Source organism: Streptomyces sp. NPDC014894, from assembly GCF_043080985.1.
In the GTDB taxonomy this organism is placed as follows: Bacteria; Actinomycetota; Actinomycetes; order Streptomycetales; family Streptomycetaceae; genus Streptomyces.
In genome coordinates this window covers 90,820-206,162 of record NZ_JBIBWD010000011.1, presented here as the reverse complement: position 1 = coordinate 206,162, position 115,343 = coordinate 90,820, and the positions used below count along the sequence as shown (strand labels likewise).

At 71.3% G+C, this 115,343-nt stretch carries 91 protein-coding genes, 2 tRNA genes and 6 pseudogenes (1 of these 99 running past the window's edge); 35 read left to right on the top strand and 64 right to left on the bottom strand.

Translation table 11 applies throughout. From position 1 onward, the window contains the following. Positions 1-90 carry the final stretch of a bleomycin resistance protein gene (locus ACF089_RS26075; protein WP_392031087.1) on the top strand. The gene continues 618 nt to the left of window position 1, outside the view, so 90 of the gene's 708 nt are visible here — the last part of the coding sequence; its start codon lies beyond the left edge, outside the window; its stop codon occupies positions 88-90. A 118-nt stretch (positions 91-208) separates the two neighbouring features. Here the strand turns inward: ACF089_RS26075 and ACF089_RS26070 are convergent, their stop codons facing one another. From ACF089_RS26070 to ACF089_RS26060, 3 genes are all read right to left on the bottom strand, one after another. Next, positions 209-754, bottom strand: a complete 546-nt coding sequence (locus ACF089_RS26070) for a DinB family protein (protein WP_392031084.1) — start codon at positions 752-754, stop codon at positions 209-211. A gap of 229 nt (positions 755-983) precedes the next feature. Further along, on the bottom strand, positions 984-2,441 hold the full coding sequence (locus tag ACF089_RS26065) for an aldehyde dehydrogenase family protein (RefSeq protein WP_392031081.1): 1,458 nt from the start codon (positions 2,439-2,441) through the stop codon (positions 984-986). A gap of 94 nt (positions 2,442-2,535) precedes the next feature. Next, positions 2,536-3,444, bottom strand: a complete 909-nt coding sequence (locus ACF089_RS26060; RefSeq protein ID WP_392031078.1) for a helix-turn-helix domain-containing protein — start codon at positions 3,442-3,444, stop codon at positions 2,536-2,538. 313 nt (positions 3,445-3,757) lie between these two features. On the opposite strand from ACF089_RS26060, the gene ACF089_RS26055 reads away from it, so the two are divergent. Beyond that, positions 3,758-4,264: an ATP-binding protein gene (locus ACF089_RS26055; protein ID WP_392031075.1), complete on the top strand. Its 507-nt coding sequence runs from the start codon at positions 3,758-3,760 to the stop codon at positions 4,262-4,264. A 224-nt stretch (positions 4,265-4,488) separates the two neighbouring features. On the opposite strand, the gene ACF089_RS26050 is transcribed toward ACF089_RS26055, so the two are convergent. Then, complete coding sequence (locus tag ACF089_RS26050; protein ID WP_392031298.1) at positions 4,489-4,731, bottom strand: DUF397 domain-containing protein; 243 nt, start codon at positions 4,729-4,731, stop codon at positions 4,489-4,491. 525 nt (positions 4,732-5,256) lie between these two features. Between ACF089_RS26050 and ACF089_RS26045 the strand changes: the two genes are divergently transcribed. Next, positions 5,257-5,760: a hypothetical protein gene (locus ACF089_RS26045; protein ID WP_392031072.1), complete on the top strand. Its 504-nt coding sequence runs from the start codon at positions 5,257-5,259 to the stop codon at positions 5,758-5,760. A gap of 61 nt (positions 5,761-5,821) precedes the next feature. On the opposite strand, the gene ACF089_RS26040 is transcribed toward ACF089_RS26045, so the two are convergent. Beyond that, complete coding sequence (locus ACF089_RS26040; RefSeq protein ID WP_392031069.1) at positions 5,822-7,864, bottom strand: FUSC family protein; 2,043 nt, start codon at positions 7,862-7,864, stop codon at positions 5,822-5,824. Between the two features lie 398 nt (positions 7,865-8,262). Then, the gene (locus ACF089_RS26035; protein WP_392031066.1) at positions 8,263-9,231 is read right to left on the bottom strand and encodes a LuxR C-terminal-related transcriptional regulator; all 969 of its coding nucleotides are present in this window, start codon (positions 9,229-9,231) and stop codon (positions 8,263-8,265) included. Positions 9,232-9,604: 373 nt separating this feature from the next. On the opposite strand from ACF089_RS26035, the gene ACF089_RS26030 reads away from it, so the two are divergent. Continuing rightward, positions 9,605-10,777, top strand: a complete 1,173-nt coding sequence (locus ACF089_RS26030; RefSeq protein WP_392031063.1) for a S8 family peptidase — start codon at positions 9,605-9,607, stop codon at positions 10,775-10,777. Positions 10,778-10,787: 10 nt separating this feature from the next. Here the strand turns inward: ACF089_RS26030 and ACF089_RS26025 are convergent, their stop codons facing one another. The 3 genes from ACF089_RS26025 to ACF089_RS26015 form a co-directional block, all read right to left on the bottom strand. Further along, positions 10,788-11,705 carry a DUF3152 domain-containing protein gene (locus ACF089_RS26025; RefSeq protein WP_392031060.1) on the bottom strand — a complete coding sequence of 306 codons (918 nt, stop codon included), beginning with the start codon at positions 11,703-11,705 and terminating at the stop codon, positions 10,788-10,790. 200 nt (positions 11,706-11,905) lie between these two features. Next, on the bottom strand, positions 11,906-13,030 hold the full coding sequence (locus ACF089_RS26020; protein ID WP_392031056.1) for a DUF2786 domain-containing protein: 1,125 nt from the start codon (positions 13,028-13,030) through the stop codon (positions 11,906-11,908). A 678-nt stretch (positions 13,031-13,708) separates the two neighbouring features. After that, positions 13,709-14,377 carry a lipoprotein gene (locus ACF089_RS26015; protein ID WP_392031053.1) on the bottom strand — a complete coding sequence of 223 codons (669 nt, stop codon included), beginning with the start codon at positions 14,375-14,377 and terminating at the stop codon, positions 13,709-13,711. Between the two features lie 113 nt (positions 14,378-14,490). Between ACF089_RS26015 and ACF089_RS26010 the strand changes: the two are divergent. Both ACF089_RS26010 and ACF089_RS26005 read left to right on the top strand, forming a co-directional pair. Beyond that, positions 14,491-15,021: pseudogene (locus ACF089_RS26010) on the top strand (sugar O-acetyltransferase); the annotation flags it as partial. A gap of 184 nt (positions 15,022-15,205) precedes the next feature. Next, positions 15,206-16,906, top strand: coding sequence for a bifunctional 3'-5' exonuclease/DNA polymerase (locus ACF089_RS26005; protein ID WP_392031050.1), 1,701 nt, complete (start codon positions 15,206-15,208; stop codon positions 16,904-16,906). A gap of 353 nt (positions 16,907-17,259) precedes the next feature. On the opposite strand, the gene ACF089_RS26000 is transcribed toward ACF089_RS26005, so the two are convergent. Next, positions 17,260-17,745 carry a DUF1269 domain-containing protein gene (locus ACF089_RS26000; RefSeq protein ID WP_392031047.1) on the bottom strand — a complete coding sequence of 162 codons (486 nt, stop codon included), beginning with the start codon at positions 17,743-17,745 and terminating at the stop codon, positions 17,260-17,262. A gap of 317 nt (positions 17,746-18,062) precedes the next feature. Then, complete coding sequence (locus ACF089_RS25995; RefSeq protein WP_392031044.1) at positions 18,063-18,974, bottom strand: NAD(P)-dependent oxidoreductase; 912 nt, start codon at positions 18,972-18,974, stop codon at positions 18,063-18,065. Between the two features lie 198 nt (positions 18,975-19,172). Here ACF089_RS25995 and galU point away from each other — a divergent pair, with 198 nt between their 5' ends. After that, on the top strand, positions 19,173-20,093 hold the full coding sequence (galU, locus tag ACF089_RS25990; protein WP_392031042.1) for a UTP--glucose-1-phosphate uridylyltransferase GalU: 921 nt from the start codon (positions 19,173-19,175) through the stop codon (positions 20,091-20,093). 139 nt (positions 20,094-20,232) lie between these two features. On the opposite strand, the gene ACF089_RS25985 is transcribed toward galU, so the two are convergent. Continuing rightward, positions 20,233-20,889, bottom strand: coding sequence for a TetR/AcrR family transcriptional regulator (locus ACF089_RS25985; protein WP_392031039.1), 657 nt, complete (start codon positions 20,887-20,889; stop codon positions 20,233-20,235). Between the two features lie 105 nt (positions 20,890-20,994). Between ACF089_RS25985 and ACF089_RS25980 the strand changes: the two genes are divergently transcribed. Further along, the gene (locus ACF089_RS25980; protein ID WP_392031036.1) at positions 20,995-22,047 is read left to right on the top strand and encodes a serine/threonine dehydratase; all 1,053 of its coding nucleotides are present in this window, start codon (positions 20,995-20,997) and stop codon (positions 22,045-22,047) included. Between the two features lie 114 nt (positions 22,048-22,161). Here the strand turns inward: ACF089_RS25980 and ACF089_RS25975 are convergent, their stop codons facing one another. The 3 genes from ACF089_RS25975 to wrbA form a co-directional block, all read right to left on the bottom strand. Next, complete coding sequence (locus ACF089_RS25975) at positions 22,162-22,746, bottom strand: hypothetical protein (RefSeq protein WP_392031033.1); 585 nt, start codon at positions 22,744-22,746, stop codon at positions 22,162-22,164. 151 nt (positions 22,747-22,897) lie between these two features. Beyond that, complete coding sequence (locus tag ACF089_RS25970; RefSeq protein WP_392031031.1) at positions 22,898-23,656, bottom strand: hypothetical protein; 759 nt, start codon at positions 23,654-23,656, stop codon at positions 22,898-22,900. A gap of 115 nt (positions 23,657-23,771) precedes the next feature. Then, on the bottom strand, positions 23,772-24,395 hold the full coding sequence (gene wrbA / locus ACF089_RS25965) for an NAD(P)H:quinone oxidoreductase (protein WP_392031028.1): 624 nt from the start codon (positions 24,393-24,395) through the stop codon (positions 23,772-23,774). A gap of 203 nt (positions 24,396-24,598) precedes the next feature. On the opposite strand from wrbA, the gene ACF089_RS25960 reads away from it, so the two are divergent. After that, positions 24,599-25,288 (top strand): TetR/AcrR family transcriptional regulator, encoded by a 690-nt coding sequence (locus ACF089_RS25960; protein WP_392031026.1) that lies wholly within the window; start codon positions 24,599-24,601, stop codon positions 25,286-25,288. Between the two features lie 220 nt (positions 25,289-25,508). Here ACF089_RS25960 and ACF089_RS25955 read toward each other — a convergent pair whose 3' ends face one another. From ACF089_RS25955 to ACF089_RS25910, 10 genes are all read right to left on the bottom strand, one after another. Then, on the bottom strand, positions 25,509-25,949 hold the full coding sequence (locus tag ACF089_RS25955) for an RNHCP domain-containing protein (RefSeq protein ID WP_392031023.1): 441 nt from the start codon (positions 25,947-25,949) through the stop codon (positions 25,509-25,511). 29 nt (positions 25,950-25,978) lie between these two features. After that, positions 25,979-26,317 carry an RNHCP domain-containing protein gene (locus ACF089_RS25950; RefSeq protein WP_392031296.1) on the bottom strand — a complete coding sequence of 113 codons (339 nt, stop codon included), beginning with the start codon at positions 26,315-26,317 and terminating at the stop codon, positions 25,979-25,981. Between the two features lie 765 nt (positions 26,318-27,082). Then, positions 27,083-27,481, bottom strand: coding sequence for a monovalent cation/H(+) antiporter subunit G (gene mnhG / locus ACF089_RS25945; protein ID WP_392031021.1), 399 nt, complete (start codon positions 27,479-27,481; stop codon positions 27,083-27,085). Continuing rightward, entirely contained in the window at positions 27,478-27,855 is a 378-nt protein-coding gene (locus ACF089_RS25940; protein ID WP_392031018.1) for a monovalent cation/H+ antiporter complex subunit F, read from the bottom strand. Before ACF089_RS25940 ends, mnhG begins: the two co-directional genes overlap by 4 nt. Then, the gene (locus tag ACF089_RS25935; protein ID WP_392031015.1) at positions 27,852-28,457 is read right to left on the bottom strand and encodes a Na+/H+ antiporter subunit E; all 606 of its coding nucleotides are present in this window, start codon (positions 28,455-28,457) and stop codon (positions 27,852-27,854) included. The genes ACF089_RS25940 and ACF089_RS25935 overlap by 4 nt, the downstream gene beginning before the upstream one ends. A 7-nt stretch (positions 28,458-28,464) precedes the next feature. Beyond that, positions 28,465-30,120 carry a Na+/H+ antiporter subunit D gene (locus ACF089_RS25930; RefSeq protein WP_392031011.1) on the bottom strand — a complete coding sequence of 552 codons (1,656 nt, stop codon included), beginning with the start codon at positions 30,118-30,120 and terminating at the stop codon, positions 28,465-28,467. Further along, entirely contained in the window at positions 30,117-30,887 is a 771-nt protein-coding gene (locus ACF089_RS25925) for a Na(+)/H(+) antiporter subunit C (RefSeq protein WP_392031008.1), read from the bottom strand. Before ACF089_RS25925 ends, ACF089_RS25930 begins: the two co-directional genes overlap by 4 nt. After that, positions 30,884-33,886: a Na+/H+ antiporter subunit A gene (locus ACF089_RS25920; protein WP_392031005.1), complete on the bottom strand. Its 3,003-nt coding sequence runs from the start codon at positions 33,884-33,886 to the stop codon at positions 30,884-30,886. Before ACF089_RS25920 ends, ACF089_RS25925 begins: the two co-directional genes overlap by 4 nt. A gap of 175 nt (positions 33,887-34,061) precedes the next feature. Continuing rightward, positions 34,062-34,562, bottom strand: coding sequence for a DUF3515 domain-containing protein (locus tag ACF089_RS25915; RefSeq protein ID WP_392031002.1), 501 nt, complete (start codon positions 34,560-34,562; stop codon positions 34,062-34,064). Positions 34,563-34,815: 253 nt separating this feature from the next. Further along, positions 34,816-35,322, bottom strand: a complete 507-nt coding sequence (locus tag ACF089_RS25910) for a MarR family winged helix-turn-helix transcriptional regulator (RefSeq protein WP_392030999.1) — start codon at positions 35,320-35,322, stop codon at positions 34,816-34,818. A gap of 111 nt (positions 35,323-35,433) precedes the next feature. On the opposite strand from ACF089_RS25910, the gene ACF089_RS25905 reads away from it, so the two are divergent. The 3 genes from ACF089_RS25905 (at position 35,434) to ACF089_RS25895 (ending at position 39,397) form a co-directional block, all read left to right on the top strand. After that, positions 35,434-37,098: a DHA2 family efflux MFS transporter permease subunit gene (locus tag ACF089_RS25905; RefSeq protein WP_392030996.1), complete on the top strand. Its 1,665-nt coding sequence runs from the start codon at positions 35,434-35,436 to the stop codon at positions 37,096-37,098. A gap of 41 nt (positions 37,099-37,139) precedes the next feature. Beyond that, on the top strand, positions 37,140-37,538 hold the full coding sequence (locus ACF089_RS25900; RefSeq protein WP_392030992.1) for a DUF1992 domain-containing protein: 399 nt from the start codon (positions 37,140-37,142) through the stop codon (positions 37,536-37,538). 329 nt (positions 37,539-37,867) lie between these two features. Next, positions 37,868-39,397 carry an alpha/beta hydrolase gene (locus ACF089_RS25895; RefSeq protein ID WP_392030989.1) on the top strand — a complete coding sequence of 510 codons (1,530 nt, stop codon included), beginning with the start codon at positions 37,868-37,870 and terminating at the stop codon, positions 39,395-39,397. A gap of 620 nt (positions 39,398-40,017) precedes the next feature. Here ACF089_RS25895 and ACF089_RS25890 read toward each other — a convergent pair. After that, positions 40,018-40,239 (bottom strand): annotated as a pseudogene (locus ACF089_RS25890) (hypothetical protein); the annotation flags it as partial. A 682-nt stretch (positions 40,240-40,921) separates the two neighbouring features. Between ACF089_RS25890 and ACF089_RS25885 the strand changes: the two are divergent. Continuing rightward, positions 40,922-42,202 carry a hypothetical protein gene (locus ACF089_RS25885; RefSeq protein ID WP_392030986.1) on the top strand — a complete coding sequence of 427 codons (1,281 nt, stop codon included), beginning with the start codon at positions 40,922-40,924 and terminating at the stop codon, positions 42,200-42,202. Positions 42,203-42,295: 93 nt separating this feature from the next. Here ACF089_RS25885 and ACF089_RS25880 read toward each other — a convergent pair whose 3' ends face one another. After that, a complete protein-coding gene (locus ACF089_RS25880; protein WP_392030983.1) occupies positions 42,296-44,077 on the bottom strand; it encodes a DUF6119 family protein in 1,782 nt (593 codons plus the stop codon). Positions 44,078-44,790: 713 nt separating this feature from the next. Here ACF089_RS25880 and ACF089_RS25875 point away from each other — a divergent pair. The 6 genes and pseudogenes from ACF089_RS25875 to ACF089_RS25850 all read left to right on the top strand — a co-directional run. Then, positions 44,791-46,551, top strand: a complete 1,761-nt coding sequence (locus tag ACF089_RS25875) for an N-6 DNA methylase (protein ID WP_392030980.1) — start codon at positions 44,791-44,793, stop codon at positions 46,549-46,551. Positions 46,552-46,574: 23 nt separating this feature from the next. Beyond that, positions 46,575-48,530: an N-6 DNA methylase gene (locus ACF089_RS25870; RefSeq protein WP_392030977.1), complete on the top strand. Its 1,956-nt coding sequence runs from the start codon at positions 46,575-46,577 to the stop codon at positions 48,528-48,530. A gap of 53 nt (positions 48,531-48,583) precedes the next feature. Next, the gene (locus ACF089_RS25865) at positions 48,584-49,780 is read left to right on the top strand and encodes a restriction endonuclease subunit S (protein ID WP_392030975.1); all 1,197 of its coding nucleotides are present in this window, start codon (positions 48,584-48,586) and stop codon (positions 49,778-49,780) included. Next, positions 49,777-52,920: a type I restriction endonuclease subunit R gene (locus ACF089_RS25860; RefSeq protein WP_392030972.1), complete on the top strand. Its 3,144-nt coding sequence runs from the start codon at positions 49,777-49,779 to the stop codon at positions 52,918-52,920. Before ACF089_RS25865 ends, ACF089_RS25860 begins: the two co-directional genes overlap by 4 nt. A gap of 63 nt (positions 52,921-52,983) precedes the next feature. Further along, entirely contained in the window at positions 52,984-54,585 is a 1,602-nt protein-coding gene (locus ACF089_RS25855; RefSeq protein WP_392030969.1) for a protein kinase, read from the top strand. 122 nt (positions 54,586-54,707) lie between these two features. Next, positions 54,708-54,837, top strand: a pseudogene (locus tag ACF089_RS25850) (IS5/IS1182 family transposase); the annotation flags it as partial. 382 nt (positions 54,838-55,219) lie between these two features. On the opposite strand, the gene ACF089_RS25845 reads toward ACF089_RS25850, so the two are convergent. Then, a tRNA-Thr gene (locus tag ACF089_RS25845) sits at positions 55,220-55,293 on the bottom strand. A gap of 216 nt (positions 55,294-55,509) precedes the next feature. On the opposite strand from ACF089_RS25845, the gene ACF089_RS25840 reads away from it, so the two are divergent. Further along, positions 55,510-57,024, top strand: a complete 1,515-nt coding sequence (locus tag ACF089_RS25840) for an MFS transporter (protein WP_392030966.1) — start codon at positions 55,510-55,512, stop codon at positions 57,022-57,024. Between the two features lie 13 nt (positions 57,025-57,037). On the opposite strand, the gene ACF089_RS25835 is transcribed toward ACF089_RS25840, so the two are convergent. The 10 genes from ACF089_RS25835 to bldG form a co-directional block, all read right to left on the bottom strand. Further along, positions 57,038-58,594 (bottom strand): alpha/beta hydrolase, encoded by a 1,557-nt coding sequence (locus tag ACF089_RS25835; protein WP_392030963.1) that lies wholly within the window; start codon positions 58,592-58,594, stop codon positions 57,038-57,040. 95 nt (positions 58,595-58,689) lie between these two features. Then, positions 58,690-59,895 carry a DNA polymerase III subunit delta' gene (locus tag ACF089_RS25830; RefSeq protein WP_392031293.1) on the bottom strand — a complete coding sequence of 402 codons (1,206 nt, stop codon included), beginning with the start codon at positions 59,893-59,895 and terminating at the stop codon, positions 58,690-58,692. A gap of 332 nt (positions 59,896-60,227) precedes the next feature. Next, complete coding sequence (gene tmk / locus ACF089_RS25825) at positions 60,228-63,632, bottom strand: dTMP kinase (RefSeq protein ID WP_392030960.1); 3,405 nt, start codon at positions 63,630-63,632, stop codon at positions 60,228-60,230. A 252-nt stretch (positions 63,633-63,884) separates the two neighbouring features. Continuing rightward, the gene (topA, locus tag ACF089_RS25820; protein ID WP_392030957.1) at positions 63,885-66,728 is read right to left on the bottom strand and encodes a type I DNA topoisomerase; all 2,844 of its coding nucleotides are present in this window, start codon (positions 66,726-66,728) and stop codon (positions 63,885-63,887) included. Positions 66,729-66,959: 231 nt separating this feature from the next. Beyond that, positions 66,960-67,157: a hypothetical protein gene (locus ACF089_RS25815; RefSeq protein WP_392030955.1), complete on the bottom strand. Its 198-nt coding sequence runs from the start codon at positions 67,155-67,157 to the stop codon at positions 66,960-66,962. Between the two features lie 644 nt (positions 67,158-67,801). After that, the gene (locus tag ACF089_RS25810) at positions 67,802-69,325 is read right to left on the bottom strand and encodes a methyltransferase (RefSeq protein ID WP_392030952.1); all 1,524 of its coding nucleotides are present in this window, start codon (positions 69,323-69,325) and stop codon (positions 67,802-67,804) included. Positions 69,326-69,431: 106 nt separating this feature from the next. Then, positions 69,432-70,001: a small secreted protein gene (locus tag ACF089_RS25805; RefSeq protein ID WP_392030949.1), complete on the bottom strand. Its 570-nt coding sequence runs from the start codon at positions 69,999-70,001 to the stop codon at positions 69,432-69,434. Between the two features lie 228 nt (positions 70,002-70,229). Next, positions 70,230-72,638 carry a sodium-translocating pyrophosphatase gene (locus ACF089_RS25800; protein ID WP_392030946.1) on the bottom strand — a complete coding sequence of 803 codons (2,409 nt, stop codon included), beginning with the start codon at positions 72,636-72,638 and terminating at the stop codon, positions 70,230-70,232. 280 nt (positions 72,639-72,918) lie between these two features. Continuing rightward, a complete protein-coding gene (locus ACF089_RS25795) occupies positions 72,919-73,356 on the bottom strand; it encodes an ATP-binding protein (protein WP_392030943.1) in 438 nt (145 codons plus the stop codon). A 91-nt stretch (positions 73,357-73,447) separates the two neighbouring features. Next, positions 73,448-73,801 carry an anti-sigma factor antagonist BldG gene (gene bldG / locus ACF089_RS25790; protein WP_351559740.1) on the bottom strand — a complete coding sequence of 118 codons (354 nt, stop codon included), beginning with the start codon at positions 73,799-73,801 and terminating at the stop codon, positions 73,448-73,450. A gap of 79 nt (positions 73,802-73,880) precedes the next feature. Between bldG and ACF089_RS25785 the strand changes: the two genes are divergently transcribed. Next, complete coding sequence (locus tag ACF089_RS25785; protein ID WP_392030940.1) at positions 73,881-76,349, top strand: DEAD/DEAH box helicase; 2,469 nt, start codon at positions 73,881-73,883, stop codon at positions 76,347-76,349. Between the two features lie 333 nt (positions 76,350-76,682). On the opposite strand, the pseudogene ACF089_RS25780 reads toward ACF089_RS25785, so the two are convergent. The 7 genes and pseudogenes from ACF089_RS25780 to ssd form a co-directional block, all read right to left on the bottom strand. Further along, positions 76,683-77,060, bottom strand: a pseudogene (locus ACF089_RS25780) (Rv3654c family TadE-like protein); the annotation flags it as partial. Next, the gene (locus ACF089_RS25775) at positions 77,057-77,473 is read right to left on the bottom strand and encodes a TadE family type IV pilus minor pilin (protein WP_392030937.1); all 417 of its coding nucleotides are present in this window, start codon (positions 77,471-77,473) and stop codon (positions 77,057-77,059) included. The pseudogene ACF089_RS25780 and the gene ACF089_RS25775, both read right to left, overlap by 4 nt. Continuing rightward, positions 77,460-77,672 carry a DUF4244 domain-containing protein gene (locus tag ACF089_RS25770; RefSeq protein ID WP_392030934.1) on the bottom strand — a complete coding sequence of 71 codons (213 nt, stop codon included), beginning with the start codon at positions 77,670-77,672 and terminating at the stop codon, positions 77,460-77,462. Before ACF089_RS25770 ends, ACF089_RS25775 begins: the two co-directional genes overlap by 14 nt. Before the next feature lie 21 nt (positions 77,673-77,693). After that, positions 77,694-78,449, bottom strand: coding sequence for a type II secretion system F family protein (locus ACF089_RS25765; protein WP_392031290.1), 756 nt, complete (start codon positions 78,447-78,449; stop codon positions 77,694-77,696). After that, positions 78,446-79,297, bottom strand: coding sequence for a type II secretion system F family protein (locus ACF089_RS25760; protein ID WP_392030932.1), 852 nt, complete (start codon positions 79,295-79,297; stop codon positions 78,446-78,448). Before ACF089_RS25760 ends, ACF089_RS25765 begins: the two co-directional genes overlap by 4 nt. Further along, the gene (locus tag ACF089_RS25755; RefSeq protein ID WP_392030929.1) at positions 79,294-80,442 is read right to left on the bottom strand and encodes a TadA family conjugal transfer-associated ATPase; all 1,149 of its coding nucleotides are present in this window, start codon (positions 80,440-80,442) and stop codon (positions 79,294-79,296) included. Before ACF089_RS25755 ends, ACF089_RS25760 begins: the two co-directional genes overlap by 4 nt. Further along, positions 80,439-81,548, bottom strand: a complete 1,110-nt coding sequence (ssd, locus tag ACF089_RS25750) for a septum site-determining protein Ssd (protein ID WP_392030926.1) — start codon at positions 81,546-81,548, stop codon at positions 80,439-80,441. Before ssd ends, ACF089_RS25755 begins: the two co-directional genes overlap by 4 nt. A 457-nt stretch (positions 81,549-82,005) precedes the next feature. On the opposite strand from ssd, the gene ACF089_RS25745 reads away from it, so the two are divergent. Continuing rightward, positions 82,006-82,902, top strand: coding sequence for an HAD family hydrolase (locus tag ACF089_RS25745; RefSeq protein ID WP_392030923.1), 897 nt, complete (start codon positions 82,006-82,008; stop codon positions 82,900-82,902). 309 nt (positions 82,903-83,211) lie between these two features. Here the strand turns inward: ACF089_RS25745 and ACF089_RS25740 are convergent, their stop codons facing one another. Further along, complete coding sequence (locus tag ACF089_RS25740) at positions 83,212-84,060, bottom strand: oxidoreductase (protein WP_392030920.1); 849 nt, start codon at positions 84,058-84,060, stop codon at positions 83,212-83,214. Positions 84,061-84,162: 102 nt separating this feature from the next. Between ACF089_RS25740 and ACF089_RS25735 the strand changes: the two genes are divergently transcribed. Continuing rightward, positions 84,163-85,158, top strand: a complete 996-nt coding sequence (locus ACF089_RS25735; RefSeq protein WP_392030917.1) for an ATP-binding protein — start codon at positions 84,163-84,165, stop codon at positions 85,156-85,158. Here the strand turns inward: ACF089_RS25735 and ACF089_RS25730 are convergent. Beyond that, the gene (locus ACF089_RS25730; protein WP_392030914.1) at positions 85,136-86,428 is read right to left on the bottom strand and encodes a hypothetical protein; all 1,293 of its coding nucleotides are present in this window, start codon (positions 86,426-86,428) and stop codon (positions 85,136-85,138) included. The genes ACF089_RS25735 and ACF089_RS25730 overlap by 23 nt on opposite strands. Positions 86,429-86,709: 281 nt before the next feature. Here ACF089_RS25730 and ACF089_RS25725 point away from each other — a divergent pair, with 281 nt between their 5' ends. From ACF089_RS25725 to ACF089_RS25700, 6 genes are all read left to right on the top strand, one after another. Beyond that, the gene (locus ACF089_RS25725; RefSeq protein ID WP_392030911.1) at positions 86,710-89,049 is read left to right on the top strand and encodes a bifunctional SulP family inorganic anion transporter/carbonic anhydrase; all 2,340 of its coding nucleotides are present in this window, start codon (positions 86,710-86,712) and stop codon (positions 89,047-89,049) included. 313 nt (positions 89,050-89,362) lie between these two features. Then, positions 89,363-91,318, top strand: coding sequence for an acetate--CoA ligase (gene acs, locus ACF089_RS25720; RefSeq protein WP_392030908.1), 1,956 nt, complete (start codon positions 89,363-89,365; stop codon positions 91,316-91,318). Between the two features lie 341 nt (positions 91,319-91,659). Continuing rightward, a complete protein-coding gene (gene nhaA / locus ACF089_RS25715; protein ID WP_392030905.1) occupies positions 91,660-93,054 on the top strand; it encodes a Na+/H+ antiporter NhaA in 1,395 nt (464 codons plus the stop codon). A gap of 82 nt (positions 93,055-93,136) precedes the next feature. Then, a complete protein-coding gene (locus ACF089_RS25710; protein ID WP_392030902.1) occupies positions 93,137-93,592 on the top strand; it encodes a phage holin family protein in 456 nt (151 codons plus the stop codon). A gap of 261 nt (positions 93,593-93,853) precedes the next feature. Beyond that, a complete protein-coding gene (locus ACF089_RS25705) occupies positions 93,854-94,786 on the top strand; it encodes an alpha/beta fold hydrolase (protein WP_392030900.1) in 933 nt (310 codons plus the stop codon). A gap of 232 nt (positions 94,787-95,018) precedes the next feature. Continuing rightward, entirely contained in the window at positions 95,019-95,207 is a 189-nt protein-coding gene (locus ACF089_RS25700) for a hypothetical protein (protein ID WP_392030897.1), read from the top strand. A 105-nt stretch (positions 95,208-95,312) separates the two neighbouring features. Here the strand turns inward: ACF089_RS25700 and ACF089_RS25695 are convergent, their stop codons facing one another. From ACF089_RS25695 to nth, 3 genes are all read right to left on the bottom strand, one after another. Then, positions 95,313-96,512, bottom strand: coding sequence for a MarP family serine protease (locus tag ACF089_RS25695; protein WP_392031287.1), 1,200 nt, complete (start codon positions 96,510-96,512; stop codon positions 95,313-95,315). 135 nt (positions 96,513-96,647) lie between these two features. Next, on the bottom strand, positions 96,648-97,418 hold the full coding sequence (locus ACF089_RS25690) for an NUDIX hydrolase (protein WP_392030895.1): 771 nt from the start codon (positions 97,416-97,418) through the stop codon (positions 96,648-96,650). 46 nt (positions 97,419-97,464) lie between these two features. Beyond that, positions 97,465-98,331 carry an endonuclease III gene (gene nth / locus ACF089_RS25685; RefSeq protein ID WP_392031284.1) on the bottom strand — a complete coding sequence of 289 codons (867 nt, stop codon included), beginning with the start codon at positions 98,329-98,331 and terminating at the stop codon, positions 97,465-97,467. Between the two features lie 314 nt (positions 98,332-98,645). Here nth and ACF089_RS25680 point away from each other — a divergent pair, with 314 nt between their 5' ends. Further along, complete coding sequence (locus ACF089_RS25680; RefSeq protein ID WP_351548110.1) at positions 98,646-99,320, top strand: Crp/Fnr family transcriptional regulator; 675 nt, start codon at positions 98,646-98,648, stop codon at positions 99,318-99,320. A gap of 177 nt (positions 99,321-99,497) precedes the next feature. Here the strand turns inward: ACF089_RS25680 and ACF089_RS25675 are convergent, their stop codons facing one another. The 5 genes from ACF089_RS25675 to ACF089_RS25655 all read right to left on the bottom strand — a co-directional run bounded on the left by ACF089_RS25675 (position 99,498) and on the right by ACF089_RS25655 (position 103,149). Continuing rightward, positions 99,498-100,382 carry an SPFH domain-containing protein gene (locus ACF089_RS25675; RefSeq protein WP_392030892.1) on the bottom strand — a complete coding sequence of 295 codons (885 nt, stop codon included), beginning with the start codon at positions 100,380-100,382 and terminating at the stop codon, positions 99,498-99,500. Between the two features lie 232 nt (positions 100,383-100,614). Further along, the gene (locus ACF089_RS25670) at positions 100,615-101,445 is read right to left on the bottom strand and encodes an MBL fold metallo-hydrolase (RefSeq protein ID WP_392030889.1); all 831 of its coding nucleotides are present in this window, start codon (positions 101,443-101,445) and stop codon (positions 100,615-100,617) included. A 66-nt stretch (positions 101,446-101,511) separates the two neighbouring features. After that, on the bottom strand, positions 101,512-102,375 hold the full coding sequence (locus ACF089_RS25665) for an NUDIX hydrolase (protein WP_392030886.1): 864 nt from the start codon (positions 102,373-102,375) through the stop codon (positions 101,512-101,514). 109 nt (positions 102,376-102,484) lie between these two features. Next, positions 102,485-102,991 carry a RidA family protein gene (locus tag ACF089_RS25660; RefSeq protein WP_392030884.1) on the bottom strand — a complete coding sequence of 169 codons (507 nt, stop codon included), beginning with the start codon at positions 102,989-102,991 and terminating at the stop codon, positions 102,485-102,487. Next, positions 102,988-103,149 carry a DUF4177 domain-containing protein gene (locus ACF089_RS25655; RefSeq protein ID WP_392030881.1) on the bottom strand — a complete coding sequence of 54 codons (162 nt, stop codon included), beginning with the start codon at positions 103,147-103,149 and terminating at the stop codon, positions 102,988-102,990. The genes ACF089_RS25660 and ACF089_RS25655 overlap by 4 nt, the downstream gene beginning before the upstream one ends. A gap of 232 nt (positions 103,150-103,381) precedes the next feature. Here ACF089_RS25655 and ACF089_RS25650 point away from each other — a divergent pair, with 232 nt between their 5' ends. Then, positions 103,382-104,344, top strand: a complete 963-nt coding sequence (locus ACF089_RS25650) for an ArsA family ATPase (protein WP_392030878.1) — start codon at positions 103,382-103,384, stop codon at positions 104,342-104,344. Then, positions 104,341-106,026: an ArsA-related P-loop ATPase gene (locus tag ACF089_RS25645; protein ID WP_392030875.1), complete on the top strand. Its 1,686-nt coding sequence runs from the start codon at positions 104,341-104,343 to the stop codon at positions 106,024-106,026. Before ACF089_RS25650 ends, ACF089_RS25645 begins: the two co-directional genes overlap by 4 nt. Before the next feature lie 201 nt (positions 106,027-106,227). Here the strand turns inward: ACF089_RS25645 and ACF089_RS25640 are convergent, their stop codons facing one another. Beyond that, positions 106,228-106,572 (bottom strand): WhiB family transcriptional regulator, encoded by a 345-nt coding sequence (locus ACF089_RS25640; RefSeq protein WP_392030872.1) that lies wholly within the window; start codon positions 106,570-106,572, stop codon positions 106,228-106,230. A 493-nt stretch (positions 106,573-107,065) separates the two neighbouring features. Here ACF089_RS25640 and ACF089_RS25635 point away from each other — a divergent pair, with 493 nt between their 5' ends. Then, positions 107,066-109,402, top strand: coding sequence for a transglycosylase domain-containing protein (locus tag ACF089_RS25635; protein WP_392030869.1), 2,337 nt, complete (start codon positions 107,066-107,068; stop codon positions 109,400-109,402). A gap of 237 nt (positions 109,403-109,639) precedes the next feature. Here the strand turns inward: ACF089_RS25635 and ACF089_RS25630 are convergent, their stop codons facing one another. Next, a complete protein-coding gene (locus tag ACF089_RS25630; RefSeq protein WP_392030865.1) occupies positions 109,640-110,104 on the bottom strand; it encodes a GatB/YqeY domain-containing protein in 465 nt (154 codons plus the stop codon). Between the two features lie 187 nt (positions 110,105-110,291). Here ACF089_RS25630 and ACF089_RS25625 point away from each other — a divergent pair, with 187 nt between their 5' ends. Beyond that, positions 110,292-111,218 carry a metallophosphoesterase gene (locus ACF089_RS25625; protein ID WP_392030862.1) on the top strand — a complete coding sequence of 309 codons (927 nt, stop codon included), beginning with the start codon at positions 110,292-110,294 and terminating at the stop codon, positions 111,216-111,218. Positions 111,219-111,339: 121 nt separating this feature from the next. Beyond that, a tRNA-Pro gene (locus tag ACF089_RS25620) sits at positions 111,340-111,413 on the top strand. Positions 111,414-111,491: 78 nt separating this feature from the next. Here the strand turns inward: ACF089_RS25620 and xerC are convergent. From xerC to ACF089_RS25585, 7 genes and pseudogenes are all read right to left on the bottom strand, one after another. Then, positions 111,492-112,673, bottom strand: a pseudogene (gene xerC, locus ACF089_RS25615) (tyrosine recombinase XerC). Then, a complete protein-coding gene (locus tag ACF089_RS25610) occupies positions 112,673-112,855 on the bottom strand; it encodes a helix-turn-helix domain-containing protein (RefSeq protein ID WP_010064779.1) in 183 nt (60 codons plus the stop codon). Before ACF089_RS25610 ends, xerC begins: the two are co-directional and overlap by 1 nt. Next, positions 112,848-114,201: pseudogene (locus ACF089_RS25605) on the bottom strand (replication initiator). The gene ACF089_RS25610 and the pseudogene ACF089_RS25605 overlap by 8 nt, the downstream one beginning before the upstream one ends. 91 nt (positions 114,202-114,292) lie before the next feature. After that, on the bottom strand, positions 114,293-114,535 hold the full coding sequence (locus tag ACF089_RS25600) for a SpdD protein (protein ID WP_392030859.1): 243 nt from the start codon (positions 114,533-114,535) through the stop codon (positions 114,293-114,295). Between the two features lie 19 nt (positions 114,536-114,554). Then, positions 114,555-114,710 carry a hypothetical protein gene (locus ACF089_RS25595; protein ID WP_392030856.1) on the bottom strand — a complete coding sequence of 52 codons (156 nt, stop codon included), beginning with the start codon at positions 114,708-114,710 and terminating at the stop codon, positions 114,555-114,557. Positions 114,711-114,725: 15 nt separating this feature from the next. Further along, positions 114,726-114,905, bottom strand: coding sequence for a mobile element transfer protein (locus ACF089_RS25590; RefSeq protein ID WP_392030853.1), 180 nt, complete (start codon positions 114,903-114,905; stop codon positions 114,726-114,728). Positions 114,906-114,921: 16 nt separating this feature from the next. Beyond that, positions 114,922-115,161: a hypothetical protein gene (locus ACF089_RS25585; RefSeq protein WP_392030850.1), complete on the bottom strand. Its 240-nt coding sequence runs from the start codon at positions 115,159-115,161 to the stop codon at positions 114,922-114,924. Between the last annotated feature and the right edge of the window lie 182 nt (positions 115,162-115,343).

The following is a 115,343-nucleotide window of genomic DNA, read 5'->3' as shown; positions in this document are numbered from 1 at the left end:
CTGGAGCGGGCCGCCTCGGTCGAGCTGACCGAGGAGGAGCGGGCCTCGGTGGGCGACGCCCTGGCCAGGCTCGGGGAGCTGCGGGACTGACGCCCCCGGACGCGGAAGCGCCCCGGACCCGTGCGTCGCGGGCTCCGGGGCGCGGCCGAAGGGGCGCGGCGCGTTCGGCTTGGGCACGGACCGGCGGGGCGGCCGCCGCCCCGCGCGTTCAGCTGCCGCCCTGCCCCTCCAGCGCCACCAGCTCGAAGGCCGTCCTGCCGTCCAGGGACTCCCGGACGATGTCCGCGTGCCCCGCGTGCCGGCCGATCTCCTCGACCAGATGCACCAGCAGCCATCGCATCGACACCGTGCCGTCCTTGGGGAACCAGGGGGCGTCGGGCAGCGGGAAGGTGTCGTTCAGGCTGGGCACGGCGCGGATGAACTCCTCGGTCTCCTCCGCGACCTCCTTCCAGAAGGCCAGCGTCCCGGGGATCGTCTCCCCCTCCACCAGCCGGAAGCTGTCTCCCCAGGTCTCCTGGGTGCGGGCCCTCTCGTTCGGCCGGCGCTGCGCCATCCGCAGCCAGTTCAGCTCCATCTCGGCGACATGCTTCAGCAGGCCGGAGAGGGAGAGCGCGCTGGCGCTGGGCCGGCTCGCGGCCTGCTCCTCGGTCAGCCCGAGGACCGAGCGGCGCAGCGCGCCCCGCTGGGCCTCGACGAAGGAGAGGAGTGCGCCGCGCTCATCGCCGTGAGCCTCCGCGGGAACATGCGTGACCATCGTCTTGTCCGCCTTTCAGGCGTCGCCAACCGCTCAAGGAGAGGCTGACGCCCTCCTTCCGACACCGCAAACGCTACGGACCCTTGCGGACGGTTTCTGTCCGCAAGGGTCCTCGCGACGGCGCGGGATGCCGTGGGTCCGACGGCCTGGGCTTCTTGGGGCCGACCTCTCGAAGGGGCTTCGGGCCCGGGAGGCCGGGCGCTCGGAAGAGGGCCCGGGGGCCGGGCGCTCAGAAGGGGAACTGCGAGCGGCCGTGCTGCACCGAGATCCACTTCTGGGTGGTGAACGCCTCGATCATCGACTCGCCGTTCAGCCGGCCGCTGCCGGAGTGCTTCTCGCCGCCGAAGGGCACGATCGGCTCGTCGTGGACGGTGCTGTCATTGATGTGGATCATTCCGGTGTTGATCCGCTTGGCGATCCCCACACCCCGCTCGATATCGGCGGTGTGCACGGCGCCGCTCAGCCCGTACGGGGTGTCGTTGGCGATCCGGATCGCCTCCTCGTCCCCGTCGAACGGCACGATCAGCGCCACCGGCCCGAAGATCTCCTGGCCCAGCACCGGGGAGTCGGTGGCGATGCCGGTGAGCACCGAGGGCTCCACCAGATTGCCGTCCGAGCCGCCGTGCAGCAGCGCGGTCGCGCCCGCCGCCACGGTCTGCTCGACCAGGGAGGTGACCGCGTCGGCCTGCCGGGAATTGATGAGCGGACCGATGTGGGTGGCCGGGTCGGCCGGGTCGCCCACCTTGAGCGTGCGCACCTTGGCGACGAACTTCTCGGTGAACTCCTTCTCGACCTTCCGGTCCACCAGCACCCGGTTGGCGGCCATGCAGACCTGGCCCTGGTGCACATAGCGGCTGAACACGGCCGCGTCGACCGCGTAGTCGATGTCGGCGTCCTCAAGGACGATCAGCGCGCTGTTTCCGCCCAGTTCCAGGATCGCGCGCTTGAAATTGGCCGCGCAGACCATGGCGACGTGCTGGCCGACCTTGTCGGACCCGGTGAAAGAGATCGCCTTGGGCACCGGGTGCTCGATCAGCGCGTCGCCGATCTCCGCTATATCGGTGATGACGACATTGAGCAGTCCGGGCGGCAGACCCGCGTCCTCGAAGATTTTGCCGACCAGCGCACCGCCGCAGATCGGGGTGTTCTGGTGCGGCTTGAGCACCACGCCGTTCCCGAGCGCCAGCGACGGCGCGACCGACTTGAGGGAGAGCAGGAACGGGAAGTTGAACGGGCTGATCACGCCGACGACCCCGACGGGCAGCCGGTAGACCCGGTTCTCCTTGCCGTCCACCGGCGAGGGGAGGATCCGTCCCTCGGGCCGCAGCGACAGCTGAATCGCCTCGCGCAGGAATTCCTTGGCGAGGTGCAGCTCGAAACCGGCCTTGATGTGGGTGCCGCCCAGTTCGGCGATGATCGCCTCGGTGATCTCCGCCTCGCGCTCGCCGATGATGCGCAGCGCGTTCTCGAAGACGGCTCGGCGCGCATAGGGATTGGTCTCGCCCCAGGCCACCTGGGCCCGCTCGGCGGCGCGATACGCCTGGTCGACCTCGGCCGCCGTCGCGACCGTGATGGAGGCCAGCTTCTCCCCGTCGTAGGGATTGAAATCGATGATGTCCCAGGAGCCGCTCCCGGGCCTCCACTCGCCATCGATGTACTGGTAGGCCAGCTCGGTGAACAAGGACATAGAAACCGATCCCTTACCCGTCAGAACGTAGGAACGCCAGAGTCTTGGAACCTCACAAACACCCGCCGTGACGCGACGTCACTATACTTTTGTTTCAGATGAGTTGGAGTAGACCACGTAGAAGATCTCGGGTCTCCGCCGGGTCCGGACTGTCCTCGCCGAGCCGGGTCATGACCCGGTCGTACTGAGCGACTTCCTCGCGCTTGTCCAGATACAGCGCACCGGTGAGCTGTTCCATATAGACGATGTCGGACAGATCCGACTCAGGGAATCGGAGCATCGCGAAAGCACCGCTCTCGCCGGCATGACCGCCGAAGCTGAAGGGCATCACTTGTAGCGTGACATTAGGCTGCTCGGACACCTCGATCAGATGTCTCAACTGCCCCTGCATCACTGCGCGGTCGCCGTAGGGTCTGCGCAGGGCCGCCTCGTCCAGGATGGCGTGCAGCCGCGGACCGCGCTCGGAGACCAGCACCTTCTGCCGTTCGAGCCGCAGCGCGACCCGGCGGTCCACCTCCGTCTGCGCCTGTTCGTGCACGCCCCGGGTGACGACCGCGTGGGCGTACGCCTCGGTCTGCAACAGGCCGTGGACGAACTGGACCTCGTAGAGCCGGATGTGCGAGGCCGCCGCCTCCAGTCCCACATATGTCTGGAACCAGCCGGGCAGCACATCGCCGTAACTGTGCCACCACCCGGCGACATTGGCCTCCTTGGCCAGGCCCAGCAGGGCGCCGCGCTCCGACTCCTCGGCGACCCCGTAGAGCGTCAGCAGGTCCTCCACGTCTCTCGCCTTGAAGCTCACCCGGCCCAACTCCATACGGCTGATCTTTGACTCCGATGCGCGGATCGAGTAACCGGCCGCCTCACGGGTGATGCCGCGCGATTCGCGCAGTCTCCGCAGCTGCGAGCCCAACAGGATGCGCCGCACCACGGAACCCCCACCCGGCCCTTCGGCCCACGACTCGCCTGCGGTCACGACTCCAACCCTCCCCAACCTCGTCATGCCTGCCGCCGGTCTCCGGCGCGGCCTACTCCTACAGAGTGAGGTACCCCCCGGACCCCAAGTGCGCGATTCTGCCACCAAAACACTTCAGTGCGTACTCATTCAGTTACGGATATGGGAAGCCCTTGGGGAGAGCATGAAAGACGTCAGAGAAAGATATGGCGAAGAAACGGCACGGACATGGACATGACGGTCAGCTGCACGTGCATCTGCCCTTGCATCTGCCGAACGCATTCGGAACCATGGTCCTCGCCGCACCTGCGTGCTCGTTCGTGTTGTAGCGTCACAGCCGCGATTCCCGGGAGTGCCTCGCATGGGGACGAATGGATCGACCATGCTCGAGCCGTTACGGCAGGGGCTTCCCCCCATCGATCCCGCGAGGGTCTCCAGCTCGGCCTCGTGCTCACTGCCCGGCCGCTTCGAGGCGGTCCGCGGAGCACGGCAGTTCACCAAGGTGACGCTGGGGGGATGGAGTCTGGGCGAGCGGTTCGACGACGTCTCGCTCGTGGTCTCCGAACTCGTCACCAACGCCCTGCGGCACGCGCTGCCCGACGACGCCGCGGGCGCGCTCCAGGATCCCCCGGTACGGCTGCATCTGATGCGCTGGCCCGGGCGGCTGGTGTGCGCGGTGCGCGATCCCAGCCCGGAGAGCCCCGGCCGTTTCGACGGCGAGGACACCCCGTTCCCGGATCCCCGGGGCACGGCGGAGTCCGGCAGAGGGCTGTTCCTGGTGGACTCCTTCAGCGACAGCTGGGGGTGGCACCCGCTCGCCGGGGCGCTGCACGGCAAGGTCGTGTGGGCGCTGTTCCGGCTGGGTTAGGCCCGGCGACCGGGCCGGGCCGTTCGAGCCGGGGAGCGGGCCCGGCTTCGGGGGGCGGGCCCGCTCCCCCTTTTCTTCTCCCGCCCCGGGGTCCGGGGCGGTCTCCCCCGCCGCGAGCCGGTCCGGTCCGCTCGGATGCGCTCCGGTCCGCCGGCTCCGGCGGCCGGGGCCGTACCGGTGTCCGCCGGGCCCGCCGCTCCCGGCCGTCCTGTCGGCCTAAGCGGTCAGCCGCCCGCCACCAGGTGGTCGAACTCCCCGTCCTTGACGCCCAGAAGCATCGCCTCGATCTCGGCGGGCGTATAGACGAGCGCGGGACCGTCGGGGTGCCGGGAGTTGCGCATCGCGACACTCCCCCCGGGCAGCTTGGCGAACTCCACGCACGAACCCTGGGAGTTGCTGTGCCTGCTCTTCTGCCAGACGACCCCGTGGAGCTCGGGGGACGGCATTCCGTTGTACGCGTGGTGCACGAGACGCTCCCGGGCTACAAGGTGCATGTGTCAACTGTCCCGGATCATAGCTCTGTTTCACGTGCCAATGCATAAGCGTTAGCACGGGCATATGCACGTGCACGCGGGGTATTCCCGCGGTTACAGTTCCAGCCCGTTACAGGGACGTTTCCCGCCGGTGCGGAGTTGTCTTCCCAAGGCCCGGGGGGCAGTTGAACACCCCAGGTCGGACGGGGACCGCGGCCCCTCACCCCCATGAGACGCGCCGCGGGCCGAATCGGATCCCCCATCACGTGACGGGCCCCATTCCGGGAGCGCTGAGCGAAACGGTGACGCAGTCGACGGACCCCGCCCTGCACCCGATGGCGTACGCCATGGACCCGGCGCGGCCCGGACCCGGCACGCTCTCTGCGGGATGACGCCAGGAGCGCGCCTTCGCGCGGCCCGGCCGCGGGCCGGATTCCCCTTCGTATTCCCCGCCGGAGAGCCGCCGGGACGCCCTGGTAGCTTGGCGCGGACCTTCAACCCAACCAGAGGGACGACTCCGTGCGTGTACGTACTTCCTTGACAGCGGCCGGACTTGCCGCCGCGGCCGCCCTCGCCCTGACCGGATGCGGCGACGGCGGAGAGAAGGACAAGGGCGACGACAAGGCCGGCCACGGCGACCACAAGGAGGAGCCCAAGGAGAAGCCCGAGGAGAAGGACGAGTCCGCGACCGCGCCTCCGAAGAAGGTGAGCCCCGCCGACGTCGAGGGCGAGTGGATGGGCCGGACGGACGGGAAGACCGTCACCATAGGCGTCAGAAACGGCGCCGTCGTCCTGCTCGCCGAGGGCGACTCCTGCACCGGCAAGGTCGCCGACCACGGATCTCAGATGCTCGACCTGAAGTGCGTGGGCGGCGGCGGGCAGCGGACGATGGGCACGATCGAGTCCGCCGACGGGAAGACGCTCGTCGTCTCCTGGGGCAAGGGGAAGAAGGACACCCTGACCAAGGCGGACCTGGGGCTGCCCACCAAGCTGCCCAGCATGGAGGCCGTGCCCTCGTCCTGAGCCGGCCGGAGCGGCCCGGGGACGCGTCGGGCCGCTCCGGGGCGGCCGGCTCCGTACCGGATCAGCGCCGGGCGCCGTCGTCCAGGGCGTCCGTCAGCTCCTCCAGCGCCTCCGCCAGCAGCGCGGTCCCGCCGCTCAGCACCGTCTCGTCGTCCTCCCACTCCGCGAGGGCCGCCCGCACCCGGTCCCACTTCAGGGGCCGGCGCTCGCGGACGGCCTTCGCGGCGCGTTCGGAGTCCTGCCGGAGCGCCTCGGCGAGGGCCGCCGCCTCGGGGACGGGCACCGCGCCGTGCTCCGGGAGATGAGCCTCCATCAGCATCGCGCTGCGGCCCATCTGGGCGAGCGCGTGCTCGGCCGCCTCCGCCCCGGCCCGCGTCAGCCCCCGGGCCCGTACCGGCTCGTGAATCGCCCGCGCCAGCGCCTCCTGCCAGGCGATACGGGCGTCCCGGGCGGCCAGCAGAGCCTGTCTGACCTCCTGATTGTCCACATCGGCCGGGTGGGCGTAGTGATCGACGACGGCCGCCGCGTACCGGCCGTCCGCCTTCAGCCAGTCCGCGAGCCGATTGCGCAGCCGGGGCGTCTCCCACGCCGGGTAGAGGGCGTACGAGACCATCGCGACCAGCCCGCCGAGCAGGGTGAGCACCACCCGCTCGGGCACGGTCTGGCCCGCGTCCTCGCCGCCCATGTTCAACAGCAGGACCACATAGGCCGAGATGCCCACATTGGCCGCGACATAGCCCGTGCGCAGCACCAGATAGACGCAGAAGGCGCAGAGCACGGCGAGCGCGCCGGAGAGATACGCCCCGGGGTGCGCGCCCTGGACCACGGCGGTGGCCACGCCGACGCCGACCAGAGTGCCGCCGAAGCGGGCGACCGAGCGGGCGTACGTCTGCGAGAAGTCCGGGCGCATCACCATCACCGAGGTCATCGGGGCCCAGTAGCCGTGCCCCAGCGGGAGGGCCGTCCCGAGGAGATAGCCCGCGCAGACGACCGCCGAGACCCGGATCGCGTGCCGCAGCACGGGCGAGGCCCAGCGCAGCTCGGCCCGGACGGCCCGGACCGCGCCGGGGAAGAGGCGGTGCAGGGGCGGCCGGTCCCGGTGCGCCTCCTCGCCCCCGCCCTCGCCCTGCGCGGTCTCCACCACATCGTCCATCAGCGCGGCCAGCCGGATCACCGCCCGCCGGGGCGGCCCGCTGAGCAGGGCGAGCGTGTCCGGGTTCTTCAGGGTGTCCAGCGCGCCCCGGGGCATCGACACGGACCTCCCCCGGCGGATCCCGTGCGCGGCCGCGTCGAGTACGGTCCCGGCCGCCGCCAGCACCTCCCGGACCCGGCCCCGCTCCGGGCCCTCGACCGGGACGCCGACCGCCGGATCGGCCAGCGAGGCGAGGACGGGTCTGATCCGTTCGGCGATCCCGCGCGTGCCGTGCAGCTCCGCCGGTCTGCGGCGGGCCTGGCGCGAGGTGACGGCGGCGGCGCTGCGGGCCAGCATCAGCGGGCCCGGGTCGAAGGAGGCGGTCGGGTCCTCGCGCAGCCGCCGCGCGTAGTCCGCCTCCGCCGCCAGCGCGTCCGCGAGCGCGTCCCGCTGGGCTGCCCAGCGGCGTACCGGGAACAGCACGATCAGCAGCGCCTGGACGCCCGCGCCGATCGCGATCACCGCGGCGTGCCCGGCGGCCTCCGCGAGCGAGGTCGGCAGCGTGATCGTGACCAGCATGATCGCCACATTCGATGCGGCGATCACGCCGACCGTGGTGCCCACCGCCCACGCCATCCCGGCGGCGAAGGTCCATACGGCGAGGAGGACGAGAAGGATCGGGAGATGGGCGGCGGTGAGATAGCCGAGGAAGGTGGAGACGGCGAGGCTGGCGCCGGAGGCCAGGGCGAGCAGGGGACGGGGGCGCCAGCTGCGCTGATACGTGGCGATCGCCGCCTGGTACGCGCCGAACGCGGAGCTGACCGCGAACACCGGGCCGAACATCGCCAGGGCCGCGCCGACGACGAGCGCGAGGCCGGCGGCTCCGCGGAGGGCGACGAGGGGTTCGAGGCGGTGGCGTTCGAGGGTGAGTCCGGAGCGGGCGGTGTCTTTGAGGGCCCGGAGCCACGTCATAGGGGGAGGGTAGCTCGATATGTCCTTTTTTCTGGTGATGGGGAGTTGGTGTGGGGGTCTTGTCGCGGCGCGTGGCCTTGTCGGGGGCGCTGCCCCCGAGGCCCCCGCGCCTCAAACGCCGGCGGGGCTGGGGAGTGCTCGGCAAGGCTGAGATTGCCCGGCGAGGCTGGGGATGAGCCAGGTCGCCGGCCGACTGCCGACCCGTGGGCGCCTCAAACGCCGGCGGGGCTGAGATGGGCCAGGTCGTCGGCCGGGTGCCGACCCGTGGGCGCCTCAAACGCCGGCGAGGCTGGGGGGTGCTCGGCAAGGCTGAGATTGCGCGGCAAGGCTGGAGGTTGCTCGGCAAGGTTGGGATTGCTCGGCGGGGCTGGGGATGTCGGTCGAGGTTTGGGGGTGGGTCAGGGGGCGTCGAGGAGGCCGAGGTGGGCGGCGCGGGCGCCGGCGGCGAAGCGGCTTTCGGCGCCGAGGCGGGCGACGAGGGCGGTGAGGAGGCGGCGGAGGGTCCGCTCGGAGCAGCCGAGGCGGCGGGCGATCGCCTCGTCCTTGGCCCCGGCGGCGAGGAGGGCGAGCACCTCGCGCTCGCGCGGGGTCCACTCCTCGGCGGGGCCCGCGCCGTAGGGGAGGCCGGTGCCCCAGTGGTGCTCGAAGACCCGGGCGAAGCAGGACGCGAGGCGGGCGCTGTGGAGGACGACGTCCTCGGCGGGCTCGGCGCGGCCCTCGGCGGGGTCGAGCGCGAGCACGGTCACGGCGCGGTCGACCACGTTCAGATGGAGGGGGACGGCCGTGGCCAGCCGTATCCGCGCGCCGTGCTCGTGCATCTGGGAGAGATAGCGGGCGGCCCCGGGGCGGCGCGCGGCGCGGGTGGCGACGAGCAGCTGGATCCCGACGCCCCGCGCGAGCAGCGCGAGATCCTCCTCCAGGCTGGCCTCCAGCGCCTCGGGCTCGGGGAAGGTGCTGCGCATGCCGAGGATCTCGTCCCGGCACAGGGCGTCCAGATCGTCCATCCGCTCCTTGAGCCGGGCCCGGTCGGCGAAGAACTCGGCCTCCACCACCTCGCGCCCGGCGGGCCGCAGACCGGGCATCAGCCGCAGCACGTCCTGGAGCGCGTCCAGCCCGCCGCGCAGCTCGCCCAGTCTGCGGCGCTGGTCGGCGACCAGCTCGTGGAGCGCGCGCTCCGGCGAGTTGACGTGCGGCCGGTCCCCGTCGACGAGTCGTCGCGCGGCGAGCCACTCCCGTACCTCCGGGGGCAGTTCGCCGCCGCAGGACGCGGCGTCCGGTGCGTCGGTCAGCTCGCGGTACGCGGCTCCCGCCGCGGTCTCGACCCGTTCGGGTCCGGCGTCGTCCCCGTACGGATCCTCGGCTGGCATGGTCCGACCCTAGGCGCGGCGACCCGGCTTGGCCATGGTGTTACCGACGCGTACGGCTCGTTGTCCGCAATCGGTCACGCCCATTTCGGCCGTGGTCAACCTTCCGCCGCCCCCGGTAGGTTGTCGCCACGCCCGGCGGACACGGAGTCCCCGGCGAGCGGCGATCCCGCCCGCCGGCCACCGTGCCGGGCGCAACGGCCGTCCTGTCGCGAGGGACGGGCGACCCGGTCTTCCCCCCGCGGTGCTGGTCACCGCGCGCGTCACCGTGCACCTCGCGCCGCTTCCCCCGCACCTCGCGTACGGCAGGAACGTGCTTCCCCCCTCACCGGCCGTCGGCACCGTGCGGCCGGATCACGAAAGGTGACAGCCCCTCATGCGCAAGACTCACCTCAGCACTCTCGCCATCGGCGCGCTCGGCCTCGCCGTCCCGCTGGCGCTGATTCCCTCCACCGGCTCCGCCGCCCCCTCGCCGGAGCCCGCCCCGCTGGTCAAGGTCGCCGAGGCCCCGGCCGCCGCCGAGATCAAGGGTCAGTACATCGTCACCCTGAAGAAGGGCGCCGACCCGGCCGGCCTCGCCGAGTCGAAGTCCGTGAGAACCGACTACGTGTACGACGCGGTCCTCAACGGCTTCGCCGCCGAGCTGACCCCGGCCCAGCTCAAGGCGCTCCGCGCCGACTCGCGGGTCGCCTCCATCGAGGAGGACCAGAAGGTCGTCTCCAGCGCGACGCAGTACAACCCGACGTACGGCCTGGACCGAATAGACCAGCGCAGCGGGCGCGACAACTCGTACACGTACAACCGCAACGGCTCGGGCGTCACCGCGTACATCATCGACTCGGGCATCTACACCTCGCACCCCGACTTCGGCGGCCGGGCGCGCAATGTGTTCGACGCCTTCGGCGGCAACGGCGCGGACTGCAACGGCCACGGCACGCATGTCGCGGGCACGGTCGGCGGCTCGACGTACGGCGTGGCCAAGGGCGTGCAGCTGCGCGGCGTCCGGGTGCTCAACTGTCAGGGTTCGGGGTCCTTCTCGGCGATCATCGCCGGTTTCGACTACGTCCGGCAGAACGCCGTGAAGCCCGCGGTCGCCAACGCCTCGCTGGGCGGCGGCTACTCGGCGGCCCTCAACAACGCGGCCACCTCGCTCGCCAACTCCGGTGTCCACACCACCGTCGCGGCCGGCAACAACAACCAGGACGCGTGCAACTACTCGCCCGCGAGCGCCCCCGGCGCCCTCTCGATCGCCGCCTCCGACTCCGGCGACTACAAGGCGAGCTTCAGCAACTACGGCCAGTGCGCCGACCTCTACGCCCCCGGGGTGAACGTCCTCTCGACCCGCTCGGGCGGCGGCACCACCACGATGAGCGGTACGTCGATGGCCGCGCCGCATGTCGCGGGCGTGGCGGCGCTCTACAAGGCGACGTACGGAGACGCCTCCAGCCCCACCGTCAACAACTGGATCATCAACAACAGCACCACCAACGCGATCCGGGGCAATGTGGGCGCCACCCCGAACCGTCTGCTGTTCAAGTCGACCCTCTGATCCTGTCCCGCTAGGGCACGGAGGGGCCCTGCACGTACCGCCCCTCCGTGTCGTAGGGCCAGGCGTTGGCCCGGCAGCCGAGCAGTCCCTTGATCTGCTGCATCATCGCCGGGGCCGGCCTGCCGGGGCCGGGGCAGGTCTCATGGCCCCGGCCCAGCTCATGGCCGACCTCGTGATTGATGATCAGGGCCCGGTACTCGGTCACGGGCCCGTCGAACTTCGGTGAGCCCCGGGTCCAGAGCTTGAGGTTGACGACCACGTCGTGGCCCACCCGGCAGTTCACATTCCCCTTGCTGGCCGGGGTGGTGACGAAGCAGAGCCGGTCGGTGGTGCCGGGGGTGGCGATCTTCACCGTGAAGTCGACCGGTCCGGACGCCACCAGCTGGAAGCCGTAGGAACCGTCCCGGGTCCAGCCCCGGGGGTGGCCCAGCACATCCGAGACGGCGCGGGCGGTCGCCGGTCCGGAGAGGCCGATCCCGTCCTCGATCTCGACCCGGAAGCGGCGGACCGGGCCCCGGCCGTGGCGTTCGCCGGAGAGCTGTACGGGAGTGAAGGTGCCAGGACCGTTCGCGAGCACCACCGGCTCACCGGACGACGAGGGCTTCTTCGATGTCTTCTGTTTCTCGGGCTTCGGCTCCGGCTCCGGCTTCGGCTTCGGCTTCGGCGTCTTCGGCCGGGGCGTGGGCTGCTTCGCCCCCGGCGCGGCGCCCTCGGGCGGCGCCGGACGCGCCGCGGTGCTGGTCGTCGGGCCCGGCCGGTCGCCCGCGCGGTTCGCGCCGGTCTCCCCGCTCCACCACAGCACGGCCCCGCCGCCCAGCCCCGCCGAGACGACGGCCACCGCGGCGGCGGACACGAGCGCCCGTCTGCGGCGGCGACGGCCCCTGCGCAGGGCGGTACGGCTCTGCCCGCCCGAGCCCCGTCGTCCCATCAGGCCCGCCGGTCACCGCGCGTGCCGCGCGGCACGACGCACCCGGAGGGAAACGGAAGCGGACTCCACGGCTCGGCCGAGGCGCCGGTGGTCGTGTTCGACGGCATGAGGCGGACGCTTCCTTCACTCGGGGCGGACGGGTTCACCCTTCAGGAGTGCTCCCGCGGCGATTCCGTTCCCGCTCCGGCGTCAGGCTTCGCTCACTGCGGGGACCGTCCCCGCACCGGGCGGCGCTCCGGAGACACCCGCGCCGCGTCGGCCGCCGCCCGTCCGCCGAGCAGACCGGCCTCGTCGCTCACGCCCCGCACCCGGGTGCTCGACGTCCTCGGGAACATCTCCTCCGCGCGGGACGCGACCGCGACCTCGCGGGTCGCCAGCACGGGCAGCACCTCGGCCGGCGCGGGCACGCTCTCGGCGACGGCGGTGAGCCGTTCGCCGAGCCGAACGGCGTACGCCAGCAGGAAGGACTGCCGGAACGTCTTCGTACGCTTGCGGCCGCCCGCCCGCTGGGACGCCTCCGCGCGGGTCATCGCCGCGGTGCCCTGGATCAGCAGGGAGGTGTGGAGCAGCTCGACCGATTCGAGGTCCGACTCGAAGCCGACCACGGTGGAGAAGCCGAAGTCGCTGTTCCAGACCGCGCGGCAGTGGTTCGCCGAGGCGACCGCGTCGAGCAGGATCGCCTTGGCCGTCTCGTACGGGGCGTCGACCCCGATCCGGCAGGCGGAGGGGGCGGTGTCCGGGGCTCGGCCCGGCAGCGCGGCCTCGTCCAGGCTGTGGCGGGCCATCAGCTCCTGGGCCTTGGCCGTGAGCGCCTCCGCCTCCTCCGGGAAGTCGGTCGCCTCGGCCTTGGCCAGCAGCGCCCGTATCCGGGCGAGCATCCGGGGCTCGTACCCCGCCGAGGGGACGAAGGCCGCGCCCGGGACCGGGCCCACCGGCTCGATCGGGGGGAGGCGGACCAGCAGTCGGTACAGCTCCAGTACGGCGGTGGCGCGGGAGAAGCGATCCGTGCGCCAGTCGGCGGCGTCCAGGTCGGCGAGCTGGGCCCGCCAGCGCGGCGGGAGGTGCTCGTACCGCCGCGACTCGGCGGCGATCAGTCCGGAGAGCAGCCGGACATGATGCTCCTCCAGGTCCCGGCGGACCAGGCGGACGGCGTCGGCGGGCTGCCAGCCGCGCTCCCAGGCCCGGCGGAGCAGCTCCTCGCCGCGCCGGGTCAGCTCGGCGTCCGCGGCCGGGGCCGCCGCCAGCAGGGAGGCCGCGGTGTCGAGGGAGGCGTCGCCGTCCCCGTACAGCGCGCCCGCCAGCGCTTCGTCCACCACCGTCGTCATCGAGCCGTCTCCTTCATCACCTCGATCATCCCAGGTGCGGGCGCGCCCCGGCCGCCACGGACGACGGCGCCGGGCGGGGGCGGCGGGCCGGTCGATCGCCGGCAGGTGTGTTCCCGGCAGGTGTGTTCCCGGAGGGTGCGCACCCGGCCGGTCCGTTTCCGGAGGGTGCGTTTCCGGCCGGTGCGTTGCCGGTCGGTCCGCGCTCGACCGGTCCATCCACAGGCTGTGGAGAGAGGCCGTGGGGGCGGGTGCGCGGAGAGCGGGCCGGCCGGCGGACGCCGTTCACGGCCCAGCGGGGTGATTGGCGCGATATCGACGGCCGGGAATCAAACACGCTCGGGTGCGCCTGTCGCCGGTACGACCCTGCCGCGTTCGCCGGCATCGCTCGTATCGCCCGTGTCGCGCGCGTCGGAGCCGCCGGAGTCCGAGGAGCACGGCCCGCCGGACCGGGCTCTCTCCCTCGGCGCGGGGGCGGCGCTTCCGGCGGCGGAGCTGCCGGTTGCGGAGCCGGGCCGAGGGCGCGTGGACCGGCGGCCCGGAGCCGGGGGCGCGGTCCGCCGGACCCGGGACGGAGGCTTACGGTCCGGTGGCCCCGGGACGGAGGCTTACGGGCGGGGGCGTACGGGTCGGAGGGCCCGCGCCGGGGGCGTGCGCGTCCGCCGGGGGCGGGCGGGGCGGTCAGAGGGCCCTGAGGGTCTTCTTCGCCAGTCCGTACGCCGGAAGCATCGCTTCCTGCTCCGCCGAGTCGAGCCCGCCCAGATGGAGTACCACCACGCCCTGGGGCGTCGCGAACGCGAACGCGTGCTCCTTCTTCGGCTCGCCCAGCAGCTCGTCGGTGTTGAGGTAGCTCACCTCGACCGCGTCGTACTCCCCCGCCCTGGTCCGGTGGTACTCCTCCTGCTCACGGCTCTTGGCGTTGTCGGCGACGAAGAGCTGGAGCGCGCGGCGCGGGTCCTCGCCCGCCCGCTCCCCGGTCCAGACCCGGAGGAAGCCGATGCTCCCGGCGGGCTTGGCGTCGATCTCGCAGACGAGGTTGACGGTGCTGGTGCCGGAGAGGCCGACTTCGGCGCCGAGCTTGACGGCCTCCGGCTTCCAGTCCTTGGCGAAGTCGAAGGTGACGGGGAGCGCGCAGGCGGAGCCCTTGGCGCCGACCGTGCCCCCCTTCACCACGGTCTCCTCGATCTCGGCGGGCTTCGCGCCCCCCGTCCCGTTGTCGCCGTGCGTCTTCCTGTCCGGCTCCGGCTTCGTTTCCAGAAGGGAACAGCCGGTCGTCAGTCCCGCCAGGAGCGCGACCGGGACCGCGCCCGCGCCCAGAATCGATGCGGCTCTTCGTATGCCTCGCGCCATGATTCCCCGCCCCTTGGTTTCAGTCAGACTGACAGCAGATCCGGCTGATCTTAGGGATACGTATCCGATGGACGAGTGAGAGGAGGTATGAGGTGGCCGAGAACAAGGACCTCATGCTGGCGGGTCATTGGTACATACCAAACGATCCGGAGCTGGCGGCGGACACTCAACGACGCTTCGCGTTGTGCGCGGCGTACAACGCGAACGGCGGCGCGGCCGTCGAGGACCGGACAGGCATTCTGGCCGAATTGCTGGGGTCGGTGGGGGAGCGGGTCAACATCCGGCCACCGTTCCAGTGCGACTACGGCGCCTATATTTCCATTGGTGACCGCACCTTTGTGAACTTCAACGCGGTCTTTCTGGACGTGGCGCCGATCACCATCGGATCGGATGTCCAGATCGGCCCGAATGTTCAGCTCCTCACGCCGATCCACGAACTGGACACCGAGCGGCGGCGGGCCGGCTGGGAGAGGGGCGAGCCGATCACGATCGGCGACAACGTCTGGCTGGGCGGCGGGGTGATCGTGTGCCCCGGGGTGACGATCGGGGAGAACACGGTGGTCGGGGCCGGTGCGGTGGTGACCCGGGATCTGCCGGCCGGGGTGCTGGCCGTGGGAAATCCGGCCCGGGTGATCCGCACGCTCGAACCGCCGGAGGCGCCGCCGGGGACGGCCGCGTCGCGGGAGGGGGCGGCTGCGCGGGAGGGAACGGCTTCGTCGCCGGAGGGAGCGTCGGAGGAGCCGCCGGGGGCGTCGGGCTGAGCCTTCCGCCGGTGGGGCGGGTGTTGCGCGAGGGGCGTTGTCAGACCCTGCTGCGACACTCGCTCTCATGGACGGACGATGGAGTCGGTGGGCTCTGGCGGCGGCGGAGGGCGGCGGGGCCCGGCTCGCTCCCCTCGGCCCCGCCGGGCTGCCCGCCGGCCCCGTCGTGACCGAGCCCGATCTGGTCGAGGCGGTGCGGTCGCGCCCCGAGGTGGGCCGATGGGTGTGGCGCTCCACCGCCGAGATCTATCCGAGGCTGCTGGCGGCCGGGGTGCGGGTCGAGCGGTGTTACGACATCGAGTGCGCCGAGCAGCTGCTGCTCGGCCATGAGGGACGGCTCGGCGAGCCCCGTTCGGCGGCCGCCGCCCTGGCCCGGCTGCGGGATCTTCCGGTGCCGGCCGATCCCCCGCAGCGGGCGGCGGAGCCGGGCGCGCAGTCCTCGCTCTTCGACCCGCAGCCGGTGCCGCTCCCGCTGGAGTCGCTGCTGGAGGTGTACGGGGAGCAGCTGCGGCGGCACGAAGCCGCCGAGCATCCCGGGCGGCTGCGGCTGCTGACCGCCGCCGAGTCGGCGGGCATGCTGGTGGCCGCCGAGATGAATCGGGCGGGGGTGCCGTGGCGGGCGGACGTCCACCGAGGGGTGCTGCACGATCTGCTGGGCGAGCGGTACGCGGGCGGGGGCGAGCCGCGCAGACTGGCGGAGCTGGCGGACGAGGTGTCGGCGGCGTTCGGGCGGCGGGTGCGGCCCGATCTGCCGGCGGATGTGGTGAAGGCGTTCGCCCAGGCCGGGATCAGGCTGAAGTCCACCCGGCGCTGGGAGCTGGAGGAGATCGACCACCCCGCCGTCGAGCCCCTGCTGCGGTACAAGACGCTGTACCGGATCTGGGTGGCGCACGGCTGGAGCTGGCTCCAGGACTGGGTGCGCGAAGGGCGGTTCCGGCCCGGATATCTGCCGGGCGGCTCCGTCTCCGGCCGGTGGACGACCAACGGCGGCGGCGCGCTCCAGATCCCGAAGGTGATCAGACGGGCGGTGGTCGCGGACGAGGGGTGGCGGCTGGTGGTCGCCGACGCGGATCAGATGGAGCCCCGGGTGCTGGCCGCGATCTCCCGCGACCCGGGCCTGATGGAAGTGGCGGGCCATGACGGCGATCTCTATTCGTCCCTGTCCGACCGGGCGTTCTCCGGCGACCGCGAGCACGCCAAGCTGGCGCTGCTCGGCGCGATCTACGGCCAGACCTCGGGCGACGGGCTGAAGAATCTGGCGGCCCTGCGGCGCAGATTCCCGGCGGCGGTGGCCTATGTGGACGACGCGGCGCGGGCGGGCGAGGAGGGCCGGCTCGTACGGACCTGGCTGGGCCGCACCAGCCCGCGCGCGGCCGGCGCGGAGGACGACGACGAGGCGGGCCTCCCCCAGGAGTCCGAGTCGGCCGACCGGCCCGCCCCGAAGGGTGAGTTCACCCCTGGCTACGCCTCGCTCGACGCGCGGGCCCGGGGCCGGTTCACCCGGAATTTCGTGGTGCAGGGCAGTGCGGCGGACTGGGCGCTGCTGATGCTCGCGGCGCTGCGGCGGACGACCTCGGGGATGCGGGCCGAGCTGGTCTTCTTCCAGCACGACGAGGTGATGGTGCACTGTCCGGCCGAGGAGGCCGAGACGGTGGTGAAGGCGATCCGGGAGGCGGGAGAAATGGCGGGAGAAGTGGTGTTCGGACAGACCCCGGTCAGATTCCCTTTCACGACGGCGGTGGTGGAGTGCTACGGAGACGCGAAATGAGGCGGACGAACGGCTCTTGGGATCCGGGGGTGATACGGCCGGGGGCCCGCACGGTCTGACCGCGCCGCCCCCGCCGCGCGAGGGGCGGGGGCCCGACGGGCGCTGACGCGCCGGGCCCGATGGCCGCCGGTCATCGGGCCCGGCCCCTGCGCGCGGGACGCCCCGGGGGCCGGATCATGAGCGGGTCACGGCCACCGCCGCCTTCAGGTCCGCCCGGAATGCGGGCCGGAGGCCGACCCGGGGCCCCGGCCGGTACACGGTGGCCCTGGTCCGCCCTCGAACCAGGAGGCGCACCTCGGCCGTCCCCGGATCCGGAGTCGGATCCGGGCCCGGAGTCGGGCGCGGTCGGGGGCTCAGGCCTCGAAGGTCTCGCGCAGCTTGGCCTCGTCCTCCTTGGAGAGATTGCTGCGGATCAGCTCGGCGCTGCCCGCCGGAAACGCCTCGTGGACCCGGTCCACCACGGCGTCGGAGGTGAGCAGGAAGAGCGCCGAGGTGCCCGGCTCCACCTCGCTGCGGACACTGGCGATGAAGTCGTCGTCGATGCCGACGTCGGCGAGCGAACCGCCGATCGCACCGGCCGCCGCGCCCACCGCCGCGCCGAGCAGCGGCACGAAGAAGATCAGACCGAAGAGCATCCCCCAGAAGGTGCCGGAGAGCGCGCCGGTCGCGGCGAGATTGTGCAGCTGCTTGGTCTTGGGCTGCTTGCGGTCGGCCGGCCAGCTCACGACGGCGGCGTCATGGATCTGGATGAGGCTCTGCTTCTGGAGGGAGAGCAGGGTCTCCTCCACCTGGGCCGCCCCCTCGGGAGTGGGGAACTTCCATGCGGTGAGCGTGGCCACGGAGGTCTCCTTCTGACGCTGGATTCACGACGGTGACGTCGCGTTCACGACGGCGGCCGCGCGCCCCGCCGAGGGGTGCGACGGCGGCGCGGGGCACCGCCCGGCACCCCCGCCGTCACCTGGATCCATCTCAGCACCGGGGCACGGTTCGCGCACTTTGTGCCGTTACGGCGTGATGGCGCGCACCGCAGGCCGCCACGGCGCGGTGGCGCGTAACGCCGACCGCGAGCGGCCCGCGCCGTCGGGCCGCCACGGCGCGGCGGCCCGTGCCGCAGGCCGCTCGCGGCGCGGTGGCCCCGTACCGCCGGGGTCGGCCGTCATGACTCGGCGGCCGGCGGCGCGGGGCGGCCGAGCACTCCCACCAGGCTGGTGAAGCCGTCGTCGGCGTGGCCGGCGTCCACGCCGCGCCGGAACATCCGCCGCACGACGTCCGGAAGCGTCGCGTCCACCCCGGCCTCCTCGGTGGTCCGCACGACATGCTCGGCACTGGCCAGCGCCATGGAGAGCCGCTCCAGATCCCCGGGGTGCTCCCCCGCCTCGATGCGCGAGGCGCAGAACTCCAGATACCGCGGGATCGTCGCCAGCAACGAGGAGGCCCCGGACAGGACGTCCCGCACCGGCACACCGTTCGCGTGGGCGACGGCGGTGGCGTGCGCGAAGGAGAGGACGGTGGTCCAGAAGACGTCCATCTGGAGCTGGTAGAGCAGTGCGGCGAGCCCCGGGTCCTCGCCCCGGTAATCGGCCGAGGTCAGCACCTCCAGGGTCGCCCGGTGCGCCTCGAAAACGTCCTCCGGGCCGCTGTAGTGGGTGGTGTTCGCCCGGTCCCCGATGCCCTCGGGGGAGCTGAGCACCCCTCCGGTGAGATAGCGGGCGCCGTGCCCGGCCGCCCATTCGGCCGCCTCCCGGGCCCGGCCGGGGGTGTCCGAACCGAGATTGACCAGCACCCTCCCGTCGAGCACCCCGGTCGCGGCGGTCGCGCCGCCGAGGACTCCGTACATCGCCTCATGGTCCGTCAGGCTCAGCAGCACCAGCTCGCCCGCGGCCAGCGCCTCCGCCGCGGTGGGGGCGAGGACGGCCCCGCGCGCCACCAGGGCGTCGGCCCGGCTCGCGGTCCGATTCCACACGGTCACCGGATGGCCCGCGTCGAGCAGGGCTCCGGCCATCGCCCGGCCCATCGGCCCGAGCCCGACGACGGTCACCGCTTCTCCGCTGTCTACACGTTTGCTCATGTCAATTCCCCGGACTAGAAAGGTCGTTCTATCCAGGCCAGAGGGTAGCACTCGACCAGAGCGAACGTTCTATTTAGTTTGGGTCAGGTACCACCCGTACGATCACACCACCGCAGAACCACCCGTACCATCACACCGTCGTACCACCCTCAGCACCGACCAGGGACATCGCTCTCCCGAGCCCGTCCGGAGAAAACCATGCCTGCACACAGCACCCGGGCCCGCAAGGCCGTCATACCCGCCGCCGGTCTCGGCACCCGCTTCCTGCCTGCCACCAAGGCCACGCCGAAGGAAATGCTTCCCGTCGTGGACAAGCCGGCCATCCAGTACGTGGTGGAGGAGGCCGCCCACAGCGGACTCGACGACGTCCTGATGGTCACCGGCCGGAACAAGCGGGCCCTGGAGGACCACTTCGACCGCGCCTACGAGCTCGAACAGCTGCTGGAGCTGAAGGGCGACAAGGAGAAGCTGCTCAAGGTCCGCGAGTCCAGCGAGCTGGCCACGGTGCACTACGTCCGCCAGGGCAATCCGCTCGGCCTCGGCCACGCGGTGCTGTGCGCCGAACCGCACGTGGGCGACCAGCCGTTCGCGGTGCTGCTCGGCGACGACCTGATCGACCCGCGCGACCAGCTGCTCGCCCGGATGCTCGATGTGCAGGAGCAGCACGGCGGCAGCGTCGTGGCCCTCATGGAGGTCGACCCCGAGCGGGCGCACCTCTACGGCTGCGCCGCCGTGCGCCCCCTGGAGGGCGGCGAGCGCGACGACGACGTCGTGCGGGTGACCGACCTGGTCGAGAAGCCCGAGCCGGGCACCGCCCCCAGCAACCTCGCGGTCATCGGCCGCTATGTCCTGGCCCCGGAGATCTTCGAGGTGCTGCACCGGACGAACCCGGGCCGCGGCGGCGAGATCCAGCTGACCGACGCGCTGCGCGAGCTGGCGGCCGACCCGTCCCTCGGCGGCCCGGTGCACGCCGTCGTCTTCCGCGGTCGGCGCTACGACACGGGCGACCGCGGCGAGTATCTGCGCGCGGTCGTGCGGCTGGCCTGCGAGCGCGAGGACCTCGGACCGGAGTTCCGCGCCTGGCTCTCCGAGTTCGTGCGCACCGACGGCCAGGTCTGAGCCGCTCCCGCCCCGGTCCGGAAGCCCCGGACCAGAAAGCCCGGCCCGGAAGCCCCGGGTCGGCGCCGGACAGCACGCCCCGGTCCGGAAGCCCCGGACCGGGCCCGGGCCCCGGCTCACGCCGAGCCGGGCCCCGGCCTCACTCCGGTCCGCTCCGGACCGGCCCGGCGGCGGCGATGAGTCCGCGCAGACCCTGCCGGTGGACCTCGTGATCCACCAGCGCGGGGAGCACCGCGTCGACATGGCCGGTCAGCGCCGGGAAGCGCTCCGGGTCGAGCGCGGCGAGCGCGGTGCGACTGGCGGCGACCGCGCCGCCGGGGTCGCGGTGGTCGACGAAGGTCGCCGCCCCCAGCGTGAACAGATACATCTGGCGGTAGACGGCCATCGCCCGGCCCGGCTCCATGCCCGCCGCCAGATTCGCGGCGATCTGCGGCTCGACCAGCCGGGCGAGCAGCTCGCGGCTGAGCCAGGGGCGGGAGCCGCGCAGGATCATCAGCCCCGGATGCCGCGTCAGCATCTCGTACAGCCGGGTGAAGCGGGCCTCGGTGGCCTCGGCCCAGGGCGTCTCGGGGCCGATGTCCGGCAGCTGGGCGGCGAGATGGTCGGTGCACAGATCGACCAGACCGGTCACCTCCGAGCCGCAGCGCCGGTGGACGGTGGTGTGCGAGACGCCCAGCCGTTCGGCCAGGGCGCGCAGATTCAGGGCCTGCGGGCCCTGCTCGTCGATCAGCTCCAGTGCGGCTACGGCGATGGCCCTCGGGGTGGCCCGGTCCAGGGTCTCTGACTGCCTCGGCATGGGGTACATCGTAAGTTACGCTGTAACACCCCTGGTGACATCCCCGCCCCGCCGGGCCCCGGCCGCGGGCGGACGGCACCGCCACTCCCCCCTTCGGAGCAGCCCGTGCGTCAGCTCAGCCTCGGTGATGTGGAAGCGGCGGCCGGCCGGGTGCGGGGCCGGGTCAGGACGGTCGCGGTGTCGCGGCTGGACCTCGGCCCCGACCGCGCGGGACCGACCGCCGCCGGCCCTTCCGGCTCGTACGACTCGTCCACCGCGTCCGCCGCGCCCACCGGGCCCGGCTCGGGCGAGCCGTGCCGGATCTGGCTGGCGCACGAGTACATGCAGCACACCGGCAGCTTCAAGGCCCGCGGCGCGGTGAACTTCCTGCGCGCGCACGGCGAGGCCGGCACCCTCCCCGCCGCCGGGGTCGCCATCGCCTCCGGCGGCAACGCCGGTCTGGCCTGCGCCTGGGCCGCTCAGGCCCTCGGAGTGCCCGCCACGGTCTTCCTGCCCGCGAGCGCCCCGGCGGTGAAGATCGCCCGGCTGGAGGGGTACGGGGCGGCCGTGCGGCTGGTGGAGGGGGAGTACGCGGACGCCGCCGAGGCCTGCGCGGAGTTCACGGGGGCGACCGGGGCGCTGCGCGGCCACGCGTACGACGATCCGTTCGTGGCCGCCGGGGCCGGGACCCTGCTGGAGGAGATCCGGGCGGCGGTCCCCGGTCTGGACACGGTGATCGTCGCCGTCGGCGGCGGCGGGCTCTTCGCCGGGGTGGCCACCGCCGCCGGGCGGCACGGCATCCGCACGGTCGCGGTCGAGCCGGAGCACAGCCGGGCGCTCAACGCCGCGCTGCGGGCCGGGCGGCCGGTCGACGTCGCCGTCGACAGCGTCGCCGCCGACGCGCTCGGCGCCCGGCGCGCGTCCGGTCTGGCCCTGGAGGCGGCCCGGCGCGGCGACACGGTCTCCGTCCTGGTCCCCGACGAGGCCATCGCCGCCGCCCGGCGCGCGCTGTGGGACGAGCGCCGGATCGTCACCGAGCTGAGCGGCGCCACCGCGCTGGCCGGACTGTCGCTCACCGCCGCCGACGGCGCGGGGTACGTCCCGGGGCCGGGCGAGCGGGTCGCCGTCGTGCTGTGCGGGGCCAACACCGACCCGTCGGACCTGGTCGCCGAGGTCTGACGACCACCGCCGGGCAGGTGCCGGGGCCGGGGTGCGGGACCGGCGCGCAGGGGCGCGCACGAAAGCGGCGTACGAAAGCGGCGTACGGACCGGGCGTACGGGATCGGCGTACGGCTACGGCAGCTGCCCGGCGGTCCCGTCGATCACCACGATCCCCGTGCCGTGCGCACGGCGGGCGTCGTCGGGGGTGTCGGCGAGGTGGACGGTGACGAGGTTGCCGAGGTCGCGGGAGAGCCGCTCGGCGAAGGCGTCGAGCCGGGGCCGCCAGTCGGCGGGGGCGCCGGCCGGGGGGACGGCGACGATCTCCAGCAGATCGGCGGGGTGGGCCGCGGCGCCCTCGGCGACCTTGCCCAGCAGGGCGAGATGGACGGGGGCCGGGTCGAGTTCCGCGGCGGCCCGATCGCGCACCTCGTCGGCGAGCCGCCCGCGCAGATCCGTCAGCTGCCCCACGGCGTCCCACACGAGATGGCCCGCGACGACGCGCACCTCCGCGCCGCGCCGGCGCGGCTCGACCATGCCCAGCAGGCCGAGCCGGAAGAGCACGCTCTCCAGCTGGGTGGCGGCCACCGAGGACTCACGGGCCAGCGCCTCCACGCTCAGCGCGGCGGAGCCCGCCGTCTCGCGGTGGGCGGAGAGGGCGGTCACCGTACGGCCCGAGGCCCCCGGGAAGAGAGCGGTGAGCGGGCTGCTGAAGTTCACGGCTGTACCTCTGTGCCTGACGGGGTGTGCTGACCGGTGAGGATGAGCCCGTCGGCCACCGCCAGGCGATGTGGGCATCGACGGCGGGCCGACGGGGGTTCGGGGTGCTCGCGGGGGCGCGAAGGGCTCCGCGCGAGCGGGGGTGCGGCCGTCAGGGTTCGCCGTCGGCCGACACGCTCGCGGGCGACGGCCGGTCACGGTCCGCCGCGAGACCGGCGTCCGACGGACGGTCGGCGTCCACCGACTGGTCACGGTCCATCGGCCGGTCGGTGTCCACCCGGCGGTCAGCGCTCATCGGCCGGTCGGTGTCCACCCGCTGGTCAGGGCCCGTCTGCCGGTCAGCGTCCGACGGCCGGTCGGCGTCGCCGCCGCCCGGGAGCGCCTCGAACGCGTCGAGAAGCTCGTGCAGCGGGGTCTCGCCCCAAGAGGTGAGCGCCAGGGAGGTGGTGAACACGGCGCCCGCGTGCAGCGCTCCGGGGCCCTCGCGCATCAGGGTCCGCAGCGGCGCGTGGTCGCCGCGCGCCCAGGACCGGATGGTCTCGGCGACCATGGGCCGGTGGCCGGCGGGGGCCGCCGCCGCGATCCGGTCGGCGGTGCGCACCACATCGGCCGGGGTGAAGCTCCGGGGCGCGGAGAGCACCGTGCCGACGACGATTCCCAGCATCTCGCGGACCACGAGGCGCAGTTCGTCGCGCGCGGCCGGGTCGAGACCGCCGAGGAGCGAGGAGACGGCCGGGGCGTCGCTGTGCGCGTACGCCCGGACCAGCGCGACGCCCCGGTGGGCCGCCTCCCGCCGGACCGCGGCCCCGGCCCTCGGATCCGTACCGCGTCCGCCGCCGGCGGCCGGCCGCGGACGGCAGGGCGCGGACCGGCGGCGGGCGGTCGGCGGACACTCGGGAACGCGACGCAAGGCCGTACCCCTTCCTCGGAGAAGAACTGACCCGATTCTGAAACTTCAAGTCAGGTTGAAGTCAAGTCCGCGGCCGGGCCGGGGACGGGGCGGAGCGGGAGGGGCGGCCGGACGGTCAGGCGCGGCCGTCGCTCAGCAGCCGGGCGGTGATGCCGGTGAGACGGCGGCCCTGGTAGCGGGCGGCCTCCAGGATGTTGTCGCCGGGCAGGTCGCCCGCGCCGGAGGCGTGGGCGGTGCCGTACGGGTTGCCGTTGGCGGCGTACACGGTCTGGTCGGTGTAGCCGGGCGGGACGATCAGCGAACCCCAGTGGTAGAAGGTGTTGTAGAGGGCCAGCAGGGTCGACTCGTTGCCGCCGTGGAGGTTGGCGGCGCTGGCGAAGGCGCTGGCGGGCTTGTCGGCGAAGACGCCGCGCTGCCAGAGGCCGCCCGTGCCGTCGATGAACTGCTTGAGCTGGGAGGCGACATTGCCGAAGCGGGTCGGCGTGCCGAAGGCGTAGGCGTCGGCCCACTCCAGGTCGTCGTGGCTCGCGACCTCGATGTCCTGGGCGGCGTCGACATGGGCGCGCCAGGCCGGGTTCGAGTCGATGGCGGCGTCCGGGGCGAGTTCCGTCACGCGGCGGAGCCGCACCTCGGCGCCCGCCTTCTCCGCGCCCTCCGCGACGGCCTGCGCGAGGCTGTGCACGCTCCCGGTCGACGAGTAGTAGATGACGGCGATCTTCGGGGATACGGCGACGGTCATGACGGCCCTCTCTGCAACGGCGAATCTGCGGCGCGAAAACGAAGTGGATAGCTATCCGCTTCGCCGAAGGTATGTGATTCAACGATCGATTGGCAAGCCCTAAACGGATAAGTATCCGCTAAGCTGGCGGTCAGAAATCGGCCAAAGCACCCAGACCCGGCACCCAGCCGGGCGGCCGAGCGGGCAGAACGGAGCCCCTGTTCGTGCACACGTCACAGCCCCATCGAGCGGATCTCCACAGCGTGGAGGCGCGTCCCCCCGGCGCCCACGACCCGGACGTCCACCGGGTGGGCCTTCCGCTCACCGGGGGCGGACCCGCCGCGCCCCGCGCGGACGCGGCGCACAACCGCCGCAAGATCCTTGAGGCCGCCGCCCGCATCGTGGCCGACGAGGGCCCCGAGGCCCTCACCATGAACGCGGTCGCGCGCGCCTCCGGCACCGGGGTCGGCACCGTCTACCGGCGCTTCGGCGACGTCGGCGCGCTCTTCTCGGCCCTCCTGGACGAACGGGAGCGCCAGTTCCAGGAGGCCTTCCTCTCGGGACCGCCCCCGCTCGGGCCCGGGGCGCCGCCGGAGGAACGGCTGCGCGCCTTTCTGCACGCCCTGGTCGACCGGGTCGTCGAGCAGCGCGAACTCCTGCTCGCGGGGGAGAACGCCTCCCCCGTCGGCCGCTACCGCCACCACGCCCATCTGGCCGGGCACACCCATGTGACCATGCTGGTCCGGGGGCTGCGGCCGGGCGCCGACGCGCCGCTGCTGGCGAGTCTGCTGCTCGCGCCCTTCGCGCCCAGCCTGATCACCCATCTCACCCGGGAGCGGGGCCGCGGCCCGGAGCAGATCAAGGACGGTCTCGACGCTCTGCTCACCGGGCTGCTGGGGCCCGCCGACCACTGAGCGCCCGTACCGGCCCCGGGCCCGCCGACCGCTGAGCGCCCCGTACCGGCCCCGGGCCCGCCCGGTACTCCGAGCGGCGCGTACGAGTCCGGGCCCGCCGAGCGGCGCGTACGGGCCGGGCCCGCCGACTGCCCGGAGCACCCGGACCGCCCGGAGCACCCGGCGGCGGGAGCGCCGCACCGCGCGGTGAACGCGGTACGACGCCCCCGGACCGGCCGGATCAGAGCGCCAGCAGGGCGCGTACCGGAACGCGGGAATCGGCCAGCGGCCGTACCGCGATCCGCATCAGGGCCCGGGCGTTGTCGTCCCCGGCGATCCGGTTGGCGCTCAGCTCACCGCAGGACAGACAGTGATGGATGATCATCCACTCCCCGTCGCCGCGCACCGACACGCTCAGCGCCGCCATCCGTCCCCGGCACCCCGAGTCACGGTCGCCCGGCACCCGCCGGTCGACGTGCAGGCTGGTCAGACAGTGCGGGCAGTGGTTGCGATGGGCGGTGCCTGGCGCGGTCAGCGGCACATCGAGCCGGCAGCCCGCGCAGCGGAACGCGTCCCCTCCCTCGCCGCCCCGGCCGTGCAGCACGTCCTTGCGCCGCTGCGGGCGGGCGGCTCCCCGCCGCCGGTCGTTCGTCCTTCGTCGTGACGTGTTCCGTCGGGACATGGTTCTCTCTCCTCCGTTCTCTCTCCCGCTCACATGTCTCCGAAGACCTCGAGCGGGAACGGCGGCTGGGCCAGCGGGCGCACGGCCAGGCGCATCAGAATGAGCTGGTTGTCGTCGGCGCTCAGAGGGCCGGCGGTGAGTTCGTCGCAGCGGACGCAGCGGTGGATGACCGTCCAGTCGCCGTTGCGGAGCACGGCGATGGAGATGGGCTTCATCCGCGACCGGCAGTCGGAGGGCCCGCCCTCGACATGGTCGTGGACGTGCCGCGAGTACAGACAGCTGGGGCAGTGGTCCCGGCGGTCGCCGCCGGGGCCGAGTGTGGACACGGTCAGTCCGCAGCGCACACAGGTGAAGGTGGACGTCCGCAGGACGGGGCTCGGCCCGGGGTTCGGGTCGGGGCCGGGGGACGAGAGGCGGTTCGGCAGATCGGTGGACACCGGCTTGGCTCCTTGCTGAAGGCTTGACGCGTGGGCGGCAGCAGGAGGCCGAGCGGTCCTCGGCGGGGCACGGCCGGCGGCCCGGCGGGCGCGACAGGGCTCCGTACGCCGTGACATGACAGGTCGTGACATGGCACGGGGGTACGGGGCGGACGCGTTCCGCGGGCGGGCGGGGCACGGCGCGACAGCACACCGTCGTACGTCCGGCGCCGGGCCGGAGACCCGCGATCGGCGATCAGAGGCAGCGAACAGCGGCAGCGATCGGGGATCGGAGGTCAGCGGTCGGCGATGAGCCGACGCCCGGGGCAGGCCGACGTACCGACGGAAGGACCGTCGGCGGCCTGCGGGTGGGGCGGCGGGTCAGCGACCGGACACGTACACGGTTCGCCGAGGGAGGCTCGGCGCGGGCCGGGGCATACATCACTGCTTTCCAGGGCTCGTCCGAGCCCGGTGGGATTCGTCGGGGCACACCGGCGACGGGGTGCCCGCCGAGGCGGGAGCCAACGTAGCAACGGGCCGTGGGGACGCACCAGCGATTTTCCCGCCGCCGATCGGCCGGGCGACCGGGCGACCGGCGGCGGGAGGCGGGAGGCGGGTACGGGCTCCGGAGCTGAGGCACGGCCCGGCGCGGCGCGGCGCACGGAAGCCCTCGGCCAGAGACGCGCATACGGCCCCGTTCCCCTACGACGACCTGCCTCAGCCCTCCCGGCCCCCCGGATCAGCGGCGGCCGGGCCGTCCCCCTCGGGCCCCGCGCTGAGCTGCTCGTCCAGTTCGTCGAAGAGCAGCCCCTCCCGCCCGACATGCCCGGTGCGATACGCGACCCGGGCCACCAGATGGGCGGCGACCGGGCCGGTCAGCAGCTGGAAGAAGCCGATGAGCCCGAGCGTGCCGAGGTCGATGCCGCTGCGGAGCCGCAGCGCGACCCCGAAGAGCACCAGCAGCATGCCGAGCGACTGCGGATTGGTCGCGGCATGGCTGCGGGAGAGCACATCGGGCAGCCGCAGCATGCCGATCGCGCCCAGCAGGCTCACGGCCGCGCCGAGGAAGATCAGTACGGCTCCGGCGGTGTCGGCCGTCTGCGCCCAGCCGTTCATCCGTCGTCCTCCTCGGCACGGGATCCGGGCTCGGGCCGGGGGCCGGGCCCCGGCCCCGGCCCGGGTGCGCGCGGCCGCCCCGGGCGGTCCGGCGCACGGTCGCGGACCGCGATGAAGCGGGCGATGCCGACCGAGCCGGTGAACCCGAGGAAGGCCACCACCAGCATGATCGGGAAGTAGTAGGCGTCCCGGGCGACGGCGGACCGCACCCCGATCCCCGCGATCATGAGCGCGGCGATGACATCGAGCGCCATGGCCCGGTCCAGCATCGAGGGGCCCCGCCAGAGCCGGTAGACCACCAGCGCCCCCGCGACGAGGATCATCACCGCGGACGCCGTCAGCAGCACCTCGTCCACGGTCCGGGCCACGCTCACCGGCCCTCCTCCCCGGGACGCGGCGAGCGGCGGACCCGGGCGATCTCGTCGCGGTCGCCGAAGGCCCGTACGGTCAGCTCCTCCATCCGCCACACCGAGCGCCGGGCCCGGTCCGCCGCGCCCGGGTGGTCCGCCTCCAGGATGTGGACGAAGAGGGTGGCGTTGGAACGGCGCACCTCCACCACCGATCCGTCGGGGACGTTGGAGACGGCGATCGCGGTCGCGGTGAGCATCAGATCGGTGCGGCAGCGCAGCGGAATCGCGAGTACGGCCGCCCGGTCGGGCCTGCTGTCGAACATCGGCCGGGCGACCTTGACCCCGGAGGTGTACATGTCCCAGAGCAGATGGGCCACCAGCCGGGCGATCCCCAGCGGATGGAGCCGGAGCCGGAGATCGACCGACGGCAGCGGGAAGACGAGGCAGAGGACGACGGCCACCACCAGGCCGTTGACGATATTGGCCCAGCTGACCGTGCCCCAGAGCAGGACCCAGATGACGGTGAGCCAGGCGATCAGCGGCAGGTCCAGCACCCGGCGCCGCCGCCCCACCACCGCACAGCTGAACGGCGGCAGATCCGGGTCGCGGAACTTCAGGGAGATCATGGGCGCGTCACCGGCCGAGCACCGCCTCGATGTAGGGGGAACGTTCCAGGAGTTCGGCCGCCGCCCGGTCGGTGAGCGAGGTGAACGGGTCGCCCAGCACCGTGTACGCGAGCGAGAGCAGCACCAGGGCCGCCGTCGCCCAGGTCATGGTGGACGGCAGCCGGTCGGTGGTGGTGGTGATGGTCCCGCCGAAGAGGGTGGCGGTCACGGCCTGTCCGGCGGGCCGCCCCCGGGACGCGCCGGACCGCCGCTCGCCCTCCGGGCCCAGATCGCCCGAGCCGTCGCCGCAGTCGTCGTCGCTGTCCCGCTCCTCCAGGACGGTGCCGCGCGCGGGCCGGTCCGGCGGCGCGGTCCGCCAGAAGGCCAGGTTCCAGACCTTGGCCATGACGTACAGCGTGATCAGGCTGGTGAGGGTGGCGGCGGCGACCAGGGTGTACGCCCAGGCGTCGGCGTCCGCGACACCGGCCCGCAGCAGCTGGAGCTTCCCGATGAAGCCCGACATCGGCGGGATCCCGGCCAGATTGAGCGCGGGCAGGAAGAAGAGCGCGGCGAGCGCTGGGGCGGCCCGTGCCAGTCCGCCGACCCGGGTCAGCTCGGTGGTCCCGGCACGCCGTTCGATCAGCCCGGCGACCAGGAAGAGGGCGGTCTGCACGGTGATGTGATGGACGACGTAGACGATCGCGCCGCCGATCCCGGCGCGGGAACCGAGCCCGATGCCGAAGACCATGTAGCCGATGTGGCTGATGAGGACGAAGGACAGCAGCCGCTTCAGATCGGTCTGGGCCACCGCGCCGAGCACCCCGATCAGCAGGGAGGCGAAGGCGGCGGCCAGCAGCAGATGCCCGAGCCGGTTGCCGGGGAAGAGCAGGGTCTCCGTACGGAGCATGCAGTACACGCCGACCTTGGTGAGCAGTCCGGCGAAGACGGCCGTGACCGGGGCGGGCGCGGTGGGGTACGAGTCCGGCAGCCAGGCCGCCAGCGGGAAGACGGCGGCCTTCACCGCGAACACGGTGAGCAGCGTGGCCTCCAGGAGGGTCCGCACGCCGAGGGGGAGTTCCTGGAGCCGTACCGCGAGCTGGGCGAGGTTGACGGTGCCGGCCGCCGCGTAGGTGAGGGCGACGGCGGTGAAGAAGATCATGGACGAGATGAGGGAGACGACGACATAGGTCGCACCGGCGCGCAGCCGGGACGCCGTGCCGCCGAGCGTCAGCAGCACAAAGCTGGAGACGAGCATGATCTCGAAGCCGACGTAGAGATTGACCAGATCGCCGGCGAGGAAGATGCAGGAGACCCCGGACACCAGCATCAGATAGGCCGGGTGGAAGACGGCGAGCGGGGTGCGTTCGTCCCGGTCGGCCATGCCCTGCCCGAGCGAGTAGACCAGGACGCACAGGGTCACCGCCGACGACACGGTCAGCATCAGTCCGGAGAGCCGGTCCGCGACCAGGGTGATCCCGAGCGGGGGCGCGAAGTCCCCGAGGTGGACGGCGAGCGGGCCGTGGACGTCGGCGGCGATCAGCAGGGTCACCGAGAGCGCGAGCACGGCGGAGAGCACGACCACGCTGACGACCCGCTGTCCGCGCGGGAAGCGGGTGCCCAGGGCGAGTTCGAAGCCGGTCGCGAGGAGGGGGAGCAGTACGGGGAGGGGTACGAGAGCGTTCATCCGGGGCCTTCCTCGGGGTGGGGCCGTCCGTCACGCCCGCCGGAACCGTCCGCTCCGGAACCCGGACCGCCGCGAGAGCCGCGAGAGCCGTCGGAATCTCCCATTCCGGAGCCGGAACCGCCCGGACCGCCCGGACCGCCCGGCCCCCCGCGATCCGCACCGCCGCCCCGGCCCTCCGGGCCGCCCCCCGGGCCCTCGTCACGGTCCTCGCGGTCCTCCGGGTCCTCGCCCAGGATGTCGTTCCACAGGTCGCCCGACGCGTCGCGGGCCCGGGCCTGGAGGGCGCGGTCCTCGCGGAGCACGGCGCGCAGCCGGCGGCGTTCGACGCGGTACTCGTCCCGGTCCCCCTCGGGCCCGCGCCCGCGCGGACCGTGGCGTTCGCGCAGGGCCGCCCGCTGCTCCTGGACCTCGGCGCGGAGCGCGACCCTGCGGTCCTCGATGTCGTCCTGGACCTCGTCCGTGCCGGTGACCCGCTGGCTGCGGTACGCCATCGCCAGCAGGAACGCCGTGGTGGCGAGGGTGATGACGATGGCGGTGAGCGCGATCGCCTGGGGCAGCGGATCGGTCACCCGGGACAGTTCGACCCCGGGATAGAGCAGCGGCGCGAGCCCGGCGGGCCCGCCCGCGCCCAGCATCAGCAGGTTGATGCCGTTGCCGAGCACCACCGCGCCGATCAGCACCCGGCTCAGCGCCCGCATCAGCAGCAGCACCCCGCCCACGGCGCACAGCACCCCGGCGGTCACCAGCAGACTGAGGCTCACCGTCACCGGCCGGCCTCCCGTCCGGCGGCCTCGCGCGCCGCGGCCTCCCGCTCGATCTGGCGGTCCACCCGGGCGCCGAGCGCCCGCACGATGTCCAGGACCACGCCCAGCACCAGCAGATAGACGCCCGCGTCGAAGAGGACCGGCGTACCGAGGTGGAAGTCGCCGAAGAGCGGCCAGTGGCCCTCGTACGAGAAGGCGTGCAGCGCGGTGCCGTCGAAGAGCCCCAGCAGCGCCACCCCCGTGGAGAGGAAGAGGCCGAGCCCGATGAAGAGACCGGGCTGGCCGGGGGCCGCCTCGCCCAGCTCGTACCGGCCGCCCGCGAGATAGCGCGCCATCATCGCGACGCCCGCGACCAGTCCGCCGACGAAACCGCCGCCCGGCAGATTCTCCGCGCAGAACAGCAGATAGACGGAGAGGACGAGGATGGGGTGGAAGACCAGCCGGGCCACCACCTCGAAGACCACCGAGCGGTACTCGGGGGCGAGGGTGCGCCCGGCGGCGAGCCAGGTGCGCTCGGGCGCGTTGTCGTCGGGGGCCGGTACGGGGGTGACCGTGCCGGAGCCGAACGACCAGGCGGTGCGCCCGGCCTGCGGACCGTTCGCCTGAGGCCCGTTCGCCTGCGGACCGTTCGCCCGGGGCCCGTTCGCCCGGGGCCCGTTCGCCCGGGGCCCGTTCGCCCGAGGAGGTGCGGAGGCCGTCTCGTAGGCGGAGTCGTCCGGGGACCCGGTCCGGCGGTGGAAGTAGATCAGGCTGGTCACGCCCACGGCGGCGACGGCGAGGACGGCCGACTCGCCGAGGGTGTCCCAGGCCCGGTACTCCACGAGGATCGTCGCCACCACGTCCTTGACCCCGTGGTGCGCCGTCTCGTACACCAGCGCCCGGCCCGCCGGGTCGGCGCGGCGGGCCGCGGCCATCACCCACAGCACGACCGAGACGGCCGCCGCCGCGGCCAGCGCCAGCGGCACCCGGACCATCAGCCGCCACCGGCTGATGGTCTCCTGGAAGTACACCGGCATCCGCCGCAGGACCAGCACGAACACCAGCAGCGAGACCGTCTCGACGCAGAACTGGGTGAGCGCCAGATCGGGCGCGCCCTGCACCACGAAGAGCAGGGCCGTGCCGTATCCGGTCAGGCCCGCCATCACCACGGCCTTCATCCGGCGGCGCACCTGGAGACAGAGCAGCGCCGCCAGACAGGTCAGCAGGGCGATCGCGCCCTGGACGGGCGAGTCCCACAGCCGGGGCGGCTCGGCGTCGTGCCACGGCCGGTCCACGAGCAGCACCGTGAGCTGCCCGGCGAGCAGCACCAGCAGCACGGTGGCCAGATAGACCGGGAGCGAACCGCGCTGGAAGAAGCCGGTCACCTGGAGCGCGAGCCGCTCCAGCCCCAGCAGCCCCAGGCCGAAGACCCGGTCGGCGGTCGGCCACGCCACCCGCCGGGAGAGCCGCACCACCGGCCCGCGCGCCGCGAAGAGCGCCAGACCGCCCGCCCACGCGGCCCCCGAGAGCAGCAGCGCGACGCCGAGTCCGTGCCAGAGCGAGAGGCTGTACGGGTGCGCGGGGGGCGGGAAGGCGTCGGCGTACGCCCCCAGCAGCCCGTTCAGCCAGACGACTCCGGGGCCCAGCACCACACAGCCCGCCGCGAGCACCGCGGGCGGCCCGAGGAACGCCGCGTCGACCGGGTGCGCGGGGGTGTCGGCCAGCCCGGGTTTACGGGCGAACGCGCCCCACAGGAAACGCAGGGTGTACGCGGTGGTCAGCGCCGAACCGACGACGCAGACGGCCAGCGTCCAGCGCTCGGCCGCGCTCCCGTGCTCCAGCGCGGTGAACGCGGCCTCCTTCGCCGCGAAGCCGAGCAGCGGCGGCAGCCCCGCCATCGACGCCCCGGCGACGACCGCGACCGCGGCGACCCGCGGCAGCGCCCGCCCCACCCCGGAGAGCCGGCGCAGATCGCGGGTGCCGGTCGCGTGGTCGACGATCCCGGTGACGAGGAACAGCGGCGCCTTGAAGAGCGCGTGGGCGAGGATCATGGCCGCGGCGGCGAGCGCGGTGTCCCGGTGGCCCGCCCCGGCCAGCACGGTGAGGAAGCCGAGCTGGCTGACGGTGCCGTAGGCGAGGACGAGCTTCAGGTCGTTGAGCCGCAGCGCCCGCCAGCCGCCCAGCAGCATGGTCAGCGCGCCGAGGGTCAGCAGCAGCGGCCGCCACGGCGGGGCGTCCGCGAACGCGGGGGCCAGCCGGGCGATGAGATAGACGCCGGCCTTCACCATGGCGGCGGCGTGCAGATAGGCGCTGACCGGCGTCGGCGCGGCCATCGCGTTGGGCAGCCAGAGGCTGAACGGCCAGATCGCCGACTTGGAGAGGGCTCCCAGCAGGATGAGCACCACGGCGACCGAGACGGTCGTGGAGGGCGCGGGCGGGTCGGCGACCAGGGCGGAGATCCGGTAGGTGCCCGCCGCCCCGCCCAGCATCAGAAAGCCGACGAGCATGGCCAGCCCGCCGAAGGCGGTGACGGTCAGCGCCTGGAGCGCCGAGCGGCGGCTCTGCTTGCGCTCGCTGCCGTGGCCGATCAGCAGATAGGAGAAGACCGTGGTCAGCTCCCAGAACACATAGAGCAGCACCAGGTCGTCGGCGAGGACCAGCCCCAGCATGGCCCCGGCGAAGGCCAGCAGATTGCCCGCGAACCGGCCGAGCATCAAGGTCCCGGCGGCGAAGTACCGTACGCAGTACAGCAGCACCAGCGCGCCCACCCCGGCCGCGAGCAGCACCATCAGCAGCGAGAGCGCGTCCAGCCGCAGCGCGAGCCAGACCCCGTAGTCCGGGAGCCACGGCAGCGACCAGCCCACCGAGCCTCCGGACGCGGCCCGGCCCCACTGGGCGGCGGCCCAGACCGCCGCGGCGGCGGGCGGCAGCGCCAGCACGACGAAGGCCCGGGGGCCGAGCCGGCCGACGAGCGGCCCCGCGCAGGCGGCGAGCAGGAAGTGACAGAGGATCAGCGCTGCCATGCGGCCCCGGACGCCGACCCGCCGTCAACGGTCGGGACAGAAAGGACGGAAGGCACGGAAGTATTGCTATAAGCCCTCGCGCCGCTTCACGCTCCGGCGCGCCGATGAGGGGCCGTACCGGGCCGAGGTCGCCCCCCGCCGGCCCATCGCCGCCTCGGGTTCCGGGGGCGGGCTCTCACTCGTGGTGGGCGTGCTCGTCCGAGTCCTCGAAGGTCGACGGGATCGTCTTCTTGATCGCGGCGGCCAGGTCCATGAGCGCGCTGACGTCGCCGTACTTCGTCGGGAGGGTCAGCTCGACATAGACCTCGCGGTAGACGGTGGTGCTGCGGTACGCGCCGTCCTCGGGGCCCTCCAGCATCCAGTCCACATCGCTCACCTTCGCCCCGGGAGCCTTGGGGTTGTTCATCTCCGCGGGCCGCGGGACGCCGCAGCGGAGCACCACGGCCGGGTCGCCCCACGCCGCGGTGAGGCGCGAGGAGGGCTCCGTGTCGCGCCGTTCGAGCCCCGCCACCGAGTCCGGCAGCTCGTCGTGGAGCGCCTCGCACATCCGTTCGGCGTCCTTGTCGACGGCGGGCGGCGCCGCCTTCACCGGATCCCCGGAGAAGACGTACACGGCGGCGATCAGCAGCAGCACGACGACCGGCACGCCGAACACCGCGAGGCGACGAGGGTTCATGCCCCGACGATATCCGCCGGGGGGCGGACGGCAGGAGGCGGTGGCGGTACGAGGCGCCGGGGGCGGTCCTGAGGCGCGGGCAAGGGCTTCCGAGGGGGGCCGGGGGCTCTCCGGGGGCGGGGTCCCGGGTCGCTTCCGGGGGCCAGGGGGATCCCGGGACGACTCCCGGGCAGGTCGGCGCACCGCCCCGGGCCCGCACACCGCCCCGGGCCCGCGCCGCGCCGCACCGCACCGGCCCCGGACACGGACACGGTCAGCCGTCGGAGCGCGGCCCGCCCTCCGCGTACTCGTTCGCGAGCATCTCGTCCATGGTCCCGCGCATCCGGACGACGATCTCCTCGAAGCCGCGCAGCTGCTCCGGGGTGTAGTCGGCGACCACCGCGGCCATACGCTCGGTGTAGACGCGGAAGAACTCCTCGGCCCGCGGCCTGACATGGGGGCTGCTGCGCAGCGTCACGATTCTGCGGTCGGCCCGCTCACGGGTCCGGGCGACGTGTCCGGCCGCCTCCAGCCGGTTCAGCAGCGCGGTGGTCGCGCCCGACGACAGGGAGATCCGCTCGCTCAGCCGGGCCGGCGACAGCGGGCGGCCCTTGTCCTCGGCGTACAGGATCTCCGCCAGCGCGGCGGCGTCCGTGGAGTGCAGCCCGAGCCAGGCGGCGAAGCGCCGGGTGAACTCCGTGTAATTGGCTCCGAACGATCGCAGCCCGTCCATGAGACCGCTGTACCGGGCGTCGAAATCCCCGTGCTCCGGTGTCTCCATCGCCGTGCTCCGCCTTCCCGTCGGCGCGGGCGACCTGCCCCGCCGCGCGGTTTGACAACCTATCGCAAGCACTTTACCTTCACCACAAAGATACTTCACCATGGAGGTAACTTGTCCGGCACCGCAGCATCCCCGACACCCTCGGCATCCCCGGCGCCCCCGTCCCCGCGCCTGTGGCTCGGCCTGATCGCCGTCTCCCTCGGCGTGGCGCTGATCGTCGTGGACATCACCATCGTCAACGTGATCCTCGCCCCGATCATCGAAGACCTCTCGATCGGATCCGCCGAGGCCCAGTGGATCCAGGAGTCGTACGCGATCGTCTTCGCCGCGCTGGTCCTGCTCACCGGACGCCTCTCCGATCTGCACGGCGCCCGCAAGATCTTCCTCATCGGTCTCGCCGTGTTCGGCGCGACCAGCCTGCTGGCCGCGGTCGCCCCCAACGGCGGTCTGCTGATCCTCGCCCGCTTCCTTCAGGGCATCGGCGGGGCGATGATCCTCCCGACCTCCCTGGCGCTGGTGAACGCGAGCTTCACCGGCCGGGCCCGGGCCCAGGCGTTCGCCGTCTGGGGCTCGACCATCGGCGCCGCCGCGGCCGTCGGCCCGCTGATCGGCGGCTGGCTCGCGGACTTCCACTGGCGCTGGGCCTTCGGCATCAACATCCCGCTGGTGGCGCTGATCGTGGCGGGCGCCCTGTTGTTCCTGCCCGCCTCGCCCCGCACCCGCGGCCGGGTCGACACCGCCGGAGCCGTACTCTCCGCGATCGGGCTCGGTCTGCTCGCCTTCGCCCTGATCGAGGGGCGCAACCACGGCTGGTTCGCCACCACGAAGCCGCTGACCGCCGGCGGATTCTCCTGGAGCGGCGGCCCCTCCCCCGTCCTGGTCGCGCTGATCGTGTCGGTGCTCGCCCTGTACGCGTTCTGGCGCCGGCAGGCGGCCCTCGGCCGCCGGGACGAGGAGCCGCTGATGGACGTGAGGCTCTTCTCCATCGGCTCGTTCCGCAACGGCAATCTCGTGACGCTCGTCGTCGGCCTCGGCGAGTTCGGCATCGTCGCGGTGCTGCCGCTCTGGCTCCAGTTCGCCCTGGACTACAGCGCGCTCCAGGCGGGGCTCGCGCTGGTCGCCCTCGCCGTGGGCAGCTTCTGCGCCAGCGGCGGCAGCTTCTCGATGGCCGCGACGGTGTCCCCGCTGGCCCAGGTCCGACTGGGCCTCTTCCTGGAGGCCGCCGGACTCGCCCTGCTGGGGCTGATCGCCGCCGCCGACAGCGCCTGGTGGCTGATCGCGCTCGCGCTGTTCGTCTACGGGATCGGGGTCGGGTTCGCCACCGCGCAGGTCACCAACATCGTCCTCGCCGATGTGCCCGCCAAGAGCGCGGGACAGGGCTCGGGCATCCAGAGCGCGGCCCGCGAACTCGGCTCCGCGCTCGGCATCGCCCTACTCACCACGCTGTTCTTCAGCACGCTGGCCGGCAGCCTGACCGACCGGCTGGCCCGGGCCGGACTGCCCGAGCGGGAGGCCGAACAGCTCAGCGGGGTCGTCACGGAGAGCGCCGGTTCGGTGATCCCCGCCCTCGCCGCGGACCCGGCCACCGAGCGGGCCGCGGACGCCGCCCGGCACGCGATGACCAGCGGCCTCGAACTCACCAGCTACGTCTGCGCCGGACTCCTGCTGCTGGCGCTCGCGGCCACGCTCTTCGTCAGGCCCGCCGCGAAGACGCTGACGCCTGCTCACGAGGAGCGGCGAGAGGACCGGGACCGGCTCCCGGACCAGGCGCGCTGACGCGCCGCGCGCACTCGGGGCGGTTTGACATCATGGTTGTCATGACGCAGCGGAAGCCTCCCGGCGCCTCCTTCGAGGGCTGGGTCGATCACCAGATCCGCGAGGCGGAGAAGCGGAGCGAGTTCGCGGACCTCCCCGGCTTCGGGAAGCCCCTGCCGGACGACACCGCCCCCTACGACGACCTGTGGTGGATCAAGAAGAAGATGGCCCGCGAGGGAATCGCGCGGCTGTCCCCCGTCATCGAGTGCCGCAAGGAGGTCGAGGACCTGCCCGCGTCCCTCCCGGGCCTCACGACCGAGGCGGAGGTCCGCCGCCGGGTGGACCTCCTGAACGAGAAGATCACCAGCCTTCTCCTCCGGCCGCCCCCGGGCCCGCCGCTGGGCGTCCGACGCCTGGACGTGAACGAGGTCCTGCGCGAGTGGAGGGGGCTGCGGGGCTGACGGGCGGTCTCGCACGAGGGGTGTTCCGTCGTGCGGGGCATCCTGGTCGGGCGGGAGGCCGCACGACGGAGGGCGCTCCGCCCAGGGGGTCCTCGTACGAGGGAACACCCCGGCGCGGCGGGCACTCCGCCTGCGCCCCCGGGTCCTCGCAGCGCCGGCAGCCGCAGCCCGCTTGCGAGGGCAGGACGACCGACGGGAGGCGTCCCCGTCCGGCGGGGACTCCCCCGTACCGCCCCGAAGGCCCCCTTCCCCCGTTGTTACGTTCCCATCACCCGCCGATGCGAAGGCCGTCATGCGGCCCCACGACAGTGGCGCGCGTGAATACGATCATGCACAGGAACACGGGCCCGAAGCCGAACCCGAGACGGCGGGCCCTCTCCGTACTCCTGGCCCTGTCCGCCTCCGCCGCGACCCTGGCCGTCCCCGCATCGGCGGCCTCGGCGATCCCCGCGAAATCGCCCGCCTCGACGGCGACCCAGGAGCCGGCCGGAGCGAGCACCCCTCCCCCGTCGATCAGCTGGGGCGCCTGCCCCAAGGGGGACCCGCCCTATCCCGACCCCAGCCCGAAGGCCGAGTGCGCGACGGTCGAGGTGCCGGTGGACTGGTCGAAGCCGAAGGGTCCGAAGATCGGGCTCTTCGTCGCCCGCCAGCGGGCCGCCGACCCCGCGCGCCGGATCGGCGTGCTGATGTCGAACCCGGGCGGGCCCGGGGCGCCGGGGGCCGATGACGCGCTGTACGCCGACGACCCCTACGACGGCTACGACTCGGACATGCGGGGGCGCTTCGACATCGTCGGCTTCGACCCGCGCGGCATCGGCCGCAGCCAGGGCGCGGTCTGCGACGAGACGATCGCCGACGCGATCCCGAAACGCCCCCGGAACGCGGCCGAGTTCGAGCGGCTGCGCACGCTGACCGGTCGGCTGGCGGACAGCTGTCTGCGGCGGACCGGCCCGCTCGCCGCCCATATGGACGGCGAGAGCGTGGCCCGTGACATGGACGCGATCCGCGCCGCCCTCGGCGAGCGCAGGATCAGTTTCATCGGCCACTCGTACGGGACGTTCCTCGGCGAGCGTTACGCCCGCCTCTTCCCGGACAGGCTCCGCGCGCTGGCCCTGGACAGCGCGATGGACCCGGACCGGCCGAACGCCGAGCGCTATCTCACGGACGGGAGCCTCACCACCGACGGCACCCTCAAGCGGCTCGCGGACTGGTGCGAGAAGGACGCGGCCTGCGCGCTGAAGGGCAAGGACGTGACCGCCGTCACCGACTCGCTGTTCGCCCGCGCCGACGCGGGCACGCTCCGCGAGCCGGGCCCGAACGGACCGACGCGGAAGAAGGTCGGCGCCGACCGGCTGTCCGACCTGCTCACCTTCGCCCTCGGCAAGTGGAGCCCGGAGAGCGCGGCGAAGCAGCTGGCCGCGCTGGACAGCGGCAAGGGCGAGGTCAACTGGGCCCCGGTCGGCGCCGACCTCAGCTCACGGCTCGTGCTGTGCCGGGACTACGACTTCCGGATCCGCGACTTCGCCCACTACCGGGCCATCCGCGACCGGGTCGCCGAGGCCGCCCCGCACATCCGCTACAACGCCCAGGCCCTGGACACCGTCCTCGCCTGCCAGGGCTGGACCATGCCGCCCAAGCCCCGCCCCGCCCAGGCCCGGGGCGACCTCCCGCCCGTCCTCGTGGTCAACGCCACCCACGACCTGGCCACCCCGCTCCCCGGCGCCCGCCGCATGGCCCGCGCCTTCCCGAACGCCACCCTCCACACCGTCGACTTCGCCGGCCACTGGCTCTACCGCCCCGGCACCCCCACCAACCCCCGCCACCTCATCGACACCTACCTCACCCACCCCACCCCCTGACCCCACAACTCCCCGCCCGGCCCCCACCCGGGGCCGGGCGGACCTCCGAAGCCCGACACCAAGCCCGACACCATGGGCACGCAACGGGCACGCAGCGAGGTCCGGCGGCCGCCGGACTCCACCCCGACCGCCCCAGAAATGCGAAAAACCCCAGGTCACGGCGAGTGAGTCCTGAGGTTCTTCAGAGCCGCCTTCGGGATTCGAACCCGAGACCTACGCGTTACGAGACCGAAAAGGTTTATGCTGCCCACTGCCGGACCGTGCTGCGGCGTAGCATTTGAGCTGGTCAGAGCACGTGCGGCAGGTTGCCCCGCACCACTTCGTGTCGCACCGTCCAAAGGCGTCTGTCCACCGGCCGTCCACCGGCAAGGCTGACTCCGACCACTGGGCGGCCCGCCATAAGCGTCTCGGCTACGTGTGGTGCTGCCTTCCGCCTGATCGCCGCACTGGCTGTTGCAAACCTACAAGGCAGCACTGAGGGCGCGGCACCCCTACGCGTCCCGCAGGGAACAGCAACTGCAGTGACAGCAGCAACGTCGTGTTTTTGTTTCATGCCCGCTGGCGGCCTTCCCCCGGTCCGACGGCGGTGCCGTGAGCGCCGGTTCCTGCGGTGTGTCTTCGACTCCCACCAAACGCTGGAGGTCGGCGGTCACTACCCGGTAGGCGTTGCCGAGTTTCAGCACCTTGCACGGATACTCACCCCGCTTCGCCAGACCGTAGCCGGTAGATCTCCCTATTGAGAGGACTCTGTTCGCTGTCTGTAGATCCACCGTGGGTGGCAAGGCCACCAGGTCCTCACGGGTGAGGGCCGCACCACCGATCGCCCCGAGTCGCTCTGTCACCGCACCCTCCCCATGACACGTATCGACACCGCAGCCTCTTACACCCCCTGGCCGATCACCAGCGTCATCCATAGGCACTCGGAAAGAACCTCCCAGAACAAGAGATTCACCCGTACGAGTGGTCGCAACTGATTGTGATCGTCTGCCGCAAAGCAGACCCAGCGACGCCGGGGCCCCAAGGCTCGGAGGAGCCCCGGCTGGACGCGCAAGCCACCGGGGGGACTGGACCGGAACGCGCTGTTGAATCCGGGTGGGCCCTGATCGCTGTGGGGGATGAAGCACGGGACCCTGCCGCACGCGCGCCCTCCGAGTCCGGGCTCAGAAGTGATTGTCGCCAGACCTCGAACTGCGCGCGGACGCCGTCAACCCGGACCTGATCCACCCCGTATGCCAGGAACAGCTGATGGCTGAATCTACCGCTACCGGCCAGCATCTGAGCCAGAACGGCCCTGTCGAAGTCTGTGTCCCGCCGGCGGCAAGTTCGATCAGCCGCTCCCGCGAGTACCCGGCGCTGTCGGTGGTCGCTGGGACCAAGAGTTGTACGGGTGGCCCGTCGTTCTCTCGCGGGATGGGCGATCAGCACGACGATGCACCCACAAGTCATCTCCTTGCCCCGGGCCCCATGAGGGCCCTCGTGACATGATCTCCGTACGAATCAACGTGGTTGCGAATCTCCCGGGGGATGTCCTTGCAGTTCCCGCCCGGCGACGTAGTCGCCTCATTCGGCATGTACTTGAAGTTCAGGAGCCTGGCCGACCTCCTCAGAGTGCGACACCCTGACCTCGCGTCGACGGTCTCGGTCCCAGACATCCCACCTCATTACGTCAAGATCGACCTGGGAGACACTCAAGGCGCTCTCCTCGCCATCACGAAGATCGGGGGGATCCACGTCTGGGCCGTGACAGCCCCGGGCATCAGCAGTCGGCCGATCATCCTGCCCCTCAACGGGATGTCTGACGAGAACCTGGTGGATACCCTGCACGCCGCCGCATCTGCGCACGTCCAGGGACGCTCTGTCGCGTCCCCCTGGAGGTGGGGAGAAGCGGAAGTCACGCCGATCGTCCAGCTGGCCGACCAGTTGACCGCCAATGGCGCGGTGGTGCACAACGTTGTGGGCAAGAATCACTATTTCCTCTACCACCACGCCGATGGATGGTGGGATCCGAGAGTAGGGATCGCCAGGACCGGGACACGGTCCTACCTCGACGCCACCTACGGCGACTTCGCCTACCGCGCCTCCCACCACAAGACCCTCGGCTGGCGGGCTGACATCTACGATTCGCGTGAACGGCAGTGGGCTCGGCTCGCAGACCCTCTGGGCGCCGGCGATCCTCAGGGTATCGGCAAGCTCCCCGATGTCGCCGACCTCGTCGACGTATCGCCCAAGGCGATTGCCTACTTGGCGTGTGAGCTCACCAGGGAGTCGAGCTGGGAGTGCCACGACCCGTGGAGTCCGGTTGACGCTCCTCCGTTCCGCGCTGCCCCTGATTGCGTGCGCACCCCTGACCTGCTGGAAGAACTCCTGCCAACCAGCCATTCCGCGGGCGAGCGGGCCACCCCGCAGGAACTTCCCCCAGACCTCCTCGTACGCCGGATAGAGAGCCAGCTCCGGGCATTCGGCCTCGCTGACGTCGAATGGGGCGATTCCAGTTCTCCGCTTGTCTCACATTCGCGCCACATCGCCTGGCACAACTCCGCCCGAAGCATGTCTATTTCGGAGGTGCAACGGCTGAATGGCGTCGCCGCGGCCGAGGAGAAGCAGCTCCTCGTCCTGACTCGTAGTGGACTGACGCGGCCAGCGAGCCAGTTCGCGGACAAGGCCAAGGCGCTCGCGTTCCAGTGGGATGCGAAGACCGGCTTGTTGTTCAACGGCAACGCGCGTGGCACTGACCTACTCTTCCCACGCCTGGAGGACTTCGAGATGTCGATCGGTCAGCGATCGCGGGACATGGCTCGCGACTGATTGCGATCCGTGCCCAGCCGCTCGACGTCCCTCACACGAGCGGACGCCGGGACCAGGGGCCGGACCCGCTTCGGGCGGCGTGGACCGTACGCTTCAGCCCGTGGTTGCGCGGGCCATCCCAGTCTCTGCCGTCCGCGAGATCGAGACGACTTCGAGGCGAGCTCCCATCCCCTCGAGCGCCGTCGCCGTATGCAGGAGGGAGATCTTGGCAAAGGCGAACAACGAGTCCGGAGTCAGTTCTGCCCCATTCTTGAGCAGGATCCCGAAGACGAGCGTCGGTGAACTGAACGACCTGTCCAGCGCGTGCCTGGGCGAGAGCTTGTCCACCTTCGAGAGGAAGTCCTTCCGGGCCTGAAGGTCGAAACGCACCGTCTCGATCCCGGCGCGCCCCTGAGCGAAGAGGTGGTTCAACGGGGCGGTACTGGATGCTGCCTTCTTGACGCAGATGAACTGACCCTGCGGCCCGAGAGCATCAGCGATCTCCAGGCCGCCTCCCCGCAGGCGCTCTGTGTGTACGTTGTTCTTGTCGAGCAGTACATACCGATCCTGCGCGGCAACCTCCTTGTTGTACCAGTCCTCGTCATGCACGTTGTGCCTCTTGTGCCCCTGGGGAACCCCACACCTTTCGCCCGTCTCGCACATCTCGACGGTCCAGGGCGGCATGGTGACGCTGGCAGGCTGGGCGAGGAGATCGGCGACCCGCTGCTCGACAACGGTGAGGTACTCGGCTCCGATCTCGTACCACTTGCCCTGCCAGTAGAAGTAGTGCGCAACCCCGTCCGGGACTTCTGCAGTGAACCAGTGGTCGACAGGAACCTTGCCGCTGTTCGCTTCGGAGTCGTCGGTGCTGGAGAACATCTGGATACGGCCCTCGCGCAGCGCACGCAGGCGGCCTCCCTCCGGGCGACGCTGGACAGCGGCAACGAGCTGGTCGACGTCAAGCTCGGCGTGCTGCCCGGCATGACCGGCGAGCGTCACCTTGAAGGACTCGGCGAACTCGAAATGTTCCCTGCACACGCTGGGCACAGCAAGCGCCATGCGGCTCGTCTGCCCCTCGCCAAGCATGGCGTCGAGGCGCACGTCAAGCTTCTGCGCCTGTTCGCTCTTCGGGCTGAGCGGTCGGACCTGGGCGATGAACTCGAACTCGGGCAGCGGGTTGGGCCGCGCGCACACCTCTTCGATCTCCTGGAGGTCACGGAGGAGGGCGGCGGGCGAGTTGCCAAGATGTATCTTGATCGACCTGTCGTTGCCAGTGACGTGGGCCGGCCGCTTACTCCCTGCAGTGAAGGTGAGGGGGACGTTCTCGATCTGTCCGGAGATCTGGCTGACGATCTCGCCGAACTGTTCGATGCCGAAGCCTCGGATGTGCTCACCGCTGGTGGCGGAGTTCTCGTCGGTGCGGCCACGGGCGTCCATGACCTGTCGGCGGACCTTGGTGATGCGGTCCTCCTTCAGGCAGCGGACGGCGAACTCGATGCCGAACCCGGGGTCGATCCGGACCGGGTCGATCATCAGGTGCCCCATGCCGTAGGTGATGCCGTACACCGAGTTCTCGGTCCGGACCAGGAAGAGGGCGAGCGAGGTCCGGTTCTCCTCCGCGACGGGGTGCCCCGTCAGGATGCTGAGCGGGTCACACCAGTCGGCCCGGCCCGGGGCGATCGTGCCGGTGACGAGCAGGCCGACGAGGCCGTCCTTGTTGACCGGACGGCTCGTGAAGCCTTCGCGGTCCAGGTAGCGCGGAAGCACGAAGGCACTGAGGTCCTCGCCTCGATCGGGCCCCTTGGCGCGCAACCGGTGCAGCGAGCTCTTCCGGGTGGTCGGTGCCTTCTTCGCCGTAGGAGGGCGGGTCACAGTGCGGGAGACTTCAAGGGTCACGGGAGTCCTCGTCTTCGCTGGTTGTGGCAGGGAGACGTTCTGGTGCACATACAGCTCGCTTGGCCGGCGAAGCGGCCTGACCGCGTACGGCAGGTGCCGACGGTTCAGTTGTGCCCTTCGAACCGTCGGCACCTGGTTCCGGCCGGTTAGTGACGGCGGGTCGTCATCTGGGGCCCACCGTGTACACGGCGGGCCGGGGCAGAGGTCAAGTGCCAGCCGTGGCACCTCGGGCAGAGGTACGAGCGGATGGGGTCCTTCCCCCTGGCACGGCCGCGGGCGCGGATCCCGGCGAGCGTGAGATCGGCCGCAATGCGGTCGACAAACCTGGTCTTGCCGCAGGAGGTCTGCCGCTCGGGGCGGCAGGGACGGAGTTCCCGCCTGCTCGTGCGGACCTTGCGCTGGTGGTGCACCGGTATTCCTCCGTGTTCAGGGCGGGGGATCTGCTCGATCTGTGGAACGTCGGTTCCGTTAGCGGGCTTGCCGCGTCCGGCCCAGGAGGCCATGGCACAACTGGGGCGTGCGGGGCTGTGATGGCGTGACGGGTGCAGGCGGCGGACCAAGGGCTCTCACCGGAAGGAACCGTAGCCACACCGGACGACGGAAGGCAAGCATGTTGACGAAGGTCGTCGATGTTCACAGCAATTCGTTGACGGAGGCCTTAGGTGTACACAAGGGCTTGCCGGAGGTGGGATCTGCCCGATATGGTCACTGTCATGACCCCAGCCGAGTCCGAGGAGATGACCGCCGCCGCGATCGCCAGGCTGGCGGGTGTCGGCCGTGCCGCCGTGTCCAACTGGCGCCGTCGCTACCCCGCGTTCCCGCAGCCTGTGGGCGGTGACGAGCGCAGGCCGACGTTCTCCCGGACCGAGGTCGAGGCGTGGCTGGAAGCCACCGGCAAGGGCGATCAGCTGTCGACGGCCGGCCGCACTGAAACCGGCACCCACCGCGTGGGCCAGGAAGCGCCGTACCCTGTTCCATACGCCGACCAGCTGCCGGCGGCAGAAGCGGGGCTGGGAATCGCGAACCTGGACTCCGGGCAGTTGCTGGCCAGGGTGATGGCAGCGCTGCTGCCACGCACGACCCTAACGCCACGACCGATCGAGGTCGGTTTCACGGACGAACCTGCGGTACTCGACCCAGCCTGTTCCGACGCCACTTTGCTGCTGGCCGTCGCGGACCGCTTCGGGGATGCCGTCAATCTTGTCGGCCAGGAAATCGAGGAGTCAGCCGCCTCCGCCGCCGCCCGCAATCTGCGCAACAACGCACACGGGGCACCGTACGAGATCCGCACCGGCGACTCCTTTCTGGACAATCAGCTCGACGCCTACCTGGGCAAGGCGGCTGCAGTGGTCTGCGAGCCTCCCTTCGACCTCCCCCGGTGGCCGGCCGACGAGCTGGCCGATGATCCACGCTGGGAATTCGGTGTCCCTGCTCCTCGTGACAGCGAACTGGCCTGGGTCCAGCATTGCTACGCCCATCTACGGCCTCGCGGCCTGGCCGTGGTCGCCGTAACGCCCCGTACTAGCCTTCAGCCCTCCGGGGAACACATTCGTGCTGAGCTGACGCGTTCCGGAGCCCTGCGCGATGTGATCGCGCTGCCGAAGGGAATGGGATCGGCATCCGACACCGGGCTCTGTCTATGGGTACTGCAACGCCCCTACGACGCTGTCGCCACGGAGACGGTGCGCATGGTCGATCTCTCGGGACTGGGCGACGCGGCCGATGTACCGCAGGAGTTCGCCGCCTGGCAACGTCTCTTCTCTGATGCCCACCCGACGATGTTCCGCGCCGTTCCACGCCGAGAGATCCTCGACGGCGACGCCAGCCTGCTGCCCTCCCGGTACATCAGTTCTCCTACCGAGGCGAGCCCCGAGGACTTCCGCCGAGTCACCGACCGGCTACGGATCATGTACACGAGCCTCGGCCAAGGTCTTCCGCGCTTCGCCGCGCCGCCGAAGCCGGCGCACCACGTATACGTGACCTTCGGCGAGCTGGAACGTGCAGGCGCCCTGAGAATCCGTTCCCGCGAGACCACCCCGCACGCAGGCGATCTACTTCTTCGGATGCACGGCCGCCCGCCTGTCGTCGCCAGCGGCAGCGTCGAGGACGATATCGGCATCGCACAGGTCGTCGAGATCGACGACACCCGGCTGGACACACATTTCCTCGCTACGTTCCTGCGCATCGACGCCAACGCTCTGCCGGTGTCCAACACCCTCGGCGTACTCAGCCGTGAGGACCTGCGCCGCTGCCGTGTTCCTCGTATGTCCCTCTTCGACCAACGCCGTTACGGAGACGCATTCCGCCACCTCCAGCAGCTCGAAGACGTACTCACCACGCTCGCGAAAGCGAGCACGCACGTCATCGAGCAGACCATCCACGGACTGACCACCGGTGTTCTGGCACCGGAGTTCACGACCTCGCAGCACATTGATGAAGCCGAGCCGGCTGACGACGAGAAGAGAGCGCTGTGACCTCAGCACCCACGCACACCAAGATGGCGAACGACATCTGGTCGGTCGCCGACTTGCTGCGCGGCGACTACAAGCGCCATGAGTACGGGCAGGTGATCCTGCCGTTCACGTTGCTGCGTCGCCTCGACGCGGTGATGGTGCCAACCCGCGAGGCGGTGCGAGCCCGCAACGCGTCGCTGGAGGTCCAGAACAAGGACCGGCTACTTGAGCTCGCGGCCAAGCTGCCCTTCTACAACACCTCCGATCAGGACTTCGCCTCGATCGCCTCGGACGCCCCGAACGTCGCGAAGAACCTCCGTGACTACATCAACGGCTTCTCCCCGAACGTTCGGAAGATCCTGTCCCGCTTTGACCTGGACAACGAAATCACCAGGCTCGCGGGTGCGAAGATCCTGTACAAGGTCGTCGGCAAGTTCAACACGATGCGCGACCTCGACAAGCTCTCCAACCACGACATGGGCTACGTCTTCGAGCACTTGATCCGCAAGTTCGCCGAAGACTCCAACGAGACCGCTGGTGAGCATTTCACTCCGCGCGAAGTCATCAAGCTGATGGTCAACCTACTCATCGCCCCGGACGCCGAGACCATCGCCGGCGAGGGTCAGGTCATCAACATCCTCGACCCGGCCTGCGGCACCGGCGGCATGCTCACCGCGGCCGAGGACCACATCAAGTCGATCAACCCGAAGACCAAGGTCTACCTCTTCGGGCAGGAACTCAACGCGGAGTCCTGGGCCATCTGCCAGGCAGACATGCTCATGCGCAACCAGCCCGGCCGCATCTACTTCGGGAACTCCTTCAGCGACGACGGCTACCCGGACCAGAAGTTCGACTACATGCTAGCCAACCCGCCGTTCGGAGTGGAGTGGAAGAAGGTCAAGGACGAGGTCGAGGCCGAGACCGAGATCGGCCACGCGGGCCGCTTCGGTGCGGGTACACCGCGCATCAACGACGGATCATTCCTCTTCCTCCAACACTTGCTCTCGAAGATGGAACCCGTCGAGGGCAAGGGGACCCGCCTGGGCATCGTCTTCAACGGCTCGCCGCTCTTCACGGGAGCGGCCGAGTCCGGCGAATCGAAGATCCGGCAGTGGATTCTGGAGAACGACTGGCTTGAGGGCATCGTGGCCCTCCCGGACCAGCTTTTCTACAACACCGGTATCTCCACCTACTTCTGGATCCTCTCCAACCGTAAGGCAGAGAAGCTGCGCGGCAGGGTGGCGCTGCTCGACGCCCGTGATCAGTGGGAGAAGATGCCCAAGTCCTTCGGCGACAAGCGCAAACGGATTAACGACGAACAGATCAAGCACATCACCGAGCTGTATGTCGACGCCCTTAACGGCGCGGTGGACGAGAACCACCCGGACCAGGCCAAGATCAAGGTCTTCAGGACTCGTGACTTCGGCTACCACCGCATCTCCGTGGAGCGCCCCCTGAAGCTGCGCTTCGAGATCACGGATGACACCCTCTCCGTACTGGAGAACGTGAAGGCCCTGGCCAAGTGGGAGGGCCGCGAAGCGATGGTCGAGGCGCTGCGTGGCCTGACCGGCTCAGTGTGGTGGACCAGGCAGGAGGCGCGAGATGCCATGCACTCGGCTATCGCGGCCGATGGCGCACAGTGGCCAGCCACGGCGGCGCTCCTCAAGGGCGTCTGGAGTGCGGTCTCCGTCTCCGATCCCGAAGGTGAGGTCCAGAAGACCAAGAAGGCCGGCATCGAAACGACCCTCCCGGACCCGGACCTGCGCGATTACGAGAACATTCCCCTCGACGAGGACATCGAGGAGTACTTCGCCCGTGAAGTCACCCCGCATGCCCCTGATGCCTGGATCGATCAAGAGAAGACGAAGGTCGGCTACGAGATCCCCTTCACACGACACTTCTACGTATACACACCGCCGAGGCCACTTGTGGAGATCGATGCAGAACTGCGCGAGCTTGAGGCACAGATCCAGAAGCTCTTGGGCGAGGTGACGGGATGAATAATGCCTGGAAGAAGCGTCCACTTTGGTCTCTGGCTACAGTCCGACGCGAGGTGATCGATCCGTCCATCCTTGGCGACAACGTCGTACACTACAGCATCCCCGCAATCGATCAGCACGGAGCTGGCCAGATCGAGGAAACAGCGTCCATTCAGTCTGCAAAGTTGCAACTTCGCGGCGGCGAGGTGCTAATCAGTAAGCTGAATCCACGCAAGAGCAGGGTTGTCCACGTAGCGAGACATGACTTTCCAGTGGTTTCCTCTACTGAATTCGTTGCCCTGCAAGCAAATTCAGGCATCGGCTCCAAATTTCTCGCGTACACGCTCCAAGCGGAGTCAACTCGCCAAGCCCTTAACGCCCAGGTCCAATCGGTGACGCGTAGCCACCAGCGAGTAGCGCCAGAAGATGTTACTCATCTCAAAATCGACCTCCCCCCGCTGGACGAGCAGTGCCGTATCACTGACTTCCTCGACGTCGAGACGGCCCGGATCGACCATTTGATTAAGCTTAAAACTTCCCAACTGGAGTCAATCGGGGAGCGAATGCTGAACGCTCTCTCTCGGACTGCCAGCGAACTGGAGGATAAGCATGGAACGGTAAAAGTTCGCCACGTTCTACAGAAGATCGAGCAAGGATGGTCACCTCAGTGTGAGGATCGCCTCACAGAAGAAGGCGAGTGGGGGGTTGTTAAGGCAGGATGCGTTAACGGTGGAACATTTGACGAGAAGCAACACAAAACGTTGCCGGCATCGATTTCCCCCGATTTTCGATATCGACTTCGAGTTGGGGACCTCCTAATGTCTCGGGCTAGCGGGTCGGTCGAATTGATCGGCAGCATCGGAGTCCTCCCCGAAGGATCGCCTCCTAATTTGCTACTGTGCGACAAAATCTATCGCCTGCGCATGGATCGCACGCGGATGAACTCCAACTTCGTTGCACTAATGCTCAGAACATATCGTGTTCGCGAGGAAATCAAACTCGGCATCTCAGGTGCCGACGGCATGGCAAACAATCTACCCACCGCGACAGTCACCAACTTGCCCCTGCCAGACGTACCGCTGGCAAAGCAGGGTCACATCGTGGATGAACTCCAATCACAGCAACGTGCCACGCAAGCAGCACAGCAATTGCTGGAGAGTCAACTCTCCGTACTCGCCGAGCGTCGTCAGGCCCTCGTCACCGCCGCTGTCGCCGGCGAGTTCGACGTCAGCGCTGTCCGCCACTCGGCCACCTTCGGAGGCGTCGCATGAGTAGCCGTGGAGCCAACTCCGAAGACGCCTTCGAGGCCAACGTCGAAGCCGAGCTCCTCGCGCGCGGCTGGTGCCGGACTCAAGGCACATTCAACGTCGAGCTCGGTATCGACACCGGTGAAATGTATCGCTTCATCGGTGCCACGCAGGGAAATACCTGGGAGCGGCTCGTCGGCTTTTACGGCGGTAGGAACGCCGCCCAGCGCCAGTTCGCGGAGCGCGTCGCCGCCGAGATCGACGCACGCGGCGTCTTGGATGTCCTGCGTCAGGGCGTACGCGACCGGGGCGTGCAGATCGACCTGGTGTACTTCCGTCCCGGCCACACCCTGGCCGTGGACGCACTCGCCGAGTACAACGCGAACGTTCTGACAGTCGCGCGGCAACTGCACTACAGCAGCCGCCACCCCCGCCGAACCCTCGACATGGCGCTCTTCGTCAACGGACTTCCAGTCGCCACCGTCGAATTGAAGAACCCGAACACGCACCAGAACGCCGATCATGCCGTCGCGCAGTACCGCCGCGACCGCGACCCGAACGACCTGTTCTTCGCCAAGCGGGCCCTGGTTCACTTCGCCGTGGACCCCGACCGCGCATTCATCACCACGCGGCTACATGGTGCCGAGACGCAGTTCCTGCCGTTCAACGTCGGCTCGAACGGCCCCGGTATGTCGGGCGGAGCCGGAAACCCGGCCGCCGCCCCCGGCTCGTACAGCGTCGCCTATCTATGGGAGCAGATCTGGCAGCGCGACAACTGGCTGGAGATCCTGCACCGCTTCATCCACGTCAAAGCCCCGGACAAGAAGGGCGCGAAAGACAACCCGCACACCTCGCCCCGCATCTTCCCGCGCTATCACCAGTGGGACGCCGTACAGAAGATGGTCACCCACGCACGGGGGCACGGGGCTGGGCACAACTACCTGATCCAGCACTCGGCCGGCTCCGGCAAGTCGAACACGATCGCGTGGCTGGCGCACCGCCTGTCCACCCTATTCGACGCTGCCAATCAGCCCGTCTTCAACAAGATCATCGTGATCACCGACCGGGTGGTCCTCGACCGGCAGCTTCAGAAGACCATCTTCCAGTTTGACCACACCCCCGGTGTGGTCAAGAAGATCGACGAGGACTCATCTCAACTCGCGAGCTCCCTGGATGACTCCACATCGAAGATTGTCATCAGCACGTTGCAGATGTACCCCTTCGTGCTGAAGAAGATCGCCGACATGGGTCTGTCCGGCAAGCGCTACGCGGTCATCATCGACGAGGCTCACTCCTCGCAGGGCAGCGAATCGGCGATCAAGATCAAGCAAGCGCTCGGTTCGAATGTTCCCGCTCGCGAGGAGAATGAGGACCCCGTGGAGTACATGACACGGGTACGCGGCAAGCAGCCAAACCTGTCCTACTTCGCCTTCACCGCCACCCCGAAGTCGCCCACCCTTAAGCTTTTCGGCACCTTCGACCCGGACCGGGCGAATCAGCGCACCGGCGAGCAGGGCATGTACGTGCCGTTCCACATCTACTCGATGCGACAGGCGATCGACGAGGGCTACATCCTCGACGTGCTCGCCAACTACATCACGTACAACACAAAGTGGCGCCTGCGTAACGCCGCCGTCGAGCAGGCCGAGTCGGCCATCTCGAATCCTGATGTCGATGAGAGGAAAACCACGGTCAAACTCGTCCGCTACGCAGAGCAGCACCCCAAGTCCCTAGAACAGAAGGCGCGACTGATCGTCGACGATTTCCGGGAGAACATCACCGGGCGGCTCGGTGGCCGGGCCAAGGCCATGGTCGTCACCAGCAGCCGTCAGCATGCACTCGACCTCTACCAGGCGATCCGCGCATACGTCACCCTGCGCGGGTACAAGGACTGCGGCGCCCTCGTCGCGTTCTCCGGTCAGCTCAAAGACGACGCCGGCCTTGAGTTCACGGAGGCCCAACTCAACGGTTTCCCCGAGGGACAGTTGCCGGATAGGCTCGGCTACACCAAGGCGGACGATCCGCAGGCCGTCGCGCGCGCCCAGGAGGAGTACCGGCTTCTGGTCGTCGCGGAGAAGTACCAGACCGGCTTCGACCAGCCGCTGTTGTGCGCGATGTACGTCGACAAACCGCTGACCGGTGTCGCGGCCGTGCAGACACTATCCCGGCTCAACCGCATCCACCCGCTCAAGTCGCAGGATGACGTGCATATCCTCGACTTCGTCAACGAGGCCGCCGACATCCAGGCCGCCTTTGAGGACTGGTTCGAGACGACCATCACCGAGCCGAGTGACCCGAACCTCCTTTACACCAAGCAGCACGAGGTAATGGGGTACGGCCTCCTCGCCGCATCGGAGATGGAAGCCTTCATCCGCGTATTGTCCGCAGCAGGCCCCGGCCGAATGCCGGACGCCGCCGAGCGCAAGCTCCACGCCGAACTCCACGAGTACCTCAAGCCCGCCTTGGACCGCTTCAACGCCCTGGAAACAGACGACGAACGCGAAGGCTTCCGGGGGGCGCTGCAGGACTACGTACGCGCCTATAGCCTCATCGCCCAGATCGTCGACTGGGGCGACCGGGATCTTGAACGCCTTTACCAGTACGGCAGGATCCTGCTCATCCGCCTGCCGGGTCGCCCTTCCACGTCGGTCGACATAGGTGACGCCGACCTGAGCCACTTTCGCCTGGAGTTCACCGGACGGCACAACGTGTCACTCTCCACCGTTGGCGACCGCGACGTCCGGGGGCACGCCTCCGACGGCGGAGGCTATCGGGAACCTGATGTGAAGCCCCTCTCCGAGGTCATCGAGCAGCTCAACGAACGTTTCGGACTCGACCTGAGCACCTCTGACCAGATTCTGGTCTACCAGCAGGTCGTCGGCCTGGTCGAGGACACCTCGATGCAGCAGATCGCGCTCATGAACGACGAGGCCCGCTTCGGGCAGGTCGCCGACGACCGCCTCGACGACATCGTCGCGGAGAACGCCGAACGCAACACCGACTTCATGAAGTTGTACTTCGACAACAACGAGTTCCAAAAGGCGATCAAGGAAGCGGCGCGTAAGCGCGCCTACCGGATCATCACCGAACCGGCGCGGGATGAGGCCCTCGCGAAACTTCGCAGTGAGATGCGTCGTGAAACCGAAGGCCGGGCGATCGAGTAGTAATCGCTGTAACAGACAGGCAGCGGGGCAGGCTGAGTCGTAACTCAGTGGCAGGAGTGGGGCATGACGGACGGTACAGAACAGCCAGCCGAAAGACCTCTGCTCGCAGGACGCTACCGCGTGGACGGTTCGATCGGCCGCGGTGGCATGAGCGAGGTCTTCCACGGCTATGACGAACGGCTGGACCGACGCGTCGCCATCAAGGTGCTTCGCCCATCGTCGGCGGCTGCGATCCCGGCTTCGCCGGACAGTCCAGAAGCAGCGGAGCTCCTTGACGGTCTGGAACGCGACCGCAAGCGGTTCCTACGCGAGATCCGTACCACGGCGCAGCTGGAGCATCCCGGGATTCCTGCGGTCTACGACACGGGAGTTGAAACCGCCCTCGATGGCAGCGCGCAGCTGTGGCTCGTCATGCAGTTGTTGCGCGGCTCGACGCTGGAAGCGGTGCTCGACCGTACGGATTACGACACCGCAGCGCCGAACGTGGCATGGGCAGCGTCAATCGCGGCCCAGATCGCAGCAGTACTAGCCGATGTGCACCGAGTTGACATCGTTCACCGCGACATCAAGCCCTCCAACGTGATCCTCATCAACGGGGGCTTGGTCAAGGTCCTAGACTTCGGCATTGCCATCCTGCGCGGCGCTGGCGCGCTGCCACGCCTGACTCAGATCGACAAGACCGTCGGGACCCCGCCCTATATGTCGCCTGAGCAGTGTCTCGGCAAGGCGGTGACCTTCGCCTCGGACATCTACTCGCTCGGCTGCTTGCTCTACGAGCTGCTCACTGGCGACGTGCCCTTTCACGGGACCGACAGCATGCCGCTGCGGGCCCATCACCTGCAGACACCCGCCCCCTTCGTCCAGAGCCAACGGGCCGACATACCAGGTGCTCTTAGCGCGCTCCTGTCGTCAATGCTCGCGAAGGAACCACGGGAGAGGCCCTCCGCGGAGGCGGTCTACGAGGCTCTGCTGCCCCTGGCATCGACTCCAAGCGATTCCACTGCCGGCGGCGACGAGAACCGGGACCCGACGCGTCCATTCCGTCGCCCCCTCCTTGCCCCGGCCAGGCAGCGGGAGCAGCCCACGAGCCGAGGAAAGCTCACCGACGCCGAGGCCGAGGAACTGCAGGCGAACGTAAGGGTACTGCTAGACAACGATCATCCCTCCGAGGCTATCCGGCTGCTCGAGGACGGTGTCGCCCGCGCCGCCCACGATCCGTTCCTGGACCTGCGCCTGCGGCACTTCCTCGCCGCCGCACTTTTCTACGCTGGCGAGTACACCCGTGCCGCCACGCTTTTCGAGGTCGTCGGTCGTGCCTACCGCAAGCATCTGGCCTCGACCGACTCGTACGTCCTTGACTGCGCCTACCACGCAGGCCACGCGTATGCGGAGGTCGACAAACCGGATAGGTCGCTGCCCCAACTCCGCTTCTACGTGCAGAACGCCGACGCCTCAGCGAGCCGCGATACCGCAGACCAAATCCGCGAGTCGCGCTTCGTCATCGCCCAGATGCTCGCCGCCTCGGAACACCTAGACGAAGCTCTTGCGGAACTCGAAGCCGTTCGCCCACTTCTGACCGCCGCCTTCGGTAGCGATTCGACCCAGGTACGTAACCTGGACAAACAAATCCACCGGCTTTCGGAACACATGCGGAGGGAACACTGAACCGCCCCAGACAGTGAGCCGTTTCCAAGCCAGCCTGGCTGAACGAGAGTTGGACAGGCCTGGAGAAGGACGTAACGCCTGGTAGACGGGCTCTCAACCGAGATCACACGTGTCCGTCAAGAGCACAACTGAACTCGAGGCGGCAGGAGATCGGGACGCGGTGGCGACACGTTGCCGCCGCCACCTCAGACATTGCTCGCTCTGGCTCATCTGCGGTGCTGTGACACCTACGCCCAGCTCGCCGCCGGGTTTCGTAACCGTCTCTCGCTACATAACCGCCTCCGGGGCAGGCCAGCTCTTGAGGCTTGTGAGAACTGGACAGGTCTCGACGCCGCCGATCCCTCACCGGAGGAGTGGCACACTTCACCATCATTAGGGCGGCAGCGGTAGACCTTGGTGGAGCGCCAAGCGCGCCTGTCCACCGGTTGTCCACCGCGACCCGCTGCACGGCCCCGACCAACTGCCCTAGACAGAGAAGAACCAGGTCAGAGGCCACTTCGCCCGCAGGGTCGAGAAAGCGTCACCTGCAACCTACGCATTGAACTGCGTAGGTTGCAGGTGTCCGATTAGCCCGGTTTCAAGGCTTACGAATACAAGAAACCCCAGGCCAGAAGCCTGACCTGAGGTTCTTCAGAGCCGCCTTCGGGATTCGAACCCGAGACCTACGCATTACGAGTGCGTTGCTCTGGCCAACTGAGCTAAGGCGGCAAGCTGCCGAGACAACCATCCCCGCAGAGGGAGGCCCGCATCAGCAGCGGCGCCAAGTCTACAGGGTTGTCGCGGGTGCCCCGCACCACCTCCAGGCCTCTCACCTCGGCTCTCGAGTTGCACACCCCGGGGGAGAGCACTCAATACTGGCCCAGAAGTGTGTAAGCAGGCATAACACCACTTTCACCCCGAAGGGACCACGCCGTGGGCGGAGCCGTGAACCCCGCAGGTGTCGACGAGGAGGAGCGGGGCGGGCGGGAGCGGTGGGCGGTGCTCGCGGTGCTCTGCGCGAGTCTGCTGCTGGTGGCGCTGGACGCGACGATCCTCAATGTGGCGCTGCCGTCGCTGATCGACGATCTGCGGCCGAGCGCGGTCGAACAGCTGTGGATCATCGACATCTACGGACTCGTGCTCGGCGGTCTGCTGGTCACCACCGGGGCGGTGGGCGACCGCTACGGACGCAAGCTGCTCTTCATCAGCGGAATCGTGATCTTCGGGCTCGCGTCGGTGGTCGCCGCGACCTCGGAGACCACGTGGCAGCTGATCGGCGGCCGGGTGCTGCTCGGCATCGGCGGTGCCATGGTGATGCCGTCCACGCTCTCGCTGATCCGGAACGTCTTCACCGACGCCCGTGAGCGCGCGCTCGCCATCGGGATCTGGGCGGCCGTCGCCGGGGCCGGGGCCGCCATCGGACCGCTGGTCGGCGGAGTGCTCGTGGAGGAGTACGGCTGGGCCGCGGCCTTCTGGATCAATGTGCCGGTCGTCCTCCTCACCGTCGTCGCCGGAGTCTGGCTGCTGCCCGAGTTCAAGGACGCCGGGCACGGCCCGCTCGACCGGCTCGGCGCGGTGCTCTCCGTCGTCGGGATCGTGGCGCTGGCCTGGGGCATCAAGCATGTGGCCAAGGGCAGCCCCGGCCTGGTCGACGTCCTGGTCCTGGCGGCCGGGATCGCGATCCTCGCGCTCTTCGCCCGCCGGCAGCTCACCCTGAGCGATCCGCTGCTCGACGTACGGCTCTTCAAGAACCGCACCTTCACCGCCGCCGCGCTGGTCATCCTGATGGCGATGCTGGCGATCGGCGCGGCGCTCTTCCTGGTCTCGCTGTGGCTCCAGTACGTCCACGGCTACTCGCCCTCGCAGGCCGGTCTGCGCACCCTGCCCGCCGCGATCGCCATGCTCGTGGGGGCGCTGCTCGCGCCGTGGGTGATGGAGCGGCTGGGGATCAGATCGATCATGGCGCTGGGGCTGGGCGGGGTGGTCGCCGGGTTCCTGGTGCTCGCGCTGTCGCCGGAGCCCACGGCGTACGGGCACATCGCCGTCGTTCTCGTGCTGCTCGGCCTCGGCGACGGGCTGGCGATCACCACCGCCTCCTCCGTGCTGGTCTCCTCCGTGCCCGCCGAACGCGCCGGGCAGGCGGGGGCCGTCTCGGAGACCAACTACGAGCTGGGCGTCGGCCTGGGCGTGGCCCTGCTGGGCTCGATCCACGGCGCGGTGTACGCGGACCGCATGGCCGGACAGCCGGAGCAGGCGCGCGAGTCGATCGGGGGCGCGTACGAGCTGGCGACCAGCGAGGGCGGCAGCGCGGGCGACGCGGTGCTGGCCGCCGGCCGGGCCGCCTTCGACAGCGCGCTGACGACCACGGCGTTCGTCTCGGTCGGGATCGTCGCGACCGTCACCCTGCTGGTCGTATGGCTCGTACCGCGCGGATTCCACGCCACCGCCGGCCCCCACTGAGGGCGGCCGGACCTCAGCGGCAGACCTTGCCCTCCGGCGGAACGGTGCCTTCCAGCAGATAGGCGTTGATCGCCGTGTCGACGCAGTCACTGCCCCGCCCGTACGCCGTGTGCCCGTCGCCGTCGTAGGTCAGCAGCCGGCCGGAGGAGAGCTGGCCGGCCAGCCCGCGCGCCCACTTGTACGGGGTCGCCGGGTCCCGGACGGTGCCCACGACCAGGATCGGGGCGGCGCCCTCGGCCTCGATCCGATGGGGCTTCCCGGTGGCCGGAGTGGGCCAGTACGCGCAGTTCAGCGCCGCCCAGGCGAAGCCCCGGCCGAAGACCGGCGATGCCTTCTCGAACTCCGCGAGCGCGGCCTCCACCTGCTGGGGGCCGGTGAAGGCGGCGGGCAGGTCGAGACAGTTCACGGCCGCGTTCGCGTACATCAGATTGGAGTAGGAGCCGTCGCCCTCCCGCTCGTAGTAGCTGTCCGCCAGCGACAGCAGGGGCGCGCCGTCGCCCTTCATCGCGTCGGCCAGCGCCTCGCGCAGCTGCGGCCACGCGCCCTCGTCGTACATCGCCGTCAGCACGCCCGTGGTCGCCAGGGACTCGCCCAGCTCCCTGCTCTCGCCCGTGGGCACGGGCCGGGCGTCCACCTCGGCGAAGAAGTCCTTGAGCCGGGCGGAGGCGTCCCGAGCGGAGACGGTCCCGAGCGGGCAGTCGGGCTGCTCGACGCAGTCGGCCGCGAAGGACTGGAACGCCGTCTCGAAGCCCGCCGTCTGATCGCGGTTGACCTCACGGGCGGGCAGGGCGGGGTCCAGCGCGCCGTCGAGCACGAGACGGCCGGCCCGGTCGGGGAACAGCTCGGCGTAGGTCGCGCCGAGGAAGGTGCCGTACGAGGCCCCCACGTACGTCAGTCTCCGGTCGCCGAGCACCGCGCGCAGCACGTCCATGTCCCGCGCCGCCTCCACGGTGGAGACATGCGGCAGGATCTTTCCGGAGCGCTGTTCGCAGCCCTTCGCGAAGCCCCGGAACGAGCCGGTGAGACGGGCGGTCTCGGCGGGGTCGTCCGGCGTCTGGTCGGTCTGGGTGTACGCGTCCATCTCCTTCCCGCCGAGACACTCCACGGGCTCGCTGCGGGCCACCCCGCGCGGGTCGGCGGCGACCATGTCGTAGCGGGCGCGGACCGGGGCCGGGTAGCCGATGCCCGCGTACATCTGGAGATAGCCCACGGCCGAGCCGCCGGGGCCGCCGGGATTGACCATCAGGGAGCCGAGCCGCTTGCCGGGGCCGGTCGCCCGTTTGCGGGCCACCGCCAGCTCGATGGAGTCGCCGCCGGGCTCCGCGTAGTCCAGCGGGACCTTGAGCGAGGCGCACTGGAAGCCGGCGACCCCGCAGTCGCGCCAGGACAGCTTCTGTCCGTAGTACGGGCGCAGCTCCTCGGCCGTGTCGGCGGTGGGCGCTGCCCCGGCGCCGCCCGAGGTGGACGCCGACGCGCTGGACGACGGTCCGCCGCCCGCGCAGCCGGAGGCCAGCAGGGCCGCTGCGGCCACCGCGAGGACGGAACTGCGGAACATACGCCTGGGATCCATCCCCGGAGCGTAGGGGACGATGCGTACGGAATGCCCTTCCTTGCCCGGATGGGTGAACCGCGTCGTTGACGCGGGAGGGGCGATGCGTACGGGGCTCAGCCCGCGCGCAGGGCCATCGTCATCGCCTCGACCGCCAGCAGCGGGGCGACATTCGCCTCCAGCGCGCCCCGGCAGGCGACCACGGCCTCTATCCGGCGCAGGGTGCGCTCGGGGGTGGAGGCGCGGGCGATCCGGTCGAGCGCGTCGCGTACGTCGCCGTTGGCGATGGCGATCTCGGAGCCCAGCTGCAGGGCGAGCACATCGCGGTAGAACCCCGTCAGATCGCTGAGCGCCAGATCGAGGCTGTCGCGCTGGGTACGCGTCTTGCGGCGCTTCTGTCTGTCCTCCAGCTCCTTCATCACCCCGGCGGTGCCGCGCGGCATCCGGCCGCCCTGGCCCGCGCCGAGCGCGGTCTTCAGCTCCTCGGTCTCCTTGGCGTCGGTCTCCTCCGCGGCCTGCTTGGAGTCCTCGGCGGCGGCGTCGATCAGCTCCTGGGCCGCCTTGAGGCAGGCGCCGACGTCGTCGACCCGCAGCGGCAGCTTCAGCACGGTGGCCCGGCGGGCCCGGGCCCGCTCGTCGGTGGCCAGGCGACGGGCGCGGTCGATGTGTCCCTGGGTCGCCCGGGCGGCGGCCTCGGCGCGCTCGGGCTCGATGCCGTCCCTGCGGATCAGCACATCGGCGACGGCCGCGACCGGCGGCGTCCGGAGCGTCAGATGGCGGCAGCGGGACCGGATCGTCGGCAGCACATCCTCCAGGGAGGGCGCGCAGAGCATCCACACGGTGCGGGGCGCGGGCTCCTCGACGGCCTTCAGGAGGACATTGCCCGCGCCCTCGGTGAGCCGGTCGGCGTCCTCCATGATGATCACCTGCCAGCGGCCGACGGCCGGGGAGAGCTGGGCCCGGCGGACGAGGTCGCGGGTCTCCTTCACGCCGATGGAGAGCAGATCGGTGCGGATGACCTGCACATCGGCGTGGGTGCCGATGAGGGCGGTGTGGCAGCCGTCGCAGAATCCGCAGCCGGGGATCCCGCCGAGGGCCCGGTCGGGGCTGACGCACTGGAGCGCGGCGGCGAACGCCCGGGCGGCGGTGGCCCGCCCGGAGCCGGGGGGGCCGGTGAACAGCCACGCGTGCGTCATCTTCGAGGCGTCCGGGGCGTGCTCGCCCCCGGCCACAGCGGTGACCAGGGCGTCGGCGTCCCGCGCGGCGGCGCTGAGCTGCGCCTGCACCCGCTCCTGACCGACCAGGTCGTCCCACACGGTCACTGCCGTCACCTGCCTTGTGTGCTGCCTGCCCGCGGCCATGGGCTCCCCATGGCCCTCCCATTGTGGGGCAGAGGTCTGACATCGCCGGTCATGCCGCCGTCGGCCCGTGCCCGCGCCCGTGCGGGGCGGCGGCGGGCGCCGGGCGGCGGCCTGCGGGCAGGCGGGGCGGCGGCGGGCGTCAGGTCCCGTACGCGACCGCGACGCGGAAGCCGACCGAGGCCGCGCGAGGGCCGCGACCGCGGAAGCCGACCCTCGGTCGCCGCACGGCAGCGCCCCGGCGCCGTCACCGACCCACCGCCCACCACCGGGTGGTCAGCGCCGTCACCGGGTGGTCAGCGCCTCCGCCGCCCGCCGTTCTCGTCGTCGCGCGTGCCCAGCAGCTCGTCCGCGAGCGTGGGCAGATCGTCGAGCGGGGTCTCCTCCGCCCAGTCGGAACGGCGGCGCGGGCGGCCCGTGTCCGGGTCGATCTGGGGAAGCTCGCGCGTACGGTCGTTCGAGCCGTCCGGCCGGCGACCACTGTCACGGCCCCCGTCCCGACCGCCGTCCCGGTCATCGCGCCCGTCCCACGCGCTCCTCGGATCGCGCCGGTCCCGGTGATCCCGGTGGTCCTGGTCACCCCGGTCACCCCGGTCACCCCGGCGGTCCTGGCCGTCCCGGCTGTCCCGGCCGTGGCCCTCGTCGCGCTCGTCGCGGAAGAACCCGGGCGGCACCCGGTCCGCCGGCCGCTCGTCGCGTACCGGCGGGAGCGTCTTCGTCTCCTCCTCCGGCCGCTCGTCGCGCACCGACGGCAGCACCGCCGTCTCATCGGCCGCCGAGGAACCCGAGGCCCTGGAAGACCCCGAGGCCGCCTGGGCCGACGAAGACCCCGAGGCCCCCGGGCGGTCGGACGCGGCCCGGTCCTGCCTCGCCGGCACCCTCGGCACCTGCTGCGTCTCGTCGTCGGGCCGGACCACGGGCGTGGTCACGGTCACCGCCTCGGCCGAGGGATCCTCCGGCCGCACCACCGGAGTCGGCACGGTGACCTCGGCGGCCGACACCTCGGCGGCGGCAGCGGCTTCGGCGGCCGCCTCGGCCGCGGCGGCCTCAGCCCTCCGAGCCTCCTCGGCGGCCGTCTTCCGAGCCTCCTCGGCGGCGGCCTTCCGCGCCTCCTCCGCGCGCAGCAGAGCCTCCTCCGCCTTGCGCTGCTTCTCCAGACGGCGCTCCTCCGCCTCGGCGCGGAGCCTGGCCTGCTCCTCGGCCAGCTTCCGCAGCCGTTCCTGCTCGTCCCGGCGGGCCTTCTCCTCGGCCTCGCGCTTGCGGCGCTCCTCGTCGGCGAGCCGGCGCGCCTCCTCCGCCCGCTGCCGGGCCTCCTCGGCGAGCCGTTCGGCCTCGCGCTGACGCGCGGCCTCCTCCTCGGCCTTGCGGCGGGCCTCCTCCTCGGCGCGGAGCTTGGCGAGCTGCTCCTGGCGCTCGCGCTCCAGCCGCTCCTCCTCCGCCTTGCGGGCGGCCTCCTCCTCGGCCTTGCGACGGGCCTCCTCCTCGGCCCTGCGCCGCGCTTCCTCGCGCGCCCGGATCTCGGCGGCGGAGAGCGGAAGCATCCGGTCCAGCCGGTGGCGCACCACGGTGGTGACGTCCTGCGGGTCCTGTCCCGCGTCCACGACGAGATAGCGCGCCGGGTCGCTCGCGGCCAGTGTCAGAAAGCCCGAGCGCACCCGCCGGTGGAACTCGGCGGGCTCCGACTCCAGCCGGTCGGGGGCCTCCGTGAAGCGCTCCCGCGCGGTCTCCGGCGAGACGTCCAGCAGCACGGTCAGATTCGGTACGAGTCCGTCCGTCGCCCAGCGGGAGATCCTGGCGATCTCCGTCGGCGCGAGATCGCGCCCGGCGCCCTGATAGGCGACCGAGGAGTCGATGTACCGGTCGGAGATCACGATCGCGCCGCGCTCCAGCGCGGGGCGGACCACCGAGTCGACGTGCTCGGCGCGGTCGGCCGCGTACAGCAGCGCCTCGGCGCGATTGGAGAGACCGGCGGACGAGACGTCGAGCAGGATCGAGCGGAGCCGCTTGCCGACCGGGGTCGCGCCCGGCTCGCGGGTGACGACGACCTCGTGGCCCTTGTTGCGGATCCACTCGGCGAGGGCTTCGACCTGGGTGGACTTCCCGGCGCCGTCGCCGCCCTCCAGCGCGATGAAGAAGCCGGTGGCGGCGGGGGCCTGCGCCGGGTCCGCGCCCCGGCGGAACGCCTCGCCCAGATCGCGGCGGAGCGGCACTCCGGCGCGGTCGTCGGTCTTGGCGAGGACGATCGCGGCGACGGGCAGCAGCAGGGCGCCCGCCAGCATCAGGGTGAAGGCCGCGCCGCCGTGGGCGAAGACGAAGTCCCCGGCCGCGAGCCGGTGCGGGCCGATCGCGGCGGCCGGCAGCGGGGCGACGAGCGCGCCGAGCGCGATGGCGACGCGGACGACGGCCTGGAGGTGGTCGGTGGTCCGGGCCCGCCGGGGGGCCTCGGACTCCTGGTCGACGAGGGCGTGTCCGATGTTCGCGGCGACGCCGGCCGACGCCCCGGCGAACAGCGCGAGGAACAGCACGGTCGCGGTGTCCGGGACCAGCCCCATCGCCAGGAGCGCGATTCCGGTGGCGGTGAGCGCGAGGGCGAGGAGCCGTCGGCGCGACAGCGCGGGCAGTACGGATTCGGCGCCGCGGATGCCCAGGGCCGTACCGCCGGTCAGCGCGAGGACCAGCAGGGCGAAGGCGGCGGGACCGCCGCCGAGATCGCCGGCGTGGAGCACGGAGACGGCGGCGGCGGCCGAGATCGCGCCCGCGACCGCCGCGCAGGCGGTGACGAAGAGGGCGAGGGCGCCGGTGCGTCCCTTGTCGGGGTCGCCCTGCGGGGTGGAGGGGCGGCGCAGCCCTTCGAGGGGCGAGCGCGGCCGCGGGGTCGCGGAGGAGGGCAGCTGGACGAGGGAGAGGATCGCGAGGGAGGCCGCGAAGAGCCCCGCCGCGACATAGGAGCCCAGGGCCGCCTGGTGCAGCGAGAACCACTCGATGCCCGCGCCGAGCAGATTGCCGATCAGGGTGGCCGCCAGCAGAACGGCGGCGGCGACGGGGACGACGGCGAACGAGGTGCGCAGCCACAGCCGGCGCAGCGCGTCGAGATGGTCGGGCAGCGGGCGCACCGCCGCGCCCTCCGGCGGCGGTGCGGGCAGCAGCGCGGGGGCCGCGCCGTCCCGGGCGACGGTCCAGAACCTCTCGGCGGCCCCGGTGACGAAGACGGTGGCCAGCAGGATCGCGACCGCCGCGTCCGGGGTCCAGTCCAGCCACAGGGGCGCGACGACCAGCGCCGCCAGCCGCACGCCGTCCGAGCCGATCATGGTCCATCGGCGGTCGAGCGGTCCCTTGGCCGAGGTCAGCGTGGTCAGCGGGCCGAGGAGGACGGCTCCGAAGAGGACGGTCGCGAGGGTCCGCGCGCCGAACACGGCGGCCACCGAGAGGGCCGCGCCGCGATAGCCGCCGCCGAAGGCGCCTTCGGAGACCGCGGCCTGAAGGGTCAGCAGCAGCAGGACGAGGACGGCGAGGGCGTCTCCGACGCCTCCGACGGCCTGCGCGTTCCACAGCCTTCTGAGAGTGGGGACGCGCAGCAGCGCGCGCAGCGCCCGCTCACGGGAGTCTGCGGCGAGTGCGTCGGAGCCCTCGGCGTGGGTGGTGGTCTCTGAGACGGGGCTCACGACCGCCTGCTGATCGGCCGGCTGCTCGGATCGCGTCATCCGCCCAGCCTATCCGGACAGCGAGGCTCCTTGCGGGGGCCGCCGGAACCTGTGGACAACCGGCCCGGAGCCCTGTGGACAAGCGGCGTGCGGGGCGCGACGGTCTCCCCGTCACACCCCGCACGCCGCCGGGAACGCCCCGTACACATCACCGCGAAGTACCGCACCCCGGACAGCCGGTCCGGCCACTGGCCGGACGCCTCCCCCGGCGGGGCCGACTGCCGGCCGGACGCCTCCCGCGAGGACGGCCGACTACTGGTCGGAGGCCTTCGCCGAGGCGGCCGCCTTCTTCGCCGGGGCCTTCTTCGCGGCCGCGGCCTTCGCCGTCGTGGTCTTCTTGGCGGCGGTCGTCTTCTTCGCCGCGGTCTTCTTCGCGGTGGTCGCCTTCTTCGCGGCCGTCTTCTTCGCCGGGGCCTTCTTCGCCGTCTTCTTGGCGGGCCCCTTGGCGCGCTTCTCCGCGAGCAGCTCGTAGCCGCGCTCGGGAGTGATCTCCTCCACGCTGTCGTCGGTCCGCAGGGTCGCGTTGGTCTCGCCGTCGGTGACATACGCCCCGAACCGGCCGTCCTTGACGACCACCGGACGCTGGCTGACCGGGTCGGTGCCCAGTTCCTTCAGCGGCGGCTTGGCAGCGGCCCGGCCGCGCTGCTTGGGCTGGGCGTAGATGGCGAGGGCCTGCTCCAGCGTGATGCTGAAGAGCTGGTCCTCGGTCTCCAGCGAGCGCGAGTCGGCGCCCTTCTTCAGATACGGGCCGTAGCGGCCGTTCTGCGCGGTGATCTCCACGCCCTCGGCGTCGGCGCCGACGACCCTGGGCAGGGACATCAGCCGGAGCGCGTCCTCCAGGGTGACGGTGTCCAGGGACATCGACTTGAAGAGGGAGGCCGTGCGCGGCTTGACCGCGTTCTTCCCCGTCTTCGGGGTGCCCTCGGGAAGGATCTCGGTGACATACGGCCCGTAACGGCCGTCCTTCGCCACGATCTCGTTCCCGGAGACCGGGTCGGCGCCCAGGGCGAAGTCGCCGCTCGGCTTGGCGAACAGCTCCTCCGCGTACGCCACGGTCAGCTCGTCCGGCGCGAGGTCCTCGGGCACATCGGCGCGCTGGTGGCCCTCGGAGCCCTTCTCGCCGCGCTCGACGTACGGGCCGTACCGGCCGACGCGCAGCACGATGCCGTCGCCGACGGGGAAGCTGGAGATCTCCCGGGCGTCGATCGCGCCGAGATCGGTCACCAGCGCCTTGAGGCCGCCGAGGTGGTCGCCGTCGCCGTTGCCCGCGCCGGAGGCCGCGCCCCGGTCCTCGCCCTCGCCGAAGTAGAAGCGCCTCAGCCACGGCACGGCCTGGGCCTCGCCCCGGGCGATACAGTCGAGGTCGTCCTCCATCTTGGCGGTGAAGTCGTAGTCCACCAGCCGGCCGAAGTGCTTCTCCAGCAGATTGACCACGGCGAAGCTCAGGAAGGACGGGACGAGCGCCGTGCCCTTCTTGAAGACATAGCCCCGGTCGAGGATGGTGCCGATGATCGAGGCATAGGTGGAGGGGCGGCCGATCTCGCGCTCCTCCAGCTCCTTGACCAGCGACGCCTCGGTGTAGCGGGCGGGCGGCTTGGTGGCGTGGCCGTCGACCGAGATCTCCTGGGCGGCGAGCGCGTCGCCCTCGGCGACCTGCGGCAGCCTGCGCTCGCGGTCGTCCAGCTCGGCGTTGGGGTCGTCGGCGCCCTCGACGTAGGCCTTCATGAAGCCGTGGAAGGTGATCGTCTTGCCGGAGGCGGTGAACTCGGCGTCCCGGCCGTCCCGCGCCGTACCGCCGATCCGGACGGTGACCGAGTTTCCGGTGGCGTCCTTCATCTGGGAGGCGACGGTCCGCTTCCAGATCAGCTCGTAGAGCTTGAACTGGTCGCCGGTGAGCCCGGTCTCCGCCGGAGTGCGGAAACGATCGCCCGAGGGGCGGATCGCCTCGTGCGCCTCCTGCGCGTTCTTGACCTTCCCGGCGTACACCCGCGGCTTCTCGGGGAGGTAGTTCGCCCCGTACAACTGCGTCACCTGCGCCCGGGCCGCCGTCACGGCGGTCTCGGAGAGCGTGGTGGAGTCCGTACGCATATAGGTGATGAAGCCGTTCTCGTACAGCTTCTGCGCGACCTGCATGGTGGCCTTGGCCCCGAAGCCCAGCTTGCGGGAGGCCTCCTGCTGGAGCGTCGTCGTCCGGAACGGCGCGTACGGGGAGCGGCGGTACGGCTTCGACTCGACGGAGCGGACCGCGAAGGAGGCGCCCTCCAGCGCGTTGGCCAGGCCGCGCGCCGCCGCCTCGTCCAGGTGGAGCACCCGGGTCTGGCCGGGCTTGATCGCGCCGTCGGAGCCGAAGTCGCGGCCCTGGGCGACGCGCTGTCCGTCGACCGTGTTGAGCCGGGCGATGAGGGAGGACGGGTCGGAGGCGTCCCCGGCCCGGCCGGTGGAGAAGGTGCCGGTCAGGTCCCAGTACTCGGCGGAGGTGAACGCCCTGCGCTCGCGCTCGCGCTCCACGACCAGCCGGGTGGCGACGGACTGGACCCGGCCGGCCGAGAGCCGGGGCATGACCTTCTTCCACAGGACCGGGGAGACCTCGTAGCCGTAGAGGCGGTCGAGGATCCGGCGGGTCTCCTGGGCGTCGACCATGCGCTGGTTCAGCTCGCGCGGATTGGCCACGGCGTCGCGGATGGCGTCCTTGGTGATCTCGTGGAAGACCATCCGGTGGACGGGGACCTTGGGCTTGAGGACTTCGAGCAGGTGCCAGGCGATGGCCTCGCCCTCGCGGTCCTCATCGGTGGCGAGGTACAGCTCGTCGGATTCGGCGAGCTGTTCCTTGAGCTTTCTGACCTGAGCCTTCTTGTCGGCGTTGACGACGTAGACCGGCTGGAAGTCGTGCTCGACGTCGACACCGAGACGGCGCACCTCACCGGTGTACTTCTCGGGCACCTCGGCCGCGCCGTTCGGGAGGTCGCGGATGTGCCCGACGCTCGCCTCGACGACATAGCCGGGGCCGAGGTAGCCCTTGATCGTCTTCGCCTTGGCGGGCGACTCGACGATCACGAGGCGTCGGCCGCCCTGTGCGGTCTCGCTGGTCGGGGACAACTTCGCTCTTCTCTCCGGTCGGCACTCGGTGGCGACACGGCGTTACACCGCTGGTGGCGTACCGCTGTGGCGCTGTGATGCTGCTGCGTGGTGCTGCTGCCGCTGCGGAGTGTGACGGTACAACCCGCCCCTGTGTCAAACGGCAAAAGCCCGCAACGGCCACTCGAACGGTAACCCGAGTCCGGCTGTTCCTGCCGCCCGGACCGGCAGGACGGTGTCCGGGGCGCTTCCTCAGAGGCGGCCGAAGCACCACGCGCCGAGGGCGAGGGAGACCACTCCGGCGGTGGCGGTGAGGGCGGCGGCCCGGCCGGGGCTCACCCCGTGGGCGACGGGCGCGCGCTGTGCCACCCGTACTCCCGTCCACAGCAGCAGTCCGGCTCCGAACAGCGCGAACGCCGTTCCCGCGAAGATCGCTGGCCCGCTCTCCATGCCGCTCCCCGTTTCTTTCGTGTCTCTCGCGGATTCCGCGATTCCGCGGTGGCCCGCGGATATCGCGATTCCGCCGCCGATGCCCAGGTGGTGCGGGGTCGCCCCGGGCCGAGGCTGACACCTTTGGGCGTCATGGGCGCGAAATCGGGGTGAACGGCGCGTGGGTTCACCCGGGCGGGGGCGGGGCGGGGCGCGTGGGGCCGGTTCCACGGGGCGCCGGCGCCCGCCGTCCGGGCGGCTCGCGCGGGGGCCGCGACCGCCGTGACCTGGGCGGCGGAACGGGATCGGCCGCCGCCGGGGTCCGGTCCCGGGGCTGCCGGGGACCGTGCGGGGGCCGCCCGGAGAGAGCGGGCGGGAGGAGGGCTCGGGGCCGTAAACAGAACATTGGCCAATTCGCCCTCATCGGACGGCGTGAAACATCCACCTGACCGGACGGGACCGGGCCGGACCTGGGCCGGACCTGGGCCGGACCCGGGCGGGGGTGCCGTCGGCGGGCCGATCCGGGCCGGGGGCCACGGGCCGGGGAGCGGGGCCGAGGGGGAGATGCGGGCCGGGGGCAGGGCCGCGGGCGGGGGCGTGCCCGCGGCTACGGGCGGGGCCGGCCGGGGCACGGGCCCGGCGGGACGAGCCCGGCCCCCCGGGGCTCAGCCCTGGGGCGCCGGCTCCAGGAAGCCCTCCTCCACCAGCAGCCGGATCGCCTGCGGCGTACGGTCCCGCAGCAGCACCGGATCCTCGTCGATGAGCTGGGCGATGGCGTCCAGGATCCGCCCGGCGCTCAGCGTCCCGTCGCAGGCCCCAACGAACCCGGCGCCCACCGTGTCCACCTTGGTGGCCCGGCGCATCCCCCGGTTCTGCCGGAGCACGACATGCTCGGGGTGCTCCTCGCCCGGCAGCCCGACCTGCTCCTGCGTCACCTCGGGGGCCAGCGTGAAGCGGTCGGCGAGCAGGGCCGCGTCGTCGTGGGTACGGAGATGGTCCTGCCGGGCGAAGTGGGCCCGCACACTCTCGCCGAGCGGCTGCTCCACCGGGTGCGGCCACTCCTCGGCCACGATCGAGGGCCGTTCGGAGCCGGACTTGCGCAGGGTGATCCAGCCGAAGCCGACGGCCCTGGTCCCGCGCGCCTCGAACTCGTCCAGCCACTCCTCGTACCGCCGCCGGTAGCGCTCGGGATCGCCCCGGTGGTCGCCGCTGTCGCGCAGCCACAGCTCGGCGTACTGCGTGACGTCCTGGACCTCGCGCTGCACGATCCAGGCGTCGCAGCCGCGCGGGATCCAGGAGCGCAGCCGCTCCTGCCACTCCTCGCCGTCCACATGCTGCCAGTTGGCGAGGAACTGGGCGTATCCCCCCTCGTTCAGCCGGTGTCCCGCCTCCTGAACGAGCGTGCGGCACAGATCGTCCCCGCCCATACCGCCGTCCCGGTAGGTCAGCCGGGCGCCGGGAGAGATCACGAAGGGCGGGTTGGACACGATCAGGTCATAGGTCTCGGAGCCGACCGGGTCGAAGAGCGAGCCCTCGCGCAGCTCGGCCTCCGGGGCGGCGGAGAGCGCCAGGGTGAGCCGGGTGAAGTGCAGGGCGCGCGGATTGAGGTCGGTCGCGGTGACCCGGGTGGCGTGCTGGGAGGCGTGCAGCGCCTGGATGCCGGAGCCGGCGCCGAGGTCGAGCGCGGTGGAGACGGGCGTACGCACGGTGATGCCGGCGAGGGTGGTGGACGCGCCGCCGACGCCGAGCACCACACGCTCGTCCTGGCCGTCGGACCCGCCCGCGCCGCCGACCGCGCAGCCCAGGTCGGAGACGATGAACCAGTCCTGGCCGTCCGGTCCGCCGTACGGCCGTACGTCCACGGTGGCGCGCACCTCGTCGCCGTCGCGGACCGCCCAGCCGCCGGCCAGGCACTCCTCCAGGGGAAGGGCCTCGCGGGCGCGCTCGTGGGGCACGGGCCGCTGGAGCAGGAAGAGCCGTACGAGCGTGTCCAGGACGCCGTCGCCGCGGGTGGCGCGCTCGGCGGGGACGGTCTCGCTGCGGGCGAGCGCCGCGTAGGCGGGCGCGCCGAGCAGTTCGAGCAGCCCGTCGGCGGTGAAGGCGCCGGCGAGCAGGGCCTCGCGCAGCCGGGGGGCGAGGGCGGGCGAGGGCGTGTGCGGGGCGGTGCTGGTCGTACTCACACCGCCCATTGTGGCGGCCGCCACCGACAATCGCGGCCCGGGGCCCGCTCGCGGGCCGCGGGGCGTCACCGGCGCGGCCCGCTCCTGGGGAGGCGGGGCCGCGCCGGGGCGGGGATCAGGAGGACGAGCCCGCCGCGGGGCTCTGGGCGGCCGGCTTGCAGCCCGGCTGCTTGGCCATCGCCTTGCCCGTCTCGCTCGCCCGGAGCTTCTCGCGGGCGCTCTGGTTCTGCTCGATCTTCGCGAGCCCGTCGGCGACGGGACGCAGACCGTCGGCGAACTCCTGCTGGTCGGAGACGTCGAGGGCGTCGACCTGCTTCTTCAGGTCGAGGTAGGACGTGGCGTTGGCGTCGTACTCGGCGGCGGCGTCCTTCACCAGCTGCTCGCCGTTCTCGACCGGGGGCGTGCCGGCGGTTCTGAAGGCCCCGGCGTAGCCCTTGTAGACGTCCGAGAGGTCCTGGAAGGCCTTGGAGTCGGCGGTCCGGATGTCGCCGGGCTTGCCGTCCGAGGCGGTCGCGCGGATGAGCTGCTCCGCGTCGGCCTCCTTCTTGATCTGCGGCTTCGCGGCGTCGCAGTACTTCTTGGCCCAGTCGTCGACCGTGAATTTGTCCTCGTCGCTGCTACAGCCCGACAGCGCGAGAACGAGTACCGCACCGCCTGAGAGTGCGACCGCAAGCTTCTTGTTCACCGGATGGGTCCCTTCCAAGGCTCCTCGGCCCCGGAACATACACGCCGCCTGGGCGGCATCCGCATGCCGTGCACCCGGTTCATCCTCTTTAAAGCCATTTGCACCAAGGGAGAGAAGGCTCACGGCGAAGGACGCGACGGGCGGGCGGCGCTTCAAAACGCGCCGCCCGCCCGCCTTTTGGCCCTTCCTGGCCAGGTGTCCGGTGATATGTCCGGTGGGTGTCCGGGGTTACGACACCACCGCGGGATCGGGTGACTTGGCGCCCTGCTCCGCCGAGTGGGGCTCGGCGTCGCCCACGGAGATGCCCCTCCGCTTGGAGACGTAGACGGAGCCGACGATGACCGCGATGGCGAGGACCGCCACCACCGCCCGGACTCCGGCGCTGGCGTCGTCGCCGTAGCTGAACTGGATCACCGCGGGGGCGATCAGCAGCGCCACGAGGTTCATCACCTTGAGGAGCGGGTTGATCGCGGGGCCCGCGGTGTCCTTGAACGGGTCGCCCACGGTGTCGCCGATGACGGTCGCGGCGTGGGCCTCGCTGCCCTTGCCGCCGTGATGGCCGTCCTCGACGAGCTTCTTGGCGTTGTCCCACGCGCCGCCGGAGTTGGCGAGGAAGACGGCCATCAGGGTGCCGGTGCCGATCGCGCCCGCGAGGAAGGCGCCGAGCGCCCCGACCCCGAGGGAGAATCCGACCGCGATCGGGGTGAGCACCGCGAGCAGACCGGGTGTGGCCAGCTCCCGCAGCGCGTCCTTGGTGCAGATGTCGACCACACGCCCGTATTCGGGCTTCTCGGTGTAGTCCATGATCCCGGGGTGCTCGCGGAACTGCCGCCGCACCTCGTAGACCACCGCTCCCGCCGACCGGGACACCGCGTTGATCGCCAGCCCCGAGAAGAGGAAGACGACCGCCGCGCCGAGGATCAGGCCGACGAGGTTGTTGGGCTGGGAGATGTCCATGACGAGATTCATGGGCGCGCCGTCGCCGACCTTCTCGCCGACGTCCCGGGCCGCGCCCGCGATGGCGTCGCGGTACGAGCCGAAGAGCGCGGCCGCCGCGAGTACGGCGGTGGCGATGGCGATGCCCTTGGTGATGGCCTTGGTGGTGTTGCCGACGGCGTCCAGGTCGGTGAGGACCTGCGCGCCCGCGCCCTTGACGTCGCCGGACATCTCGGCGATGCCCTGGGCGTTGTCGGAGACGGGTCCGAAGGTGTCCATGGCGACGATGACGCCGACGGTGGTGAGCAGTCCGGTGCCGGCCAGGGCGACCGCGAAGAGGGCGAGCATGATCGACGTACCGCCGAGCAGGAACGCCCCGTACACGCTGAGGCCGATCAGCAGCGCGGTGTAGACGGCGGACTCCAGGCCGATGGAGATGCCGGCGAGGATGACGGTGGCCGGGCCGGTCAGCGAGGACTTGCCGATGTCCTTGACGGGACGGCGGCTGGTCTCGGTGAAGTACCCGGTGAGCTGCTGGATCAGGGCCGCCAGCACGATGCCGATGGCGACGGCGACGAGCGCGAGGACGCGCGGGTCCCCGGCGTGGGTGCTGATGGCGGATTCGGTGACGCCCTCCAGGTCGGCGTAGGTGGACGGGAGGTAGAGGTAGACCGCCGTGGCGACCAGGACGAGTGAGATCAGCGCGGAGATGAAGAATCCGCGGTTGATGGCGGTCATTCCGCTGCGGTCGGCGCGCCGCGGGGCGACCGCGAAGATGCCGATCATCGCGGTGACCACGCCGATCGCCGGGACGATCAGCGGGAAGGCGAGTCCGGCGTCGCCGAAGGCCGCCTTCCCGAGGATGAGCGCCGCGACGAGGGTGACGGCGTACGACTCGAAGAGGTCGGCGGCCATTCCGGCGCAGTCCCCGACGTTGTCGCCCACGTTGTCCGCGATGGTCGCGGCGTTGCGCGGGTCGTCCTCGGGGATGCCCTGCTCGACCTTGCCGACCAGGTCCGCGCCGACGTCGGCGGCCTTGGTGAAGATGCCGCCGCCGACTCGCATGAACATGGCGATCAACGCGGCCCCGAGGCCGAAGCCCTCCAGGACCTTGGGCGCGTCGGCCGCGTAGACGAGGACGACACAGGACGCGCCCAGCAGGCCGAGGCCCACCGTGAACATTCCGACCACTCCGCCGGTGCGGAAAGCGATCTTCATTGCTTTGTGCGCGACGGCCGTCAGATCCTTGGCCGGTTCTCCCTCCGCCGGTGTCGCCTCTCGCGCGGCGGCCGCCACGCGCACATTCGCTCGTACGGCGAGCCGCATGCCGATGTATCCGGTGGCCGCCGAGAAAAGCGCACCCACCAGGAAGAACACCGAACGCCCGGCCCGCTGTGACCAGTCGTCGGCCGGGAGGAGCAACAGCAGGAAGAACACCACGACGGCGAAGACGCCGAGGGTGCGCAGCTGTCGCGCCAGATATGCGTTGGCGCCTTCCTGGACCGCCGCCGCGATCTTCTTCATGGAATCGGTGCCCTCGCCGGCGGCCAGCACCTGGCGCACCAGCAGCTGGGCGACGACGAGCGCCGCCAGGGCCACCACCGCGATGACAATCACGATCAGCCGATTGTCATCCGTGAGGACCGCTGCCGCGAGAGAAGTGGGGTGATCGATTTCTTGCGAGCTGAAGAGCCCCGCCATTCGTCCTCCTTGACGTCGTTCAGAGCTCAAGATGTGGACGGATTGTAGGTAGCGGAACCCGATCAAAACAGGGCGCGGTAAACGGAATTGACCTTCAGTTGCTACTCAGCAAATGATCGGCTTCCGAAAACAACCCCCGAAAGCGGTAATGGGGTGAAAGCATTGACGCTTGATCAATGATCTAGATAAATGATCCAATAAAAAGAAAAGAGGCCCTGCTCAGCAGGGCCTCTTCTCGAAGCGTGAAACACCCGGGAGCATCCCGGGGCGGCGGAGCCCGTCAGGGGAGCACGGAGACCGGTGCCACCGGCCAGCTCATCCTGATCACTCCGCCCTCGTCGGTGGAACTGACCTCCAGATCGTCGACAAGACCGCTGATGACAGCGAGGCCCATCTCGTCCTCGCCCTCCGCGTCCTCCTCGGCGGCGTCGCGCGAACCGGAACCGGTCCCGCTCTCGCCGCCCGGACCGGGGACCTCGTCCCCGACCTCGATGGAGAACGTCTTGTCCTCATCGGTCAGCACCACCCGTACGGGAGCGGTGATCCCATGGCCTCGGTGCAGCCCGACGGCACGGCTGCAGGCCTCTCCGACCGCCAGCCGGACCTCGTCCAGCACGGCCTCGTCGACCCCGGCCCTGCGCGCCACGGCAGCGGCCACCAACCGGGCGGTCCTGACATGTTCGGGCTGGGCACTGAAGCGAAGTTCGACGGTGGCCATGCCATCCCCCTCGGACGTACGGGCGTGCATCTCAGAGGCCCGGGCTGGATGCCCGGTGCCCCATCTCTTCTTCCGGCGGCTCCGGCCGGTGTCAGTCGGTGGCCGCTACGGCTTCCTCGACCGTGGTGTGGATCGGGAACACCTTGGTCAGGCCCGTGATCCGGAAAATCTTGAGAATGCGCTCCTGGTTGCAGACCAGGCGCAGCGACCCCTCGTGCGCACGCACACGCTTGAGGCCGCCCACCAGCACTCCGAGCCCGGTCGAGTCCAGGAAGTCCACGCCCTCCATGTCGACGACCAGGTGGTAGCTGCCGTCGTTCACCAACTCGACCAACTGCTCGCGCAGCTTGGGCGCGGTATAAACATCAATCTCGCCACCGACCTCGACGACCGTACGGTCGCCGACGGGGCCGGACACATTGCGAGTCGACAGGGACAGGTCCACGGATCCTCCAGCACCTTGCTATCGAGCGCCCGCCCCCTGAGGTCTCCCCGGCGGAGCCGGGGGACGGTCGCCAGCCGCGATGGCATTCAATCACTTACCAGCAGCCATGCACGACGCCTTGGGACCATTGTCCGTCACACCAGTGACACACTCGGTGCCGATGGCCAAGAATCTCCGTCCCAGACGACCCCACGAGAGCGGGGAGAACCGCCCCGGTCCCCGTGCGGTCCTCGACCGGCTCGCCGCGGGGGCGGGCCGGGCCGCGCGCATCACTCATACGGAGCACTTGCCCCCCAGGCAGGGCCGCCATGCCGTCTGGCCCCACCGCATCCGCCCAGAAGTGATCAACGCCATTCGACTGGCGGGTGTCGAGCACCCCTGGGTCCACCAGACGGCCGCCGCCGAGCACGCCCTGGACGGCGAGTCGGTCGTCATCGCCACCGGCACCGCGTCGGGCAAGTCGCTGGCCTATCTCGCCCCCGTGCTGACCGCCCTCCTGGACGGCTCCGAGGCCCCGAACGGGCGCGGCGCGACCGCGCTGTACCTCGCCCCCACCAAGGCGCTCGCCGCCGACCAGTGCCGCGCGGTGAAGGAGCTGGCCGCCCCGCTGGGCAACCGGGTCCGCCCGGCGGTCTACGACGGCGACACCCCGGTCGAGGAACGGGAGTGGGTCCGGCAGTACGCCACCTATGTGCTGACCAATCCGGACATGCTGCACCGCGGGATCCTGCCCTCCCATCCGCGATGGGCCTCCTTCCTGCGCGCCCTGCGCTATGTCGTCGTCGACGAGTGCCACACCTACCGGGGCGTCTTCGGCTCCCATGTCGCCCAGGTGCTGCGCCGGCTGCGCCGGATATGCGCCCGCTACGGCGCGAACCCCGTCTTCCTCCTCGCCTCCGCCACCGCCGCCGAGCCCTCCGTGGCGGCCGGCCGACTGACCGGGCTGACCGTCCGCGAGGTCTCGGACGACGCCTCGCCGCGCGGCGAGCTGGTCTTCGCCCTCTGGGAGCCCCCGCTCACCGAGCTGCACGGCGAGAAGGGCGCTCCCGTGCGCCGCACCGCCACCGCGGAGACCGCCGACCTCCTCACCGACCTGACCGTGCAGGGCGTCCGTTCCGTGGCGTTCGTCCGGTCCCGCAGGGGCGCCGAGCTGATCTCCCTGATCGCCAAGGAGCGGCTGGCCGAGGTGGACCGCTCGCTGCCCGGGCGGGTCGCGGCCTACCGCGGCGGCTATCTGCCCGAGGAACGCCGGGCCCTGGAGCGCGCCCTCCACTCCGGCGAACTGCTGGGGCTCGCCGCCACCACCGCCCTGGAACTCGGGGTCGACGTCTCCGGTCTGGACGCCGTGGTGATCGCCGGATATCCGGGGACCCGGGCCTCGCTGTGGCAGCAGGCGGGCCGCGCGGGCCGCTCCGGACAGGGCGCGCTGGCCGTTCTCGTGGCCCGGGACGATCCGCTGGACACCTTTCTCGTCCACCACCCCGAGGCGCTGTTCCAGCAGCCGGTGGAGTCCACCGTCCTCGACCCGGACAACCCCTATGTGCTCGCCCCCCATCTCTGCGCCGCCGCGGCGGAGCTGCCGCTCACCCCGGCCGACCTGGAACTCTTCGGGCCCGCGACGAAGGAGCTGATGCCCCAGCTGGAGTCCGCCGGGCTGCTGCGCCGCCGGGCCACGGGCTGGCACTGGACCCGCCGGGAGCGGGCCGCCGACCTCGCCGACATCCGGGGCGGGGGCGGACGGCCGGTCCAGATCGTCGAGGCCGACACCGGCCGGCTGCTGGGCACGGTCGACGCGTCGGCCGCGCACACCGCCGTCCACGAGGGGGCCGTCCACCTCCACCAGGGCCGCACCTATCTGGTCCGGCGGCTCGACCTGGAGGACTCGGCGGCGCTGGTGGAGGAGGCCGTACCGCCCTACTCCACCACCGCCCGCGATGTGACCTCCGTCTCCGTGCTCGAGACCGACACCGAGATCCCCTGGGGCGAGGGGCGGCTCTGCTACGGCTCCGTCGAGGTCACCAACCAGGTCGTCTCCTTCCTGCGCCGCAAACTGATCACCGGCGAGGTGCTCGGCGAGACCAAGCTCGACCTGCCGCCGCGCACCCTGCGCACCCGGGCCGTGTGGTGGACGGTGAGCGAGGCGCAGCTGGACGCCGCCCGGGTGGACCCGGAGCGGCTGGGCGGGGCGCTGCACGCCGCCGAGCACGCCTCCATCGGGATGCTGCCGCTCTTCGCCACCTGCGACCGCTGGGACATCGGCGGGGTCTCCGTGCCGCTGCACCCGGACACCGCGCTCCCGACCGTCTTCGTGTACGACGGCCACCCGGGCGGCGCGGGCTTCGCGGAACGCGCCTTCCACACGGCCCGCGCCTGGCTCTCCGCGACCCGCGAGGCCATCGCGGTCTGCGAGTGCGAGGCCGGCTGCCCCTCCTGCATCCAGTCCCCGAAGTGCGGCAACGGCAACGAGCCCCTGCACAAGCGGGCCGCTGTGCGGCTCCTCACCGAACTGCTGCGCGGGGCGGAGGACCCGCCCCGCCCGGGGGGCTGAGAGCCCTCCGGGGGCTTGTGGGGGCCCGGCGCGGGAGGCGCCGGGGGCCAGGGGCTTTCCGGGGCCTCCGGAAGGTCCCGCACGGGAGGCCCCGGGTGCCGGGAGCCCTGTGGCGGGTGCCGAGGATCCCTCGCGGGAGATGCCGGGGGTTGAGCGGCCTCCGCCGACCGCAGGTGGGCTGGCGCGGGAAGGGCCGGGTGGTGCTGAGGGCCCTTCGCCGGCCCCAGCAGGTCGGCCGGGCGCTGAGGGCCCTCCTCCGACCGCCGAAGGACCGGTACGGGAGGGGTCAGGGGCCGAGAGCCCTCCGCCGGCCTCCGAGGGCCCCGCGCGGGAGGCCACCGCCGGGGCGTATGGGCCGAAGCGGACCCGGGCCGTCACCTCGGCGGTCTCGCCCCGCACCGCGCACCGGACCGTCTCGGCGCCCTGTGCCCGCGCCACCCCGGCCGCCCGGGCGCAGGCGGCGCTCTCGCCCAGCAGGGCGAGGTCGGCCGCCGCCAGAGCGGCCAGATCCGCCGCCGCGCCCGCCCGGTGACGGGCCGCCACCGCCTGCCCCAGGGCCAGCACCGCGGCGAACACCGCGCACAGCAGCGTCGCCGCCACGGCCGCCCACACGGTGGCCGAGCCCCGGTCGCCACGCGGGGCGCGGCCCTGCTCACCGTGCCGAGCGCCGTCCCGGAGGGCCGTGCGCGCCCGCTGCCGGCCGCCGGTCACGGAGGCGTCCCTTCCGAACCGATGCCGACCGTGTCCTCGGCGAGGGCGGCCGCCTCGGCGCTCAGGGTCAGGCCCAGAGCGCCGGGCCCGGGCGCGGACGCCGTCACCCCGACCCGCCAGAGATCCCCCGCCCGCCGCAGGGTGACCTCGGCGCCGGGCGGGGCGGCTGAGCGGGCCGCGGCGAGGACGGCGGCGCGCGGCTCCGACCGGGCGGCGGCCCTGGCCCCGGCGCGGGCCGCGTCGACGCACTGGATCTGCGCCGAGGCCGCCGTCAGCGCCCACACCAGCGCCATGGTGAAGACCACCAGGGCGGGCAGGACGACGGCCGCCTCCGCCGTCACCGATCCCGTGTCGTCCGCCGCGCGGGACCACCTCGGAGACCCCCGGCCGGGGCGGCGGTCAGAACTGCGCATCGAGCGCCTTGCCGATCAGCGATTCGAGCGCGCCCGAGACCGTCCCACTGGTGACGATCTTGTAGAGAACCGCCGCGAAGGCACACGCCGCGATCGTCCCCATCGCGTACTCGGACGTGGTCATGCCCGCGTCGCCGCGCCGTCGGAGCGACCCTCCGCCCAGCCGGGCGCGCCACCACTTCCGTACCGGATTCACCATGACAAACCCCCAAGATCCGTTTCATTCACCGTGCAGCAGTCCTTCCGCGAGTCCGATCACCACGGGCGCCACCCCGACCGCCAGGAACGCGGGCAGGAAGCAGAGCCCCACCGGGGCCGTGATCAGCACCTGGGCCCGGCGGCCCCGGGCCCCGGCGGCGCGCGCCCGGTCCGCCCGCAGGCGGCTCGCCAGCCGGGAGACCGGCTCGCCCGCCGGAGCGCCCGTGGTGCCGGCCCGCTCCAGACAGCGGGCCAGCTCCGCCGCGCCCGGCAGCCGGGCGAAGGAGGCCCAGGCCCGCCCCGGTTCGCCGCCGAGCCGAAGCTCCGCGGCGGCCTGTGAGAGCCGTTCGCCGACCGGGCCGCCCAGGGCCTCGCCGACCGCCTCCGCGGCCTCCCTGGGGCCCGCGCCGGCCGAGAGACAGGCCGCCAGCAGATCGGCAGCGAGCGGAAGCCTCCGGTCCGCCTCCGGGGCCGGGGCCCTGGTCCCCGGCCGCCATCGCCGCACCGCCCAGCCGGCGGCGAGCCCCGCGCCCAGCCCGAGCGCCCCCTCCACGAGGAACCAACCGGCGGCCAGCGCCACCAGCGGCGGGCCCCAGATCCGCAACCGCGCCCCGGGCTCCGGCCGCCACCGCCGCCGGGCCCGCGCCACCCCCAGCAGCGCCTCGCCGCGCCCGCGCGCCCTGCGTCCGTCGCGCAGCGCGGCGACCGCGAGGCCCAGGAGGAGCACCGCCGCGAGCGCCACCGCCGCCGTCGGCCCGGGCGCGGCCTCCCCGGTCAGCACGGCCGCCCCGCGCGTACGATCCGGGCGGCCCAGCACAGCCCGGCGGCCTCCAGCGCCCCGCCGACCAGCAGACACATCAGTCCCGCCGGGGTGTGGAACAGGACCCGCAGGGGATCGGCGCCCAGGGCCCAGCCCATGGCCAGCCCGACCGCGGGAAGCAGTGCCAGCAGTCCGATGGTCGACCGGGCTCCGGCCAGCTGGGTGCGCAGATCCTCCCGCTGGTCCCGCTCCGCCCGCAGAGCCGTCTCCAGCCGGTCGAGCCCGGCCGCCAGACCGGCCCCGCTCTCCACGGCCACCCGCCAGCAGGCCGCGAGCCCCGCCAGACCCTCCGCGCCCGGCTCCCGGGCCGCCTCCCGCAGCGCCTGCGGCACATCGCCGCCGAACCGGGCCGCGGCCGTCACGGCCGTCTGAGCCGCCCCCAGGGCCCGGGTGGACCCCGCGGCGCAGACCAGCGCCCGAGCGGGCTGGAGGCCCGCCCTCAGCTCGCCTGCGACCGCTCCGCACAGCGCGATGACCGCCTCGGACCGCCGCTCGCGCTCCCGCGCCCGCTCCACCGCCCTCAGCCGCCGGCCGGCCAGCGGCACCGCCACCGCTCCGGCGAGCAGCGGCAGCACGGATTCCGCGAGCACCGCCAGGAGCAGCGCCGCCGGCACGCACAGCCACTCCCGCCGCGTCCGCACCACCGGCAGCAGCCGTTCCCGGGTCCACCACGGGGCCGGCTCGGCCGGGAGCCCGCCCGCGAGCAGCAGCCGCGCCCGGTGCCACCCCCGGTCGCGCCCCGCGATCAGCAGGGCCGCCGCCCCCGCGCACACCGCGGCGGCGTGGAGGGGATCCGCCGCGATCACGGCGCGCCGCCGGTCAGCCGCCGCAGCCGCTCCCAGCCCCGCTCACGGACGAACGCCTTCTCGCCCCACCGCAGCGCGGGAACGGTGCGCACCAGACCCGCCGCGTCCCGCTCCAGGACATGCACCTCGGCGATCCGCCGCCGACCGCCCCGGTCGCGTACGAGATGGATCACCACCGAGAGCGCCGCCGCCAGCTGGCTGTGGAGCGCCGACCGGTCGAGGCCGGCGGCCGTGCCGAGCGCCTCGAGCCGCGCGGGGACGTCCGCCGCCGCGTTGGCGTGGACGGTGCCGCAGCCGCCCTCGTGCCCGGTATTGAGGGCGCTGAGCAGTTCTGTCACTTCACCGCCCCGGACCTCTCCGACGACGAGCCGGTCCGGTCTCATCCGCAGGGCCTGGCGCACCAGGTCCCGCAGGGTCACCCGGCCCGCGCCCTCCTGATTCGCCGTGCGGGACTCCAGCCGCACCACATGGGGGTGGTCGGGCCGCAGCTCCGCGGAGTCCTCGGCGAGCACGATCCGCTCGCGCTCCCCCACGAGCCCGAGCAGCGCCGCGAGGAGTGTGGTCTTGCCCGTGCCGGTGCCGCCGCTGATCAGGTACGAGAGCCGGGCCTCCACCAGGGCCCGCAGCACCCGCTCCCCGCCGGGCGGCACCGTGCCCGCCGCCGTCAGCTCCTCCATCGAGAAGGCCCGGGGGCGCACCACCCGCAGCGACAGACAGGTCGAGCCGACCGCCACCGGCGGGATCACCGCGTGCATCCGGGTGCCGTCCGGCAGCCGGGCGTCCACCCAGGGCCGGGCGTCGTCCAGCCGGCGCTCCGCCACGGCGGCGAGCCGCTGGGCCAGCCGGCGCACCGCCGCGGCGTCCGTGAAGGTGACCCCGGCGGGCTCCAGACCTCGGCCCCGGTCGACCCAGACCCGGTCGGGCGCGGAGACCAGCACATCCGTCACGGAGGGATCGGCGAGCAGCGGCTCCAGCGGCCCGGTGCCGACCAGCTCGCGGCGCAGCTGTTCGGTGCCGCCGAGGACTTCGGCGTCGCCCAGCAGCCGCCCCTGCGCCCGCAGGGCCGCGGCGACCCGCGCCGGGGTCGGTTCGGCACCGCTCTGGGCGAGCCTCTGCCGTACCGCGTCCAGGAGTCCGGCGCTCATGAGGCGGTCCCCCCGATCCCGGCGCGGTCCCAGAAGGCGGTGCAGAAACGGGCCAGCGGACCGCCGTCCCGGCCCGGAGGCACGCCCTCGGCGCGGCCGGCGGGCGGCCCGGTCTCCCAGGGCAGCTCTCCGGCGAGCGGAAGGCCCAGCGAGGCGGCGACCCAGCCGTCGTCGAGCCCCGAGTCGTACGGGCCGCGCGCCACCACGCGCAGGTCCGGGAGGACCATGCCGACCACCGACGCCACCCGGTTCGCGGCGGCGACGGCCCGCAGCTCGCCCGGCACCACCAGCAGTCCGAGGTCGAGCTGGGCCAGCGCCTCCGCCACGGCCTCGTCCACCCGGCGCGGCAGGTCGACCACGACCACTCCGCCGCGTCTGCGGGCCGCCGCGAGCACGGATCGCATGGCCTCGGGCGGGACGACGACCGAGTCGCCCCGGTCCCAGCTGAGTACGCGCAGCTGATGCAGCTCGGGGAGCGACTCCTCCAGCGCGCCGCCCGCCACTCGCCCCTTCGAAGAGGCGAAATCCGGCCATCGCCGCCCCTCCGCCTGCTCCCCGCCGAGGAGGACGTCGATGCCGCCGCCGAGCGGGTCCCCGTCGATGAGCATGGTGCGCCGGCCGGCCCGGGCCGCGGTCACCGCCAGGGCGCAGGCGAGGGTGGACGCCCCCGCGCCGCCCCGGCCGCCCATCACGCCGACCGTCAGCGCCCGCTCCTCGACGCCCTCGGCCACATCGGCGATCCGGTCGACCAGCCAGCGCTCGGCGTCGGGCAGCCGCAGGACGCTGTCCGCCCCGATCTCCACCGCGAGCCGCCAGACGTCCGGGTCGTCCTGCTCGCGCCCGACGAGCAGCACCCCGCGCCTGCGGGCGGCGCCCCGGCAGCGCGCCGCCGCGTCGTCGCCGACCAGGATCAGGGGAGCGCGCTCCCAGCTTCCCCGGTCCTCCGGCAGCGAATGGTGGACTTCCGGCTCGGCTCCCGCCGCGGCGCACAGCCGCAGCAGATCGTCGAGCAGCTCCACGTCCTCGGTGACGATCAGAGGTCCCGCCCGCCGTTCCGCGGCGGCCGGCGTCCCCTTCGATGTGATAGATCCAGCCACGATCTCCACCCCCTGTTTGCGGCGATCCCCGTTCGATACGGGATCGGTGATTCCGGGGCCCCGCGAACTGCGCGGCCGGAATCACGGTGCGACGTACTCGGAAATCGTGTGGATCTTGCCGGAAATCTGTGGACGGGCCGTCGCTTGTGAATAACTCCGCAGCCCGAACCGGTGACTCCCTGGCGCACCTCTTCCGCTACGCACAGTAACGATGCAGAGTGGTGGCAGGCCTCGTCCGACCGGGGCCGGAAGAAGGGGGAGGGATCGGAATGGATCTCGAACGGAGTAAGAAAACGCGTCCGGACATGCGACGACCCCCGCCGGGGGGGAGAGCGGGGGTCGTCTCTCCGGCCGGCTCGGGGGGGGAGGAGCCGGACCGGGTTAGCACGGTCGCGAACGATCCGTGACTTCCATGGTGTACCCGAGAGCCTTCTCAGGCAAACCCACACGCCCGGGCGTACGCCGAATGGCGGGCACCTATGCTCTGCTCGTGGATAACCACTCCTTGCCTCGCGCAGCCGCGTTCTTCGACCTGGACAAGACGGTCATTGCGAAGTCTTCGACGCTGACCTTCAGCAAGTCCTTCTACCAAGGCGGCCTGATCAACCGACGGGCCGTACTGCGCACCGCCTATGCACAGTTCGTTTTTCTCGCGGGCGGCGCCGACCACGACCAGATGGAACGGATGAGGGAGTACCTCTCCGCACTCTGCAAGGGCTGGAACGTCCAGCAGGTGAAGGAGATCGTGGCCGAGACGCTGCACGATCTGATCGACCCGATCATCTATGACGAGGCGGCGTCCCTCATCGAGGAGCACCACACCGCGGGCCGCGATGTGGTGATCGTCTCCACCTCGGGAGCCGAGGTGGTCGAGCCGATCGGCGAGCTGCTGGGCGCCGACCGGGTGGTCGCCACGCGGATGGTGGTGGGCGACGACGGCTGCTTCACCGGCGAGGTGGAGTACTACGCCTACGGCCCCACAAAGGCCGAGGCCGTCAAGGAGCTCGCCGCCTCCGAGGGATACGACCTCTCACGCTGCTATGCGTACAGCGACTCCGTGACCGATGTGCCGATGCTGGAATCCGTCGGACATCCCTATGCCGTGAATCCGGACCGCGCGTTCCGCCGCGAGGCGAATGCCCGGGACTGGCCGGTTCTCGTCTTCAACCGGCCGGTCCGGCTGAAGCAGCGGCTGCCCGCCTTCTCCATGCCGCCCCGCCCGGCACTGGTGGCGGCGGCAGCGGTGGGCGCGGCGGCGGCCACCGCGGGGCTGGTCTGGTACGCGAATCGCAGGCGCGGGGCGGCGGCCCGGACGGCCGCTGCGGCCCTGGGCGACCTCGCCGAACGATTTGCCCGTATTTGAACGGAAAAGTAAAGAACTGGAGCAAAGGGTTCCGCTTCCTGGGGCACCGGAGTACAAAGGAGTCAACGGCCCGCGAGACCAAGGACGTCCGAGAGGATCACCTGTGAAACGCATGAAGGCCCCACGGACCGAGCATGGAAGCTGAGAACCCACGCGACGTCGACCCGTCGAATACGGGCCAGCCGCACCAGGCAACGGGCCATAGTTCCCGGCCTGATGGGCACAGCAGATCGAGGACGCTTGGTACCTCGGTGGACATGCCAGCGGCGGTACCTCTTCCGGTACCGCCGCAACCCTGTCCGGGGCTTCTCAGGCCGCTCCGCGCTGGAGCGCCTCACAGACTGCCGTGGACTCCCTGACCCCCAGCTCGGCCGAGCGCGCGCAGTGCGCGATCCACCCCGCCATCCCCTCCGGCGTACCGGAGAGATAACCCTCGAAGGCGGCCGCGTACGCCGCCCGGCCCTGCTCGGCGTGGCCGACCTCCGCCGGACAGATCGACTTGGGGTCGAGCCCGCCGCCGATCAGCACGATCCGCTCGGCGGCCCGTGCGACCAGGCCGTTGTACGAGCCGAAGGGCCGCAGCGCCAGCAGTTCGCCGTGGACCACGGCGGCGATCACCGGGGTCGGCGCGGCGCTGCCCGCTACGAGCAGCGCGGCGAGACCGTCCAGCCGGCCGCCCACCTCCTCGGCCCTCGGGAGCGGGGCCTCGATCAGCGGCTCCGCGACCGGCTCCCCCGGGAGCCTGGGGCGGCCCGCGGTGTCGTCCTCGCCGGCTCCGCCGGCGGCGACCAGATGGAGTCTCGCCAGCACCCGCAGCGGCGACTGCCGCCAGACCGAGAGGAGTTGACCCGCCTCCGCCGTGAGCCGCAGCGCGGCGCCGACGGTACGGGCCTCGGGATCGCCGCTGAAGTCGGTCCGCCTGCGGACCTCCTCCAGCGCCCAGTCCGCGCCGGAGAGCGCGGCGGAACCGCGGGCCCCGCGCAGCGCCGCCTCCGAGGTGACCTCGGTGCTCCGCCGTCGCATGACCCGGTGCCCGTAGACCCGGTCGACGGCCTTGCGCACGGAGTCCACGGACTCGGCGACGCCCGGCAGGGAGGCGAGCACGGCCAGCGGATCGGCCGACGGGTCGGATGAGGCGGACGAGGCATTCGTACTCATAGGCAGCGAGGCTACGCGCCACCCGCGCACGCCCCACCTTGGAGTGGTCTTCTTCACTCGACTTGACAGCACCCGGCAACCGAACCACTACCCTAGGTGAACATGAAGATCGCTTTCGTAGGGAAGGGCGGCAGCGGCAAGACCACGCTGTCCTCGCTCTTCATCCGTCATCTGGCCGCCAATGAAGCGGCTGTCGTCGCCATCGACGCCGACATCAACCAGCATCTCGGGGCCGCGCTCGGCCTCGACGAGGAGCAGGCCGGGGCGCTGCCCGCGATGGGCGCGCAACTGCCGCTGATCAAGGAGTATCTGCGGGGCTCCAACCCCCGGATCGCCTCCGCCGACACCATGATCAAGACGACTCCTCCCGGCGCGGGCTCCCGGCTGCTTCGCGTCAGCGAGAGCAATCCGGTCTACGACGCCTGCGCGCGTACGGTCCGGCTCGACGACGGGGACATCCGGCTGATGGCGACGGGGCCGTTCACCGAGTCGGACCTCGGAGTGGCCTGCTACCACTCCAAGGTGGGCGCGGTGGAGCTGTGCCTGAATCATCTGGTCGACGGGCCCGAGGAGTATGTGGTGGTCGACATGACCGCAGGCTCGGACTCCTTCGCCTCCGGGATGTTCACCCGCTTCGACATGACCTTCCTGGTGGCCGAGCCGACCCGCAAGGGCGTGTCCGTCTACCGTCAGTACAAGGAGTACGCACGGGACTTCGGCGTCGAGCTGAAGGTGGTCGGGAACAAGGTGCAGGGCCGCGACGACGTGGAGTTCCTCCGCGAGGAGGTGGGCGAGGACCTCCTGGTGACCGTGGGCCACTCCGACTGGGTCCGGGCGATGGAGAAGGGCCGGCCCCGGCGGTTCGAGCTGCTGGAGGCGGAGAACCGGATGACGCTCCAGACCCTTCAGGACACCGCCGAGGACTCGTACGCGCTGCGCGACTGGGACCGGTACACCCGCCAGATGGTCCACTTCCACCTGAAGAACGCCGAGAGCTGGGGGAACGCGAAGACGGGGGCCGACCTGGCGGCCCAGGTCGACCCCGCCTTCGTCCTCGGCGAGGAGATGGCCGACGTCAGTGATCCGCTTCCGGCCTGACCGCGTGTGAGGCGGCCGCCACGGGCTTGGCCGGCCGGCCCGCCGGGGCGACGGGCTGGGCGGCGAGGAAGCTCTCCCAGCCCTGCTTCGGCGACTGGCCCACCTCCAGGGTGCGCAGTTTCCGCAGGACCTCCGGGTCCTGGGCGTCGAGCCAGTCGGCGAGCTGCTTGAAGGAGACGCACCGCACGTCCTTCTGCACACAGACCGTGGCGATCGACTCCTCGATGGCACGCATGTAGGTGCCGCCGTTCCAGGACTCGAAGTGGTTGCCGATGATCAGCGGGGCCCGGTTCCCCCGGTACGCACGGTCGAACGCCTGCACGAGGCCGTCCCGCATCTGGTCGCCCCAGTACTCGTGCGACGCGGGGTCCCCCTTGACCGTCCCCGACTGATTGATCATGAAGTTGTAGTCCATCGACAGGGTCTCGAAGTCACGCCCGGGGAACGGGACCAGCTGGAGCGAGAGATCCCACAGACCCTGGTCCTTCTCGGGCCAGATCTGGTCGTTGACCCCGCTGGTGTCGTAGCGGAATCCCAATTCGCCCGCCGCCCGCACGAAGTTGGCGCGGCCCTCCAGACAGGGGGTGCGGGCCCCGACCAGTTCCTTGTCGTAGTCGAACGGAAGGGGTTGTTCGCCGGTCAGTCCGGAGTTCGACTTCCAGTTCTTCACAAAGGACTTGGCCTGGGCGATCTCGCTCTTCCACTCGTCGACGGACCAGGTGCCCACTCCGCCGTCCGTACCGCAGAAGTGGCCGTTGAAGTGGGTGCCCACCTCATTGCCGTCCTGCCAGGCGCCGCGCAGTTCGCGCACGGTCGCCCTGATGCCCTCGGTGTCATTGAATCCGATGTCGGAGCGCCCGGCGGAGTGCTGCGGCGGAAGGTACAGATCCGATTTCTCCTCGGGCAGGAGATACACACCGCTGAGGAAGTAGGTCATGGTGGCGTTGTACTTCTTGCCCACCGTGCGGAAGTGCGAGAAGAGCCGCTGGCTGTCCTCGCCGGCCCCGTCCCAGGAATAGACCACGAACTGCGGCGGCCGCTCACCGGGCTTCAGCCGCTCCGGCCGGAGCTGACCGGGCTGGATCCCGGTGAAGGCGGTGGAGCCGTCGCCGATCAGGCGCGGCGCGGCCTTGGGGGCGGCGGCCGCCTTCCGGGCCCCGGGGGCTCCCTCCTTTTCGGCGTCCGCGCCGGGTCCGCCGCAGCCCGCTAGTCCCGCGATCGCAGCCGTGGCGGCCACGCCCACGGCGACCCTCATTGTGGCGGCCTTCATCCGCCCACCCTCTTTCATATGACTTTGTGCTTTTCGGACTGGCGACGTCGGAGCAAAAGTCACATCGCGGAAGGCGAAGAGGGTGCACGACGAGCCGCATTAAGCGCACTAATCACTGAAACGGGTGAAACACTGCCCCATTTGCCCAGAAAATCGAGCCAGTGTCTTTACTCTGCATTACGATCAATTTACTGAAAGTTGAGGATCCCGCCGCTGCATGCCGTGACTCACGGCCGCGCCCCACATTCCGCGACCGCGCCGCCCGGAGGAGACGGGAAATCATGTCCGCCTGCGCCCCCACCCGCACCGAAGACCCCTCGCACAAGCCCCGGAAGACCGGCCGGGGCAGCCCCCACAGCCCCCCGCGAAAAAGCGGAGACCCCCGGCGATTCCGTATCGCCGGCTCCGACGTCTCCGCGTCCATCGCCGTATTCCTGATCGCGCTGCCGCTCTCGCTCGGCATCGCACTCGCCACCGGCGCCCCGCTCCAGGCCGGACTGGTCGCCGCGGCGGTCGGCGGAATCGTCGTCGGCCGGTTCGGCGGGGCTCCGCTCCAGGTCAGCGGACCGGCGGCGGGACTGACCGTCGTCACCGCCGATCTGATCCAGCAGTACGGCTGGCGCGTCACCTGCGCCATCACCGTCCTCGCCGGATTCGCCCAACTGGGACTCGCCGCACTGCGGGTGGCCCGCTCGGCGCTCGCCGTCAGCCCGGCGATCGTCCACGGCATGCTCGCCGGCATCGGCGTGACCATCGCCCTCGCACAGCTCCACATCGTGCTCGGCGGCACCCCGCAGAGTTCGGCCGTGGAGAACGTCCGGGCGCTGCCCGCCCAGTTGGCCGCCCTGCACCCCGCCGCGATCTCGGTCAGCGCCCTGACCGTCGCCGTGCTGCTGGCCTGGCCCCGGATCCCCGGACGCGCGGGCCGAATCGTCCGGAGGATCCCGGCCGCGCTCGCCGCGGTGGCGGGCGCGACCACCGCCGCCGCGGTGGCCTCGCTCCATCTGCCGCGCGTCGATCTGCCCTCGTGGAGCAGCCACGCCCTGCCCGGAATGCCGCAGGGCCCCGCGCTGGGCCTGGTCGCCGCCGTGCTGACCATCACCCTCGTCGGCAGTGTGGAGTCCCTGCTGTCCGCCGTCGCCGTCGACAAGCTGGCGGCGGCCCGCAAGGTGCCGGACGTCCGCGTCCCGCGCGCCGATCTCGACCGGGAGCTGGCCGGCCAGGGCGCGGCCAATGTGGTCTCCGGCGCGCTCGGCGGACTGCCGATCACCGGTGTGGCCGTACGCAGTTCGGCCAATGTCTCGGCCGGGGCGGTGAGCCGCCACTCCACCATGCTCCACGGCCTGTGGGTGGTGCTCGCCGCGCTGCTGCTGGTCCCCGTCCTCGATCTGATCCCGCTCGCGGCGCTCGCCGCGCTGGTGATGGTCGTGGGCGTCCAGATGGTCAACATCACCCATCTGCGCAGCGTCCGCCGGAATCGCGAGATGCTGGTGTACGCGGCGACCCTGGGCTCCGTCGTGATCACCGGGGTGCTGGAGGGCGTCGTGATCGGGATCGCGGTGGCGGTCGCGGTCGCGCTGCACCGGCTGACCCGCACCCGCATCACCGAGGACGAGCAGGACGGGATCCACCGGGTCCGGGTGCGCGGGCAGCTGACCTTTCTCGCCGTGCCCCGGCTGAGCAGGGCGCTGAGCCAGGTGCCCCCCGGCGCCGAGTGCGTGGTCGAGCTGGACGGCTCCTTCATGGACCACGCGGCGTACGAGGCGCTGCACGACTGGCAGACCTCCCATGTGTCGCAGGGCGGATCGGTGGAGTTCACCGGCCGCTCCGGATCCCGGATCAGCGAGGCCGCCTCGGAGACGGACGGCTGCTGTCGCCCCTGGACCCCCTGGCGCAACCACCACTGCGAGGGCCGCCCCGAGCGCACCACCGCGCATCCGCTCGCCGACGGCGTCAGCTCCTTCCAGCGCGACACGGCCCCACTGGTCCGGGACGAGCTGGCCCGGCTGGAGCGCGAGGGCCAGCGCCCCTCACAGCTCTTCCTCACCTGCGCCGATTCCCGCGTGGTCACCAGCATGATCACGTCCAGCGGCCCCGGGGATCTGTTCACCGTGCGCAATATGGGCAATCTCGTTCCGCTGCCCGGGGTGGAGGGCGGTGACGACTCGGTGGCCGCGGCGATCGAGTACGCCGTGGAGGTGCTCCAGGTCGATTCGATCACCGTCTGCGGACACTCCGGCTGCGGGGCGATGCAGGCCCTGCTCTCCGCCCCTCCGGTGGGCGCGCACACCCCGCTGCGGCGCTGGCTGCGGCACGGGCTGCCGAGTCTGGAGACGATGAGAAGCCGGCACCGGTCCTGGGCGCGGATCTCGGGCCGGCTGCCCGCCGACGCGGTGGAGCAGCTGTGTCTGACCAATGTGGTGCAGCAGTTGGAGCATCTGCGGGCCCATGACGCGGTCGCCCGGCGGCTCTCCGAGGGCACGCTGAAGCTGCACGGGATGTACTTCCATGTCGGCGAGGCCCAGGCGTATCTGCTCGCGAGCAGCGACGAGCATGTGTACGACGCGGTCTTCGACCGGGTGGCCCCCGCCTCCTCGTCGCTGGCGAAGGCCCGCGCCTGAACCGGCCGTCCGGCGGCGGCCATTCAGAATCAGCCGTACGGAATCGGCCGTCCGGGGGAAAGTCTGAACCGATCGCGCGGCCCGTCCGTGTAGACGAGTGGCCCCTTCTTCCCGCCGCCCGGGGAGAAGGGGCCGCCTTCGGGAACCATCCGTACCGCCCGTCCCCGGCGCTCCCGCCCGGACCTCGGCCACCACCCGGAGCCCAATAGGTCTAAACCAATTATCGGAAGGCTCTTGTCACCCGGCTCTCCGGCTGGTGAGCTATGGCTTCGGACACATACGCACAGAGGACGCCCTGGGAAAGGGAGATGTCGTGAGCAACGAAAGCCTGGCCAACCTGCTCAAGGAAGAGCGGCGATTCGCGCCGCCGGCCGAGCTGGCCGCGGACGCCAATGTCACTGCGGAGGCGTACGAGCAGGCCGAGGCGGACAGGCTTGGCTTCTGGGCCGAGCAGGCACGGAGGCTCACGTGGGCCACCGAGCCGACCGAGACGCTCGACTGGAGCAACCCGCCCTTCGCCAAATGGTTCGCGGACGGCGAGCTGAACGTCGCGTACAACTGCGTGGACCGCCATGTCGAGGCCGGAAACGGCGACCGGGTCGCGATCCACTTCGAGGGTGAGCCGGGCGACAGCCGGGCCGTCACCTACGCCCAGCTCAAGGACGAGGTCTCCCGCGCCGCGAACGCCCTGACCGAACTCGGGGTCCGCAAGGGCGACCGGGTCGCCGTCTATCTGCCGATGATCCCCGAGGCGGCCGTCGCGATGCTGGCCTGCGCCCGTATCGGCGCGGCGCACTCGGTCGTCTTCGGCGGGTTCTCCGCCGACGCCGTCGCCTCCCGGATCCAGGACGCCGACGCCAAGCTGGTGATCACCGCCGACGGCGGCTACCGCCGGGGCAAGCCGAGCGCGCTCAAGCCCGCGATCGACGAGGCCGTCGCCAAGTGTCCGCAGGTCGAGCATGTGCTCGTGGTCCGGCGCACGGGCGAGGACACCGCCTTCACCGAGGGCCGCGACGTGTGGTGGCACGACATCGTGGACCGCCAGCCGGCCGAGCACACCCCCGAGGCGTTCGACGCGGAGCACCCGCTCTTCATCCTCTACACCTCCGGCACCACCGGTAAGCCCAAGGGCATCCTGCACACCTCCGGCGGCTATCTCACCCAGGCCGCCTACACCCACCACGCCGTCTTCGACCTCAAGCCGGAGTCGGACGTCTACTGGTGCACCGCCGACATCGGCTGGGTGACCGGCCACTCCTACATCGTGTACGGCCCGCTGGCCAACGGCGCGACCCAGGTGATGTACGAGGGCACCCCCGACACCCCCCACCAGGGGCGGTTCTGGGAGATCGTGCAGAAGTACGGCGTCACGATCCTCTACACCGCGCCCACCGCGATCCGCACGTTCATGAAGTGGGGCGACGACATCCCCGCCAAGTTCGACCTGTCGAGCCTGCGGGTGCTCGGGTCGGTCGGCGAGCCGATCAACCCCGAGGCGTGGATCTGGTACCGGGAGCACATCGGCGCGGGCAAGGCCCCGATCGTCGACACCTGGTGGCAGACCGAGACCGGCGCGATGATGATCTCCCCCCTGCCGGGCGTCACCGAGACCAAGCCCGGCTCCGCGCAGCGCGCGCTGCCCGGCATCGCGGCCACCGTCGTGGACGACGAGGCCAACGAGGTGCCGAACGGCGGGGGCGGCTATCTCGTCCTCACCGAGCCGTGGCCGTCGATGCTGCGCACCATCTGGGGCGACGACCAGCGGTTCATCGACACCTACTGGTCGCGTTTCGAGGGCAAGTACTTCGCGGGCGACGGCGCGAAGAAGGACGCCGACGGCGACATCTGGCTGCTGGGCCGGGTCGACGACGTGATGCTGGTCTCCGGTCACAACATCTCGACCACCGAGGTCGAGTCCGCGCTGGTCTCCCACCCCAAGGTGGCCGAGGCGGCGGTCGTCGGCGCGGCCGACGAGACGACCGGGCAGGCGATCGTGGCGTTCGTCATCCTGCGCGGCACGGCCACCGAGGACGAGGGCCTGGTCGCGGAGTTGCGCAACCATGTGGGCGCGACCCTCGGCCCGATCGCCAAGCCCAAGCGGATCCTGCCGGTGGCCGAGCTGCCCAAGACCCGCTCCGGCAAGATCATGCGCCGGCTGCTGCGCGACGTGGCGGAGAACCGGCAGCTGGGCGATGTCACCACACTGACCGACTCCTCCGTGATGGACCTGATCCAGACGCGGCTGCCGGGCGCGGCCTCCGAGGACTGATCCACCGCGCCGACCCGGAGGATCCGTCCGGAGCACGGCGCGGGACGAGCACCGCGTACGGGCGTCTCGGGGCCACCGCCCCGGGCGCCCGTACGCGCGTTTCGGCGCGCGGGCGGCCACCGCCCTCCGCCTGGGATGAGCGGATGACCCCGTATGCCCCTAAAGTAAGATCAAGCGAAGATAGCCGGATATACCCCCGCGCCCCACGCTCCGTGCCCTTGAAGCTCGCACTCTTGGGTAAGGTAAAGACCGCGTCAATATCGCGACAAGAAGAATAGGTGCGCCGGGAAGTCTGGTCGGCATGTGCTTTGCCCTGCCCGACCGACCGGAGGTTCCCCCCTATGGCCGCCGCACCCACCCCCCGTAAATTCCTCGGCCGGCTCTCCCTGCCCGAGCGCACCTTCGTCACCGACGCCCTGCGCACCGAGACCGTGGGCGGCGTACTGCTGCTCGTCGCCGCCATCGCCGCGCTGATCTGGGCGAACACCCCCCTCAGCGACAGCTACGACGCCCTGCGCTCCTTCCACATAGGCCCGGCGGCCCTGGGCCTGGATCTGTCCATCCAGCACTGGGCCGCCGACGGACTGCTCGCGATCTTCTTCTTCGTCGCCGGCATCGAGCTGAAGCGCGAGCTGGTCGCGGGCGAGCTGAGCGACCCCAAGGCGGCGGCGCTCCCCGTCATCGCCGCGATCTGCGGCATGGCCGCGCCCGCACTGGTCTATCTCCTGGTCAACACCATCGGCGGCGGCTCCACCGACGGCTGGGCCGTCCCCACCGCCACCGACATCGCCTTCGCCCTCGCCGTGCTCGCGGTCATCGGCACCTCACTGCCCTCCGCGCTCCGGGCGTTCCTGCTCACCCTCGCCGTCGTGGACGACCTCTTCGCGATACTGATCATCGCGGTCTTCTTCACCAGCGAGCTGAACTTCGCGGCCCTCGGCGGCGCGGTCATCGGCCTCGCCGTCTTCTGGCTGCTGCTCCGCAAGGGCGTACGCGGCTGGTACGTGTACGTCCCGCTGGCCCTGGTCATCTGGGGGCTGATGTACAACAGCGGGGTCCACGCCACCATCGCCGGCGTCGCGATGGGTCTGATGCTGCGCTGCACCCGCCGCGAGGGCGAGGAGCACTCCCCCGGTGAGCACATCGAGCATCTGGTGCGCCCCCTCTCGGCGGGGCTGGCCGTCCCGCTGTTCGCGCTGTTCTCGGCGGGCGTCGCCGTCTCGGGCGGCGCGCTCGGCGATGTCTTCACCCAGCCCGAGACGCTGGGCGTCGTCCTCGGACTGGTCGTCGGCAAGGCCGTCGGCATCTTCGGCGGCACCTGGCTCGCGGCCCGATTCACCCGGGCGGAGCTGAACGAGGAACTGGCCTGGCCCGATGTCTTCGCCGTCGCCACCCTCGCCGGAATCGGCTTCACCGTCTCGCTGCTCATCGGGGAGCTGGCCTTCACCGGCGACCAGGCGCTCACCGACGAGGTCAAGGCCTCGGTGCTGGTCGGATCGCTGATCGCGGCGGTGCTGGCGGCGGTGCTGCTCAAGCTCCGGGTCCGCAGGTACCGGGCGCTCGTCGACGAGGAGGAGCGCGACGAGGACCAGGACGGCATCCCCGACGTCTACGAGCAGGACAATCCGGCCTATCACGCCCGGATGGCCGAGATCTACGAGAAGAAGGCCGCCGAGCACCGCCGCCTGGCGGAAGTCGCGGGGGCGTCGCGCGGCGACGACGACGGTCCGGCATGATCTGATGTCGGACCCGGGAAGTTTTTCCGGGGCGTGACGAGGAACAGACAGAGTCTCGGAACCCGAGAGAGAGGGAGCAGCGATGAGCGACCCCGGCAGCAGTGCCGAGCGCAGTCTCGGCCAGCTGGTCGCCTCGGCGACCGCCGAGATGTCCGCACTGGTCCACGACGAGATCGCACTGGCCAAGGCGGAGCTGCGGCAGGACGTCAAGCGTGGCGCGATCGGTTCGCTGGCCATAGGCATCGCGGGGGTGTTCCTGCTCTTCTCGCTGCCGGTGTTCAGCTTCGCGGCGGCGTACGGCATCCACAATCTGGGGCTGGGTCTCGCCTGGTCGTTCCTGATCGTGGGCGGCGCGTTCGTGGTGCTGGCGGTGCTGCTGGCGCTGCTGGCGATCTCCAAGTTCAAGAAGGTCAAGCCGCCGGAGCGGTCGATCGCCTCGGCGAAGGAGACGGCGGCCGTACTGCAGAACGTCAAGCCGCACCCCCGGGACGCGCGCGTCCTCCCGGAGAGCCGCCCGCAGGAGCGGATCCCGGCCTGAGCCCGGGCCGCGCCGCAGGAGCGGATCCCGGTCTGGGCCTGAGCCGCGCCGCAGGGACGAGCCCCGGCCCTCGGGCCGGGGACGGCTCCCCTCCCGCCCCGGGAAGCCCCCGCTCCCGCCCCCGGACGACCCGGTTCGTACTCCCGGGAGACGCCGCTCCCGCCTCGGGCCCGTCCCGTCGCCGCCGTCGGGCGGCCCGGTTCGCCCGACCGGACGGTCGGGGAGAAACACGACATGCTCGGGTATGGCACGCTCGTCAGCATGACGGCCCCTGAAACCGGTAACGGCAGCCCCGTACGCATCGACGGTCCCTGGACCCATCGCGACGTGGCGGCCAACGGAGCGCGCTTCCACATCGCCGAGATGGGCGACGGGCCGCTGGTTCTCCTTCTCCACGGTTTCCCTCAGTTCTGGTGGACCTGGCGGCATCAGCTGCCGGCGCTCGCCGACGCCGGGTACCGCGCGGTGGCGATGGATCTGCGGGGCGTGGGCGGCAGCGACCGTACGCCGAGGGGTTACGACCCGGCCAACCTCGCGCTCGACATCACCGGTGTGGTGCGTTCGCTCGGCGAGCCGGACGCGGCGCTGGTCGGTCATGACCTGGGCGGCTATCTGGCGTGGACGGCCGCGGTGATGCGGCCGAAGCTGGTGCGCAGGCTCGCGGTCTCCTCCATGCCGCATCCGCGCCGCTGGCGCTCGGCGATGGTCTCGGACTTCGCGCAGAGCCGGGCCGGATCGTACATCTGGGGTTTCCAGCGGCCGTGGCTGCCGGAACGTCAGCTGGTCGCGGACGACGGCGCGCTGGTGGGGAAGCTGATCCAGGAGTGGTCGGGGCCGAATCCGCCCGAGGAGTCCGCGCTGGAGGCCTACCGGCGGGCGATGGCCATTCCGTCGACGGCGCACTGCTCGATCGAGCCGTACCGCTGGATGGTGCGGTCGATGGCGCGGCCGGACGGTATTCAGTTCAACCGCCGGATGAAGCGCCCGGTGCGGGTGCCGACACTCCATCTGCACGGCTCCCTGGACCCGGCGATGCGGACCCGCAGCGCGGCGGGGTCGGGCGAGTATGTGGAGGCCCCCTACCGCTGGCGGCTCTTCGACGGCCTCGGTCACTTCCCGCACGAGGAGGACCCGGTGGCGTTCTCCTCGGAACTGATCAACTGGCTCAAGGACCCGGAGCCCGACCGCCGTTGACCCGCCGGACCTCGGCTCCCGAAAGCCCGTACGGCGGCCGCCGGGAGCCCGGACCGCGACCCTCGTAAGCCCCCCTCGGGGTCGCCGCCCGGGGCCGCCCCGACCGCGGCCGAGGCCCTGGAACGCCCCGTACAGAACGTCTGTCCGACGAACAGCCAATTGCCTGGCGCATAGGCCAATTGGGCCGCCCCGGCACGATTACCGACCTTGGGGCACGGGCACACGTCCCGGTATGGGCTGGACGTACGACTACGGTGACGCGGTACGCAACCGTCGCTCCGCCAAGGGGCCGAGCACTCACAACAGCGATGGCCCGCGAGGTCGGGGCCACGAACATTCCGGGCAGGGGATCGGCATCCCCCGCATTCTCAGGCGCCGCGCCCGCTGGGTGTCCGCGCGTCTGCGCCACACCCGCCACTGACGGGGCCCGGCCCGGCGCGTCCGGGCCGAAGTCCCCGCGGTCCGGCCGGGCCCGGTCCCTCGGACCGGATCCGGGCCGGGCCCTGCGGGATCCCGCAGCCCGGATCTAGAGCGCGCACCCCTGGCTGTCCACTTCCTGATTGGCCGACAGTCCCGCCGCGATGTCTCCGGCGATCTCGTCGACCGTCAGGGCGTAGCCGGTCTCCGGGTCGTCGAGGGACCGGGCGAAGATGACTCCGTACACCTTGCCCTCGGGGGTGAGCAGCGGGCCGCCCGAGTTGCCCTGGCGGACCGTGGTGTAGAGCGAGTAGACATCGCGGCCCACGGTGCCCCGGTGGTAGATGTCGGGGCCGTCGGCGTCGATCCGGCCGCGGACCCGGGCCGAGCGGACGTCGTACGCGCCGTTCTCCGGGAAGCCCGCGACGATGGCTCCGTCGCCGGTGCGCGCGTCGGTCTTGGTGAACTCCAGCGGCTTGGCCTTGAGGTCGGGCACGTCCAGGACGGCGATATCGCGCTGCCAGTCGTAGAGCACGACCTTCGCGTCGTACAGCCGGCCCTCTCCGCCTATCTGCACGGTCGGCTCGTCGACCCCGCCCACGACATGGGCGTTGGTCATGACCCGGCGCTCGCCGAAGACGAATCCGGTGCCTTCCAGGACCTTGTTGCAGCTCTGCGCGGTGCCGACGACCTTGACGATGGACTTCTGGGCGCGGGCGGCGACCGGGCTGCCGATCAGCGCCGGGTCGGGGGGCTTCACCTCGGTGATCGGCTCATTGGCGAAGGGGCTGAAGACCTGCGGCAGTCCGCGCTGCGCGAGCACGGAGGAGAAGTCGGTGAACCAGGTGGACGCCTGGTCCGGCATCACCTGGGCGACCCCGAGCAGCACCTTCGAGCTGCGGACCTCCTTGCCGACGGTGGGCAGCGCGGTCCCCGCGAGCGCCGAGCCGATCAACCAGGCCACCAGCAGCATCGCGACCACATTGACCAGCGCGCCGCCGGTCGCGTCCAGGGCGCGCGCGGGCGACCAGGTGATGTACCGGCGGAGCTTGCTGCCGAGATGGGTGGTGAAGGCCTGGCCCACGGAGGCGCAGACGATCACGACGACGACGGCGACCACCGCGACGGTCGTGGACACCTCGGAGCCGTCCGTCAGCTCGTCCCAGAGCACGGGCAGCAGATAGACCGCGATCAGCCCGCCGCCGAGGAATCCGATCACCGACAGAATGCCGACGACGAAGCCCTGGCGATAGCCGATGATCGCGAACCACACGGCGGCGATCAGCAACAGGATGTCCAGCACGTTCACCGTCATTTGCCTCGCAGCTTCATCGCCTTCGTCACCGGACGGTCGGTCCGGTCCGCACCGGATGTCCGTCTCCGGTGTGCCGCCGAGTCCGGCCGGCCGGTGGTCCGACCGGCCGCGGTTCGGAGGATCAGCCTGTCATGCGTGCCGGTCGAGAGTGACCTGCCGGCCCTGGTCCCAGGGCCGCTCCCAGCCCGCGTAGTGCAGGATCCGGTCGATCACCCCGGCGGTGAAACCCCAGACCAGGGCCCCTTGGACGGTGAACGCCGGGCCGAGGTGACCTTGGGGATGGACGGCGTTGGCCCTGTTCTCCGGGTCCGTGAGATCCGCCACGGGCACGGTGAAGACCCGGGCGGTCTCGGCGAGATCGACGGCCCCGACCGGGGTGGGCGTGCGCCACCAGCCCAGGACGGGGGTGACGACGAACTGGCTCACCGGGATGTAGAGCTTGGGCAGCACTCCGAAGATCTGGACCCCGGCGGGATCGAGCCCGGTCTCCTCCTCGGCCTCGCGCAGCGCGGCGCGCAGCGGTCCGGTGGTGGCCGGGTCGCCGTCCTCGGGGTCGAGCGCGCCGCCGGGGAAGGCGGGCTGCCCCGCGTGGGAGCGGAGTGTGCCCGCGCGCTCCATCAGCAGCAGCTCGGGGCCCGAGCTGCCCTCGCCGAAGAGGACCAGCACGGCGGACTGACGGCCCCGGCCGCTCTTGGGCGGCAGAAAGCGGCTGAGCTGCTGGGGCCGGACGGTGTCCGCGGCCCGGGCGACGGGGTGGAGCCACGGGGGCAGGCCGTCCGCCGTGACGGTGACCTCCCGGGCGGATCCGCCCGCGCGCCCTGCCCCGGACGCGGCCGGGCCCCCGCCGTGCGTGTCGGTCCCGCCGGCCCGGCCGCCGTAGGTCTCTTCCCCTGTGCGCATGGACACCCCTTCGTTCACAACGCCCCGGGGCGCGCGGATCGTTCCGTCATCCGGTCTCCCCGGCGGGCGCCGCGGGCGGGGCGGGCGTGCCCGGATAGTCCGGGGGCGGGCTCAGCCGCTGCCCGGGCCGGCCGCCCATCTCGTACTTCAGGAGCTTCCGGGCCTTCTCCGGGTCCGTCTCGCCCTCGCCGTACGAGGGGCAGAGGTGGGCGATCGGGCAGGCGCCGCACGCCGGTCTGCGCGAGTGGCAGATCCGCCGGCCGTGGAAGATCACCCGGTGGGAGAGCATCGTCCACTCCGACTTCGGGAAGATCTCCGCGACCGCCGCCTCGACCTTCTCCGGGTCCTCCTGCTCGGTCCACTTCCAGCGGCGCACCAGCCGGCCGAAGTGGGTGTCGACGGTGATCCCGGGGACCCCGAAGGCATTGCCCAGCACCACGAAGGCCGTCTTGCGGCCCACGCCGGGCAGGCTGACCAGGTCTTCCAGCCGCCCGGGGACGGCCCCTCCGAAGTCGTCCCGCAGGGCGGCCGAGAGCCCCAGCAGCGATCTGGCCTTGGCCCGGAAGAAGCCGGTGGGGCGGATGATCGCCTCCAGCTCCTCGGGATCGGCCGCGGCGAGGTCCTCGGGCGTGGGGTACTTCCCGAAGAGGGCGGGCGTCGTCTGGTTCACCCTCAGGTCGGTGGTCTGGGCCGACAGGACCGTGGCGACGAGCAGCTCGAAGGGATTGCGGAAGTCCAGCTCCGGATGGGCGTACGGATAGACCTCGGCCAGTTCGCGATTGATCCGGCGGGCGCGGCGGACCATCGCCAGCCGGGATTCCGGCTTGGCGCCGGCTCCGCGCGACATCGATCGCCCCGTCGTTTTAGACTGAAGTGCGGCTTTTTGGGCGCGGGCCGACGACTGTTCGCCCACAGCGGAATCCTGCTTGGCGGGCACTCTTCCAGCCCCCTTGGCCTGCGCTCTCACCGGTGAGTTGGACACCCGGCAAGCCTACGGTCCACCACTGACATCCGCCCCGGTCACCGGTAATCCGGACCCAATCGGGCCCCTGCCGCACGAACAGACTCTCCAGTGCGTCAGACTTGTTGTGATTGATCGCACGAATATTTACTTGCCAGGGGCCCTCGGCGGACAGACTGTCCTACGCGGTGTCCCCCTGACCGGCACCGTGCGGTCCGGCATCATGGGGGCCACGGTCCCTGAGCAGGTCGACAAGGAGAGAACTCGTGGACGACGTTCTGCGGCGCGCCCCGCTCTTCGCGGCGCTCGATGATGAGCAGGCATCGGAGCTCCGCGGCTCGATGGGTGAGGTGACGCTCGCCCGGGGCGACGCGCTCTTCCACGAGGGCGACCCCGGTGACCGCCTCTACGTGGTCACCGAGGGCAAGGTCAAGCTCCACCGCACCTCCCCCGACGGCCGCGAGAACATGCTCGCCGTCCTCGGCCCGGGCGAGCTGATCGGTGAGCTGTCCCTCTTCGACCCGGGTCCGCGCACCGCGACCGCCACCGCGCTGACCGAGGTCAAGCTCCTCGGCCTGGGCCACGGCGACCTCCAGCCCTGGCTGAACGCCCGGCCCGAGGTGGCCACCGCCCTGCTGCGCGCGGTCGCCCGCCGGCTGCGCAAGACCAATGACCAGATGTCCGACCTGGTCTTCTCCGATGTGCCGGGCCGGGTCGCCCGCGCCCTTCTGGATCTGTCGCGCCGCTTCGGCGTGCAGTCGGAGGAGGGCATCCACGTCGTCCACGACCTGACCCAGGAAGAGCTGGCGCAGCTCGTCGGCGCCTCCCGCGAGACCGTGAACAAGGCGCTCGCCGACTTCGCGCAGCGCGGCTGGCTGCGGCTGGAGGCCCGCGCGGTGATCCTGCTGGACGTGGAGCGGCTCGCCAAGCGTTCCCGCTGACGCCCCGGCGCGTACACACGACATGACAAGGGCCGCCCGGAATCTTCCGGGCGGCCCTTGTCATGTCGTACGCGGGGAAGCTGCCCGCGTTCCGGGCCGTACGGGTCCCGGGGCCGGGGCGCCCCGGGCTGTCCGTACGCGTCCCCGGGCTGTCCGTACGGTCCCGGGGCCGGTGGATCAGCCGCGCTTGCCGTCCACGATCACCGGGGTGTCGCCGCCGTCGCCGCACGGCACCGCGTACACCGGGTTCTTGGCCGCCGCCTCCTTGAAGGCGTCGATGCACTGGTTCATCAGAACCTTCTCGCTGAGCGAGTTGTCGAGGATCTTGTTCGCCCGGGCGATGCCCTCGGCCTCGATCCGGCGGCGCTCCGCCTCCGCCTCGGCCGTACGGGCCGCCTCGGTCGCCCGCTCGGTGGCCTGCTGCTGCTGGATCTTGCGGTCGATCTGGCCCTGGAGCTGGTCGGAGGGCTTCACATTGCGCAGATTGACCGTGGTCACATCGATGCCGCGCGGGGCCAGCCGCTCCTTGATCAGGTCGCCGATCTCGGTGTTGATCTTCTCGCGGGCCGAGGAGTAGCCCTGCTCGCTCGTGTGACGGGCGAAGACGTTGCGGATGATCTCCCGGCTGTCCGGGAAGACCAGACGCTGCTGGATGGCGCCCTCGCTGCCCGCGAGCTTGTACAGCTCGACCGACTTCGCGGGCGTCACCGCCCACTTCACCGTGACCTCCACATACATCACGCCGCCCTGCTTGGAGCGGACCTCGACCACGTCCTTGTCGGAGAGATTGAGGTCGACGGGACGGGTGGAGAAGGTGGTGACGTTGGTGAACGGCGAGGTGATGTTCATGCCCGAGGTCATGGGCGAGCCGACCTTGCCGAAGGTGACGGGGACGCCGACCTCGTAGGCGCTGATCACATGGACACAGCTGGCGACGCCGGAGAAGAGCCCGGCTATCAGCGCGCCCAGGGCTCCGAACTTGAGCGCGGGGCGCTGCATGCCGCGCCCGACGAAGAACAGCACCACCGCGACGATGGTGAGCAGGATGAACAGGACGAACACGGAGAACCCCCAGAGAAATGCCAGATATAAGCGGAGCGTAAAGCACTCGTCGGAACCTCCGACGCCTGGGGGGCCGCACCGGTTCTCCGTACGCGGGACCATTCCGGACGCCCGGACGCGGGACCGCCCGGGTTCTGCGCACGCCGACCGCTCGGATTCTCCGTACGCCCGACCGCTCGGGTTCTGCGTACGCCGGACCGCTCGGATTCTCCGTACGCCGGACCGCTCGGTGTCAGGTCGGTCCGCGCTGCCGCAGATACTCCAGCTGCGCCCCCACCGACAGCTCCGCCGCGGGCCAGAGCGACCGGTCCACGTCCGCGTACACCCGCGCCACGACCTCCGGAGCCGTCCGGTACCCCTCCTCCACCGCCGTCTCCACCTGGGCGAGGCGGTGCGCGCGGTGCGCGAGATAGAACTCCACCGCGCCCTGGGCGTCCTCCAGGACGGGCCCGTGGCCGGGGAGCACCGTACGCACCCCGTCGTCCACGGTCAGCGAGCGCAGCCGCCGCAGCGAGTCCAGATAGTCGCCGAGCCGCCCGTCGGGATGGGCGACCAGCGTCGTCCCCCGGCCCAGGACGGTGTCCCCGGTGAGCACCGCGCCGTCGGCCGGCAGATGGAAGCTCAGCGAGTCCGAGGTGTGCCCTGGGGTGGGTACGACCCGCAGCTCCAGGCCGCCGACCTCGATCGTCTCCCCGGCCGTGAGCCCCTCGTCGCCGAGCCGCAGCGCCGGATCGAGCGCGCGGACGCCGGTGCCCGTCAGCTCGGCGAAGCGCCCCGCGCCCTCGGCGTGATCGGGGTGGCCGTGAGTGAGGAGCGTGAGGGCGATCCTCTTGCCCGCCTGTTCGGCGGTGGCGACGACCCGGCGCAGATGGACGTCGTCCAGCGGTCCGGGATCGACGACCACGGCGAGATCGGAGCCGGGCTCGGAGACGATCCAGGTGTTGGTGCCGTCGAGGGTCATCGCCGAGGGATTGGGGGCGAGGACATTGACCGCCCGCGCGGTGGCGGGCCCGGAGAGCACGCCGCCGCGCGGCTGCCCCGGCAGGGATCCGGCGTCGGTCATCGGGAGCCTCCAGCCAGGAATGCGGCATCGGTCATCGCGGGCCTCCGCCCAGGAGTACGGCGTCGGTCATCGCGGGCCTCCCGCCGGGATGTGCCGGGTGAACTCCTCGTGCCCCGGCCAGCTGAGCACCAGCTCCCCGCCCTCCCAGCGGGCCGTGGCCAGCACGGGGGCCAGATCCCGGCCGTCCGCCGCCGCGAGGGCCTCGGCGGCCGTGGCGTACGGGAGGAGGGTCCGCAGCGTGGAGACGGTCGGCGGCATCATCAGCAGCTCGCCCCGGTCGTACCCCCCGGCGGCCTCCTCGGGACGGATCCACACCGTACGGTCCGCCTCCGTCGACGCGTTCCGGGTGCGCTGGCCCTCCGGCAGGGCGGCGACGAAGAACCAGGTGTCGTAGCGGCGCGGCTCGAACTCGGGGGTGATCCAGCGGGCCCAGGCCCCCAGCAGGTCCGAGCGGAGCACCAGCCCCCGCCGGTCCAGGAAGTCGGCGAAGGCCAGCTCCCGGTCGACCAAAGCCTGCCGGTCGGCCTCCCAGTCCGGGCCCGTGGTGTCGCCGACGACCGTCTCCGGAGCGGGGCCCGCGAGCAGCACGCCCGACTCCTCGTAGGTCTCCCTGACCGCGGCGCACACGATGGCCTGGGCGGACGGCTCGTCCACCCCGAGACGGGCGGCCCAGACGGTACGGGAGGGACCGGCCCAGCGGACCGGGCGCGCGTCCCGGTCGTCCACCCCACCGCCCGGATAGGCGTACGCGCCTCCGGCGAAGGCCATGGAGGCGCGTCGTCTCAACATGTGCACGACGGGTCGGTCCGCCGTGTCGCGCAGAAGCATCACGGTCGCGGCCCGCTTGGGCCGAACGGGCGTGAGTTCGCCGCTCGCGAGTGCGCGAATCCGGTCCGGCCACTCCGGTGGGTACCACTGACCATTGGGCATGGCCGGATGCTAAACGCTCACGCGCTGTTGTTCGAGGGGCCGACCGCCGGGCGGCCCGGAGGTTTCACGTGGAACATCCGGGGCCGGTCCGCGCGGTCCCGCCCGGCCGTCAGTCCTGGACCAGTTCGACCTGGATCTCGACCTCGACCGGAGCGTCCAGGGGCAGCACCGCGACACCCACCGCGCTGCGCGCGTGGACGCCCTTCTCGCCGAGCACCTCGCCCAGCAGCTCGCTCGCGCCGTTGAGCACGGCGGGCTGACCGGTGAAGTCCGCGGCGGAGGCCACAAAACCGGTGACCTTCACGACGCGCGCGACGCGGTCCAGGTCTCCGACGACCGACTTCACGGCGGCCAGGGCGTTCAGCGCGCAGGTGCGAGCCAGCTGCTTGGCCTCCTCGGCGGTGACCTCCGCGCCGACCTTCCCGGTGACCGGGAGCCTGCCGTCCACCATCGGGAGCTGGCCCGCCGTGTAGACGTAGGCCCCCGAGACGACGGCCGGCTGGTACGCGGCGAGCGGCGGCACCACGTCGGGCAGGGTCAGCCCCAGCTCGGCGAGGCGGGCCTCGACCGCGCCCGGCCCTCCGGCCGCGGCGGCCCCTCCGGACGTACCCGTCACGACTTCTCCCGCTTCAGGTACGCGACGAGCTGCTCGGGGTTGTTCGGGCCGGGAACGACCTGGACCAGCTCCCAGCCGTCCTCGCCCCAGGTGTCCAGGATCTGCTTGGTCGCGTGCACAAGAAGGGGCACGGTGGCGTACTCGAATTTCGTGGTCATGACGCCAGACTGTAGCCGCAGGGATGAGCGGCTCCGCGCCCCGCCGTCGGCCTCCGCCGCACCCCGCCCCTCGCCCGGCCGCTTCCGGGCCCGTTCGGCCGCGCCGGCTCCGTCCGGCGGCCCGCCGGACCCGCGCCGCGCTCCTTTCGGCCCCGGGTTCCCGGCCCGGGCGTGACGCAGCACGCACACGCCTCGTGCGTAGCGCGCGGCCCGACTGGTTAGGCTCGAATGTGTGAGCAGGCTCCAGGTCGTCAGCGGCAAAGGCGGCACCGGTAAGACGACGGTCGCCGCCGCCCTCGCGCTCGCCCTCGCGACCGAGGGAAAGCGCACTCTCCTCGTCGAGGTCGAGGGGAGGCAAGGCATCGCCCAGCTCTTCGAGACGGAATCGCTTCCGTACGAGGAGCGGAAGATCGCCGTCTCCTCCGGCGGCGGCGAGGTGTTCGCCCTGGCCATAGACGCCGAGCGCGCGCTTCTGGACTACCTCCAGATGTTCTACAAGCTGGGCAGCGCGGGCCGGGCCCTCAAGAAGCTCGGCGCGATCGACTTCGCGACGACCGTGGCCCCCGGCGTGCGCGACGTGCTGCTGACCGGCAAGGCGTGCGAGGCCGTACGCCGCCGGACCAAGCAGGGCGCGTACGCGTACGACTACGTCGTCATGGACGCGCCGCCCACCGGGCGGATCACCCGGTTCCTCAATGTGAACGACGAGGTGGCGGGCCTGGCGAAGTTCGGCCCGATACACAATCAGGCCCAGGCCGTGATGCGGGTGCTCAAGTCCCCGCAGACCGCCGTCCATCTGGTGACGCTGCTGGAGGAGATGCCGGTCCAGGAGACCGCCGACGGCGTCGCCGAGCTGCGGGCCGCCGATCTCCCGGTCGGCAAGGTGATCGTGAACATGGTCCGCCCGCACATCCTGGACGAGGACGCGGTGCGCAGCGCGGCGGGCGACCGCAGGCGGCAGATCGCCAAGGCCCTCACGGCGGCCGGGGTGAGCGGCTCGGCGGGGCTCGTCACCCCGCTCCTCGAACAGGCCGCGGACCACGCGCGGCGGGTGGAGCTGGAGCGTGAGCAGCGGGCCGCCCTCCAGCGGCTGGATCTGCCGTCGTACGAGCTGCCGCTGCTCAGCGAGGGAGTCGATCTCGCCGGGCTCTACCAACTGGCGAAGGAACTGCGGAAGCAAGGGACCGGTTCATGACCCTGGACGCGTCGGCGACGCCCCTCGGCGTCGACTCGCTCATCGACGACCCGGCCACGCGCATCATCGTCTGCTGCGGCTCGGGCGGCGTCGGCAAGACGACGACCGCCGCCGCTCTGGGCGTACGGGCGGCGGAGCGCGGCCGGCGGGTGGTCGTGCTGACCATCGACCCGGCTCGGCGGCTGGCCCAGTCGCTGGGGATCGACTCGCTGGACAACACCCCGCGCAGGGTCGAGGGGATAACGGCGGGCGGCGGGGCGGCCGCTGAGCCCGGGGACTCCGGGGCCACAAAGGATTCCGGGGCAGCCGGGGCTTCCGGGGCTTCAGATGCCTCCGGGGCTTCCGGAGAGGCGGCCGCCGGGGGTGAGCTGCACGCCATGATGCTCGACATGAAGCGGACCTTCGACGAGATCGTGGAGACGCACGCGGACCCGGAGCGGGCCCGGGCGATCCTGGAGAACCCCTTCTACCAGTCCCTGTCCGCCGGTTTCGCCGGCACTCAGGAGTACATGGCGATGGAGAAGCTGGGCCAGCTGCGGGCCCGGGACGAGTGGGACCTGATCGTGGTCGACACTCCGCCGTCGCGCAGTGCGCTGGACTTCCTGGACGCGCCCAAGCGGCTGGGGTCGTTCCTGGACGGAAAGCTGATCAAACTGCTGGTGGCTCCGGCGCGCATGGGCGGCCGGGCGGGGATGAAGTTCCTCAATGTCGGCATGTCGATGATGACTGGAACGCTCGGCAAGCTGCTGGGCAGTCAGCTGCTCCGGGACGTACAGACTTTTGTCGCGGCCATGGACACGATGTTCGGCGGGTTCCGGACCCGGGCGGACGCGACCTATCGGCTGCTGCAGGCTCCGGGGACGGCTTTTCTGGTGGTGGCGGCGCCGGAGCGGGACGCGCTGCGGGAGGCGGCGTACTTCGTGGAGCGGCTGGCCGCGGAGGAGATGCCGCTGGCGGGGCTGGTCCTCAATCGCGTGCACCACAGCGGCGCGGACCGGCTTTCGGCGGAACGGGCGCTCGCCGCGGCGGAGATGCTCGCCTCGGAAATCGCCCCGGATCCTGAAGCATCGGATTTCGAAGCGTCGGATCCTGAAGAGGCGGGTCCCGAAGGTGCGGCCCCCGAAGCCTCGGGCCCCGACGGGCCGACGACTCGGACATCGGCGCAGACTCCGGCTCAGGCATCGGCTCAGACCCCGGCCGAGCCCTCGCTTCAGGGCTTGGAACACGCTCCGGAAAATGAGTCAAAAAATCTTGACTACGGTGGCATTGTCGATCAGGGCGCAGGGAAGACTGATGTTCGTGAGGCCACGGACGCCTCTCCCGAAGCTCTGACCGTGGATCGCACTTCCGCGCAGCCCCCGGCGCACCCCCCCGAGCCCGACCATCGCCCTCTGGAGCCCGCCGCGCACTCTTCCGCACGCCCCAGCCCGGCAGAAGACCACACCATCGAGCAGCTGACGGCCAGTCTGCTGCGCCTGCACGCCGAGAGGATGCAGGTGCTCGCCCGTGAACAGCGCACGCGGGATCGCTTCACCGCGCTCCACCCCGAGGTGGCGGTGGTGCAGGTGGCCGCCCTGCCCGGCGACGTCCACGATCTGGCGGGCCTGCGGGCCATCGGCGATCAGCTGGCGACGGGTGGCACGACACCGGCGAAGGCCGGCCAGGTCCCGCCGAGCCCGTGAGCCCGGCTCGTACCGCCGGTCCCGACCGGGTCCCGGCCCGCCGTCCTGGCGGCTGCTGTCCTGATGCCCGCCGTGTTGGTGCCCGCCGTGTTGGTGCCCGCATTGCTGACGCCCGCCGTGCTGGACCTGCGGTGCTGATACCTGCCGCTCCGGCGCCGGATTCCGGCGCGCCGAGCCTGATACCGGCTCCGACCTGGCCGTCTACCCCACCGCCGCGTACGTCTCGTACGTCTCGTCCTCGTCCAGTCCCACGGGCAGGATGCCCGCACCGCGCTCGTACTCCGTACGCGCGGTCTCCAGGAGTCTGCGCCAGGAGGTGACCGTGGGACGTCTGCGCAGCAGAGCGCGCCGTTCCCGTTCGGTCATTCCCCCCCACACGCCGAACTCCACTCGGTTGTCGAGGGCATCGGCCAGGCATTCGGTCCGTACCGGGCATCCGGTACACACCGCCTTGGCCCTGTTCTGCGCTGCCCCTTGTACGAACAGTTCATCCGGATCGGTAGTGCGGCAGGCTGCCTGCGCACTCCAGTCGGTTACCCAGCCCATCCCGGCGCCGTCCTCTCCCGAATCGAGGCTCCCCCACGGCGGCAGAGGCATATTCACCGCTGCCAGTTGAGGACGTTACGGAAGGCGGACACACCGCAACACCCCCTTCGGGCCCAATCTTGAATGGCCCGAACGGACTATGCGTATCCGGCAGATCACCCAGGGGAGTGACCTGAAGGCATACAGGATGAACCCCTCAAACCAGGGCATAGCAACCCAGGGGGAGTCGGCATCGGAGGGCACATACGTCGGATTCAACTTGAATTCGGACATGGAGTGCCGGATTCCGCTTCCGCGGTCGTCACTGCCATAGTGACTAGGGGCGTTGCGGGCGGAGCACAGAAGTGTTGCTACGAAATTGCTACAAACACGCTGCGACCTGCCGTGGATTCCAGCAATACCTTGATGCGGAACCACACTGCTGTGACAGTTGAGAGCAGCTTAGGCCAAGGCCTAAGCGTGTGTCCGGCGAATGAGAACGTAGGCTGCCTTCATGCCAAAGAAGCGCTCGGGCGGCGGTCTGACCGGGACCCAACAAGCCGCCAAGTTCCTCGGTGTCAGCGTGCTCGCCGGAGCGGTGCTCGCGGGCATCGCCCTGCCCGCCGCCGGGGTGCTGGGCCTCGCGGCCAAGGGAACCGTCAAGGGATTCGACGAGATCCCCGCGAATCTCAAGCGGCCCCCGCTCAGCCAGCGCACCAGCATCCTGGACTCCCAGGGCGGCCAGATCGCCACGGTCTACTCGCGCGACCGCACCGTCGTCCCGCTCAAGGACATCTCGCCGTACATGCAGAAGGCGATCATCGCGATCGAGGACTCGCGCTTCTACGAGCACGGTGCGATCGACCTCAAGGGCGTGCTGCGCGCGCTCAACAAGAACGCGACGACCGGCGGCGTCGCCGAGGGCGCGTCGACCCTCACCCAGCAGTATGTGAAGAACGTCTTCGTGGAGGAGGCCGGCGACGACCCCGACAAGGTCGCCCAGGCCACCCAGCAGACCCTCGGCCGCAAGATCCAGGAGCTGAAGTACGCGATCCAGGTCGAGGAGGAGCTGGGGAAGAAGAAGATCCTGGAGAACTACCTCAACATCACCTTCTTCGGCCAGCAGGCGTACGGCGTCGAGGCGGCCTCCCAGCGCTACTTCTCCAAGCCGGCCAAGGACCTGAAGCTGGAGGAGGCCGCGATGCTCGCCGGTCTCGTCCAGTCCCCCAGCCGCTACGACCCGGTCAATGACTCGGAGGAGGCCGCCAAGCGCCGCAATGTGGTGCTCCAGCGGATGGCCACCGTCGGCGACATCTCCCAGGCGGACGCCGACAAGGCGAAGGCCAGCGACATCAAGCTCAAGGTCAGCAAGCCGAAGAACGGCTGCATCACCGCGGTCAGCGGCGCCGGCTTCTTCTGCGACTACGTGCGCGAGGTCTTCCTGTCCGACCCGGTCTTCGGCAAGTCCAAGGAGGACCGGGCCAAGATCTGGAACCGCGGCGGGCTGACGATCAAGACCACGCTCGACCCGCAGGCGCAGGAATCCGCGCAGGAGTCGATAAAGAGTCACGTCAATCAGTCGGACCGGGTCGCCACCGCCGTGACCATGGTCCAGCCGGGGACGGGCAAGGTGCTGGCGATGGGCCAGTCCCGGCCGTACGGCTTCGGCAAGAACGAGACGACGATCAACTACTCGGTAGACAAGAAGGACGGCGGGTCGAACTACGGCTTCCCGGTCGGATCGACCTTCAAGCCCTTCGTGGCGGCGGCGGCCATAGAGCAGGGCAGGCCCGCGTCGCAGACGTACTCCTCGCCGTACCAGATGCCGTACCCGTCCTCGATCACCACATGCAGCGGCAAGCCGTGGGTCAACTCCATGGGCGCCAAGCTGGAGAACGAGAACTCGGCCGAGGTCGGCCCGTACGCCCTGCGCGAGGCGATGGAGAAGTCGGTCAACACCTACTTCGTCCAGATGATCCAGGACATAGGGCTCTGCCCGGTCGTGGAGATGACCGACAAGCTCGGCGTGGTCCAGGGCAACGGCACCAAGCTGCCGGTGGCGCCCGCGCCGCTGACGCTCGGCTCGACGGGCATCTCCCCGCTCGTCATGGCCGGCTCGTACGCGACCTTCGCCAACCGGGGCACGTACTGCACCCCGACCGTCATCGAGTCGATCCGCACGGCGGACGGCAAGAGCCTCGCGGTGCCGAAGACGACCTGCAAGACCGCGATGTCGGAGCGGACCGCGGACACCATCAACACCCTGCTGGGTGGAGTGGTCGACTCCGGTACGGGTCAGAAGGCCGGTCTGCAGAGCCGTCCGAACGCCGGCAAGACGGGTACGACCGACGGCCGGAAGAACGCCTGGTTCGTCGGCTACACCCCGAACCTCTCCGGAGCGGTGTGGGTGGGCAGCCCCAGCCAGCAGGTCGACATGATGAACATCACCATCGGCGGACAGTGGCACGCCAAGGTCTTCGGCGGCGAGGTCCCCGGCCCGATCTGGCGGGACGCGATGACCGGAGCGCTGGAGGGCAAGGAAGCCCTGCCGTTCAACAACGTGGTGATCCCGGACCCGCCGAAGTCCGGCGAGAAGCCCGAGGAGAACGAGGGCGGCGACAGCGACGGCGACTCGGACAGCGGCGACGGCGACGGCGACGGGTCGCAGGACGGCAAGCCCGGTGACGGGCTCCTTCCCAGCATCCCCGGCATCTCCGTACCCCCGAACGCCATCGGCGGCGGCGGGCTCCAGGGCACGACCGGCGACGCCGGCGCCCAGGGACGTACGGGCGGCGACAGCGACGGCGACGGTGAGGGCCAGGACAGCGGCGCCAGCGCCGGCTGGGACTGACCGGCGGCCGGACAGCCGACAGAGCGTGAACGGGAAGGGCCCGGGTCTCTCAGGAGACCCGGGCCCTTCCGCGTGAGCGACGGCGATACGGGGAGACGGCGCGGGCGGCGGCCCCGGGGAACGGTCCCCTGCGGGGCGGCCGGGCGCGGGCCCGTGCCATGCCCGCATCGAGGCGGTTCCGATCCGGGCCGGTCGCGGCGATCCGTCTCTCCCCGGCGCGGATCAGCCCGGCGCGGATCAGCCCGCCAGGAGCTGCTTCACCGTGGCGGCCACCCGGCCGCCCTCGGCGCGCCCGGCGACCTTCGGGTTCACGATCTTCATCACGGCGCCCATGGCCCGCGGCCCCTCGGCCCCGCCCGCCTTCGCCTCGTCGACGGCCTGCGCCACGATCTGCCGCAGTTCGTCGTCCGTCAGCTGCTGCGGGAGGTACGCGTCGAGGATGATCCCCTCGGCCTTCTCCCGCTCGGCCTGCTCCAGCCGGCCGCCCTGTGCGAAGGCGTCCGCGGCCTCACGGCGCTTCTTCGCCTCCTTGGCGATCACCTTCTGCACCTCGTCGTCGGAGAGCTCACGGGCGGACTTGCCCGCGACCTCCTCCTTGGAGACGGCGGTCAGGGTCAGCCGGAGGGTGGAGGAGCGCAGCTCGTCGCGCGCCTTGATCGCTTCGGTGAGGTCTTCCCGGAGCTTGGACTTGAGCGTGGTCATACCAATGAGTGTGTCAGGTGGGGGCAGCGGACGCCGCGCCATTTCACGGCCCCGCCCGGTGTCGCGGCCCCGCGGCGGCCCCGGGCCCGCGACCGGCGCGTCCGCTCCCGCCGCCATCCGATCAGATGAAGATCAAAAAAGCCGCCCACCGCCCGAGAAGGGCGCGGTGGTCTGCGACGATGGGCGTATGCGCGCACGTTATGGAGTACCCCTGGCCATCACGGCGGTCGGCGCGGCCGGCCTCGCCTACGCGGCGGGCTTCGAGGCCCGCTCGTTCCGCCTCCGCCGGGTGACGGTCCCGGTGCTGCCGAAGGGCATGCGCCCGCTGCGGGTCCTCCAGGTCTCCGACATCCATATGGTCGGCGGCCAGCGCAAGAAGCGGGCCTGGCTCCAGTCGCTCGCGGGTCTGCGCCCGGACTTCGTGGTCAACACCGGCGACAACCTCTCCGACCCGGAGGGCGTCCCCGAGCTGCTGGACGCGCTGGGCCCCCTGATGGAGCTGCCCGGGGTGTACGTCTTCGGCTCGAACGACTACTACGGCCCGAAGCCCCGCAACCCCGCCCGGTACCTCTTCGAGAAGGCCCAGGGCCGCCATGGGCTCAACGGCAACGCCCCGGTCACCGGAGTGATCCACAACCCCTGGGAAGAGCTGCGGGACGCCTTCGACACGGCGGGCTGGGTCGGTCTGAACAACACCCGCGGACGGCTCAAGCTGGACGGCTGCGAGCTGGCCTTCACCGGCCTCGACGACCCGCACATCAAGCGCGACCGGTACGAGGAGGTCGCCGGCGGTCCCGAACAGGACGCCGATCTCTCCCTCGCCGTCGTCCACGCGCCCTACCTCCGCACCCTCGACGCCTTCACCGCCGACGGCTACCCCCTGATCCTCGCGGGCCACACCCACGGCGGCCAGCTGTGCATCCCCTTCTACGGAGCCCTGGTCACCAACTGCGACCTGGACACCGACCGCGTCAAGGGCCTCTCCACCCACGAGGCCGCCGGCAACGTCTCCCACCTCCACGTCTCCGCGGGCTGCGGCACCAACCGCTACACCCCCGTCCGCTTCGCCTGCCCCCCCGAGGCCACCCTCCTCACCCTGGTCCCCCGCACCTGACCCGCCCCCCGTCCCACCCCTCCGGGCGCCCCCACGGCGGCGCGGGCGCCCGCGAAACCGGATTTCGTCCTCACGCGCCGGTGGGCTAAAGTAATCGATGTCGCCGCCACGGTGGGGACATCGGGGTGTAGCGCAGCTTGGCAGCGCGCTTCGTTCGGGACGAAGAGGTCGTGGGTTCAAATCCCGCCACCCCGACAGCTGAAACACCAGGTCAGAGGGCCCCTACCGAATTGGTAAGGGCCCTCTGGCGTTGCTGTGTGTCTATCTGCGTGCCTACGGCTTCCGTGGGTCCGCGCCGAAGATGCCGTCCATGACGACGGCACCCGTCTGGATCACCGGCCTGATCTGCTTCCGGTAGACCTCCTCGGTCACGGCCGTCCCCGAGTGACCGACGAGCCGGGAGATCTCCTCCAGGGGGACGCCAAGGTCGGAGAGCAGTGACACGAAGCTGTGCCGGAGCTCCCGAGGCGTCCACTCGGCCGCGTCGACCCCGTCGACATCCTTGAGCGCCTGGCGGAAGGCGCGCGGACGTTGGCAGCGTCGAGCGGCTTGCCGACGGCCGAGGAGAAGACGAGCCCGTGCTCCTCCCACTCGTCGTCGGCGGCGAGCCGATCCCAGCGCTGATCCTCGTACTGCCGCCAGAGCGCATCGATACAGCGTGACGGCAGGGCGAGCGTGCGCCGGGACTTGCGGGTCTTGGTGTCGCCGCTCCGCCGGACCGACCGCCACACGGCGATATGCGGAGGCTGCGGCGGGACCAGGTCGGGCCGTCCCTTGAGAAAGACGTGGTCCCAGGTGAGGGCCCGCAGTTCCTCGGTGCGGGCACCGGTCAGGAGGGCGACGACGATGTACGCGTACATCGAGGTTCCCTCAGTTCCCCGGAGAACGGCCTCCGCCTGGGCGAAGGTGAGAGCTTTTGAGGGGCGCCCGGACTGCCCCTGAGGCACCGAGCACAGCTCCACGACGTTCCGCTTGGCCTTGTCTCGGGCCATGGCCCGCTTGACCGCCCGGTTCAGGCAGGAGTGAAGGCCCTGGAGAGTGCGGGTGCTGAGCGTCCTGGACTTCTTGGCCAGCCAGCGGTCAACGTCCTCCGCGCTGAGATCGCGGAGCTTGCGGGCGCCGAGCGACGGAATGACGTGCTTCTCACTGAGGAGCGTGGTCGTCGCGACGGTGCTCGGGTCAAGGCCGGCCAGACCGGAGGCGAGCCAGTCCGTGACGGCGTCCTTCACGGTGTAGTTGGTCGGCGTAGTTGGTCGGCGCGATGGCCAGACCGTCTTCGTGGTCGCGCAGCACCTCCTTGAGCTTGTTCTTCGCTTCCGTCTTGGTCCTGCCACTCCCCCGCTTCACGATCCGCTTGCCGCTCGGGTCGAAGCCGAGGTTCGCCGTGGCGATCCACCGTTGCCGCTTCTCGTCCCAGTGCAGGCCGCCGTCACCACGACTACGTCGTTTCGTCATCAGGCCGCCCGCCCCATCTCGTCCGCGATGAACTGGCGCAGGGCGACAGCAGGAATCCGGCGGCAGCGCCCGATGGTGACCGAAGGCAGGCGCCGCGTGCGGATCAGGTCGTAGACGGTGGACCGGCCGAGCCGGAGACGCTTCGTCACCTCGGCCACGGTGAGCAGTTCGTCATCACGCATGGTGGGTTTCTCCTGTCTTGTCGGGTGACTGCGGACGTAAGGCGCTGAACAGGGCCTCGGCATCGGTCAGCCCCATTCCGGCGAAGCGCCAGTGGGAGAGGACGAGGACCGTGTCCGGCTCCGGAAGCGGGTGGCCGGCCGCGATGGCGCGTTCGCGGGTAAGGGCCTCGTTGTGGTCGGCGCGTTCCTGGCGGAGGGCGCCCAACGTGACGCATTAGGCGCGGGATTTGGTGGAGAAGTGGCCGCGGAAGCCGAGCATGTGAGCCCACTTGCGCAAGCGGAGGTCTTCCAGTTCGGGCAGGGCCCCGAGACGCCAGCAGGTGAGGATCATGTGCCGCGCGTGGTCGCTGACGTCGGCGCCGATGAGATCGGTGACGGGATTGCGAAGGGGCCGGTCCAGGGCGCCGGTCACGGCCTCGGCGCCCTTGGTGGCGTACTTGGTGATGTAGGCCGCGACGGCACGGCTGGTGAGGTTCGTCGTGGCGGTGAAGTCGGCCGACCGGATCGGACGGATGTCGAGCTGCTCACCGAACCGGAAGGAATGGGCGCGCCCCTCCAGCACCGGCCCCGGAGCCTCGGCCAGGCGGACGGCGGACCGGATGACGTCGGTGAGCAGCGCGGTCGTGGCCCATCCGGGCGGGGCGTCCTCGGCGCCCTCCGGGCCGTCGAGACGGATCACGGCATGGAAGTGGACGGCTCCGCGCCGCTGGTACTCCGCGACCTTGGCGTACGAGACCTTGAGGCACTGCCCCAGGGCGGAACGCGTGACTCCCGCACGGGCTGCGAGCTGCTGGCGGAGGTAGGTGGTGAAGCGCCCCCAGAGGGCCCCTGCGTGGGCATTCCAGAGGACGGCAGTGCCAGTAGTCGTAACGGTCAGGGTTCAGCGGCGTACCGAGGGCAGGGTCCCCTTCGCTGTGCAGGCGTCCGCAGCGGCAGCGGCCCGTTCCGGGGCGGTTGTGGACAGGCCCGAAGGAGGGAGCAGTGAAAGTGGCGAAGACAAGGGGGTGTTGGGCGACAGCCGGGCCGATGCCCTTTCCTCCGGTGAGACCGGCCGTGATGAGGTGGAAGGTGTCCTTGCGGTACGTCTCCGCGCAGGACGCGCACCGGGTGGTACGGCGGTTGTTGCAACGGACGAGGAGCTGACCGGCGGGGAGTGTGGCGCTGGTGATCTCCCGTACGACCTCACCAGTCGTGGTGTGGACGTCGAGGCGATGGCCTTCCAGCCGGACGGGCCGCTCGCAGCCGCTGAGGCGCTGGATCTGCCGGGCGTGAGCGCCGAGGTCGCCGTACCGGGCGAGGGTGGCCAGCTGGCGGAGCGCCCCGGCGTCGGGAGCCTGGGGGTTCACGTGAGGTTCCTCCTTGGTGGGGGCCAAGGCCCGCCCTGTCGTCCAGGGGGCTAGACAGCAAGGGCAGGCCAAGGCGTCGAGAAAGCGGGGATCAGCGGCGGTCGCTCTGAAGGATCGAGCGGACGACGACGGCGCAGACGGCGACGGATGCGGCGGCGACCGCGACCGCCAGCAGCAAGGAGACCAGGACCGTGCCGACGACCAGAGTGAGGGCGCTTCCGGGGGTGAGCCGCACGGCCGGTCGGGCCGGAGCCGCCTGGAGCGGGGTCGGGATGTACGGAGCCGGAACGTGGGCCGGCGGGGTTTCCGGGGTTGGGTACTTCGGCGAGAACATACGGGGTCCCTTCTTCGGGTCAGCCGAGGAGACCGGCGACGGCGGGGGCGAGGGAGCTGTTGGCGACGAGGTAGCCGCCGAGCAGGAGCGGCACGACCAGCCACCACGGCGGTCGGGCGAGCTGGATACCGAGGACGGCGACTACGAGCACGACGAACCACAGCGGTACGTGCATGGGGGCGACCTCCTGTCAGGCCTTGCAGCGGTGGGTACGGGCGGCCAGTTCGGCGGCGGGGCGACTGTCGTACTCGGCGGAGAAGTCGCAGCGGGGAGCGGTGCAGGCGGCGAGGCGCCGGTTGCGGCCACGGGCGAGGAACGTGGCGACCTGGACGGGGCCGATGCGACGGACGTTGCGGAAGCGCGGGGTCATGGGGCGGGGTCCTTTCTCAGAGGTGGGCGGCGACGGACGGCGTCATGGATGCGGGGAGGCCGAGCCGGGTCCGTACGGTGTCGGCATCGGCCGCCCTGCCCGTGGAGGCGCGGTACTCCGCCGCCAGCGACTGGACGCGCTCCACGAGGGCGGGCGGCAGAGGCGATACGGGGACGGGAGCGGGCGTCGACTTCTCGGATGCCTCAGCGGCGAGGAGTTGAGGGAGCGAACTGACCGGCCCCGACTCGTCGTCCACCGCCACAGCAGCGGGTGGCTCCGGGGTAGGCGGCTCCGGGATCGGGTTCGCACGAACCGCTGCTGGACGGGGAGCGTGAGCGAGGAGCGTGAGCGAGGAGCGTGAGCGAGGAGCGTGAGCGAGGAGCGTGAGCGAGGAGCGTGAGCGAGGAGCGTGAGCGAGGAGCGTGAGCGAGGAGCGTG

Bases quoted from the DNA above. Each gene is read 5' to 3' on its own strand.
- ACF089_RS26035 (WP_392031066.1), bottom strand. From the start codon at position 9,231: ATGCCAGCCGAGGATCCGTACGGGGACGACGCCGGACCCGAACGGGTC.
- ACF089_RS25815 (WP_392030955.1), bottom strand. From the start codon at position 67,157: ATGGAGAGCGGGCCAGCGATCTTCGCGGGAACGGCGTTCGCGCTGTTC.
- ACF089_RS25710 (WP_392030902.1), top strand. From the start codon at position 93,137: ATGAGCGACCCCGGCAGCAGTGCCGAGCGCAGTCTCGGCCAGCTGGTC.
- ACF089_RS25810 (WP_392030952.1), bottom strand. From the start codon at position 69,325: ATGGGCGGTGTGAGTACGACCAGCACCGCCCCGCACACGCCCTCGCCC.
- ACF089_RS25895 (WP_392030989.1), top strand. From the start codon at position 37,868: ATGCACAGGAACACGGGCCCGAAGCCGAACCCGAGACGGCGGGCCCTC.
- ACF089_RS25985 (WP_392031039.1), bottom strand. From the start codon at position 20,889: ATGCCGAGGCAGTCAGAGACCCTGGACCGGGCCACCCCGAGGGCCATC.
- tmk (WP_392030960.1), bottom strand. From the start codon at position 63,632: ATGACGCGATCCGAGCAGCCGGCCGATCAGCAGGCGGTCGTGAGCCCC.
- ACF089_RS25640 (WP_392030872.1), bottom strand. From the start codon at position 106,572: ATGGGCTGGGTAACCGACTGGAGTGCGCAGGCAGCCTGCCGCACTACC.
- ACF089_RS25800 (WP_392030946.1), bottom strand. From the start codon at position 72,638: ATGGCGGGGCTCTTCAGCTCGCAAGAAATCGATCACCCCACTTCTCTC.
- ACF089_RS25920 (WP_392031005.1), bottom strand. From the start codon at position 33,886: ATGGCAGCGCTGATCCTCTGTCACTTCCTGCTCGCCGCCTGCGCGGGG.
- ACF089_RS25785 (WP_392030940.1), top strand. From the start codon at position 73,881: ATGGCATTCAATCACTTACCAGCAGCCATGCACGACGCCTTGGGACCA.
- ACF089_RS25670 (WP_392030889.1), bottom strand. From the start codon at position 101,445: ATGACCGACGCCGGATCCCTGCCGGGGCAGCCGCGCGGCGGCGTGCTC.
- ACF089_RS25735 (WP_392030917.1), top strand. From the start codon at position 84,163: ATGAAGATCGCTTTCGTAGGGAAGGGCGGCAGCGGCAAGACCACGCTG.
- ACF089_RS25915 (WP_392031002.1), bottom strand. From the start codon at position 34,562: ATGAACCCTCGTCGCCTCGCGGTGTTCGGCGTGCCGGTCGTCGTGCTG.
- ACF089_RS26055 (WP_392031075.1), top strand. From the start codon at position 3,758: ATGGGGACGAATGGATCGACCATGCTCGAGCCGTTACGGCAGGGGCTT.
- ACF089_RS26030 (WP_392031063.1), top strand. From the start codon at position 9,605: ATGCGCAAGACTCACCTCAGCACTCTCGCCATCGGCGCGCTCGGCCTC.
- ACF089_RS25590 (WP_392030853.1), bottom strand. From the start codon at position 114,905: ATGACCCCGCGCTTCCGCAACGTCCGTCGCATCGGCCCCGTCCAGGTC.
- mnhG (WP_392031021.1), bottom strand. From the start codon at position 27,481: ATGAACGGCTGGGCGCAGACGGCCGACACCGCCGGAGCCGTACTGATC.
- ACF089_RS25900 (WP_392030992.1), top strand. From the start codon at position 37,140: ATGACGCAGCGGAAGCCTCCCGGCGCCTCCTTCGAGGGCTGGGTCGAT.
- ACF089_RS25600 (WP_392030859.1), bottom strand. From the start codon at position 114,535: ATGTTCTCGCCGAAGTACCCAACCCCGGAAACCCCGCCGGCCCACGTT.
- ACF089_RS26005 (WP_392031050.1), top strand. From the start codon at position 15,206: ATGGACGGACGATGGAGTCGGTGGGCTCTGGCGGCGGCGGAGGGCGGC.
- ACF089_RS25910 (WP_392030999.1), bottom strand. From the start codon at position 35,322: ATGGAGACACCGGAGCACGGGGATTTCGACGCCCGGTACAGCGGTCTC.
- ACF089_RS25740 (WP_392030920.1), bottom strand. From the start codon at position 84,060: ATGAGTACGAATGCCTCGTCCGCCTCATCCGACCCGTCGGCCGATCCG.
- ACF089_RS25955 (WP_392031023.1), bottom strand. From the start codon at position 25,949: ATGTCCCGACGGAACACGTCACGACGAAGGACGAACGACCGGCGGCGG.
- ACF089_RS25775 (WP_392030937.1), bottom strand. From the start codon at position 77,473: ATGCGCAGTTCTGACCGCCGCCCCGGCCGGGGGTCTCCGAGGTGGTCC.
- ACF089_RS25885 (WP_392030986.1), top strand. From the start codon at position 40,922: ATGTCCTTGCAGTTCCCGCCCGGCGACGTAGTCGCCTCATTCGGCATG.
- ACF089_RS25700 (WP_392030897.1), top strand. From the start codon at position 95,019: ATGGGCTGGACGTACGACTACGGTGACGCGGTACGCAACCGTCGCTCC.
- ACF089_RS26020 (WP_392031056.1), bottom strand. From the start codon at position 13,030: ATGACGACGGTGGTGGACGAAGCGCTGGCGGGCGCGCTGTACGGGGAC.
- ACF089_RS26015 (WP_392031053.1), bottom strand. From the start codon at position 14,377: ATGGCGCGAGGCATACGAAGAGCCGCATCGATTCTGGGCGCGGGCGCG.
- galU (WP_392031042.1), top strand. From the start codon at position 19,173: ATGCCTGCACACAGCACCCGGGCCCGCAAGGCCGTCATACCCGCCGCC.
- ACF089_RS25995 (WP_392031044.1), bottom strand. From the start codon at position 18,974: ATGAGCAAACGTGTAGACAGCGGAGAAGCGGTGACCGTCGTCGGGCTC.
- ACF089_RS25935 (WP_392031015.1), bottom strand. From the start codon at position 28,457: ATGATCTCCCTGAAGTTCCGCGACCCGGATCTGCCGCCGTTCAGCTGT.
- ACF089_RS25745 (WP_392030923.1), top strand. From the start codon at position 82,006: ATGGCGGGCACCTATGCTCTGCTCGTGGATAACCACTCCTTGCCTCGC.
- ACF089_RS25665 (WP_392030886.1), bottom strand. From the start codon at position 102,375: ATGCCCAATGGTCAGTGGTACCCACCGGAGTGGCCGGACCGGATTCGC.
- ACF089_RS25725 (WP_392030911.1), top strand. From the start codon at position 86,710: ATGTCCGCCTGCGCCCCCACCCGCACCGAAGACCCCTCGCACAAGCCC.
- ACF089_RS25595 (WP_392030856.1), bottom strand. From the start codon at position 114,710: ATGCACGTACCGCTGTGGTTCGTCGTGCTCGTAGTCGCCGTCCTCGGT.
- ACF089_RS25630 (WP_392030865.1), bottom strand. From the start codon at position 110,104: ATGACCACGCTCAAGTCCAAGCTCCGGGAAGACCTCACCGAAGCGATC.
- ACF089_RS25795 (WP_392030943.1), bottom strand. From the start codon at position 73,356: ATGGCCACCGTCGAACTTCGCTTCAGTGCCCAGCCCGAACATGTCAGG.
- ACF089_RS25705 (WP_392030900.1), top strand. From the start codon at position 93,854: ATGACGGCCCCTGAAACCGGTAACGGCAGCCCCGTACGCATCGACGGT.
- ACF089_RS25875 (WP_392030980.1), top strand. From the start codon at position 44,791: ATGACCCCAGCCGAGTCCGAGGAGATGACCGCCGCCGCGATCGCCAGG.
- ACF089_RS25855 (WP_392030969.1), top strand. From the start codon at position 52,984: ATGACGGACGGTACAGAACAGCCAGCCGAAAGACCTCTGCTCGCAGGA.
- wrbA (WP_392031028.1), bottom strand. From the start codon at position 24,395: ATGACCGTCGCCGTATCCCCGAAGATCGCCGTCATCTACTACTCGTCG.
- ACF089_RS26070 (WP_392031084.1), bottom strand. From the start codon at position 754: ATGGTCACGCATGTTCCCGCGGAGGCTCACGGCGATGAGCGCGGCGCA.
- ACF089_RS25625 (WP_392030862.1), top strand. From the start codon at position 110,292: ATGCGCGCACGTTATGGAGTACCCCTGGCCATCACGGCGGTCGGCGCG.
- ACF089_RS25690 (WP_392030895.1), bottom strand. From the start codon at position 97,418: ATGCGCACAGGGGAAGAGACCTACGGCGGCCGGGCCGGCGGGACCGAC.
- ACF089_RS25755 (WP_392030929.1), bottom strand. From the start codon at position 80,442: ATGAGCGCCGGACTCCTGGACGCGGTACGGCAGAGGCTCGCCCAGAGC.
- ACF089_RS25730 (WP_392030914.1), bottom strand. From the start codon at position 86,428: ATGAAGGCCGCCACAATGAGGGTCGCCGTGGGCGTGGCCGCCACGGCT.
- ACF089_RS26060 (WP_392031078.1), bottom strand. From the start codon at position 3,444: ATGACGAGGTTGGGGAGGGTTGGAGTCGTGACCGCAGGCGAGTCGTGG.
- ACF089_RS25835 (WP_392030963.1), bottom strand. From the start codon at position 58,594: ATGGATCCCAGGCGTATGTTCCGCAGTTCCGTCCTCGCGGTGGCCGCA.
- ACF089_RS26065 (WP_392031081.1), bottom strand. From the start codon at position 2,441: ATGTCCTTGTTCACCGAGCTGGCCTACCAGTACATCGATGGCGAGTGG.
- ACF089_RS25930 (WP_392031011.1), bottom strand. From the start codon at position 30,120: ATGAACGCTCTCGTACCCCTCCCCGTACTGCTCCCCCTCCTCGCGACC.
- ACF089_RS26040 (WP_392031069.1), bottom strand. From the start codon at position 7,864: ATGACGTGGCTCCGGGCCCTCAAAGACACCGCCCGCTCCGGACTCACC.
- ACF089_RS25870 (WP_392030977.1), top strand. From the start codon at position 46,575: ATGGCGAACGACATCTGGTCGGTCGCCGACTTGCTGCGCGGCGACTAC.
- ACF089_RS25655 (WP_392030881.1), bottom strand. From the start codon at position 103,149: ATGACCACGAAATTCGAGTACGCCACCGTGCCCCTTCTTGTGCACGCG.
- ACF089_RS25645 (WP_392030875.1), top strand. From the start codon at position 104,341: ATGACCCTGGACGCGTCGGCGACGCCCCTCGGCGTCGACTCGCTCATC.
- ACF089_RS25610 (WP_010064779.1), bottom strand. From the start codon at position 112,855: ATGCGTGATGACGAACTGCTCACCGTGGCCGAGGTGACGAAGCGTCTC.
- ACF089_RS25860 (WP_392030972.1), top strand. From the start codon at position 49,777: ATGAGTAGCCGTGGAGCCAACTCCGAAGACGCCTTCGAGGCCAACGTC.
- nhaA (WP_392030905.1), top strand. From the start codon at position 91,660: ATGGCCGCCGCACCCACCCCCCGTAAATTCCTCGGCCGGCTCTCCCTG.
- ACF089_RS25635 (WP_392030869.1), top strand. From the start codon at position 107,066: ATGCCAAAGAAGCGCTCGGGCGGCGGTCTGACCGGGACCCAACAAGCC.
- ACF089_RS26025 (WP_392031060.1), bottom strand. From the start codon at position 11,705: ATGGGACGACGGGGCTCGGGCGGGCAGAGCCGTACCGCCCTGCGCAGG.
- ACF089_RS25770 (WP_392030934.1), bottom strand. From the start codon at position 77,672: ATGGTGAATCCGGTACGGAAGTGGTGGCGCGCCCGGCTGGGCGGAGGG.